This is a genomic window from Aeromonas sp. R6-2, from assembly GCF_040908155.1.
Taxonomy (GTDB): domain Bacteria; phylum Pseudomonadota; class Gammaproteobacteria; order Enterobacterales; family Aeromonadaceae; genus Aeromonas; species Aeromonas schubertii.
This window is the reverse complement of record NZ_JBFODE010000063.1, coordinates 1-111215: the sequence shown is the minus strand read 5'-3', so window position 1 is coordinate 111215 and position 111215 is coordinate 1. Positions and strand designations below refer to the sequence as shown.

At 62.8% G+C, this 111215-nt stretch carries 108 protein-coding genes (1 of these 108 running past the window's edge); 37 read left to right on the top strand and 71 right to left on the bottom strand.

Annotated features, from left to right (window positions below; genetic code table 11):
* The 5 genes from AB5Y48_RS17085 to AB5Y48_RS17065 all read right to left on the bottom strand — a co-directional run.
* Nucleotides 1–424, bottom strand: the 5' portion of a protein-coding gene (locus AB5Y48_RS17085) for a hypothetical protein (RefSeq protein ID WP_050667866.1). Its footprint begins 38 nt before the window's first position; only the first 424 of its 462 coding nucleotides appear in the window; its start codon is at nt 422–424; its stop codon lies beyond the left edge, outside the window.
* Nucleotides 425–496: 72 nt separating this feature from the next.
* Nucleotides 497–2605, bottom strand: coding sequence for a prepilin-type N-terminal cleavage/methylation domain-containing protein (locus tag AB5Y48_RS17080; protein ID WP_368165236.1), 2109 nt, complete (start codon nt 2603–2605; stop codon nt 497–499).
* 8 nt (nt 2606–2613) lie between these two features.
* Complete coding sequence (locus AB5Y48_RS17075; RefSeq protein WP_368165235.1) at nt 2614–3714, bottom strand: PilX N-terminal domain-containing pilus assembly protein; 1101 nt, start codon at nt 3712–3714, stop codon at nt 2614–2616.
* A 4-nt stretch (nt 3715–3718) separates the two neighbouring features.
* The gene (locus AB5Y48_RS17070; RefSeq protein WP_224161707.1) at nt 3719–4330 is read right to left on the bottom strand and encodes a PilW family protein; all 612 of its coding nucleotides are present in this window, start codon (nt 4328–4330) and stop codon (nt 3719–3721) included.
* Nucleotides 4324–4866, bottom strand: a complete 543-nt coding sequence (locus tag AB5Y48_RS17065) for a GspH/FimT family pseudopilin (protein ID WP_050667819.1) — start codon at nt 4864–4866, stop codon at nt 4324–4326. Before AB5Y48_RS17065 ends, AB5Y48_RS17070 begins: the two co-directional genes overlap by 7 nt.
* A gap of 84 nt (nt 4867–4950) precedes the next feature.
* Here AB5Y48_RS17065 and AB5Y48_RS17060 point away from each other — a divergent pair, with 84 nt between their 5' ends.
* The gene (locus tag AB5Y48_RS17060; RefSeq protein WP_050667818.1) at nt 4951–5331 is read left to right on the top strand and encodes a type IV pilin protein; all 381 of its coding nucleotides are present in this window, start codon (nt 4951–4953) and stop codon (nt 5329–5331) included.
* A 31-nt stretch (nt 5332–5362) separates the two neighbouring features.
* Here the strand turns inward: AB5Y48_RS17060 and ispH are convergent, their stop codons facing one another.
* The 6 genes from ispH to murJ form a co-directional block, all read right to left on the bottom strand.
* Nucleotides 5363–6298, bottom strand: a complete 936-nt coding sequence (ispH, locus tag AB5Y48_RS17055; RefSeq protein ID WP_050667817.1) for a 4-hydroxy-3-methylbut-2-enyl diphosphate reductase — start codon at nt 6296–6298, stop codon at nt 5363–5365.
* Entirely contained in the window at nt 6298–6750 is a 453-nt protein-coding gene (gene fkpB / locus AB5Y48_RS17050; protein WP_050667816.1) for an FKBP-type peptidyl-prolyl cis-trans isomerase, read from the bottom strand. Before fkpB ends, ispH begins: the two co-directional genes overlap by 1 nt.
* Nucleotides 6747–7253, bottom strand: a complete 507-nt coding sequence (gene lspA / locus AB5Y48_RS17045; protein WP_050667815.1) for a signal peptidase II — start codon at nt 7251–7253, stop codon at nt 6747–6749. The genes fkpB and lspA overlap by 4 nt, the downstream gene beginning before the upstream one ends.
* The gene (gene ileS, locus AB5Y48_RS17040; RefSeq protein ID WP_368165232.1) at nt 7253–10114 is read right to left on the bottom strand and encodes an isoleucine--tRNA ligase; all 2862 of its coding nucleotides are present in this window, start codon (nt 10112–10114) and stop codon (nt 7253–7255) included. Before ileS ends, lspA begins: the two co-directional genes overlap by 1 nt.
* Before the next feature lie 82 nt (nt 10115–10196).
* Entirely contained in the window at nt 10197–11129 is a 933-nt protein-coding gene (ribF, locus tag AB5Y48_RS17035) for a bifunctional riboflavin kinase/FAD synthetase (protein ID WP_050667813.1), read from the bottom strand.
* 61 nt (nt 11130–11190) lie between these two features.
* Nucleotides 11191–12756, bottom strand: coding sequence for a murein biosynthesis integral membrane protein MurJ (gene murJ / locus AB5Y48_RS17030; protein WP_050667812.1), 1566 nt, complete (start codon nt 12754–12756; stop codon nt 11191–11193).
* 189 nt (nt 12757–12945) lie between these two features.
* Between murJ and rpsT the strand changes: the two genes are divergently transcribed.
* A complete protein-coding gene (gene rpsT, locus AB5Y48_RS17025; protein ID WP_005345658.1) occupies nt 12946–13209 on the top strand; it encodes a 30S ribosomal protein S20 in 264 nt (87 codons plus the stop codon).
* A gap of 52 nt (nt 13210–13261) precedes the next feature.
* Here rpsT and AB5Y48_RS17020 read toward each other — a convergent pair whose 3' ends face one another.
* The 8 genes from AB5Y48_RS17020 to rppH all read right to left on the bottom strand — a co-directional run bounded on the left by AB5Y48_RS17020 (nt 13262) and on the right by rppH (nt 20818).
* Complete coding sequence (locus tag AB5Y48_RS17020) at nt 13262–13564, bottom strand: metalloregulator ArsR/SmtB family transcription factor (protein WP_050667811.1); 303 nt, start codon at nt 13562–13564, stop codon at nt 13262–13264.
* 51 nt (nt 13565–13615) lie between these two features.
* Nucleotides 13616–14548: a transcriptional activator NhaR gene (gene nhaR, locus AB5Y48_RS17015; protein ID WP_050667810.1), complete on the bottom strand. Its 933-nt coding sequence runs from the start codon at nt 14546–14548 to the stop codon at nt 13616–13618.
* Nucleotides 14535–14927 (bottom strand): hypothetical protein, encoded by a 393-nt coding sequence (locus AB5Y48_RS17010; protein WP_050667863.1) that lies wholly within the window; start codon nt 14925–14927, stop codon nt 14535–14537. Before AB5Y48_RS17010 ends, nhaR begins: the two co-directional genes overlap by 14 nt.
* Nucleotides 14928–14941: 14 nt before the next feature.
* Entirely contained in the window at nt 14942–16129 is a 1188-nt protein-coding gene (gene nhaA / locus AB5Y48_RS17005) for a Na+/H+ antiporter NhaA (protein WP_368165229.1), read from the bottom strand.
* Nucleotides 16130–16296: 167 nt separating this feature from the next.
* Nucleotides 16297–17091 (bottom strand): thymidylate synthase, encoded by a 795-nt coding sequence (gene thyA / locus AB5Y48_RS17000; RefSeq protein WP_136612732.1) that lies wholly within the window; start codon nt 17089–17091, stop codon nt 16297–16299.
* Complete coding sequence (gene lgt / locus AB5Y48_RS16995) at nt 17088–17915, bottom strand: prolipoprotein diacylglyceryl transferase (RefSeq protein WP_050667807.1); 828 nt, start codon at nt 17913–17915, stop codon at nt 17088–17090. The genes thyA and lgt overlap by 4 nt, the downstream gene beginning before the upstream one ends.
* Nucleotides 17916–18005: 90 nt before the next feature.
* Nucleotides 18006–20279 carry a phosphoenolpyruvate--protein phosphotransferase gene (ptsP, locus tag AB5Y48_RS16990; RefSeq protein WP_136612731.1) on the bottom strand — a complete coding sequence of 758 codons (2274 nt, stop codon included), beginning with the start codon at nt 20277–20279 and terminating at the stop codon, nt 18006–18008.
* 11 nt (nt 20280–20290) lie between these two features.
* Complete coding sequence (rppH, locus tag AB5Y48_RS16985; RefSeq protein ID WP_082178049.1) at nt 20291–20818, bottom strand: RNA pyrophosphohydrolase; 528 nt, start codon at nt 20816–20818, stop codon at nt 20291–20293.
* A gap of 718 nt (nt 20819–21536) precedes the next feature.
* Here rppH and mutH point away from each other — a divergent pair.
* Both mutH and AB5Y48_RS16975 read left to right on the top strand, forming a co-directional pair.
* Nucleotides 21537–22211, top strand: coding sequence for a DNA mismatch repair endonuclease MutH (gene mutH / locus AB5Y48_RS16980; RefSeq protein ID WP_050667805.1), 675 nt, complete (start codon nt 21537–21539; stop codon nt 22209–22211).
* An 89-nt stretch (nt 22212–22300) separates the two neighbouring features.
* The gene (locus AB5Y48_RS16975) at nt 22301–22621 is read left to right on the top strand and encodes an isoamylase early set domain-containing protein (RefSeq protein WP_050667804.1); all 321 of its coding nucleotides are present in this window, start codon (nt 22301–22303) and stop codon (nt 22619–22621) included.
* Nucleotides 22622–22677: 56 nt separating this feature from the next.
* On the opposite strand, the gene rplS is transcribed toward AB5Y48_RS16975, so the two are convergent.
* The 5 genes from rplS to ffh all read right to left on the bottom strand — a co-directional run bounded on the left by rplS (nt 22678) and on the right by ffh (nt 26174).
* Entirely contained in the window at nt 22678–23025 is a 348-nt protein-coding gene (rplS, locus tag AB5Y48_RS16970; protein ID WP_005345623.1) for a 50S ribosomal protein L19, read from the bottom strand.
* A 32-nt stretch (nt 23026–23057) separates the two neighbouring features.
* On the bottom strand, nt 23058–23807 hold the full coding sequence (gene trmD, locus AB5Y48_RS16965; RefSeq protein WP_050665763.1) for a tRNA (guanosine(37)-N1)-methyltransferase TrmD: 750 nt from the start codon (nt 23805–23807) through the stop codon (nt 23058–23060).
* A 30-nt stretch (nt 23808–23837) separates the two neighbouring features.
* Complete coding sequence (gene rimM, locus AB5Y48_RS16960; protein WP_082177934.1) at nt 23838–24359, bottom strand: ribosome maturation factor RimM; 522 nt, start codon at nt 24357–24359, stop codon at nt 23838–23840.
* Nucleotides 24360–24386: 27 nt separating this feature from the next.
* Complete coding sequence (gene rpsP, locus AB5Y48_RS16955) at nt 24387–24635, bottom strand: 30S ribosomal protein S16 (RefSeq protein WP_050665761.1); 249 nt, start codon at nt 24633–24635, stop codon at nt 24387–24389.
* A gap of 165 nt (nt 24636–24800) precedes the next feature.
* A complete protein-coding gene (gene ffh, locus AB5Y48_RS16950) occupies nt 24801–26174 on the bottom strand; it encodes a signal recognition particle protein (RefSeq protein ID WP_050665760.1) in 1374 nt (457 codons plus the stop codon).
* 195 nt (nt 26175–26369) lie between these two features.
* On the opposite strand from ffh, the gene ccsA reads away from it, so the two are divergent.
* Nucleotides 26370–27158 (top strand): inner membrane protein YpjD, encoded by a 789-nt coding sequence (ccsA, locus tag AB5Y48_RS16945; protein WP_050665759.1) that lies wholly within the window; start codon nt 26370–26372, stop codon nt 27156–27158.
* Nucleotides 27159–27197: 39 nt separating this feature from the next.
* Complete coding sequence (locus tag AB5Y48_RS16940; RefSeq protein WP_050665758.1) at nt 27198–28478, top strand: HlyC/CorC family transporter; 1281 nt, start codon at nt 27198–27200, stop codon at nt 28476–28478.
* A 32-nt stretch (nt 28479–28510) separates the two neighbouring features.
* On the opposite strand, the gene AB5Y48_RS16935 is transcribed toward AB5Y48_RS16940, so the two are convergent.
* A complete protein-coding gene (locus tag AB5Y48_RS16935) occupies nt 28511–28975 on the bottom strand; it encodes an Rrf2 family transcriptional regulator (RefSeq protein ID WP_050665757.1) in 465 nt (154 codons plus the stop codon).
* A gap of 111 nt (nt 28976–29086) precedes the next feature.
* Here AB5Y48_RS16935 and hmpA point away from each other — a divergent pair, with 111 nt between their 5' ends.
* Complete coding sequence (gene hmpA, locus AB5Y48_RS16930; RefSeq protein ID WP_368165225.1) at nt 29087–30274, top strand: NO-inducible flavohemoprotein; 1188 nt, start codon at nt 29087–29089, stop codon at nt 30272–30274.
* A 33-nt stretch (nt 30275–30307) separates the two neighbouring features.
* Here hmpA and AB5Y48_RS16925 read toward each other — a convergent pair whose 3' ends face one another.
* From AB5Y48_RS16925 to AB5Y48_RS16900, 6 genes are all read right to left on the bottom strand, one after another.
* Nucleotides 30308–30856, bottom strand: coding sequence for a tetratricopeptide repeat protein (locus tag AB5Y48_RS16925; protein ID WP_060588199.1), 549 nt, complete (start codon nt 30854–30856; stop codon nt 30308–30310).
* 193 nt (nt 30857–31049) lie between these two features.
* Entirely contained in the window at nt 31050–31985 is a 936-nt protein-coding gene (gene mdh / locus AB5Y48_RS16920; protein ID WP_050665755.1) for a malate dehydrogenase, read from the bottom strand.
* A 207-nt stretch (nt 31986–32192) separates the two neighbouring features.
* On the bottom strand, nt 32193–32855 hold the full coding sequence (gene artM / locus AB5Y48_RS16915; protein ID WP_050665754.1) for an arginine ABC transporter permease ArtM: 663 nt from the start codon (nt 32853–32855) through the stop codon (nt 32193–32195).
* Nucleotides 32856–32857: 2 nt separating this feature from the next.
* Nucleotides 32858–33508 carry an arginine ABC transporter permease ArtQ gene (artQ, locus tag AB5Y48_RS16910; RefSeq protein WP_050665753.1) on the bottom strand — a complete coding sequence of 217 codons (651 nt, stop codon included), beginning with the start codon at nt 33506–33508 and terminating at the stop codon, nt 32858–32860.
* Nucleotides 33509–33511: 3 nt separating this feature from the next.
* Nucleotides 33512–34249 (bottom strand): lysine/arginine/ornithine ABC transporter substrate-binding protein, encoded by a 738-nt coding sequence (locus tag AB5Y48_RS16905; RefSeq protein WP_050665752.1) that lies wholly within the window; start codon nt 34247–34249, stop codon nt 33512–33514.
* Nucleotides 34250–34263: 14 nt separating this feature from the next.
* A complete protein-coding gene (locus tag AB5Y48_RS16900; RefSeq protein ID WP_368165223.1) occupies nt 34264–35004 on the bottom strand; it encodes an ATP-binding cassette domain-containing protein in 741 nt (246 codons plus the stop codon).
* Nucleotides 35005–35195: 191 nt separating this feature from the next.
* Here AB5Y48_RS16900 and argR point away from each other — a divergent pair, with 191 nt between their 5' ends.
* The gene (argR, locus tag AB5Y48_RS16895; protein ID WP_005345571.1) at nt 35196–35666 is read left to right on the top strand and encodes a transcriptional regulator ArgR; all 471 of its coding nucleotides are present in this window, start codon (nt 35196–35198) and stop codon (nt 35664–35666) included.
* Between the two features lie 57 nt (nt 35667–35723).
* On the opposite strand, the gene AB5Y48_RS16890 is transcribed toward argR, so the two are convergent.
* The 4 genes from AB5Y48_RS16890 to AB5Y48_RS16875 all read right to left on the bottom strand — a co-directional run bounded on the left by AB5Y48_RS16890 (nt 35724) and on the right by AB5Y48_RS16875 (nt 40402).
* Nucleotides 35724–36629 carry a Dyp-type peroxidase gene (locus AB5Y48_RS16890; protein ID WP_368165222.1) on the bottom strand — a complete coding sequence of 302 codons (906 nt, stop codon included), beginning with the start codon at nt 36627–36629 and terminating at the stop codon, nt 35724–35726.
* Nucleotides 36630–36702: 73 nt separating this feature from the next.
* On the bottom strand, nt 36703–37728 hold the full coding sequence (locus AB5Y48_RS16885) for an ABC transporter ATP-binding protein (RefSeq protein WP_050665749.1): 1026 nt from the start codon (nt 37726–37728) through the stop codon (nt 36703–36705).
* Between the two features lie 16 nt (nt 37729–37744).
* Nucleotides 37745–39358 (bottom strand): ABC transporter permease, encoded by a 1614-nt coding sequence (locus AB5Y48_RS16880; RefSeq protein ID WP_368165221.1) that lies wholly within the window; start codon nt 39356–39358, stop codon nt 37745–37747.
* 36 nt (nt 39359–39394) lie between these two features.
* On the bottom strand, nt 39395–40402 hold the full coding sequence (locus AB5Y48_RS16875; RefSeq protein WP_050665747.1) for a Fe(3+) ABC transporter substrate-binding protein: 1008 nt from the start codon (nt 40400–40402) through the stop codon (nt 39395–39397).
* A 206-nt stretch (nt 40403–40608) separates the two neighbouring features.
* On the opposite strand from AB5Y48_RS16875, the gene arfB reads away from it, so the two are divergent.
* The gene (gene arfB / locus AB5Y48_RS16870; RefSeq protein WP_050665746.1) at nt 40609–41025 is read left to right on the top strand and encodes an alternative ribosome rescue aminoacyl-tRNA hydrolase ArfB; all 417 of its coding nucleotides are present in this window, start codon (nt 40609–40611) and stop codon (nt 41023–41025) included.
* Nucleotides 41026–41373 carry a DUF1294 domain-containing protein gene (locus AB5Y48_RS16865; RefSeq protein ID WP_136612721.1) on the top strand — a complete coding sequence of 116 codons (348 nt, stop codon included), beginning with the start codon at nt 41026–41028 and terminating at the stop codon, nt 41371–41373.
* 37 nt (nt 41374–41410) lie between these two features.
* On the opposite strand, the gene AB5Y48_RS16860 is transcribed toward AB5Y48_RS16865, so the two are convergent.
* From AB5Y48_RS16860 to pulA, 3 genes are all read right to left on the bottom strand, one after another.
* Nucleotides 41411–42088 carry a hypothetical protein gene (locus AB5Y48_RS16860; protein WP_060583685.1) on the bottom strand — a complete coding sequence of 226 codons (678 nt, stop codon included), beginning with the start codon at nt 42086–42088 and terminating at the stop codon, nt 41411–41413.
* Nucleotides 42088–43128: a plasmid segregation protein ParM domain-containing protein gene (parM, locus tag AB5Y48_RS16855; protein WP_224160749.1), complete on the bottom strand. Its 1041-nt coding sequence runs from the start codon at nt 43126–43128 to the stop codon at nt 42088–42090. The genes AB5Y48_RS16860 and parM overlap by 1 nt, the downstream gene beginning before the upstream one ends.
* Before the next feature lie 188 nt (nt 43129–43316).
* Nucleotides 43317–46946, bottom strand: a complete 3630-nt coding sequence (gene pulA, locus AB5Y48_RS16850; protein ID WP_368165219.1) for a pullulanase-type alpha-1,6-glucosidase — start codon at nt 46944–46946, stop codon at nt 43317–43319.
* Between the two features lie 230 nt (nt 46947–47176).
* Between pulA and AB5Y48_RS16845 the strand changes: the two genes are divergently transcribed.
* Nucleotides 47177–47569 (top strand): hypothetical protein, encoded by a 393-nt coding sequence (locus AB5Y48_RS16845; protein WP_050665743.1) that lies wholly within the window; start codon nt 47177–47179, stop codon nt 47567–47569.
* Here the strand turns inward: AB5Y48_RS16845 and dmeF are convergent.
* The gene (gene dmeF, locus AB5Y48_RS16840) at nt 47523–48524 is read right to left on the bottom strand and encodes a CDF family Co(II)/Ni(II) efflux transporter DmeF (RefSeq protein ID WP_368165217.1); all 1002 of its coding nucleotides are present in this window, start codon (nt 48522–48524) and stop codon (nt 47523–47525) included. The genes AB5Y48_RS16845 and dmeF overlap by 47 nt on opposite strands.
* A 68-nt stretch (nt 48525–48592) precedes the next feature.
* Between dmeF and AB5Y48_RS16835 the strand changes: the two genes are divergently transcribed.
* Nucleotides 48593–48868, top strand: a complete 276-nt coding sequence (locus tag AB5Y48_RS16835; RefSeq protein ID WP_136612719.1) for a metal/formaldehyde-sensitive transcriptional repressor — start codon at nt 48593–48595, stop codon at nt 48866–48868.
* Between the two features lie 15 nt (nt 48869–48883).
* Here the strand turns inward: AB5Y48_RS16835 and bcsC are convergent, their stop codons facing one another.
* The 7 genes from bcsC to bcsG are packed head-to-tail and all read right to left on the bottom strand — an operon-like array spanning nt 48884 to nt 60653.
* Nucleotides 48884–52291: a cellulose synthase complex outer membrane protein BcsC gene (gene bcsC / locus AB5Y48_RS16830; RefSeq protein ID WP_368165216.1), complete on the bottom strand. Its 3408-nt coding sequence runs from the start codon at nt 52289–52291 to the stop codon at nt 48884–48886.
* Nucleotides 52279–53367: a cellulose synthase complex periplasmic endoglucanase BcsZ gene (gene bcsZ, locus AB5Y48_RS16825; RefSeq protein WP_368165214.1), complete on the bottom strand. Its 1089-nt coding sequence runs from the start codon at nt 53365–53367 to the stop codon at nt 52279–52281. The genes bcsC and bcsZ overlap by 13 nt, the downstream gene beginning before the upstream one ends.
* A gap of 12 nt (nt 53368–53379) precedes the next feature.
* A complete protein-coding gene (bcsB, locus tag AB5Y48_RS16820) occupies nt 53380–55602 on the bottom strand; it encodes a cellulose biosynthesis cyclic di-GMP-binding regulatory protein BcsB (protein WP_368165212.1) in 2223 nt (740 codons plus the stop codon).
* Nucleotides 55602–58169 (bottom strand): UDP-forming cellulose synthase catalytic subunit, encoded by a 2568-nt coding sequence (gene bcsA, locus AB5Y48_RS16815; protein ID WP_368165211.1) that lies wholly within the window; start codon nt 58167–58169, stop codon nt 55602–55604. Before bcsA ends, bcsB begins: the two co-directional genes overlap by 1 nt.
* Nucleotides 58163–58822: a cellulose synthase operon protein YhjQ/BcsQ gene (locus tag AB5Y48_RS16810; RefSeq protein ID WP_050665737.1), complete on the bottom strand. Its 660-nt coding sequence runs from the start codon at nt 58820–58822 to the stop codon at nt 58163–58165. The genes bcsA and AB5Y48_RS16810 overlap by 7 nt, the downstream gene beginning before the upstream one ends.
* Nucleotides 58819–59007: a cellulose biosynthesis protein BcsR gene (gene bcsR / locus AB5Y48_RS16805; protein WP_082177933.1), complete on the bottom strand. Its 189-nt coding sequence runs from the start codon at nt 59005–59007 to the stop codon at nt 58819–58821. Before bcsR ends, AB5Y48_RS16810 begins: the two co-directional genes overlap by 4 nt.
* 11 nt (nt 59008–59018) lie before the next feature.
* The gene (bcsG, locus tag AB5Y48_RS16800; RefSeq protein ID WP_368165210.1) at nt 59019–60653 is read right to left on the bottom strand and encodes a cellulose biosynthesis protein BcsG; all 1635 of its coding nucleotides are present in this window, start codon (nt 60651–60653) and stop codon (nt 59019–59021) included.
* Nucleotides 60654–60892: 239 nt separating this feature from the next.
* On the opposite strand from bcsG, the gene AB5Y48_RS16795 reads away from it, so the two are divergent.
* Complete coding sequence (locus tag AB5Y48_RS16795; protein ID WP_224161781.1) at nt 60893–62086, top strand: amino acid aminotransferase; 1194 nt, start codon at nt 60893–60895, stop codon at nt 62084–62086.
* Nucleotides 62087–62130: 44 nt separating this feature from the next.
* Complete coding sequence (locus AB5Y48_RS16790; protein WP_050665733.1) at nt 62131–63057, top strand: LysR family transcriptional regulator; 927 nt, start codon at nt 62131–62133, stop codon at nt 63055–63057.
* On the opposite strand, the gene AB5Y48_RS16785 is transcribed toward AB5Y48_RS16790, so the two are convergent.
* The 4 genes from AB5Y48_RS16785 to AB5Y48_RS16770 all read right to left on the bottom strand — a co-directional run bounded on the left by AB5Y48_RS16785 (nt 62954) and on the right by AB5Y48_RS16770 (nt 67604).
* Nucleotides 62954–64582, bottom strand: coding sequence for an EAL domain-containing protein (locus AB5Y48_RS16785; protein WP_368165209.1), 1629 nt, complete (start codon nt 64580–64582; stop codon nt 62954–62956). The two genes, AB5Y48_RS16790 and AB5Y48_RS16785, sit on opposite strands and share 104 nt — an antisense overlap.
* Before the next feature lie 69 nt (nt 64583–64651).
* Complete coding sequence (locus AB5Y48_RS16780) at nt 64652–65512, bottom strand: YjjW family glycine radical enzyme activase (protein ID WP_050665731.1); 861 nt, start codon at nt 65510–65512, stop codon at nt 64652–64654.
* The gene (locus tag AB5Y48_RS16775) at nt 65487–67013 is read right to left on the bottom strand and encodes a YjjI family glycine radical enzyme (protein WP_224160760.1); all 1527 of its coding nucleotides are present in this window, start codon (nt 67011–67013) and stop codon (nt 65487–65489) included. The genes AB5Y48_RS16780 and AB5Y48_RS16775 overlap by 26 nt, the downstream gene beginning before the upstream one ends.
* A 114-nt stretch (nt 67014–67127) precedes the next feature.
* The gene (locus tag AB5Y48_RS16770) at nt 67128–67604 is read right to left on the bottom strand and encodes a murein L,D-transpeptidase family protein (RefSeq protein WP_050665729.1); all 477 of its coding nucleotides are present in this window, start codon (nt 67602–67604) and stop codon (nt 67128–67130) included.
* Nucleotides 67605–67860: 256 nt separating this feature from the next.
* On the opposite strand from AB5Y48_RS16770, the gene AB5Y48_RS16765 reads away from it, so the two are divergent.
* Entirely contained in the window at nt 67861–71004 is a 3144-nt protein-coding gene (locus AB5Y48_RS16765; RefSeq protein WP_368165206.1) for a S41 family peptidase, read from the top strand.
* A gap of 47 nt (nt 71005–71051) precedes the next feature.
* On the opposite strand, the gene AB5Y48_RS16760 is transcribed toward AB5Y48_RS16765, so the two are convergent.
* The 4 genes from AB5Y48_RS16760 to AB5Y48_RS16745 form a co-directional block, all read right to left on the bottom strand.
* A complete protein-coding gene (locus AB5Y48_RS16760) occupies nt 71052–72392 on the bottom strand; it encodes a reprolysin-like metallopeptidase (RefSeq protein WP_368165204.1) in 1341 nt (446 codons plus the stop codon).
* Between the two features lie 23 nt (nt 72393–72415).
* Entirely contained in the window at nt 72416–73066 is a 651-nt protein-coding gene (locus AB5Y48_RS16755) for a hypothetical protein (protein WP_060583650.1), read from the bottom strand.
* Nucleotides 73067–73272: 206 nt separating this feature from the next.
* On the bottom strand, nt 73273–73620 hold the full coding sequence (locus AB5Y48_RS16750; RefSeq protein WP_060583649.1) for a hypothetical protein: 348 nt from the start codon (nt 73618–73620) through the stop codon (nt 73273–73275).
* A 172-nt stretch (nt 73621–73792) separates the two neighbouring features.
* Nucleotides 73793–74125, bottom strand: coding sequence for a hypothetical protein (locus AB5Y48_RS16745; RefSeq protein ID WP_368165202.1), 333 nt, complete (start codon nt 74123–74125; stop codon nt 73793–73795).
* Between the two features lie 165 nt (nt 74126–74290).
* Here AB5Y48_RS16745 and AB5Y48_RS16740 point away from each other — a divergent pair, with 165 nt between their 5' ends.
* Nucleotides 74291–75013 carry a response regulator gene (locus AB5Y48_RS16740; RefSeq protein ID WP_050665724.1) on the top strand — a complete coding sequence of 241 codons (723 nt, stop codon included), beginning with the start codon at nt 74291–74293 and terminating at the stop codon, nt 75011–75013.
* Nucleotides 75006–76373, top strand: coding sequence for an ATP-binding protein (locus tag AB5Y48_RS16735; RefSeq protein ID WP_060583644.1), 1368 nt, complete (start codon nt 75006–75008; stop codon nt 76371–76373). The genes AB5Y48_RS16740 and AB5Y48_RS16735 overlap by 8 nt, the downstream gene beginning before the upstream one ends.
* On the opposite strand, the gene AB5Y48_RS16730 is transcribed toward AB5Y48_RS16735, so the two are convergent.
* Nucleotides 76357–76761 (bottom strand): hypothetical protein, encoded by a 405-nt coding sequence (locus tag AB5Y48_RS16730; protein WP_050665722.1) that lies wholly within the window; start codon nt 76759–76761, stop codon nt 76357–76359. The genes AB5Y48_RS16735 and AB5Y48_RS16730 overlap by 17 nt on opposite strands.
* A gap of 147 nt (nt 76762–76908) precedes the next feature.
* Here AB5Y48_RS16730 and AB5Y48_RS16725 point away from each other — a divergent pair, with 147 nt between their 5' ends.
* Nucleotides 76909–78267, top strand: a complete 1359-nt coding sequence (locus AB5Y48_RS16725) for a PepSY-associated TM helix domain-containing protein (RefSeq protein ID WP_368165200.1) — start codon at nt 76909–76911, stop codon at nt 78265–78267.
* A 56-nt stretch (nt 78268–78323) separates the two neighbouring features.
* Here the strand turns inward: AB5Y48_RS16725 and AB5Y48_RS16720 are convergent, their stop codons facing one another.
* The 6 genes from AB5Y48_RS16720 to AB5Y48_RS16695 all read right to left on the bottom strand — a co-directional run bounded on the left by AB5Y48_RS16720 (nt 78324) and on the right by AB5Y48_RS16695 (nt 84533).
* Nucleotides 78324–79940, bottom strand: coding sequence for an alpha-amylase family glycosyl hydrolase (locus AB5Y48_RS16720; protein WP_368165198.1), 1617 nt, complete (start codon nt 79938–79940; stop codon nt 78324–78326).
* A gap of 95 nt (nt 79941–80035) precedes the next feature.
* Entirely contained in the window at nt 80036–82000 is a 1965-nt protein-coding gene (locus AB5Y48_RS16715; RefSeq protein WP_368165196.1) for a TonB-dependent copper receptor, read from the bottom strand.
* Between the two features lie 215 nt (nt 82001–82215).
* Complete coding sequence (locus AB5Y48_RS16710) at nt 82216–82476, bottom strand: DUF2442 domain-containing protein (RefSeq protein ID WP_050665718.1); 261 nt, start codon at nt 82474–82476, stop codon at nt 82216–82218.
* A gap of 126 nt (nt 82477–82602) precedes the next feature.
* Nucleotides 82603–83073, bottom strand: coding sequence for an Lrp/AsnC family transcriptional regulator (locus AB5Y48_RS16705; RefSeq protein ID WP_050665717.1), 471 nt, complete (start codon nt 83071–83073; stop codon nt 82603–82605).
* A 57-nt stretch (nt 83074–83130) separates the two neighbouring features.
* Complete coding sequence (locus AB5Y48_RS16700; protein WP_050665767.1) at nt 83131–83634, bottom strand: GNAT family N-acetyltransferase; 504 nt, start codon at nt 83632–83634, stop codon at nt 83131–83133.
* A 77-nt stretch (nt 83635–83711) separates the two neighbouring features.
* Complete coding sequence (locus AB5Y48_RS16695) at nt 83712–84533, bottom strand: HDOD domain-containing protein (RefSeq protein ID WP_050665716.1); 822 nt, start codon at nt 84531–84533, stop codon at nt 83712–83714.
* Nucleotides 84534–84669: 136 nt separating this feature from the next.
* Between AB5Y48_RS16695 and AB5Y48_RS16690 the strand changes: the two genes are divergently transcribed.
* The 12 genes from AB5Y48_RS16690 (at nt 84670) to AB5Y48_RS16635 (ending at nt 95023) form a co-directional block, all read left to right on the top strand.
* Entirely contained in the window at nt 84670–84936 is a 267-nt protein-coding gene (locus AB5Y48_RS16690; RefSeq protein WP_050665715.1) for a hypothetical protein, read from the top strand.
* Between the two features lie 375 nt (nt 84937–85311).
* Nucleotides 85312–85857, top strand: coding sequence for a cytochrome b (locus AB5Y48_RS16685; RefSeq protein WP_050665714.1), 546 nt, complete (start codon nt 85312–85314; stop codon nt 85855–85857).
* Between the two features lie 92 nt (nt 85858–85949).
* Nucleotides 85950–86609: a GntR family transcriptional regulator gene (locus AB5Y48_RS16680; protein ID WP_050665713.1), complete on the top strand. Its 660-nt coding sequence runs from the start codon at nt 85950–85952 to the stop codon at nt 86607–86609.
* 32 nt (nt 86610–86641) lie between these two features.
* Nucleotides 86642–88444, top strand: coding sequence for an aminopeptidase P family protein (locus tag AB5Y48_RS16675; protein WP_368165193.1), 1803 nt, complete (start codon nt 86642–86644; stop codon nt 88442–88444).
* A 139-nt stretch (nt 88445–88583) separates the two neighbouring features.
* A complete protein-coding gene (locus tag AB5Y48_RS16670; RefSeq protein ID WP_050665711.1) occupies nt 88584–88934 on the top strand; it encodes a nitrous oxide-stimulated promoter family protein in 351 nt (116 codons plus the stop codon).
* A 46-nt stretch (nt 88935–88980) separates the two neighbouring features.
* Nucleotides 88981–89340 carry a DUF6559 family protein gene (locus AB5Y48_RS16665; protein ID WP_050665710.1) on the top strand — a complete coding sequence of 120 codons (360 nt, stop codon included), beginning with the start codon at nt 88981–88983 and terminating at the stop codon, nt 89338–89340.
* Between the two features lie 15 nt (nt 89341–89355).
* A complete protein-coding gene (locus tag AB5Y48_RS16660; protein ID WP_050665709.1) occupies nt 89356–89844 on the top strand; it encodes an N-acetyltransferase in 489 nt (162 codons plus the stop codon).
* 96 nt (nt 89845–89940) lie between these two features.
* Nucleotides 89941–90414, top strand: coding sequence for a glycine zipper 2TM domain-containing protein (locus AB5Y48_RS16655; protein ID WP_050665708.1), 474 nt, complete (start codon nt 89941–89943; stop codon nt 90412–90414).
* A 142-nt stretch (nt 90415–90556) separates the two neighbouring features.
* On the top strand, nt 90557–92242 hold the full coding sequence (locus tag AB5Y48_RS16650) for a DUF342 domain-containing protein (RefSeq protein ID WP_368165190.1): 1686 nt from the start codon (nt 90557–90559) through the stop codon (nt 92240–92242).
* A 70-nt stretch (nt 92243–92312) separates the two neighbouring features.
* The gene (yidA, locus tag AB5Y48_RS16645) at nt 92313–93122 is read left to right on the top strand and encodes a sugar-phosphatase (RefSeq protein ID WP_368165188.1); all 810 of its coding nucleotides are present in this window, start codon (nt 92313–92315) and stop codon (nt 93120–93122) included.
* Between the two features lie 135 nt (nt 93123–93257).
* Complete coding sequence (add, locus tag AB5Y48_RS16640; protein WP_050665706.1) at nt 93258–94262, top strand: adenosine deaminase; 1005 nt, start codon at nt 93258–93260, stop codon at nt 94260–94262.
* Nucleotides 94263–94384: 122 nt separating this feature from the next.
* Nucleotides 94385–95023 carry an exopolysaccharide biosynthesis protein gene (locus AB5Y48_RS16635; protein ID WP_050665705.1) on the top strand — a complete coding sequence of 213 codons (639 nt, stop codon included), beginning with the start codon at nt 94385–94387 and terminating at the stop codon, nt 95021–95023.
* Nucleotides 95024–95029: 6 nt separating this feature from the next.
* Here AB5Y48_RS16635 and AB5Y48_RS16630 read toward each other — a convergent pair whose 3' ends face one another.
* From AB5Y48_RS16630 to AB5Y48_RS16620, 3 genes are all read right to left on the bottom strand, one after another.
* Nucleotides 95030–95632, bottom strand: a complete 603-nt coding sequence (locus tag AB5Y48_RS16630) for a pentapeptide repeat-containing protein (protein WP_368165185.1) — start codon at nt 95630–95632, stop codon at nt 95030–95032.
* A 292-nt stretch (nt 95633–95924) separates the two neighbouring features.
* Complete coding sequence (locus AB5Y48_RS16625) at nt 95925–96338, bottom strand: DUF4440 domain-containing protein (RefSeq protein WP_224160776.1); 414 nt, start codon at nt 96336–96338, stop codon at nt 95925–95927.
* Nucleotides 96339–96593: 255 nt separating this feature from the next.
* On the bottom strand, nt 96594–97703 hold the full coding sequence (locus AB5Y48_RS16620; RefSeq protein WP_368165183.1) for a YeeE/YedE family protein: 1110 nt from the start codon (nt 97701–97703) through the stop codon (nt 96594–96596).
* A gap of 191 nt (nt 97704–97894) precedes the next feature.
* Between AB5Y48_RS16620 and AB5Y48_RS16615 the strand changes: the two genes are divergently transcribed.
* Nucleotides 97895–99937 carry a TonB-dependent receptor gene (locus tag AB5Y48_RS16615; protein ID WP_368165181.1) on the top strand — a complete coding sequence of 681 codons (2043 nt, stop codon included), beginning with the start codon at nt 97895–97897 and terminating at the stop codon, nt 99935–99937.
* A 71-nt stretch (nt 99938–100008) separates the two neighbouring features.
* Here the strand turns inward: AB5Y48_RS16615 and AB5Y48_RS16610 are convergent, their stop codons facing one another.
* From AB5Y48_RS16610 to AB5Y48_RS16600, 3 genes are all read right to left on the bottom strand, one after another.
* Entirely contained in the window at nt 100009–100854 is an 846-nt protein-coding gene (locus tag AB5Y48_RS16610; RefSeq protein WP_368165179.1) for a class I SAM-dependent methyltransferase, read from the bottom strand.
* Nucleotides 100855–100917: 63 nt separating this feature from the next.
* On the bottom strand, nt 100918–101376 hold the full coding sequence (locus AB5Y48_RS16605) for a GNAT family N-acetyltransferase (protein WP_082177928.1): 459 nt from the start codon (nt 101374–101376) through the stop codon (nt 100918–100920).
* 116 nt (nt 101377–101492) lie between these two features.
* Nucleotides 101493–102527, bottom strand: coding sequence for a helix-turn-helix domain-containing protein (locus tag AB5Y48_RS16600; protein ID WP_368165177.1), 1035 nt, complete (start codon nt 102525–102527; stop codon nt 101493–101495).
* Between the two features lie 177 nt (nt 102528–102704).
* Here AB5Y48_RS16600 and AB5Y48_RS16595 point away from each other — a divergent pair, with 177 nt between their 5' ends.
* The 3 genes from AB5Y48_RS16595 to AB5Y48_RS16585 all read left to right on the top strand — a co-directional run bounded on the left by AB5Y48_RS16595 (nt 102705) and on the right by AB5Y48_RS16585 (nt 104887).
* Entirely contained in the window at nt 102705–103046 is a 342-nt protein-coding gene (locus AB5Y48_RS16595; protein WP_368165176.1) for a DUF805 domain-containing protein, read from the top strand.
* A complete protein-coding gene (locus AB5Y48_RS16590) occupies nt 103043–103519 on the top strand; it encodes a hypothetical protein (protein ID WP_368165174.1) in 477 nt (158 codons plus the stop codon). Before AB5Y48_RS16595 ends, AB5Y48_RS16590 begins: the two co-directional genes overlap by 4 nt.
* Nucleotides 103520–103666: 147 nt before the next feature.
* Nucleotides 103667–104887 (top strand): DEAD/DEAH box helicase, encoded by a 1221-nt coding sequence (locus tag AB5Y48_RS16585; protein WP_368165172.1) that lies wholly within the window; start codon nt 103667–103669, stop codon nt 104885–104887.
* Between the two features lie 101 nt (nt 104888–104988).
* On the opposite strand, the gene AB5Y48_RS16580 is transcribed toward AB5Y48_RS16585, so the two are convergent.
* From AB5Y48_RS16580 to AB5Y48_RS16565, 4 genes are all read right to left on the bottom strand, one after another.
* A complete protein-coding gene (locus AB5Y48_RS16580; protein ID WP_136614571.1) occupies nt 104989–105438 on the bottom strand; it encodes a glycine zipper 2TM domain-containing protein in 450 nt (149 codons plus the stop codon).
* Between the two features lie 241 nt (nt 105439–105679).
* Nucleotides 105680–106750, bottom strand: a complete 1071-nt coding sequence (locus AB5Y48_RS16575) for a hypothetical protein (protein ID WP_368165170.1) — start codon at nt 106748–106750, stop codon at nt 105680–105682.
* Nucleotides 106751–106753: 3 nt separating this feature from the next.
* Nucleotides 106754–107149 carry a hypothetical protein gene (locus AB5Y48_RS16570; protein WP_050665693.1) on the bottom strand — a complete coding sequence of 132 codons (396 nt, stop codon included), beginning with the start codon at nt 107147–107149 and terminating at the stop codon, nt 106754–106756.
* A 278-nt stretch (nt 107150–107427) separates the two neighbouring features.
* Nucleotides 107428–108186 (bottom strand): hypothetical protein, encoded by a 759-nt coding sequence (locus AB5Y48_RS16565; RefSeq protein ID WP_368165168.1) that lies wholly within the window; start codon nt 108184–108186, stop codon nt 107428–107430.
* Between the two features lie 887 nt (nt 108187–109073).
* On the opposite strand from AB5Y48_RS16565, the gene AB5Y48_RS16560 reads away from it, so the two are divergent.
* From AB5Y48_RS16560 to AB5Y48_RS16550, 3 genes are all read left to right on the top strand, one after another.
* Nucleotides 109074–109217, top strand: a complete 144-nt coding sequence (locus AB5Y48_RS16560; RefSeq protein WP_368165167.1) for a hypothetical protein — start codon at nt 109074–109076, stop codon at nt 109215–109217.
* Nucleotides 109218–109381: 164 nt separating this feature from the next.
* On the top strand, nt 109382–110311 hold the full coding sequence (locus tag AB5Y48_RS16555) for a hypothetical protein (RefSeq protein ID WP_368165165.1): 930 nt from the start codon (nt 109382–109384) through the stop codon (nt 110309–110311).
* A gap of 40 nt (nt 110312–110351) precedes the next feature.
* Nucleotides 110352–110756, top strand: a complete 405-nt coding sequence (locus AB5Y48_RS16550; protein ID WP_368165163.1) for a toll/interleukin-1 receptor domain-containing protein — start codon at nt 110352–110354, stop codon at nt 110754–110756.
* The last annotated feature ends 459 nt before the right edge of the window (nt 110757–111215 follow it).

Below are 111215 nucleotides of genomic sequence, written 5' to 3'. Positions count from 1 at the left end.
CGGCCAGCTGGGGCCACAGCTCTTCCGGCACCCAGCCTTCGGGATCGTCCTCGTCACCGTCATACTGGCTCCAGAAGTAGCGACGCAGACCGCTGGCAAACTCGTCCTGTACCTCGGCCAGCTCGGAGAGCGGACCCATCCAGACGATACGACGCAGGCCTGAGGCCAGATCGTTGACTGCGTCCATCAGGCCACGATCGTCAAAGCTTTGCTCGATAAGCAGAGCGAAGCGCTCACGGGCGGCCTCAACCTGATCCTCATCGAGCTCGCCTACATCTGCCAGCAGATCGATGAAATCCCCCTGCAGGTATTCAAGCAGCGCATCGCGCTCCTCGAACCAGAGCAATTGCGCCCCCTTGGTGCCGAGCACTGAGCCGTCAAAAGAGTCATCCAGGTGGCACAAGGCCCAGGGATCATCAATCATCATCGCCACTATCTCTATATGGTTGGGTGGTAGAAGCTCTATGTTAAAACCTGCCCGCCTCCACTGTCACTCTCACGGGGAGCAGGTCAGGCTCGAGGCATTGGTCACCCCGTTATCCACCAACAGTGAGCAGGGCCCTGTGATGACCTGCCCCGTGCCCGGAGAGGTCATGGGAATGCTCATGGTCGACGGCTTGAGCAGATAGGTGCCGTTACCCTGTGCGGTATAAGAGAGGGTCAGCACCAGACTGCTCCCCTCCGGCGCACTGCAGGAGTAAGTGGCCGGCTGGTTGTTGGCCTGGGGCTTGTCGATCCGGCAGCTGGCCCCCGTCGTCGTGGTCGAAATGGACAGGCCATTGAAGGTGTTTTTGTTACAAGCTACAGGGTCGGGGTTGTTATTGCTGCTCTTCTCCAGGCAGGAGATACGCCCTGTCACCGTCAGGGTCGGTGTCGGCAGAGAGGCCACATCGATCTTGATCGGCAACTGCGCCGTCTTGCTGCCTGTTTGATCGAGAGGTGAGATGAGGGTGGAGGTGATCCCCGAGTTTCCCTGATAGGTCGTGGCCTTGATCGCTACGGCTTGCAGCACATTGCCAGCGTCCTTGGTGCTCTTCTTGGCCGAGAGGTACCCCCGGCTGTAGCTGCCGAAGTAGTAGTTGTTGAGATCGACGATGGTCTTCACCGGTTCATTGGTCACCGCCACATAGTCGGAGACATTGCCGCTAAGCTGCCCACTCAGTGGAACCAGGCTCCACTCCGCCAGCATGGTGAGGTTGATATCCTGGAAGGGGATCTTGGCCAGCAGATCCACGTCACCAAGGTCCGTAATGGTCTGCTGCAGGTAGTCCGGTGACATCAGATCCACATAGATGCCACGGGCGATAAGCTGAGCCGTCCCGGTCCCGGTCGTCAGGGTTGTGGTGCTATCCCCCCCGGCGGCTGCATGCACAGGTAGCCAATCGGCAAACTCCTCGATCGTCGGGGAGGAGACACTTCCCCCATAACTCCAGTTGAGGGTGTTCTTCTGCCAGGTGACATAGGCTTTGACCACATACTTGATGTAGTTCTGATAGCTGGTCTGGTTGGCGGGCTTGGCCAGAAAGTCAGCCGTGGTCACTATCACCTTGACCAGGTTCCAATCGGGTAGAGGTCGGTAATACCCGTCGAGTCTCACGAAACGGCAGGCATCCACATAGTGACCGCTGCTGGCAACCGAGAGAGAACTGTTATAACGCTGTCGAGGGGTCCGCAGGGGCGCATAGAACTGATCGAAGCTGGTCCCACTGCCATCGAAGTGATTCTTGCAGCAGCTGTCACAGAGGGCAGGCTGATCCTTGACGCTACTGTCGACGATCCCGGTGACCTTGCTGGTCTGATTACCGACCGTCCAATAGAGCAGGTTTCCCGAGGTGAGGCTGACCTGCCCGGGCAGATAAGAGGTCAGGGTGGAGCCATAGGTGCAAGAGCAGGAGACGGAGGCGAGATCCTGCAGCACCTGACGGGTCGTGCCACTGGCATCGGGCTTGTAGGTCACCGTCTCGAACTGGACCAGCTTGCCGACGGTCCCATCTTTGGAGGTCACGGTCGGCAGCGGCTTGCTGGTCTCCTGCTTGCGTCCTTCCGAGTCGATCTCGATCGAGATGACGTCCGGCGCCACCCCTGGGGTATAGCTCACCTGGGGCTGAGGGCGCGCCGTATCCAGTCCCCCGTTAATCTGATCCCCGGTCAACGACTCGGTCGGAGAGACGGCTCCGGAGAGCAGCAGGGAGCGCGTCTCACTCTGACTATCGCTCCAGCTCACCGTCACATCGATCACCTTGCGACCCGGATAGGTGTAGCGATAACCGGCGGGGGCAGTCGACTGCCAGGCCGCACCGTTCCAATACTGGTTGGCCACGCTCCAGCTCAGGTTATAGCTGTCCCCTGAGAGGGAGACACTACTGGTACCGGCCGTGATCGCGGCATAGGCCGTCTCGGGCGAGGTGGCCGCGATGATGCCATTGAAGTTGCGAAAGGCATCCAGCCTCGATTCGGCCAGACGCATGGCGATCTCATAACGCCGCCCATCCTGGGAGGAGAAGAGGGCACCCCGTGACATGGCTACCAACCCGGCGACTCCGACACCCAGTAACACCAGGGTGATCAATATCTCCAGCAGTCCAAATCCCTTGTGCTGCTTCATCGTGCCTCCTACCAATCCCGCCAGCTGCCCGGGATCAGACTAATGACCTGATAGGCCGCGCCATTCTCTATGTTGCTGAGCACGGCCGCATCATACCTGGCGTCATAGGTACCGTTGGCGTGTCCCAGCTGGTAATTCGCCACCAGGGCTCCATTAACAATCGCGCCCCCGGTCAGCTTCACATCCGTGGTGGCACTGGCCGGCGCCGACGAATAGGCAAAAACCAGCCCGTAGAGTTTCTGGTTACCGTTGACCGTCAGGTCCCCGTTACGCACGATCAACACGACGGGAGCGGCCGTGCTGCCCACATCGCCGCTCGGCTTGCACTCACCGTCGACTATGATGAGCCCGGTCGATGCCGGTCCGAGTGAGGCACAACTGGTCAATTTCTGGGTCGCTCTCGCCTCGAGGTTGGCCCAGCCGGCCGCATCATCCTTCTCGTTAAAGAGATACCAGACCAGATCGGTGGGAAACGTGGGGTCGTTATCCTTGATATCGGACTGCTTGTCCCCCTTCTGGCTGATGTTGGCCGAACAACCACCGCTGTAATCCCCCTGATGGCAGGTCTGACCCGAGCCGGTGATAAGATCCACGTTGCCATTGGTCCAGACGGAGAGCGGCACCCCGGCCCCTCCGCCGTTGGGATTGGCGACGACGGTGAAGTTGCCCCCCACCGCCATGCCCCCTGCGACAGTGAGCGGCGCCGCCGGGCTCCCCGCCAGTACCCGAAAGCGAACTGCTTTCACCTGGGTGGAGGCGGTGGCCGTGCCATCGGCCAGGGTCGACACGGCCCACACCGTTACCGGGACCACCTGAGTCGACCCTATGGTAATGGTGCCATCGAGTTCGCTGGCCGAGAGTAGATAAGAGCCCATCGCCTGACTGACGGTGGTCCCGTTGCTGCGCCAACCGGAGTCAATACCAAGACGTCCCAGACCATCGGAGAGGCCCAACTCTGAGAGCGCCATCGCCTGGCGATACTGCACCTCGTTAAGGGTGATCCGACGATCGGCGACCAGCAGTTTGCCCACCAGCACAGAGATGCCGATCAATATGGTGATGATGAGCAGGGTGACGGTGAAGGTCGTAAAGCCGCGTTGCTCTCTCATGGTATCAATACCCGTCATTACGCAGCTTGATATCCCGCTGCAGGCTCAGGGTCAGGGAGGGGGATGACTTGTCCCTGCCATCGATGGCGATACGGATGGTGCGAGCCCCCGATGAGACACTTCCCGCCATCAGTGAAAAGGTGAGGTTGGTGATCTCTATGGTGTTATCGGTGCTGAGCAGACTCCCGGCGGTACAAGTCGTACCAAGGCGAACCCCCTTATCGCTCGAACTGTAGTTATAGACGTAGGTCTCACTGCTATCGAGAACGCCGTTGTCATTATCGTCGTAATGAAGGCGAATGCAGCGATAGAGGCCCGAGCCGGTGGCAGTTTCACTCATCAGGTCCACCGATGACTCGAACTTGAAGGGAGAGGTGGTCCCTGACAGAAAGGCGGTGCTGGCAGAGGCATTGTCATAACCGGCACGCTGAATATCTCGCGCCATCATATCGGTGATGGCCTGCACCTCCTGATTGAGGCGGCTCACCTGCAGCGCCGTCTTGTTGGCCCGCACCACAGAGGCAAACAGCGCCGACACCGCCGCCACCAGCAGCAGGCCGGCCACCATGGCTACCATCAACTCAACCAGACTGAATCCACGGCTGCGAGTCAGCATGAAGGAACACCCCCTACCTGACTACCCGAGGGGGCACAGGTTCGTACCCGCCCCACATTGCTCGATACCACCTGCATGCTGTAGGCATCGGCACTCAGGGTAATGTTACCGCTTGGCATGCTGCCACGGCGGGGAGAAAACGCGATGGGGCGAATGTTGGTCGCACTCTCGCTGTAGCTTGCCGTCAAGCTGATACCGGGAAACTCGCTGGCATCTCCCCCCTTGCGCCCCTCCACACTGGAGCAACTGTCGGCACAGCTGCTGCAACTGCCCGCATCGATGGCAATGCGGTAGCACCAGCTGCTCTGTCCGCTGTTGAAGACGATGAGGGAGAGGGGTTGGTTGCGTTTGATGGCCTCGGACTTGAGCAGCATCATGTCGGTGTAGAGGGCGCTGGTTGCGGCCCGCACCATCTGTTCCTGGCGCAGGGATTGGTAGCTGGGCAGACCGACGGCCAGCAGAATGGCGACCAGGCTGACGGCCACCAACAATTCGATTAAGGTAAAGCCCAGAGACGATGAGTAACGACGGTCCATGAATGCCAGCGACTCCTGTCTGAGACCCGATGGGGGTCGGCAAAGACTATCCTATAGTATCAACCTGATTGGGGAAGCCTGCGAATGAGAGCCCGCTCACAATGTGGATTCAGCCTGATAGAGCTGATGATTGCCGTGGCCGTGGTGGCCATCATTGCCGCCGTCGCCTATCCCGCCTTCACCTCTGGCTTGCAGAAATCCCGCCGCGCCGAGGCGATCAAGGGACTGCTCTCCATGCAACTGCGCCAGGAAGAGCACCGCATCACCAATGCCAGCTATAGCAGCACCACGGCCCAGCTCGGCGCCCCCACCAGCGACTACTACGACTTCGCCGTGTCCGGTGCCTCGGCCACCGGCTACACCCTCACCGCCACCGCCAAGGGGAGCCAGAGCGGCGATACCGCCTGTGCCACCATGAGCATCAACAAGGCCGACACCAAGACGCCGGCTGACTGCTGGAAATAAAAAATGCCGGCCCAGGGGCCGGCATGCTCTTTTAGAGGATCCGCAGCTCGGCGGGTACCTCGAACACCACATTTTCTTCGCGGCCCGGGTGCTCGGCCACCATCTCGCCACCCAACTCGCGCAGCCGGCCTATCACCTGCTGCACCAACACCTCGGGGGCAGAGGCACCGGCGGTCACGCCGATGCGCGCCACCCCTTCCAGCCAGTGGGGCTCGATCATGGCGGCATCATCGATGAGATAGGCACGCGCCCCCACCTTCTCCGCCAGCTCGCGCAGGCGGTTGGAGTTGGAGGAGTTGCGCGATCCCACCACCAGCATGGCCTGCACCAGACCAGCCATCTCGCGCACGGCGTCCTGGCGGTTCTGGGTGGCATAGCAGATGTCATCCTTGCGCGGCCCCTGGATCTTGGGGAAATGGCGGCGCAGGGCGTCGATGACATCGGAGGTCTCGTCCACGCTCAGGGTGGTCTGGGTGACGAAGCAGAGATCGTCCGGGTTCTTCACCCGGAGTGTGGCGACGTCATCCGGGGTCTCCACCAGGTACATGCCCCCATTCGGGTTCTCGTACTGGCCCATGGTGCCAATCACTTCGGGGTGGCCGGCGTGACCGATGAGCACAGCTTCGGAGCCCTTGCGGCTGGCGCGATGGACCTCCATGTGCACCTTGGTCACCAGCGGACAGGTGGCGTCGAACACCTTGAGGGCGCGGGCCTTGGCCTTCTCGCGCACCGCCTTGGAGACACCGTGGGCGGAGAAGATGACGATGTTGTCATCCGGCACCTCGTCGATCTCCTCGACGAAGATGGCCCCCGCCTCCTTGAGCTTGTTGACCACGTAGCGGTTGTGCACCACCTCATGTCGCACGTAGATGGGCGCCCCGAACTTCTCCAGGGCACTCTCGACGATACTGATGGCGCGGTCGACACCGGCGCAAAACCCGCGGGGGTTGGCAAGCAGGATCTCCATCAGGCCTCCTCCAGCTCCTCGTCCACGGCCAGGATCTCGACCTCGAAGGTCACCGTGTGCCCGGCCAGGGGGTGGTTGAAATCGACGGTCACCGACATCCCTTCCACCGCCCGGACTATCCCCGGGATCTCGCCGCCGTTCGGCAGGCTGAAGCCGATGATGGCGCCCACCTCGGGTTCGGCATCGGCGCCGAACTTGGCGCGATCCAGGTGATGGACGTTGTCAGGGTTGGGCAGGCCGAAGGCCTGCTCCGGTGCCAGCGTAAAGCTCTTGGCGTCACCGGCACACAGGCCCAGCAGGCAGGCCTCGAAGTGCGGGGTCAGACTGCCATCGCCCATCACCAGCCTGGCCGGCTGACCGCCGAGCCGGGTGCTATCCGCCACCGAGCCATCTTCCAGCTTGATGGTGAAATGGAAGATGACCTGACTGTCGGCCCCAATGATATTGCTCATGCGTGCTCCTTGGCCTGTTTGTCACCGCGCAGGCCGTCCAGCACTATCATGGCGGCACCGATGAAGATGAAGCTGTCGGCCAGGTTGAAGGCCGGCCAGTGGGCACGACCCCAGTAGAAGTCGAGGAAGTCGACCACATGGCCCAACACCAACCGGTCAAACACGTTACCAAGCGCCCCGCCGATGATGCAGGCATAGGCGATGCCGCTCCACTTCTGCTCGGCCGGCTGCTTGCGCAGCCAGTGGGTCAGCAGACCGCAGATGGCGAAGGCCAACGCCGCGAAGAACCAGCGCTGCCAGCCTCCCTGATCGGCCAGGAAGCTGAAAGCCGCCCCCTTGTTGTAGACGTGCACCAGGTTAAAGAAGGGGGTGATCTCCACCCCCGGGTAGCCATATGGCAGCAGCTTGACCACGGCGAGCTTGGTCGCCTGGTCAAGGATAAAGGCCAGGGCAGCCAGCCACAGCCAACGCAGGCCACTCTTTTGTTGCATCATGTCACCCATCAGGCAAAGGAACGGACTTCGCCGTCACCGTCGACGTTGGTCACGCAGCGACCACAGATCTGCTCATGGCCGGCAATGGTGCCCACGTCTTCCACATGGTGCCAGCAGCGCTCGCACTTGGCGGCGGACGATTGCACCACGCTGACCCAGAGGTCGTCACGCTCGGTTGCCACAGCCCCCTCGGCAGCCGCCTCGGCGGTGACGACGGTGGCCTTGGAGGTGAGCAGCACGAAACGCAGCTCGTCACCCAGGGCCTTGAGCTGCTCGGCCAGAGCCGGCTTGGCGTAGAGGGTCACCTCGGCCTGCAGGGAGCCACCGATGCGCTTCTCGCCACGGGCGGCTTCCAGCGCCTTGTTGACTTCACCACGCACCTCGAGGATCTCGGCCCAGAAGGTGTCGCCCAGTTGCTCGTCGGCCGCCAGACCAAACAGCCCCTGGTACCACTCCTCGGTGAAGACAAACTTGGCACGCTCACCCGGCAGCAGGGCCCAGATCTCGTCGGCGGTGAAGCTCATGATGGGCGCCATCCAGCGCACCATGGCCTCGACGATGTGATAGAGGGCGGTCTGGCAGGAGCGGCGGGCCAGGCTGTCTGCCTTGGCGGTGTACTGACGGTCCTTGATGATATCCAGATAGAAGGAGCCCATCTCGACCGAGCAGAACTGCATCAGCTTCTGGGTGACCCCATGGAAGTTGTAAGCGTCAAACGCCTCGACGATCTCCTCCTGTACCGCCTTGGCGCGACCCACGGCCCAGCGATCCGCGACCACCATGTCGGCGGGAGCGACCATGTCGGTGGCCGGATTAAAGCCGTTCAGGTTGGCCAGCAGGAAGCGGGCGGTATTGCGGATACGACGATAGGCGTCGGCGGAGCGCTTGAGGATCTCGTCGGAGACGGTCATCTCACCGGTGTAATCGGTACTGGCGACCCACAGGCGCAGGATGTCGGCACCCAGCTTGTTCATCACGTCCTGGGGACTCACCACGTTACCGATGGACTTGGACATCTTGCGACCCTGGCCGTCCACGGTGAAGCCGTGGGTCAGCACCTGGTTGTAGGGGGCCTTGTCCTTCATGGCGACACCGATCATCAGAGACGACATAAACCAGCCGCGGTGCTGATCAGAGCCCTCCAGGTACATGTCGGCCGGCTTGCCGTTGAACTCGGGGCGGGCGTCAACCACGGAGGCGTGGGTCGAGCCGGAGTCGAACCAGACGTCCAGGGTGTCGGGCACCTTGTCATATTGATCGGCATCGGCACCGAGCAGCTCGGCCTTGTCGAGATCCCACCAGGCCTGGATACCGGCCTGCTCGACCCGCTTGGCCACCTCTTCCATCAGGCGGACGGAGTCCGGATGGATGGCCTGGGTCTCTTTATGGACGAACAGAGCGATGGGCACACCCCAGGTACGCTGGCGGGAGATACACCAGTCCGGACGACCCTCCACCATGGCCTGAATGCGGTTCTTGCCCCAGGCCGGCACCCAACCACTCTGGCCATGCTCGGCGATACCCTGGGTCTCGATGCGCTCGATCTCTTCCAGGGCGCGCTTGCGCAGACCGTTCTGATCCATGCTGATGAACCACTGGGGGGTGGCACGGAAGATGATCGGGGTCTTGTGACGCCAGCAGTGCGGGTAGGAGTGGTTGAAGACTCTGTGGTGCAGCAGGGCACCGCGCTCGGTCAGCACATCGACCACGGCCGCATTGGCCTTGAACACGTGCTGGCCGGCAAACAGCTCGGTATCGGGCAGATAGACACCGTTGCTACCGACCGGGTTGGCCACTTCCAGACCGTACTTCTGGCCGACAACGAAGTCCTCCTGACCATGGCCGGGGGCGGTATGGACGGCGCCGGTACCGGCATCCAGGGTAACGTGATCGCCCAGCACCACAGGCACATCGAAGTGGTAGAAGGGGTGGTTGAAGCGCAGCAGCTCGAGCGCCGCACCCTTGGCAAAGCCCAGATTGTGGTAGTGCTCGATACCGGCACGGTCCATCACGTCCTTGACCAGCTCGGTGGCCAGGATCAGACGTTCGGGGTTATCCCCCTCGACCTGCACCAGGGCATAGTCGAGGTCGGCGTGCATGGCGATGGCACGGTTGGCCGGCAGGGTCCACGGGGTGGTGGTCCAGATCACGGCAGAGAGAGGACCGTGGCCGAAATGGCCTTCGGCGCAGTCAAACTTGGCGGCGACCGCCTCCTCGTCGACGGCCTTGAAGCGCACGTCGATGGCGGGGGAGTTCTTGTCGTAGTACTCCACCTCGGCTTCGGCCAGGGCAGAGCCACAGTCGGTACACCAGTGCACCGGCTTGGAGCCCTTGTGCAGGTGGCCATTGGCCACGATCCTGGCCATGGAACGGATGATGTTGGCCTCGGTGCCAAAGTCCATGGTCAGGTAGGGATGTTCCCAGTCACCCAGCACACCGAGACGGATGAAGTCGGCCTTCTGAGCCTCGATCTGGGTCTTGGCATACTTGCGGCACTCTTCGCGAAACTCGGCCGGGGTTACTTTCTCGCCCGGCTTGCCGACCATGCCTTCGACTTTGAGCTCGATGGGCAGGCCATGGCAGTCCCAACCCGGTACATAGGGAGAGTCGAAGCCGGAGAGGCCCTTGGACTTGATAATGATGTCTTTGAGGATCTTGTTGACGGAGTGACCGATGTGGATGTTGCCGTTGGCGTAGGGGGGGCCATCGTGCAGGATGAAGGATTTCTTGCCCTTCTTGACGCTACGGATGGTGCCGTAGAGGTCCTGATCGTTCCAGCGCTGCAGCATCTGGGGTTCACGCTTGGCCAGATCGCCGCGCATCGGAAACTCGGTTTCCGGAAGATTCAGGGTGTGTTTGTAGTCGCTCATCGATCCAGGGTTCCCTTCATAACTAAAGAGTCATAACTAAAGAGTCATCACTTGAGAGTGCATTAAATAGAGTGCGAAACGGTCATCCCGTCACCAGCCCGAACCAGGCCCGGGCGGTGCGGGCATCCTGTTCAATCTGTACCTTCAAGGCATCAAACGAGGCAAATTTTTGCTCTTCACGCAACTTGTGGCGAAGCAGCACCTTGACCTGCTGACCATAAAGATCGCCCGAGAAGTCAAACAGATGAACCTCCAAACGGGCCTGAGTGCCGTTCAGAGTGGGTCGCTGCCCCACATTGGCAACGCCGGGGAAAGTCTTGCCGGAACATAACACTTCCACCGCATAGACGCCACTGACCGGCGCCACGCGCCGCTTCAGGGCCAGATTGGCGGTGGGAAACCCTATGGTCCTGCCCAACTTGTCTCCGTGAGCTACCCGTCCGCTGATGCTGTAGGGGCGTCCCAGCATCAGCTCCACCTCGGCCATACGGCCGGCTCGCAGCGCTTCGCGTACCAGGGTACTGCTCACCCGCTGGCGGGAGAGGCTGAAACTCTGGGTGCTGATCACCTCGAAACCGAAGCGCTGCCCCGCCCCCTCCAACCGGTGGAAATCTCCCTCTCGACCCTTGCCGAAACGGAAGTCATCCCCCACCACCAGGTAGCGAACCCCCAACTTGCCTACCAGCAGATCCTCGATAAAGGTCTCGGCGGACTGCTCGGCAAAGGCGTGGTTGAAGCGAACGCAGAGCACCCGGTCGATGCCAATGCCTCCGAGGGCTTCGGCCTTCTCTCGCAGGCGAGTCAATCTGGGAGGCGCCTTGGCATCGGCGAAGAGCTCCAGAGGCTGGGGTTCGAACAGCATGACACAGGCGGGCAGGCCGAGGCTGGCCGCCTTCTCCTGCAGCCGCGCCAGCACGGCGCGGTGGCCGAGGTGCACCCCGTCGAAGTTGCCAATGGTCAACACGCACCCCCGATGACGGGGGCGCAGATTGTGGATGCCGCGGATAAGCTCCATCAGTGCCTTGTGTCTTGCTGCTGTCGAAATCGCCGGATTATATCTCAGCCGGGCCCTGCGATCAGCCCTCGCGTCCCGCTTTCAGATGACGAGGGCGGATCCCGCTGGCCAGCAGCACGGCACCATAGACCGCGCCACCAAGCAGCAGCAGCTTGGTCAGCTCCAACGTCGCCTTAAGCATGGACCAGGCTCCCCACTGGGTCAGGTCGGGTGAGAGCCAGGCCAGCAGCGCCGCCATGAGGCCACCGGCCACCACCAGCCGCAGCAAAAAGAACCAGGTCTCGCGGGAGATGGAATAGATGCCCCCCTTGCGCAGCCCCAGATAGAGCAGGATGGCGTTGAGGGTTCCCGAACAGGCGGTGGAGAGGGCCAGCCCCACATAGTCGAGGGGATAGATAAAGGCCAGATTGAAGCCCATATTGGCCACCATGGCGATGATGCCGATACGCACCGGGGTCCTGGTGTCCTGACGGGCATAGTAGCCGGGGGCCAATACCTTGATCAGCATTAGCGAGAGCAATCCCGAGACGGAGGCGAGCAGGCTGGCGCTGGACATGGTCACTTCGTGCATGCCGAACTCACCACGCATGAAGAGTACCCGCAGGATGGGTTCACGCAGCACGGCGATGCCCAGCATGGCGGGCAGCCCCAACAGCAACACCATGCGTACCCCCCAATCCATGGTGCGGGCAAAGTCCGCCGCATCCGCATCCACATGCTTGCGCGACAGGGCAGGCAGGATCACCGTACTAATGGCGACACCAAAGAGACCGAGCGGGAATTCCAGCAGACGATCGGAATAGTAGAGGTGGCTGATGGCTCCGGTAGCCAGGAAAGAGGCCAGCATGGTGTTGAGCAGCAGGTTGATCTGGCTCACCGAGACCCCGAACAGGGCCGGGATCATCAGGGTACGGATCTTCACGACCCCGGGGTGATGCCATCCCCATTTTGGCCACACCAACATATTGAGCCGGCGCAGGAAGGGAAACTGGAACAGAAACTGTACCAGGCCGCCGAGAAAGACCCCGATCGCCAACGCCAGCTCGGGATCATCGAGCAGGGGCGAGATCCACCAGGCGGCGGCAATCATGGTGATATTGAGGAAGATAGGGGTAAAAGAGGAGACCCCGAAGCGACCGAAGGTATTGAGCACGGCCCCCGCCATGGCGGTAAAGGTGATAAACCAGAGGTAGGGGAAGGTGATCTTGAGCATCAGGCTCGCCATCTCGAACTTCTCGGCCGCCGGCCCCCCGTGCAGCCAGTCCCAGAACCAGCCCCAGCCAAACAGGGCGGTCAGGACACCCGAAAAGAGCACCCCGAGCAGGGTGACCAGGGTGACGATACCACCCAAGGTTCCCGACACCACGGCCAGCAACTCGCGCACCTTCTCCTCATTCCCCTCCTTCTTGTACTCGGTCATGACCGGCACGAAGGCCTGGTTGAATGCCCCCTCCGCAAACAGCCGGCGCAGAAAGTTGGGTATGCGGTTGGCGAAGAAGAAGACGTCGGCCGCCGCCCCCGCCCCCAGCAGATTGGCGATGACCACATCGCGCACCAGCCCCATGATGCGGGACAGCAGGGTCATGAACGAGACGATCATGCCCGATTTAATCAATTTCTTGCTCAAGGAAGGCCTCGGGAACTGTCAGAAAGAAATGAATGCTGCTAGAATCGGCCGACAGTTTACCCGCACGCCCGCTGACACACCATCGGGGGTCGGTGCTTATTTGCACAAATCGTTTGACAAAATGTGGTTGCAAGGGCATATTCCTCGGCCTTTGCAATACACTCGCTAAGACAGTTTTAGGAGTTTAACTTGGCTAACATCAAATCTGCTAAGAAGCGCGCGATTCAGGCAGAGAAACGTCGTCAGCACAATGCCAGCCGTCGTTCCATGACCCGCACCTACGTCAAGAAAGTGATCGCTGCTATCGCTTCCGGTGACAAGGCTGCCGCCGTTGCCGCTTTCGAGAAGGCTCAGCCGATCCTGGACCGCATGGCCACCAAGGGTCTGATCCACAAGAACAAGGCTGCTCGTCACAAGAGCCGTCTGGCTGCTCAGATCAAGGCTCTGGCCTAATCTACGCCTCGCAGTTCGATCGAACGAAAAAACCGGCAGAAATGCCGGTTTTTTATTGCACCTCGCTGCAGTAGAGGCGATGGAGCAAAGCGATCACCTCCCGCACCTCGCAACTGTTGAGCGAATAGTAGACGGTCTGCGCCTGTTTTCTCGTCGCCACCAGCCCATCACGCCGCAACACAGCAAGATGTTGTGACAAGGCTGACTGACTCAGACCCAGTATGGTGTTGAGCTCACCGACCGACAGCTCCCGATCCAGCAGATGACACAGGATAAAAAGCCGACGCTCGTTCGCCAACGCCTTGAGCAGGGCTACGGCACGGGCCGCATTGGCTTCCATCTGCTCGAGTTCCATGACCCTCTCCGATTGGTGAAAGGGTTGTATCATACTGGGAGTGAGCGACTTTTAAAATCCGACCGTGGGGGGATGCAGGTTGTCGAGGTTTTCGACGCCGCTAAACAGTGAGGAGAAGTCGCTCTCGCAGATACGCTTCACCGCTGGGTGCTGGATCATCCGCTCGGCGAAGATGACATGGTACTCCTCCTTCAGATCCTGAGTCTCCCCCAGCAGAACCACCCCCTCGCTCTCCAGGATCTCCTCCCGATAGATAGAGGGCGCCATGAAGATCCCCTGGTTGAAGAAGCCAAAGGCCTTCATCAGGGCCGCATCGTCAAACTCCCCCAATATCTGGGGCGTCACCCCCTGCTCTTCAAACCACTGGGTCAGCTGACGCCCCATGGCGGTACGACGCCCCGGGATAAGCAGTTTGCGCTCCTCAAGACAGGCAGGAAACGGCAGCTCGGGCAGGGGGGCCTTGCAGAAGAAGCTGACCCCGCAGCCACCGAGCCGCTTGGAGAGCAGTCCCGCGTGCTGGGAAGAGTCCACCGGACAGTCAGAGAGGATCATGTCGAGCTTGTGCTCGCTCAACTGCTCCAGCAGCAGCTCGTGGGTCGACTCAAAGCAACGCAGGTGAATCGACCCATCGTTGGGGATGACAGAGAGCAGGACCCGACTGGCCAGGCGTTTGGAGAGGGCATCGGCGATCCCGACATCGAAGAGGATCTGGTTCTCTTTGCGATAGTTGACGATGTCGAGCATCTCATAGGAGAGGCTGAACATGCGGTCGGCATAGCGGTAGACCAGCTGGCCCAGCTCGGTGGCTTCGAGAGAGCGTCCCTTGCGCTTGAACAGCTTTCCCCCGAGACGCTGCTCGAGCAGCTTGATCTGACCGGTAACGGTCTGGGGAGTCAGAAAAAGGGCTTCTGCCGCCTGGGTGACAGAGCCCTTCTTCTGGGTCATCCAAAAATAGTATAGGTGGTTGTAGTTAAGGTGTGACATCCCGTTTCGATTCCGCTGCACGCTGCCGGCTGGGGCAGCTCATCTCTGCGGCCAGAATGTCGTACATGTCGCTGGTCGAGTCAACCTTGCCGGCCGCGAACTCCTCCCGCAGAACCCCCTTGAGATAGAGGGGGTCCGGTCTGCCATGGCGACAATCGCTGCGGCCGGTCTGCTTGATTCGCTCGCCAACCCGGCTGCTGAGCGCCCGCTCGCCGAAAGTCTCACCGAAGGTGGCACGAGCCTGCCGATCCCCCATCATGAGGGCACTGTCGACCACACCGTTGAGGTAGGTCGCGCAGGCCTGGGAGGCTGCATCGCTCTTGCAAGCATCGATCCCCTCCCCTTGAGCCAATACCGAACCCGAAAACAACACGGCCATCATCCACACGGATCTCATTTATCCCCTCCTTCCATTGGCTTGTTTTGTGGCAAGGCCCAACGCAGGGCGAGATAGCCCACTATGGCCGCCAGGGTAGAGCCGCTCAGGATGCCGAGGCGAGAGTAGCTGCCATAGTCCAGACCACCGTGCTCAAAGGCCAGCGAAGCGATAAACATGGACATGGTGAAGCCGATCCCGCACAGGATACTGACGGCGAAAATGTGTCGGAAGTTAATCCCGTCGGGCATCTTGGCAATACCGGCTTTGACCGCCAGCCAGCTGATGGTGAAGACCCCGATCGGCTTGCCGACGAAGAGCCCCAGCATGATGCCAAGCGGCACCGGCTTGAGCATATCGGCCAGCCCGATCCCGGCCAGCGAGACCCCCGCATTGGCAAAGGCAAACAGCGGCAGGATCAGATAGGCAGACCAGGGATGCAGGGCATGCTCCAGATGCTTGAGAGGTGACTCATTGCGTTGACCCTTGAGGGGGATCATAAAGCCCACCACGACACCGGCCAGGGTGGCATGCACGCCGGACTTCAAGACCGCAACCCAAAGCACGATCCCCACCAGCATATAGGCCGAGATGCGGTCGACACCGCGACGATTCATCCACCAGAGCGCACCAATGGCCACCAGTGCCACACCGAGGGCAGTGGTAGAGAGCTGACTGGTATAGAAGAGGGCGATGATGACGATGACCCCCAGGTCATCCATGATGGCCAACGCCAGCAGGAACACCTTGAGGCTCAGGGGCACCCGTTTGCCGAGCAGGGCCATGACACCGAGGGCAAAGGCGATATCGGTCGCCGCCGGAATGGCCCAGCCGGCCCGTGCCACCTCGTCGGAGTAGTTGAACAGGGTATAGACCAGCGCCGGAGCCAGCATCCCCCCCAGGGCCGCAATGGCCGGGAAGGTGGCCTGCTCGCGGGTCGAGAGAGCCCCTTCGAGCATCTCGCGCTTTACCTCGAGACCGACCAGCAGGAAGAAGACAGCCATGAAGCCATCGTTAATCCAGAGCAGCAGCGGCTTGTTGATATCCAGGGCGGCGATACGCACCTGCACCGGCGTATCCAGAAACGCCTGATAGGCGCCAGACCATGAAGTGTTGGCCAGCAGCATCGCCAAGGCCGCAGAGAGGATCAGAATGATCCCCGATGCAGACTCCAGCCGCAGAAATCTTTTGACCATTTCACTCATTTCGTTGAAACCTCGTTGTGCTTGATTTCTCCAGTCTAGTTAAGGCGTTCCCCCTTTAAAAATCGATTCTAACTACCTTTAAACTCGAAAAAACCGAAGGGTTGTCGATTGAACGCGGAAATTATGAGGAGATCCGAAATGAATAAGGCGCCTTTCGGCGCCTCTTGTCAAACGGCTACGGGAGCCTTGATACCGGGATGGGGGTCATACCCCACTATCTCGAAATCGTCGAAACGGTAGTCAAAGATGGAGTCGGGCTTGCGCTTGATGATCAGGGTGGGCAGGGCGCGCGGCTCACGGCTGAGTTGCAGGGCCGTCTGCTCCATATGGTTGGAGTAGAGGTGTACATCACCGCCGGTCCAGACGAAGTCACCGACCTCCAGGTCGCACTGCTGGGCCATCATATGGGTCAGCAGGGCATAACTGGCGATATTGAACGGCAGGCCGAGGAAGACGTCGCAGCTACGCTGGTAGAGCTGGCAGGAGAGCTTGCCATCTGCCACATAGAATTGGAAGAAGGCGTGGCAAGGGGCCAGCGCCATCTTGTCGAGCTCACCCACGTTCCAGGCCGAGACGATGATGCGACGCGAGTCAGGATTGTGCTTGATGTCGTCCACCGCTTTCTGGATCTGATCGACCACGCCACCGTCCCGGGTCGGCCAGGAGCGCCACTGAGCGCCGTAGACCGGCCCCAGATCCCCGTTCTCGTCGGCCCACTCGTCCCAGATACTGACGCCGTTCTCCTTGAGATAGGCGATATTGGTATCCCCCTGCAGGAACCAGAGCAGCTCGTGGATGATGGAGCGCAGATGGCACTTCTTGGTGGTCACCAGGGGAAACCCCTCGGCCAGATTGAAGCGCATCTGGTGACCGAAGAGAGAGCGAGTCCCGGTGCCGGTACGATCCGACTTGTCGGTCCCTTCGGCCAGGATCTTGCGCATCAGCGCCTGATAGACCTTCATTTTGCACCCTCCGCCTTCACGCCGAACAGGGCCGGCTTGCGATAGGCCGCCCAGATCATCAGCAGCCCGGCCAGAATCATGGGGGTGGAGAGGATCTGCCCCATGCTGATCTCGTTAAAGTAGAGACCGAGTTGGCTGTCGGGTTGACGCACAAACTCCACGATAAAGCGGAACAGGCCATAGCAGAGCAGGAACATGCCGGAGATGGCCCCGCGCGGCGGATGCTTGCGCCAGAAGAGGTTCAGGATGACAAACAGCACCACCCCTTCCAGGGCAAACTGATAGAGCTGGGAGGGATGGCGTGGCTCCGGGCCGGCCTCGGGGAAGATCATGGCCCAGGGCACATCGGTTACCCGTCCCCACAGCTCGCCATTGAGGAAGTTGCCAAGACGGCCGACCCCCAGACCAAACGGCACCAGCGGCGCCACAAAATCCGCCACCGTAAAGAAGTGACGCTTGGTCTTGTGGGCAAACCAGATCATGGCGGTAATGACACCGATGAGGCCGCCGTGGAAGGACATGCCACCGGTCCACACCTTGAACAGGTAGAGGGGGTCGGCCAGGAAGAGATCGAAGTTGTAGAAGAGGACGTAGCCAACGCGCCCACCCAGGATCACGCCGAGAAAGCCATAAAACAGCAGGTCGGAGACCTCGTCACGGGTCCAGCCGCTACCCGGCTCATCGGCACGGCGCCCCGCCAGCCACATGGCGAAGGCGAAACCGAACAGGTACATCAGACCGTACCAGCGAACCTGAAGCGGCCCGAGGGCGAAGGCCACAGGGTCAAACTGTGGGAATACCCAATATCCGTCTTGCACTTGCATAGGAGACTCTGTCACGTGAAATTGAAGAGCCGCATTGTCCTATCATTCCCCACCTTGGGCAACCTTGCAGGCCAATCCAGAGGTGATTGATTAGGCTGTCACCTTGTGGCCGGCCCGCAGAAAGCCGCCCATGCCGCGCTCCTCCAGATAACGGGAGAAGAGCCCGCGCAAGGCGTGGGGTGAATCGCTCCTGAGCCCCTCGGCCAGCAGGGGGACCAGCTCATCGAGGGAGGCGTTGCGCAGCACATACTTGATGCGCGGAATATTACGGGTATTCATACTGAAGCGGCGGTATCCCATGGCCAGCAGCACCAGCACGCCGATAGGGTCACCGGCCAGCTCGCCACACACCGACACCGGCTTGCCATAGCGGCGTGCCGAGTCGACCAGCAGCTGCAGGGCCCGGATCACGGCAGGATGGAAGGAGTCATAGATACTGGCCACCCGGGCGTTGTTGCGATCCACTGCCAGCAGGTATTGGGTCAGGTCGTTGGAGCCTACCGACCAGAAGTCGATGAGCGGCGCCATCTCGGGCAGGATATAGAGGGCCGATGGCACCTCTATCATCACCCCCAGCGGGGGGTAGTGCAGCGTCCCGCCCCGGGTGGCCACCTCCTGCGAGACTTCGCTCCACGCCTGATCGAGCAAACGTCGGGCAGCCCGGATCTCGCCCACGCTGCTGATCATGGGCAACATCACCGCCAGGTTATCGAGCCCCTCGCTGGCGCGCAGCATCGCCTTGAGCTGCACCAGGAAGAGCTCGGGATGATCCAGGGTGAGGCGGATGCCACGCCAGCCGAGAAAGGGGTTCTCTTCGACGATGGGGAAATAGGGCAGTTGCTTGTCTCCCCCCACATCCAGAGTACGCATGCAGACAGGGCGATTGCGATACGTCTCCAGTATTCCCCGATAACGGGCGGTCTGCTCCCACTCGGAGGGAAAGCTGTCGTGCAGCATGAAGGGGATTTCGGTACGGTAGAGCCCCACCCCGTCTGCCAGTTCATTGATGGCGATCTCGGTATCTGCGCTGAGACCGGCGTTGAGCAGCAGGGAGACCTTGACCCCGTCCAGGGTCTCGGAGGGCTGGCCATCGGTACTGTGGACCAGTTGGTCCAGCGCCTGCTCTTCATGGAGCAGTTGGCGATACTCGGCCAGGATGGGCTCTTTCGGCTCGACGAAGAGATCGCCGCTGTAGCCATCCACCACCAGCATGAGCCGGTGGATCTCGGCCAGAGGAAATTCGACCCCCATGATGGCCGGTACTCCCATGGCCCGTGCCAGGATGGCGGTATGTGAGTTGCTCGATCCCTTGATGGAGACCACCCCGGCCAGGCAGTCTCGCGGCACCTCGGCCAGTATGGTGGCCGTCACCTCCTCCGCCACCAACACCACCCGCTCGCTGATGGCCAGATGCTCAGGCTCATCCTGCACCAGGCGGCTGATGAGGCGCAGGGCAATATCCTTGATGTCGGTGGCCCGCTCCCTCAGGTAGGGGTCCTGCATGGACCCGAAACGCCCGATCAGAGTCTCGCTCACCAGCTTGACGGCGCTGATGGCCGTCCACTCCTCCTGCTCGATACGCAGACGAATGGGCTTGATGTAGCTGGGGTCGGCCAACAGATGGAGGTAAATATCGAAGATCGCCACCGAGTCCTGACTCGAGGACTCGCGAAAGCGCAGTGCCAAGGCTTCCAGCTCATGGCGCACCGCCTCGACAGCCTGATCGAAGCGACCCAGTTGAGCGTCAGGATCATCCGCCTTGCGGGGCACTATGGCGGCCAGCTCCTTGCGTGGCCGCCATACCCAGGCCCGAGCGATGGCCACCCCCGGGGAGCCGGCCACACCGCGCAGGGGCTTGCCCCAATCGGTTCGGGTAAGCTGGCTACGCGCCTGGGCATGGGCGATACGGGCCGCCAACTGTGCCGCCAGGGTCACCAGGAAGGACTCCTCCCCCTCATCGAAGAGACGGCTCTCCTTCTGCTGCACCACCAGGATGCCGACCACCTGGCGCTGATGCATGATGGGCGTCCCCAGAAAGGAGCGAAATGCCTCCTCTGCCACATCAGGCAAGAGCTTGAATGCGGGATGGGCAGAGGCATCGGCCAGGTTGATCAGCTCCTCACGCTGCCCCACCAGGCCGACGATCCCCTCTTCAAAGGGAAGGAAAGCCTTGCCGACTGCAGACTCCGCCAACCCATCGGTGGCCGCCAACCTGTAGCAACGTCGCTCCGGCTCCGCCACATAGACAGAGCAGCAGTCGACCTGCATCACGTTGCGGGTCAGATGCACCAGCGCCTGCAGTGCCTGCTCGAGGGAGGCAGCCGCCGTCATGCTCTCGACAATATGGCGCAACTGGGTCAGCAATCGGGTTCTCCTTAACGTGGGCGGTGACGCCTGTGTTCCTTCTTGGGTTGCGCCGGCTGCGAGACCGGCATGGCGATGGGGGCAAATTCCTTCATCACCCGGCGGTAAACTTCGCGTTTGAACGAAACAACCTGCCGGACCGGATACCAAAAACTCACCCAGCGCCAGTCATCAAACTCGGGATGGCCGTGGCAGCCAAATTCGATACGCGACTCCTTGCTCTTGTCGAGCTGGAGCAAAAACCATTTCTGTTTCTGGCCTATGCAGACCGGTGAACTGTCCCAGCGAACCAGGCGTTTGGGCAGACGATATTTGAGCCAGTTCCGGCTGGTAGCCAGCACGGTGACATCTTCCGGCTTGAGACCGATCTCTTCATAGAGCTCTCGGTACATGGCCTGCTCTGGGGTCTCGCCATCATCCACGCCCCCCTGGGGAAATTGCCAGGAGTGCTGACCATAGCGTTTAGCCCACAACACCTGCCCATCACGGTTACAGATCACGATGCCGACATTGGGACGAAACCCGTCACCATCTATCACGTGATCACCTTAACAAGGCTAAATCTGATTTAGGGATGATTGTTCCACATTCGTCCTATGGCAGCAAACCGCCGACGGCGAGGAAGAATCATGGATAACTTCAGTTTTCAAGCAAAGTTATAAACATTTTTCTGCGACAGGCATCGCAAGTTTCCCACCTGTTCTGTGGAAAAAGCTTGGGATATCTTGGTATAGCTCCCGATCCTGTCACCACGCAGCCGTGGAACTGAGAAGCATAAAAATGAAGTTATAAGATAATAAATCATTTAAAAACATAATCATATATCAAACAGAAGGATCCTTTTTGCGGATCGGGATCCTGGTTGGATCGCCTCCTGCTACTGTGAACAAGTTTGCCTGATTAAAGATCGAGCTAACTCAATTTATCCACAAAAGACGCCCAGATTATCGACCGGTTCGGCAGCAAAAATGCGCGTATAGCAGAGAATTTTCTCTTGCCACGACTATTGAGAGAGAAAAACGGGAGTTATCCCATTTTTTTGTGGATAAGTGTGTGCAACAGATCTGCCCAACCCTTGGACAAGCGGTTGGTGATTGAAGGCGGTCAAGATACGCCGGGAAAACCAAAACTAAACCTATTAAAAACAGATAGTTATATAAGTATCATCGGAGCAGTCCAAGCATGATGCGCCCCGCCAAGTCATGCTCAAAAAACAGACAGCACCATGACGAAGTGGATCGGGTAGAATGGCCCACCATGAAAGCGCCTCTTCCCCCCGACTCGCTCGACCGGCTACTGAGTCGAGCCCATGACATCGCCGGCCTCTCTCTGGCCGAATTGGCCCATCGGGCTGATCTGCGTGTGCCCAAGGATCTGAGACGTCACAAGGGTTGGGTCGGCCAGCTTATCGAGTGGCACCTGGGCGCCACCGCAGGCAGCAAACCCGAGCAGGACTTTCCCGAGCTCGGCGTCGAGCTCAAGACGATCCCTATCGATCCGCTCGGCAAGCCGCTCGAGACCACCTTCGTCTGCGTCGCCCCGTTGGTCGGCCTGACGGGCCTGTCATGGGAACACTCCAACATTCGCAACAAGCTCTCCAGGGTGCTCTGGATCCCGGTCGAGGGCTCCCGTGATATTCCGGTGGCCGAGCGCCGTGTGGGTATGCCCCTGCTGTGGTCTCCCTCGCCGGAGGAGGAGGCGCTGCTACGCCAGGATTGGGAAGAGCTGATGGACATGATAGTTCTGGGGCAGGTCGAACAGATCACCGCCCGCCACGGTCAGGTACTGCAATTGCGTCCCAAAGCGGCCAATGGACGGGCTCTCACCCGGGCCATCGGTCAGGACGGCGACCCTGTGCTGACTCGCCCCCGCGGCTTCTACCTCAAGATCCCCTTCACCCACGCCTTGCTACGACACTATTACGCCTGCTGATGGCAATGACAGGTAACACCAATATCAACAATTGGTGTAAAACTAGCCTTATGGAATGGAATTCTATTCATCACTCAGAGGAGCCAGTCATGCCGTTGTCGAAGCAATATCTCAAGTCCAAGCCGGAGGTGAAGGTGACCTTCGCGGTCGATAAAGAGGCAGCAAACGATGCCGATCACGTGTTCTTGCTCGGCGAGTTCAATCAGTGGGAACCACTGGAGCTGAAGAGGATGAAGAGCGGGGAGTTCAAGACCACCCTGAACCTGCCCACCGATCGGCAGGCACAGTTTCAATACTGCTACCGACTGGTCAATCCGGAGGGGGAAGAGCGCTATGACAATGACTGGGCAGCCGACGACTATGTGCCTGGCCCTTTCGGTCGTGACAACTCGGTAATCCGGGTACAGTAGTCACCAACCCAACGAAAAAGGCTCGCCATTGGCGAGCCTTTTCATTCCTGTCGGAATTAGTTGAGCTTCTCTTTGATACGAGCAGCTTTACCGGACAGGTTGCGCAGGTAGTACAGCTTGGCGCGGCGAACGTCACCACGACGCTTCAGCTCTACGCTGTGGATCAGCGGAGAGTGAGTCTGGAATACACGCTCAACACCTTCGCCGTTGGAGATCTTGCGAACGGTGAAAGCAGAGTGCAGACCGCGGTTACGCTTGGCAATAACAACGCCTTCGAAAGCCTGCAGACGCTCTTTACCACCTTCTTTAACGCGAACTTGAACACGCACGGTATCGCCCTGGGCGAAAGCCGGGATATCGGTACGCATTTGCTCTTGTTCAAGCTGTTGAATAATCTTGCTCATTGTCTTTTCCTACCTAGGGTTAACTGATAACTCTACTTAACGATGTCCTGCTGTTCGCGAACATACTCGGCAAGAAGTGATTCTTGCTCGTCAGTCAGAGCTAGGTTGTTAATAAGTTCCGGCCTTCTCAGCCAGGTCCGTCCGAGAGACTGCTTCAGTCGCCAGCGCCGAATCAGCGCATGATTACCACTCAGCAGCGCCTCTGGCACCGTCAGCCCATCCAACACCTCGGGCCGGGTGTAGTGGGGATGATCCAACAGGCCATCCGTGAAGGAGTCCTGCTCGGCGCTGGCCTGATCACCCAAGACCCCGGGGACCAGACGCGATACCGCGTCGATCAGGGTCATGGCAGGCAGCTCGCCGCCACTTAGCACGTAATCACCGATGGACCACTCTTCGTCGACCTCGGTCTGGATTACCCGCTCGTCGATACCCTCGTATCGACCGGCCACCAGAATCAGCTTCCGGTTGACCGCCAGCTCGGTGACGCCAGCCTGTGTCAGCTTGCGCCCCTGCGGTGAGAGATAGATGACTTTCGCCCCGTCACCTGCCGCCTTCTTGGCCGCGTGAATCGCATCACGCAGCGGCTGAACCATCATCAACATGCCGGGCCCACCACCATAGGGTCGATCATCGACCGTGCGGTGTTTGTCGTGGGTAAAGTCCCGGGGGTTCCAGCACTCAATCTGCAGCAGGCCATTCTTGACGGCCCGACCCGTTACCCCGTGTTCGGTAATGGCTCGGAACATTTCCGGGAAGAGGCTGATTACCCCAATCCACATATGAAACCTCCGACACCGAATGTCAGGGAACTAGAAACCAGGATCCCAATCAACTTCGATTGTTTTGGCAGCGAGATCGACATTGAGGATCACCTGCCCTTCCAGAAACGGCAACAGCCGCTCCTGTTTGCCAAAGGCATCTTTTACATTCGCCTTGACGACCAGCACATCGTTGGAGCCGGTCTCCATCAACTCAGTCACCTTGCCGAGATCATACCCCTTGGTGGTGACTACGGAGCAACCGATAAGGTCGCGCCAGTAGAACTCCCCTTCGGGCAGTTCCGGCAGCAGTTCCGGATTGACGCCAATCTCGAGATTGGTCAGGGCGAGGGCTTCTTCGCGCAGGTCGATACCGTCCAGCTTGCAAATCAGACCCTTGTTGTGACGTTTCCAGCCGGAAACCCGGATTTCGCGCCACTCCCCGTTTTGCTGAATCAGCCAGGGGTTGTAATCGAAAATCGCTTCGGCAACGTCGGTGAAGGAGTTCACTTTGAGCCAACCCTTGATACCGTAAACGGTACCGAGTGTGCCCATGACTACAGGTTTTTCCACCTCGGGACTCCTTACCTTACAGACTGATTAAGCAGCCTTGCGGGCGTCTTTGATCAGCTTGGCAACGCGATCGGACACGTTGGCGCCAGTGGCAACCCAGTGGTCGATGCGAGCCAGATCCAGGTTCAGCTTTTCAGCCTGACCGGCGGCGATCGGGTTGAAGAAGCCTACGCGCTCGATGAAGCGGCCGTCACGGGCGTTACGGCTGTCGGCAACTACTACCTGATAGAACGGACGCTTTTTCGCGCCACCACGCTGTAAACGAATGGTTACCATATCGTCCTCATAAACATCAAATGAACAAGGCCCGCAAACACGCGGACCCTAGCTTAAAATAAGCCGCATAATTCTACTTGGATTCGGAACAAATGCAACCGAACCTGCCATTTTTTGCCCAATAGAAACGCAGAGGGCTCGCCGTAGCGAGCCCTCCCGGTCGGGTCAGAATCCACGACCACCGCCGAAGCCCGGCGGCATCATACCGCGCATCTGACTCATCATCTTGCGCATACCGCCCTTGCCGGACATCTTCTTCATCATCCGCTGCATCTCGGTGAACTGCTTGAGCAGGCGGTTCACATCCTGCACCTCAACCCCGGCACCGGCCGCGATACGGCGCTTGCGTGAGCCCTTGATAATGTCGGGATGGGCGCGCTCCTTGCGCGTCATGGAGCCAATGATGGCCTCCATACGCACGGTCAGCTTGTCATCCATCTGATCCTTGACGTTATCGGGCAGGCCGGACATACCGGGCAGCTTGTCGAGCAGCCCCATCATGCCGCCCATGTTACGCATCTGGGCCAGTTGCTCGCGGAAGTCCTCGAGATCGAACCCCTGTCCCTTCTTGACCTTCTCGGCCAGCTTGGCGGCCTTCTCCTTGTCGACGCTACGCTCCACCTCCTCGATCAGGGAGAGTACGTCACCCATGCCGAGGATACGGGAGGCGAGTCGGTCCGGGTGGAACGGCTCGAGGGCGTCGGTCTTCTCACCGACACCGATAAACTTGACCGGCTTGCCGGTGATGTGGCGCACCGACAGGGCGGCACCACCGCGGGCGTCACCGTCCGCCTTGGTGAGGATGACACCGGTCAGGGGCAGCGCCTCGTTAAATGCCTTGGCGGTGTTGGCGGCGTCCTGACCGGTCATGGCGTCAACCACGAACAGGGTCTCGATGGGCTTGATGGCAGCGTGGAGATCCTTGATCTCCTCCATCATCTCGCCATCCACATGAAGACGACCCGCGGTATCGACGATCACCACGTCATAGAACTTCTTGCGGGCGTGGTCGATGGCGCCGTTGGCGATATCGATGGGTTTCTGGGTCGCCTCGCTCGGGAAGAAGTCGACACCGATGTCGCTCGCCAGGGTCTCGAGCTGCTTGATCGCCGCCGGACGGTAGACATCGGCACTGACCACCAGCACCTTCTTCTTGTTACGCTCTTTGAGGAATTTGGCCAGCTTGCCCACCGACGTGGTCTTACCGGCACCCTGCAGACCGGCCATCAGTATGATGGCGGGGGGCTGGGCCGCCAGGTTGAGCTGCTCGTTGGCCTCCCCCATGACGCCGACCAGTTCGGCGTGGACGATCTTGATGAAGGCCTGACCCGGGCTCAGGGACTTGGCGACCTCCTGGCCGACGGCCCGCTCCTTGACGCGCGCCACGAAGTCACGCACCACGGGCAGCGCCACGTCGGCTTCCAGCAGGGCCATGCGCACTTCACGCAGGGTCTCCTTGATGTTCTCCTCGGTGAGGCGGCCACGGCCACTGATATTGCGCAGGGTGCGCGAGAGTCGATCTGTCAAATTCTCAAACATGACGCGTTCCGAATGTCTTGGCGTTGCAAATTGGCGGCATTATAACCCAGCATCGGCTGCGGCACGATGGCAGGCTGGGTCCGATGAGCCGGATATGGGGGCAGGATCGGAATTGCACAACTGGCGAGCAGGGCGCCGCAGAGGGTATACTGCCTATCTTGACCACAGAAGAGCTTGCTCGGCAACGACTTACCTATGATCGTCCTCTCCGTTCTGGCGCTGGCCTTTTATCTGCTGGCCATCATCGCCTCCCTGCATCTGCTGCTCTCTCCGGGAGCGCAGGGACACAGGCAACTGTTTGCCTGTGCCGGACTGGCCCTGCTCTGCCATCTTTTCTCGCTGACACAGGAGGTGCTCACCCAGTCGGGGCAGAACCTGAGCCTGCTCAATGTCGCCTCTCTGGTCAGCTTCATCATCAGTGCCTTCATGACCGGTGTGACCAAGCGCTTCAATGGCTGGCTGCTGCTTCCTGTGGTCTACGGCTTTTCGGCCCTGCTTATCGTGGCAGACACCCTGATCCCGAACCACTTCATCACCCACCTGGAGTCACACCCCCAGCTGCTGCTTCATATCGGGCTGGCCCTCATCGCCTACTCCGTGCTCTCCATCGCCAGCCTGTTTGCCCTGCAGCTGGCCTATCTCGACTATCGCCTCAAGGCGCGCAAGCTGACTCACCTGCCAGCCATGCCCCCTCTGATGACGGTCGAGAAGCGACTGTTTCGCCTCATGACGGTGGGCCTGTTCCTGCTCACCCTCTCCATCGCCTCCGGCTTCTTCTTCCTCAGCGACATGTTTGCTCAGGGCAAGGCCCATAAGGCGATCCTCTCCATCATCGCCTGGTGCGTCTATGTGTTCCTGCTATGGGGGCATCACGTCCATGGCTGGCGGGGTCGCAAGGTCGTCTGGCTGAGCCTGTTGGGCAGCCTGATCCTTACTCTCGCCTATTTTGGCAGCCGCTTCGTCAAGGAGATCCTCCTGAGCTGACGATGGCCGCACTCTATCAACCAACCAAGGGAGTCCTTTTTGGATAGCATATCGACGGGCACACTACTCATCGTTCTGGTGCTGCTCATCCTCTGTTCCGCCTTCTTCTCCAGCTCCGAGACCGGCATGATGTCACTCAACCGCTACCGGTTGCGTCATCTGGCCCAGACCAAGCATCGTGCGGCCCGTCGGGTCGAGAAACTGCTCGAACGCCCCGATCGTCTGCTCGGCCTCATCCTCATCGGTAATAACCTGGTCAACATCCTCGCCTCGGCCATCGCCACCGTGGTCTGCATTCGTTTGTTCGGAGATCTCGGGGTCGCCGTGGCCACCTTCGGCCTGACCATAGTCGTGCTCATCTTTGGCGAGGTAACACCGAAGACCCTGGCGGCCATGTTCCCCGAGCGGATCGCCTATCCGGCCTCCATCGTACTCAATGCCCTGATGGTCCCTCTCTCCCCCTTCGTCTGGATGATCAACGGGGTGACCAACCTGCTGCTGCGGATGCTGCGCCTGCAACCGGGTTCGGATCACTCCCTCAGCCCCGAAGAGCTGCGCACCATAGTCAACGAAGCGGGTAGCCTGATCCCCCAGCGCCACCAGGACATGCTGCTCAGCATCCTGGATCTCGACAAGGTGCTGGTCGAAGACATCATGGTGCCGCGCAACGATATCTATGCCATCGACATCAACGACGACTGGAAGAGCATAGTGCGCCAACTGGTGCACAGTCCCCACACCAAGGCACTGCTCTATCGGGATAACATCGACGATGTGGTGGGCTTTCTGCATGCCCGCGATGCCCTGCGACTACTGGCCAAGGAGCAGTTCAACAAGTCGAGCCTGCTGCGGGCGGTCAAGGAGATCTACTTCATCCCCGAGGGCACGCCCCTCAATGTGCAGATGGCCAAGTTCCAGCGCAACAAGGAGCGCATCGGTCTCATCGTCGACGAGTACGGGGATATCCAGGGGCTCATCACCCTGGACGATATCCTCGAGGAGATCGTCGGTGACTTCACCACCTCCATGGCGCCGACACCGAGCGACGAAATTCACCCCCAGCCCGATGGCACCTATCTGGTGGAGGGGTCGGCCAACATTCGCGAACTCAACAAGGAGATGGGCTGGCATCTGCCCACCGACGGACCGCGAACCCTCAATGGTCTGATCCTCGAATACCTGGAAGATCTGCCCCAGCCCAATATCAGCCTGCGCCTGGCCGGCTATCCCATCGAGATCGTCGAGGTGGAACAGAACATGGTGAAGCTGGTGCGTCTGATGCCCGCCCTCTATCGCCGCGAGCGAGAGAACGAACACTGATGAAAAGCAGGGGCGGCCAACTGGCCGCCCCCTTACTCTTCGGGCTCCTCTTCCACCGTCAGGGTGGGAATGAGCTGACCGAATACCTGTTGCAGTTCACTGCGATTGGCGAGGAGATCCTCCAGGGTATAGTTGTCCATCACCCCCAGGAAGGCGTTCATCGCCTCCTTGAGCGCCCCCTTGAGCAGACAGACAGAGACGATGTGGCAAACCGGAGAGCCACAATCGATCCCGTCGAGATTCCCTTCCAGCTCACGAATTACCGCCCCCACGTTCACCTCGGCAGGCTTCACCGCCAACCAGATCCCCCCGTTCTTGCCTCGCTGGGAGCCCAGATAACCCAGCTTCACCAGCTGGTTGATCACCTTGACCATGTGGTTGCGTGAGACGTCATAGAGGGCCGAGACCTTGCCCACACTCGACAGCTCCCCCTCCGGCAGGGTGGCCAGATAGAGCAGGGCTCTCAGTCCAAAATCGGTATAGCTGGTCAGTCTCATAATGGGTGCTTGCTCTCAATGGCGATGAAAGATTGATCTGAATCAAATAAACATTTAGGATGCCACTTATGTAAGTGACATTTTATATGTTTAATTAAAGCGGAGATCACCATGCTGGATCAACAGACGATTGCCACTATCAAGAGCACCATCCCCCTTCTGGAGTCAGCCGGCCCCGCTCTGACCCGCCACTTCTACCAGCGCATGTTCACCCACAATCCCGAACTCAAGGATGTCTTCAACCTGGCCCACCAGCACTCGGGGGGTCAGCCGGTGGCACTGTTCAACGCCGTCGCGGCCTATGCACGCCATATCGACAACCTGTCGGCCCTGACCGGCGCCGTCGAGCGCATCGCCCACAAACACACCGGCTTCCTGATCAAGCCGGAACAATACCACATAGTAGGTAGCCATCTCTTGGCCACGCTCAAAGAATTGGGGGGCGAAGCGGTCACCGATGAGATTCTGGCCGCCTGGGAGAAGGCCTATGGTCTGCTCGCCTCCATCTTCATCGGCCGCGAGGAGCAGATCTATGCCGAGCGGGAAGAGGCCACAGGTGGCTGGCGCGGCACCCGCCCCTTCGTCATTCGTCAGAAGCGCATCGAGTCCGATCTCATCACCAGCTTCGTGCTCGAGCCCAAAGACGGGGAAAGCGTGGTGGACTTTATTCCTGGCCAGTACCTGAGCCTGCAGCTGAGCCACCCCGACCTTGCCCATACCGAGATCCGGCAGTACTCCCTCTCCGATGCCCCCAATGGCCGCAGCTATCGTATCTGCGTCAAACGGGAAGCCGGTGGTCAGGTCTCCAACCTGCTGCACGATCGCCTCGAGGAAGGAGACGAGCTGGCCGTGATCCCGCCGGCGGGGGATTTCTTCCTCAATGCGACCACCAATACGCCGATCGTCCTGCTCTCCGGTGGCGTGGGGCTCACCCCCATGCTGGCCATGCTCAACCAGCTGATCGTCACCGGTCATCAAGGGGAAGTTCGCTGGCTGCACGCCTGTGAATACGGTGGCCTGCACGCCTTTGCAGATGACATTGCCGGCAAGGCTGCCCGTCTCCCCAACCTGGAGGCGAGAACCTGGTATCGTCAGCCACGCGCCGGGGATGAGGGGAAGTTCGACTTTGCCGGCCAGCTGGATCTCGAGCAGGTTAACGAGCTGCTGCCGGCGGGAGCCCACTACTACTTCTGCGGTCCGGAAGGGTTCATGAGAGAGGTGAAACGCCAGTTGAGTGAACGCGGAGTCGAAGAGGGGCGCCTGCACTACGAGTTTTTTGGCCCCCATCAGAGCCTGTAACCAGCAAGGGGCGTGCCTGGCACGCCCCTCGTTTTAGTGCATCGCCTTGGCGCGTGTCACCACATTGTCGGGCATCTTGCTGGCAAGACGCGAGAGCAGTGAGGCCGCCTTCTGGTGCAACTGCTTGTCACCAATCACGGCATTATGGAGCCAGCGATAGGCGCTCTCGTAGTCGAGCGGACTACCGTGACCCGCTACCAGAAATTCCACCCATTCGATCTGGGCCTTGGTAAACCCGGCCCCGGCCGCCTCACGCAGCATCACCTCGGCACGTTGCAGATCCTTTTGTACCAGGATCCCCTTCCAGTAGTAGCGCCCCAGCTGTTCCAGCGCCGGAGCCAGCCCTTGATCGGCGGCCTCTCGCAGGTAGGAGATACCCAGTTCGGCATTGCTCCCGGTGCAGACGCCCCAGGCCAGCATGTCTCCCCACAGGAATTGATAGGCGGGGATCTTCATCACACTGGCACGGGCCTCGATATCCTGGGTCAACTGGCACTTGTCATCTTTCACCCGCTTGAGATGGGTTCCCTGCTCGATCCAGGTGAGCAACTCATCCTGGCTATAGAGCTGTACCGCCTCCATCGGCGCCTCACTCCCCGCCGGGGCACGCACTACGGGGATCGCCTCGGCCCCCCAGGCGAAGGCCGCCATACCCCACAGGGACAAACAGAGCATCTTCTTCATACCACCTCCTGCTGTTCCTGTTTATCGGCCGCCGGGCGGCACACTGAAATGCAAAAGGGGAGCCTGGGCTCCCCTTCTTCTCGCGGTCGACTTACTTGACGAAGTCGATACCGAGCTGGATGTCACCCTTGAGGGTATCCAGCATGCTGTCCATGGCCTGCTGTTCGAAGGCACTCAGGGCACCGTACTCCAGCACGGCTTCGACACCGTTCTTGCCGAGCAGCACCGGCTGGGCGAAGAAGGTGGCGTGCTCGCCGTTACCTTCCACATAGGCACACTCGATGACGTTGGCGTCGCCCTGCAGGCCCTTGATAAGGGAGAGGCCGAAGCGGCAGGCTGCCTGACCCATGGAGAGGGTGGCAGAGCCGCCACCGGCCTTGGCTTCCACCACTTCGGTACCGGCGTTCTGGATTCGCTTGGTCATGGCAGCAACCTCTTCCTCGGTGAAGGTAGCCCCTTCAACCTGGGAGAGCAGCGGCAGGATAGTGGTGCCACTGTGACCGCCGATCACCTTGACGCGTACATTGTCCACGTTCAGCCCCTTGGCCTCGGCGACGAAGGTCTCGGCACGGATCACGTCCAGGGTGGTGACACCGAACAGACGGCGCTTGTCATAGACACCGGCCTTCTTCAGTACCTCGGCAGCGATGGCGACCGTGGTGTTGACCGGATTGGTGATGATACCGATCAGCGCCTTCGGGCAGGTGGCCGCGCACTTCTCGATGAGGTTGCGAACGATTCCGGCGTTGATGTTGAACAGATCGGAGCGATCCATGCCCGGCTTGCGAGCCACACCGGCTGAGATCAGCACCACATCGGCACCGACCAGAGCCGGCGTCGGATCCTCACCACTGAAGCCCTTGATCTTTACATCGGTCGGGATATGGCTGAGATCCACGGCGACACCCGGGGTCACCGGGGCGATGTCATAGAGGCTCAGCTCGGAGCCGGCCGGCAGACGGTTTTTCAGCAGCAGAGCGAGGGCTTGGCCGATGCCACCTGCGGCACCCAGTACGGCAACTTTCATGATCAACTCCCTGTTTAAGCGTAGGTTTAAGGCACTATGTTCTTGTGCGCCTCACCTTACTGGATCACCCCCGAAAAAACAATCTGATAACAGGCTCAGCGTCGGGTTCTGTGAGGCACCGGGCAAGGGGAGAAGATTGTCACGGGAAAATACCTATAAGTAGATACAAGACACGGTTTTTTCCCATTTTTATGCTCATTCGACCCCTCACAGCTGAAAGCGCAAGGCCCGCCGCTCCAGGATTCTGAACATGACCGTTAACAATCCATTCATACCCAGGTAGAGGCAACCGGCCACCCCGAACACCGCCAGGGTGTCATAGGTCTGGGCGTTGAGGCGCTGGGCCAGCCCCATGATATCCATGATGGTGATGGTGCTGGCCAGTGAGCTCCCCTTGAGCACCAGGATCACCTCGTTGGAGTAGGCCGGCACCAGACGCCGCGCCGCATGGCGTACCTTCATCCAGAGGGTCTGCCCCGGGCCCATGCCCAACGCCCGACACGCCTCCACCTCCCCGGCCGGGATGGCATCGAGGGCCCCCTTGAACAGTCGGGTCGAATAGGCGGCGGTGTTGAAGCCGAGCGCCAGCATGGCACAGAACCAGGGCTGTTTGAGCCAGATCCAGAGCCAGCTCTCCTTGAGCCAGGAGAACTGCCCCGGCCCGTAATAGATGAGGAAGATCTGCACCAAGAGTGGCGTGCCGGTGAAAAGCAGGAGCCAGACCTGCACCAGCTGGCGCACCAGAGGCACCCTGCGCTCCAGCACCCAGGTCATCAGCAGGGCCAGGGTGACCCCCAGCAGCAGGCTGGCCGCCGTCAGGCCGAGGGTGGTGCCGAGCCCCTCGAGCAAGGTGGTGAGATAGGCGAGCATGACTAGCCTCCGTAGCGGCGGGTATAGCGGGCGGCCCGTCCCAGCAGCCCCTCGCTGCACAGGGAGATGACCAGGTAGATGGCGGCCGCGCTGGCGTACCAGGTGAAGGGCTCATAGGTGCTGGCCGAGGCGAGCTGGGCCTGACGCATCAGGTCATTGACCCCGATGAGTGACACCAGGGCCGTGTCCTTGAGCAGCACCAACCACTGGTTGCCAAGCCCGGGCAGGGCGTGACGCCAGGCCTGGGGCAACACGATGTGCACGAAGGTGTGCACACGCCCGAGGCCGAGAGCCCAGGCCGCCTGCCGCTGTCCCATGGGCACCGCATTGAGGGCGCCACGCAGGGTCTGGCTGGCGTAGCTGGCAAACAGCAGAGAGAGGGCCAGTACGCCACAGGCAAAGGGGCTGAACTCCACATACTCCCCGCTGATGAGAAACAGCACCTGGGTCGAACCGAAATAGATGAAGAGCACGACCAGAATTTCGGGCAGGCCACGAATGAGCGAGGTGACCAGGGCCACCGGCCAGGCCAGGAGGCGTCGGCCCGAGAGCTCGGCGGCACTGAACAGGATAGCCAGCAGCAGGCCGCCGAGCAGGGAGGCCAGCCCCAGACCGAGGGTCATGAGGGTGGCCTGTAACAGCAGATTCAACATGGATCAGTGAGCGAAGTACTTGTCATAGATCTTCTGGTAGGTACCGTTGGCCTTGATGGCCTTCAGACCCGCGTTCAGCTGGGCGAGCAGCTCGCCATTGCCCTTGGCGACGGCCATCCCGAAGCCGGTACCGAAGTACTTGGCGTCGGTCACCTTGTCACCCAGCATGGCGTATTCCGGGTGCTGCTTGAGCCACTCGGCCGCCACGGCGGTGTCGGCAAACACGGCATCGATACGGCCGTTGAGCATATCGAGGAAGGCGTTCTGATAGCTGGCGTAAGGCACGCTCAGCACCCCCTTGCTGTTCCAGTTATCCAGCACATAGCTCTGATGGGAGGTACCGTTTTGCACGCCCACCGTCTTCTGGGCCAGCTCTTCGGGGCTCTTGAGGCCACCCTTCCTGGTCACGAACACGGCGGTGTTCTCGTAATAAATGTCGGAGAAGTCGACCTGGGCGGCACGCTCCGGAGTCACGTCCATGGCAGCGATGGCCACGTCGTAGCGACGGAACTTGAGACTCGGGATCAGGCTGTCAAACGCCTGGTTGTGGAAGCTGCACTCCAGCTTGGCCTCGCTGCAGATGGCACGGGCCAGATCGATGTCGAAACCCTGGAACTCGTTCTTGTCGTCGATAAACTCGAACGGCGCATAGGTCGCCTCGGTGGCAAACTTGATCTCCTTGGCGACCACGGCACCGCTCATCAGACCCAGGGCAGCAAACAGCATGACTGCTTTTTTCATGACATCTTTCCTTATCAATGCATCAGAAATTGAGCGAAACGCTCGGTACGGGGGGCAGTGAAACACTCGGGCCCTCCCATCTCAATAATTTGGCCACGCTCCAGGTAGATCACCTGGCTGGCGATGCGGCGGGCAAACTCCACCTCGTGGGTCACCACCACCTGGGTGATGCCGGTACCGGCCAGGGTACGGATGATCTCGGCCACCTCCTTGGTGATCTCGGGATCCAGGGCTGCGGTCGGCTCGTCAAAGAGCAGGATCTCGGGATCCATCATCAGGGCGCGGGCGATGGCCACCCGCTGCTGCTGGCCACCGGAGAGGCGGGCCGGCCAGGCATCCTGCTTGTCCCCCAGCCGCAGCTGGACGAGCAGATAGCGACCCTTGTCGATGGCCTCGGCCCGGCCCATTCCCAGCACCTTGACGGGCGCCTCGATGAGGTTCTCCATCACGGTGAGGTGGGGCCACAGATGATACTGCTGAAACACCATGCCGACCTTGCGACGCAGGGCCTGGCTCTGACGGGCAAACTCGGCAGCCCCGAGGGCATACGGGAAAGAAAATTCAGCGCCCCCTATCTGCAGGGTGCCGCTGTCCGGGGTATCGAGCAGGTTCATCAGGCGCAGCAGAGAACTCTTGCCGGCACCGCTTGGGCCCAGCAATACCAGGGTCTCACCCGGTTCGGTACGAAACGAGACATGCTGCAGAATGGGGTGTTCCTGCCAGCTCTTGACCACATGGGACAACTCAATAGCCATACAGAGATAATGAATAAGTTTGCAGAAGGAAGCTCCAATTCTAGCCTTAGCGTTGGCCAAAGCAAGCCAAAATTGAATCAATATGCACTACAAATCGCTCTTTCTTGCAAAAAGCGGGGGCCGAATGCAGAATAAGCGGGCTAACACCCCTGCCGCCTGGGCACCACAGGCATCCTTACGCTGAGACCAAGATGAAACATAACGACAAGCAAGAGAAGCTGGCGAAGGCTTTCAAGGCCTTGCTCAAGGAGGAACGGTTTGGCTCCCAGGCGGAAATCGTCGCCGCCCTGCAGGAAATGGGTTTCGAGAATATCAACCAGTCCAAGGTATCCCGGATGCTGAGCCGCTTCGGCGCGGTGCGCACCCGCAACGCCAAGATGGAGATGGTCTACTGCCTGCCGGTCGAACTGGGCGTGCCCACCACCTCCAGCCCCCTCAAGAACCTGGTGCTGGATATCGACCACAACGGCGCCCTGGTGGTGATCCACACCAGCCCGGGTGCGGCCCAGCTGATTGCCCGCCTGCTCGACTCTCTCGGCAAGGCGGAAGGGATCCTCGGCACCATCGCCGGTGATGACACCATCTTCATCACCCCGACCAGCGATACCGAGATCGAGGAGCTCTACATGTCGGCCCTCGAGTTGTTCGAGCAGACCCCCTGAGTCTGACCGCCCAGAGACAACAAACCCGGCCTCGGCCGGGTTTGTGCATTGTGGGGCTCACGCTCCCTGACGCGCCAGGAAGTCGCTGCTCGGGGCGAAGAAGGCGGCGCCGGTCACGGCCCGGGTGAAGCGCAGCAGGTGGTCGAAGTGGCCACCCTCTCCCTTGTACATGCTGGCCAGCATGGCATTGAAGTGGAGCGGAGTGCGGCAGCAGGAGATGAAGTAGAGCCCCTGCTCGCTCATGGAGCCCCAGGGCATGCTCTGGCGCAGTATCTCCATCGACTCCCCCTTGGGGGTCTTCAGGTTGACCCGCTTGATGTGGGCGGTGAGCGGCTTGTCCACCGACTCGTACTCGATGTTGTCGACCTTGGTGCGGCCTATGATGTCTTCCTGACTCTTCAGGGCCAGCTTCTCCCAATCGCTCATGGCGTGAACGAAACGCTGCACATGCAGGTAGGAGCCACCGGCGAACTCGCCGCCCTCGACCAGCGCCACCTCGGGCCTGTGATCCCCCTGCGGGTTCTCGGTACCATCCACGAAGCCGGTCAGATCCCGGCAGTCGAGGTTGCGAAAACCGCGCTGCTCCTCGGCGATCGTCACCAGACCGGCGAGCAGGGCCAGCAGTCGATGACCGGCGTGGTGCAGCACATCGACCCGGTCGGCACGCAGTTGGACGAAGAGATCGAACGGGGTGTGGGGCGCCTCGTGACCGTTGGCAGACTGGGCCATGAAACCACGCAACTGCTCGGGACGGGCGACAGGGTAGAGGGAGTCCCACGCCTCGGAGCCGATGGCCACCAGGCCGCTGAAGCCGGCATCGGGAAAGTCGGCCTGCACCGACTGCCACAGGGCCGGGGTCCTGGCCAGGCGGGCCGCCAGCTCGCCGGCGTCACCGCAACGGTTGAGCATCAGGTAGAGTGCGTGCAGGTTCGGTTCGGCACAGACGCCTTGTTGGGCTTGCATATCCTATCTCCCTCATCGAGTTGAGCGGACCATTATAGGCTCGTCGGGAGCCCGATCCTTGCTCGGGAACAAATCAGGGTTCAAACAATACCAGTGGATGGGGGGCCACCTCCACCCTCACCGCCCCCATCGGCAGCGGCTCGGCGCAACTCGCCTCCAGCGTCAGATCGCCGCAGGCGATGCTCACCTTGCAGTGGTGGCCGAGAAACTGCTGCCCCACCAGGGGCCAGCCTGCCACATCCGGCTGCAGATGCAGCTGGCGCGGGCGCAGCATCAGGGAGAGGCGGCGGCCGGTGGCGTGACCATGGGGCTCGCTGCCGGTCACCTCACCGAGCGGCGTCATCACCCGACGCTCGTCCAGCACCTCGGCCGGCAGGTAGTTGACCGCCCCGAGGAACTCGGCCACGAAGCGGTTCTCGGGTCTGCGATAGAGCCGCTCCGGCTCCCCCACCTGCTCGATGTGACCACTGCGAAACAGGGCCAGCCGATCGGCGAAGGCGAATGCCTCTTCCTTGCTGTGGCTGACAAACACGGCTCCGATGCCGCGACTCTTGAGCAGGGCACGGATCTCGGCGATGAGCTTCATCCGTACCTGGGTATCGATATTGGAGAAGGGCTCGTCGAGCAGCATCAGGCGCGGCTGGCAGACCAGGGCCCGAGCGATGGCGACCCGTTGCTGCTGCCCCCCGGAGAGCTGGTGTGGATAGCGGTCGGCCAGCCCCTGCAGGTTGACCAGCTCGAGCACCCTGGCCACCTCGGCAGCCTGCTCTCCCTTGGGGCGTTGGCTGATGCCAAAGGCGATGTTGCCCGCCACCGTCAGGTGGGGGAAGAGGGCATAGTCCTGAAAGATCATGCCGATCTGGCGCGCCTCAGGCGCCACCATGACCCCCTGTCCCTCCAGGGTCTCCCCCCCCAGGCGGATGGTGCCCGCCGCGAGGGGCAGCAGGCCGGCGATGGCCTTGAGCAAGGTGGTCTTGCCACAGCCGCTCGCCCCGAGCAGACAGACGATCTCGTTCTCTCCCACGGTCAGGGAGAGATCTTCCAGCACGTTGTGGCCATTGTAGCGGCAGCTCACCCGCTCGACCGAAAGCACCGACATGGGCGACTCCTTGGATTCAGTGGCCCTGGCCGTCGAGAGAGCGGTTGACCCAGATGAGGGGCAACAGACCGACCAGGACGATGACGATGGCCCCGAGCGCGCCGCGCTCGAGCATTTCGTCGGAAACGAATTGATAGACATGGGTGGCCAGGGTCTCGAAGTTGAAGGGGCGCAGCAGCAGGGCCGCCGGCAACTCCTTCATCGACTCGATAAACACCAGCATGGCACCGGCCAGCAGACCGCGCCGCACCAGAGGCAGGTGCACCCGACGCAACATGCCGACACTGCGCTCACCCAGGGTGCGCGCCGCCATGTCGAGGCTGGGGGCTATCTTGCCCATGCTGCTCTCTACCGAGCCGATAGCGATGGCGCAAAAACGCACCAGATAGCCGAAGACGATGGCGGTGAGGGTGCCGGTGAAGAGCAGGCCGGGGCCGCTCATACCGAGCCACTCGGCCAGATCGTTGATGGCAAAGTCGAGGGAGGTCAGGGGCACCAGCACACCGATGGCGAGTACGGTCCCCGGCAGGGCGTAGCCGAGGGCCGCCAGTCGCAGGGGGACCAGGCTCTTCACCCCGCCGTCGAGGCGGCGGGTGAAGAGCAGCAGCAGGGAGAGCGCCACCGCCAGCAGGGCCACCAGCCCCGAGATCATCAGGCTGTTGCCGGAGAAGCGCACGAACTCCGGCGTCCAGGAGGGGCCGGCGTAGTCGATGGCATAGTCGAGCAGGATGGCAAACGGCAGGGCGAAACCCGCCAGCACCAACCCCCAGCACCAGATAGCCGCCAGGGCGCGCCACAGCGGTGAGAGGGGATAGCAGAGGGGGGGCTCGTGACCCATTCCCTTCTGGAACACCTGACGCCGACGGCGACTGAGCCGCTCCAGGGCGATGAGTGCCGCCACCCCCACCAGCATCAGGCAGGAGAGGGCCGAGGCCGCCGATAGGCTGCCGTAGCCGAGCCAGGTGTCATAGACCGCCGTGGTGAGAGTGTTGACCGCGAAGAAGTGCACGGTGGCGAAGTCGGCCAGGGTCTCCATCGCCACCAGGGAGGCAGCCACCATGATGGCGGGCCGGGCCAGCGGCAGGCTGAGGCGACGGAAACTCTGCCAGGGGCTGCAGCCGAGCAGCCGACTCGACTGGATCAGGCTCACCGACTGCTCGAGGAAGGAGGCCCGGGTCAGCAGATAGACATAGGGAAAGAGCACCAGCGCCAGCATCCAGGCCGCTCCGCCGAGGGAGCGGATCTCGGGCAGCCGCAGCTCGGGCCCGAACCAGGTGCGCAGGGTCGCCTGCAGGGGGCCGGAAAAGTCGAGCAGATCCGTATAGACGTAGGCGACGATGTAGGAGGGCATCGCCATGGGCAGCATCAGCGCCCACTCCAGGGCACGCCGTCCCGGCACCTGGCACATGGCCACCAGCCAGGCGGTCGGCACCCCGAACAGCAGCGAGAGTGCCACCACCAGCACCATCAGCAGCAGGGTATTGGCCACGTAGGTGCCGAGCACCGTATCGACCAGATGCGAGATCACCGCCCCGTCGGCAGACGGGGCGGAAACGAAGAGGGCCACAATGGGCAAGGCCAGCAGCAAGCCCGTGAGCCAGCTGCCGGCCATCCAACCGGAATACTTCATCGGTTTCCTGACACGGGTGGGGAAAACCCCCACACCTTACAGATCGAACTTCACTTCATCCAGCAGCGTCAGGGCATCCTTGCGCAGTTTTGCGTAGTCGCTCACCGCCAGGCTGTCTGCCTTGAAGTCACCCCAGGACTTGACCAGTGCCGAGCGCTCCACCCCGACCTTGACCGGATACTCGGTGTTGAGCTCCGCATAGAGGTGCTGGGCCTCGTCACCGGAGAGGAACTCCATCAGCTTGACGGCGGCCTCCTTGTTCTTGGCGTACTTGGTCATGGCCATGCCGCTCACGTTGACATGGGCGCCGCGGTTCTGCTGGTTCGGGAAGTTGATGTAGACGGCGTCGGCCCAGGCCTTCTGGGCCGGGTCGGCCAGCATCTTGCCGAGGTAGTAGCTGTTGCCGAGCGACAGGTCGCACACCCCGTCCTTGATCGCCTTCACCTGATCCCGGTCGTTGCCCTGGGGCTTGCGGGCCAGGTTGGCCTTGACCCCTTCCAGCCACTGCTTGGCCTCGGCCTTGCCGTGGTGGGCAATCATGGAGGCGATCAGAGCCACGTTGTAGTCGTTCTTGCCGCTGCGCACGCAGATCTTGCCCTTGTATTCGGGCTTGGCCAGATCCTCATAGCTGATGGCGTCCAGCTTGCCGAGACGCTCCTTGCTGGAGTAGATGGCCCGCACCCGGGTGGTCAGGGCGAACCAGCGATCGTCAGGATCGCGCAGGGAGGCGGGGATGTTCTCCTCCAGGGTCTTGCTCTGCACCGGTTGCACCAGGTCTTTGTCCACCAGCTCGGTCAGGCGGCTGATGTCGGTGGTCAGCATCAGATCGGCCGGGGTCAGCTTGCCTTCGCGCTGCAGGCGCTCGGTCAGCCCGTCCTTGGCGAACACCAGGTTCACCTTGATGCCGCTCTCCTTCTCGAACTGCTCGATGATGGGCTTGATCAGCTCATCCTGGCGGTTGGAGTAGACGTTCACCTCTTGGGCGGCGAAGGCCGCGGGGGTCGCCACGGCAGCAAAAAACAGTGCCAGAAGAGTCTTTTTCATGATTTTGTTCCTGGATCGTTGGCGCAAGTAGCAATTATTCTCGTTTGTATTTTGCATACTCCTCTTCCCGATACAAGCCCATCCCCTTGCTGGAACCCTCTTTTTCAATCGACGACTCAATAAAACGATGACGGAGATCAAGAAGTTCGACCCGCCTCCTCCCAGGCATTACAATCCCTTCCATTCGAACAGAGCCGCAAGAACCCATGCTGATCCTCTCCAGCCGTTGCCACATCCCCGATCAAGAGCTGCAATTCCAGACCATGCGTGCCCAGGGGGCCGGCGGCCAACACGTCAACAAGACCGACTCCGCCGTCTGGCTGCGCTTTGACTACCGCGCCTCCCCCACCCTGCCAGACCACTACAAGGAGGGGCTGGATCGCCTGCGCGACAGCCGGGTACACGACGGCTTCATCCTGATCCGAAGCGAATGCCACCGCAGCCAGGAGATGAATCGCCAGGAGGCCAGAGAACGGCTGCTGCTGCTCCTGAAGAAGGCGGCCGAGCGCCCCAAGGCACGCCATGCCACCCGCCCGACCCGCGCCTCTCAGGTGCGCCGGGTCGACGCCAAGAAGCGCAAGGGGGCCATCAAGGCAGGCCGCCGCGCCCCCATGGGTGATTAAATGACCAGCTTTCAGACCCTGCTCGCCCTCGCCCAGCTGCTGGCCCTCCCCCTGCTGGTGTTGAGCCGTCACCTCCCCCTGCCGGTCGCCCTCTTCTACGTCGCCATGAGCCTGCTCACCTTTCTGGTCTATGGCTGGGACAAACGGGCCGCCCGCCTCAAGCGTCAGCGCATCCCCGAGCAGACCCTGCACACCTGGAGCTGGCTGGGCGGTTGGCCCGGCGCCCTGCTGGCACGCCAGTTCTTGCGCCACAAGTCGAGCAAGAAGGAGTACAGGCTGCCCCTGTGGCTGAGCGTGGCCGGCAACCTGCTCTTCTTCGCCGCCCTGCTGTGGTGGTGCAACCCCTGAAAACAGAAGAGCGTGGCCGGTGCCACGCTCTCTCGTCTCAGAAGATCCCCTTCTGCCTCACCTTCTGCATCTTCTCGGTCGGCGGGGCCATCTCGGCCAGGCTCAGCTCCTCGGTGGTGCTGCCCCGACTGCTCTCGACCGGGGTCGCGACGGCGCGCCCGCTCAGCCTCAGTTGTTGCAGTTGCAGCGCCTGCTGCTCGGCCAGGGCGCGCAGCCGCTCCAGCTCGCCATGCAGCCGGGCAAATTCTGCCTGTTGCGCCTCCAGCAGACTCTCAAGCCGCGCCTCCTGCGCCTCGCCGGCCACCTCCCGCTCCGTCTCCCCGCTGGCGCGGGTATGGCTCAGCAGCAGCTGGATCTGCTCTAACTGGCGGGGGGAGAAGCTCGCCTCCGGCTGTTCGGCCTCCATCCCGGGGACCCGCGGCAGCAGCTCGCAACGGAGCAACTCGGCGGTGAGCTCGGCCAGGGTCAGGGGCTCACGTCCGATAGACTCGGCCACGTGCTGACAGAGGCGCGGGCTCAACAGGTGGAGCTGCAAGCCGGCCAGGTAGACGCTGCGATGGAAGGTCCGCATGGTCATGCTGACGTCGTCCCGCTCGCTGCCACTCTGGCGCAGGCCCAGATACCACTGCTGCAGCGCGCCGGCAGCCCGCTGATCCGCCGCACTGTGCGCCGGATTGAGGTAGAGGGAGAGGTTGAGCTTCTTGCCCGGGTTCATCACTCGACCTCGAGCAGCATGGGCTCGGCCAGATCGATGGTCACCTCCTCCGCGTGGTAGAGGCAGATCTCCCGGGAGAGGGCGCTCTGGGGATTCTCTATCATCATCACCCGCTCACCCAGGGTCGGGTACGCCTCGCGGATTGCCGCCTCGATAAGGGGGGCGCCACCGCCGACCAGATAGACCCGGTTCGGATTCTTGGCGAACTTCTTCGCCTCGAAGGCGACCTGATCCCCCAACTCCTGGATCTTGGTCTCGATGCGGCGCAGGATCTCCGGGATCCGCGACTCGTCGTTGACCACGCTCTGGACGAAGGCGCTGTCGTGGCGGCGCTTGATCAGCTCGTTGGCCACCAGGTAGCTGGAGTCGCTGTCGGCCGCGGCGAGGGACTTGCGAGCGGCATCGGTCACCATGGAGACGCCGATCTCGTTGTTGCCGTAGATGGCCGAAACGTCGTCAAACTCCCCCACGATGATCCCCATGTCGAGGGTGGTGCCGCCACAGTCGATCACCAGAGACTTGGTGAACTCGTTGCAGTTGGAGTCGAGCAGATGGGAGAGCACGGCCGGCAGGCTCTCTGGCATCACCTCCACATCCACTATGCTGAACAACTCGCCCTTGTTGAGGCTGATCTCGCGCATCAGGTTGTGGCGCTTGGCCTCGATCTTCGCCTCGTTACGCTGGCAGTCATCCGGGTTGTAATACTCGGTGATGGGCAGGGTCACCACCACGCTCACCGGCCCCGGAACCAGCCCGGTCTGCAACAGGGCGTGGTGTACCGCCAGCAGGTTGAGATCGTCGTACTGATACTCGATATGGGTGGTGGAGAGGGCCTTGTCGGAGGTGGCGTCATAGGTGTACTTGGTGGTGCCTATGGTGTAGTTGAACACCTTCTGGCCCCGCAGCAGCGCCGCACTCTTCCAGTCCTTGCGAAAGGAGTTGGGAGAGACCACCGTCTTGAGCACGCCCCCTTCGATCCAGCTGACTTTGACATTGGTAGAGCCATCGTCGATGGCGAACTTGATACGGGCTTGGTTCATCGGAAGAATCTCGGCAGGTGAAATGGCGCCAGGGCGGCTTTATCGGCTACAGCGACCAGAGCGTCACTTTTCTTGAATAAAAACAGGGGGCGCAGTCTCCCGCGCCCCCTCTCGTACTCTCTCGGTGTTATTCCGCCCGAAGACGGAAGCGGACCCGCCGGCGCCGAGCCGCTGGCGGGCCGGGATCCTTACTGCAGACTCAGGGCCAGGGTCGGGTGTTCCTTGTCCTGGGCCTTGAGGGTGAAGGTGAAGCGACCGGCCTGACCCAGCTCGACGGCCAGATTACCGCCGTTCTTGCACAGGGTGACCTGCTCACCGGCCTTCAGGGTCGGGGTGTCATCGCACTTGCCGTAGTTGAGGCTGCCCCAATTGGCATCAGCGACCTTGGCCTCGGTCGTGCCCACCTTGTCGGCCGCCACCTCGGTGGCAAACTGATAGGCGTAGTTGCCGCCGAAGGCGAACTCGTTGACCGCATCCCACTGGCCCAACAGACCACGCAGATAGACCTTGGTGTTGCCAAAGGGCGGCACGGTGGCGAGATCCACCTTCTTGCCCACCGGCAGACCGCTGCGCTCGGCGCTCTGGGGCTTGACGAAGAGGGCAGCCGACCAGGGAGAGACCTTGACCACGCTCCCTTCAACCCGGGAGTCACCGGCGATGCCGGCCACGTTGTGCCTGTCGCTGAGCACCAGGGTCGAGAGGTCGATGGGCTGACCTTCGCTATCCACGAAGTTACCAACGCTCTGCTCGCTGTTGGTGGCGTTGATCACCACCAGCACCCCGTCGGCGGAGGCATCCAGATCTGCGCCGGCCTTGCTGCCGTCGTCGATGGTCATGGCGATCAGCCCAGGCACCTGACCCGGCCCCGTGTTACGGAAGTCGACCCGCTTGATCACCTCGTCACCACTGCCCAGACGCAGCAGGGGAGTGGAGTAGCGCAGACGCACCAGCTCCTGATAGAAGCCGTTGACCCGCACCATGTCGGCACCGCTCGGCTTGGCGTGCTTGGCCAGCACCTGTTCGATCAGGTCGTAGTTCCCCTCGTCCTTGTCCTTGCGCGGCAACCCCTTGTCGAAGTTGTTGTCGGTCAGGGTGTAGTCCACCTTGTTGTACCAGTCACCCGAGTCGTAGCTGTCTCGCTCCATGGACTTGGAACGCAGCAGCTCGCTGCCGGCGTGGGTGAAGGGAATGCCCTGTCCCAGCAGCACAGTGGCCAGCGAGACCCCCTGCATGCGCACCAGATCCGCCCCCTCTGGCGCCTTGTAGGCGAGGATGTCGAACAGAGTCTGGTTGTCGTGCTTGGAGACATAGTTCTGGATCTCGACAGGATCCTGGGCATAACCGGCCGCCTGACCGTTGTAGTCGATCTCGTCACCGCGCTTGGGCAGGCCATCCTTGTCGGTCAACACGAAGGCCTTGAGGTTACCGGCCATGCCGAGACGGGTCAGATCCGCCAGGTGCAGGGCCTGCTCCTTGCTCACCTTGCTCATCTCGTTGGGGTAGACGAAGGCGCCGTTGCCGAAGCCCTGGCTCTCGCGCAGGCCGTTGCCACCGTCGAAGGGGCTGCCGCCACGCACCGAGTCGCGCAGGCGATCGGAGAAGGAGCCGATGCCGGTGCCGGCCAGGTGTTTCTGGGTCGCCTGCTCAAAGCGCTTGTCGTCCCCCACCTCACCGAAGTTCCACCCCTCGCCGTAGAAGTACATCTCGGGGTTGACCTTCTTCACCGCCGCCAGGGCCTCCACCATCTGTGACTTGGGATGGTGGCCCATGAGGTCGAAGCGGAAGGCATCGACCTTGTACTCCTTGGCCCAGGTGACCAGAGAGTCTTCGATCAGCTTGGCAAACATGGCGTGTTCCGGCGCCGTGTTGGAGCAGCAGGTGGAGTTCTCGACCGCACCGGTTTCCGGATTGAGGCGTTGGTAATACCAGGGGACTATCTTGTCGAGCACCGACTTGGAGCCGAGCCCGGCCTCATTGGTGTGGTTATAGACCACGTCCATCACCACGTTCATGCCGATGTTCTGCTTGATGGACTGCACCATCTCGCGGAACTCCTTGATGCGGGTCGTCCCCTCGGCATTGGTGGCATAAGAGCCTTCCGGCACCGTGTAGTGGTAAGGGTCATAACCCCAGTTGAAGGAGTCCACCCCGCGCACGTAGCCGTAGAGGGCCTGCACCTTGGGCGAGGCCTTGCTGTCGCTCCCCTTGAGGCTCTCCAGCACCTGGCCGACGGTCTGGCCGCCCGCACAGTAGCCGGCAAACTCCGAGCTCGTCACGTCCGGATTGACCTGGCACAGCTTGCTGAAGGGATCGTCCAGATTGGCCACCTTGGCCGGATCCTCGTTGACGGTGGCGATGTCGAACACAGGCAGCAGATGAAGGTGGCTGACCCCGGCCTCGGCCAGGGACTTGAGGTGCTGCACCGGCACCGAGTTGGCCTGGGTCAGGCCGACAAACTTGCCGCGTTTGGCGGCATCGGTAGAGGCATCGTTACCGGTCAGATCCCGTACGTGGGCCTCATAGATGGTGATATCGGCCGGCTTGCTCTGGCTGTGGGGAGCCTTGAGGTCGTCCCAACCGGCAGGCTTGAGGGCCGGATCCTCGAGATCCACCACCTGGCTGAACTCGGAGTTCATGGAGAGGCTCAGGGAGTAGGGGTCCGTCACCTCATAACGTTCCAGCTTGCGGCTGATCGGGTGGTAGACCTCCATGGCGAAGCGGTAGAACTTGCCCACCAGCTCGCTGCCCCCCTGATAGCTCCAGCTGCCGCTGGCCGCGTCATAGTTCATGACCTGCTCGCCCAACGCCTGATGATTGGCGTCGTAGAGTGCCAGCTTGACCGACTTGGCCGTCGGCGCCCAGAGGCGGAAAGCCACCTTGCCATCCTTGACCTGGGCACCGTACTCCAGCCCCTTGGCGTTGCCCGCATAGAGGGCATCGAGGGCACCGGCGCTCTGCACCAGGGTCGCCCCCTGCAGTATGCCCTCGCCATCGGTCGCCAGGGCCACCAGTTCCCCCTTGAGCAGCGGCTTGAGATCCTTGCCGGCCGGCAGGCGGAAGGCCGCCTTCTCCTTGAGGTGGGGATACTTGGCCTTCTGGGCCTCGGTCAACTCGACCGGCGTCAGGCTGATATAGGGGAAGACGAACTCGCCCTTTTCGTTGGCCTGGATCGGGCCGCTATCGGAGTAGTAGAGGCGCACCAGCCCCTTATCCTTACCCCCTTCCCAGATCAGGGTCTCACCGTCGATGAGGTGGGCACTGGCCCCCGCCACCCCGAAGGCGGCGGTGAAGGCCTCGGCACGGGTGCCGTAGATCTGATCCTTGCCGGCCACGATAGCGACGGTGCGATCCGGATGCTCCGCAAACTGTACCTTGAGGTCGTTGCTCAGCTTGCCAAGGTTGCCGTCACGGGCGATGAAGTTGATGCACCCCTCGACCTTGGCCAGGGGGATCACCCAGGCCGGACCGAAGTTGTCAGACTGGATCGGGGTCTTGGACTTGTCGTTCCAGTCGCTGTTGAGGCCGGCTGGATCGGTGGCACTGCAGGCATCGTTGTTCCACAGGTGCATGCTCCAGTCGGTGTAAGGAGCATCGGCACTGCGGGCGGCGGCACGCTGGGTATCGACCAGGGCGATCACCGCCTCGTTCTTGCCGGCGGTCACCAACTCACCGGGAGGGGTCACATTGGGCAGACGGGCCACGGGACCATCTGAGGGGGGCACCACGGGAGCCGTGGTGGAGTCATTGCCGTTACATCCGGACAATAGGGCAAGCAGTGACACTGTCGCCAGTGCCACTTTGGTCTTCTTCATATCCATATTTTTATTATTCCCGCTGTAGTTTGTCTCTGGACCTGTGTGTCCATGGCCCGATGGCTCGGGCGACGACATAGTAATCAGGTGATGCGGGGGATGACCGTGATCTCTTTGGCAGAAAATCCTTTTCTATCAGCTGGATGGTGGCTTTTATCCGAAATTTGGAGATGGCTCACAGACGCGCATGAAGCGGGAGAGTTGAACTGAAAGGGTCCCTCATCCAAGGAGTGAATATGAACAGGAGCAAGGAGCAGGCGCTGCGACTGGATGAAGAGTACAGGAGTCTGTTGCGCCTCTTTACCGACTTCTGCCAGCAGGCTGGTGCCCTGGCAGAGCAGTTCGGCTTCTTCGGCTGGCCCGACTACGAGGATGCCCCGCCCCACACCCGGGACTTCACCCTGCTGGGTGAGGAGCGCACCCTGGAACTGCACTGCCATCCGGGCCCCAACGGTGAGCTGATCGGCCACATCAAGGTGCGCGATCCCAGGGGCCAGGTGCACGCCGCCCTCAGCTACCGCCCCCAGGGGGCTCTGCTGCTGGAGACGGGCCATCTGCTGGACGACCCGTCGGATCTGCTGCTCAGGCTACTGCTGGGCGCTGTCTATCACGAAGGACAGAAGGGGTGATCTCCACCGTCACATGGACCAGCTCCTCGTGGATGGCGAGCCGCTCGCGCATCTGATCGGCACTCAGGGCCTCCTCGGTCCAGAGGGAGAGCATGCAGGCATAGCTCCCCTGCCCCACCCGCCAGACGTGGAGATCCCGAATGGTGGCCCCCTCCGGGGCCTCGGCCACCAGCTCGCGGATCTCCTCCACCACGGGAGCGTCCATCTCCGCATCCAGCAGCACCCGCCCGGTCTGACGCAGTAGTCCGATCGCCCAGACCCCCACCAGGCCGGCACCGACGATCCCCATGACGGGATCGAGCCAGCTGGCCCCCCACCAGAGGCCGCCACACAGGGCCAGGATCGCCAGCACAGAGGTGGCGGCGTCGGCCAGCACGTGCAGATAGGCCGCCCTCAGGTTGAGATCCTGGTGATGATGGTGACCCTGGTCGTGATGATGCCCATGGTGGTGATCGTGGCCATGATGATGGCCATGGTGGTGATCGTGGCCATGATGATGGCCGTGGTGGTCATCCTTGAGCAACCAGGCGCAGGCCAGGTTGACCATGAGCCCCAGCACGGCGATGGCGATCGCCTGCTGGTAGTGGATCTCGCTCGGGTTAAGCAGCCGCTCGGTGGACTCCACCAGCATCAGCAGGGCGACCCCGATCAGCATCAGGGCACTGGTGAAGCCCCCCAGCACCTCTATCTTCCAGGTGCCGAAACAGAAGCGGCGATCCCGCGCGAAGTGACGGGCCGCCCGATAGGCCAGCACCGCCAGCCCGAGCGCCAGCGCGTGGGAGCTCATGTGCCAACCGTCGGCCAGCAGGGCCATGGAGTTGAACCACCAGCCGCCACCGATTTCGGCCACCATCATCACCAGGGTAAGCAGCACGGCCCAGCGGGTCTTGCGTTCGGCGAGCGGATTCCCCTCGTTGACCAGAGGGGCGTGACAGGGGAAGGGGTGGGACGACATGGTGGCTGCTCCTGCAAAGATGAAATATACTCCCCCCCAGTATATAGAGCATTGTTCGGAGCGCCTAGATGTCCCACACGATCCACGACAAGAAGAAGCTGCTGGCACGAGTACGCCGCATCAAGGGACAGGCCGGTGCACTGGAGAGCGCGCTGGAGCAAGAAACCGACTGCGGCGCCGTACTGCAGCAGATTGCCGCCATCCGCGGGGCGGTCAACGGCCTGATGCTGGAGGTGCTGGAGGGGCATCTGCGGGAACACCTGGGTGCCGAAGAGAGCACGCCGCAGCAGCGCCTGCAGGATCTGGAGAGCGTGAGCCGGGTGCTGCGCTCCTACCTGAAGTAGGGGCGCAGCACCCGCTTAGTCAAACTCCCCGTAGGGGGTGAGAGGACGGGGAGGCATGTCGAGATCCCCCTGCCAGGGCTTGAAGCTGTAGCGCAGGAAGAGGGTCCCGTGACTCGGGGCATAGTCGTCGGCCTGCTGAATATCGATACGTGCACCGATGCGCCAGTGATCGGTCAGGCGGTACTCCACCAGCCCCCCCAGGGTGTAGCCAAATCCGCTGCTGCCACCGCCGCGCTCGATGGCGTCCCGATCCGGCAGGGCTGGTGGCACCAGGCCGGAGATCGGGTAGCGTTGCGTGTCGTCACTGCGGGAGCGGGACCAGGAGAGGGAGCCGTTGACCTCCCACGACCAGTCGCTGCTGCGCTGGCGATAGCTCACCGGCAGGGAGAGGGAGAAATAACGCTGGGGGCTGTAGTAACCCCCCTGCCCCAGGGTATAGCCCCCCAGATCCCGCTGATAGTGCCACAACATGGTATTGAGACCCACGCTGGCACGCCTGTGCTCCTGATGGATGAACTTGTAGTAGCCGCCCCCCATCAGGCGGGTCCGCCAGTTGTCGGGCACATTCTCCCCGGTCAGCAGGTGCTGCTGCAGGCTGCCCCAGTAACCCACGGCCCCCCCCAGATCGTGGCTCAGATCGAGGCGAGCCCCGTTGGCCCGCACACCCCCCCACACAGTACCGGTGCCGGGATCCATGGTGCCGGCATAGGAGAGCAGGGAGCTGGTCACGGGGCGCCGGGACAGGGTGAAGGTCCACCCCAGATCCCCGAGATCGCCCTGCACCGAGGCCCCGCCGCTCCAGTCCACCACCTCGAAGCCAAGGGGGGTCGTCCCCAGATCGAAGGCCCAGCGCCCCTTGTGCCATCCGGCGGCGACCAGGGTCCCCTGAGCCTGCTGATCCCCGGGCGTGCAGAGACGCTCGACGCAGGTACCGAACTTCTCCTGCCCCGAGAAGTGACCCGCATCCATGTCAACCCGCTCTATCCGGCCAAACAGGGTGCCTCCCGCCCATGGGGTATCGAGCTGCAGCATCTGGGTGAGGGCCCGCAGATCGGACGTTCCCCCCGTGCCACTGGAGCCCCAGTAGTCGCTGTCAAACGAGACGGTGGTTTGGCTCTGGCGATAGTGGCGATCCAGATCGGCACGCAGGCTGGCGGCAAGCCACTCCTCCCCCTCACGGGCACGGGTCGCTCGCGTCAGATCCCCCTCATTCACCCCGGCATCCGGGATAAGGCCGGCGGCGGCCATGGCCTTGCGATCCAGCTCGATGGCCTGCCCGGTCTGCCCGGTGGCAAAACGCTGGCGAGCCCCGTCGCGCCAAAACAGCGCACTGTCGCGGGAAGAGGCCTGCGCCATCGACGGGGCATAGGCGGTGAAGATGGCCTCGGCCCGGGCGCTCTCTCCCAGGGCCTGATAGAGGTTGGCAACCTCGCGCCACCCCCCCGCCTCCCCAATCGGCGGCAGGGTGTCAGGCCAGGGGGGCAACCACTCTCTCGCCGCTGCCCTGTCACCACGGTCCAGCGCCAGCTCGGCGAGGCCGATACGCGCCTCAAGACTGCCGGGCTCGACCTCGAGCAGACGCCGGTAGAAGGCATCGGCCTCGGCCCCTTCCCCTCGCTGTGCGGCCCAACCGGCCAACAGCAGGAGCGCCTCGGGGTCGGGCAAGAGGGGGCGCAGATGCGCCTCGGCAGCGGCCAGCTGCCCCTCCTGATGCAAGCGTCTGGCCTCGGTCAGGGTCTGCTCTCGCTGCAACCGCCGATCCAGGGCCCCCATCTCCTCGCTCCACTGGGCTTTGGGCAGGCGCGCCAGCACCCGCCGCCCCTCCTCTGGCCTCTCCTGGCCCGAGAGATAGAGAGCCAGGGCCCGATACCAGGCCGCATCCCGGGGGTAGAGAGCAAGACCACCGCGCAACATCAGCTCGCCGCGACCGGCCTCCCCCTGCTCGGCCAGCGTGCTGGCCACCCGGTAGGTGAGCCAGGGGTCCTCCGGCGTCAGGGTCAGGGCCTGCTGGCGCAGGGCCTGTGCCCCGCTCTGCTCTCCCTGTTCTGCCAGGCTATCGGCCTGCTGCTGAAGGAGTTCGCTGCGCAGCCGCTTCCCTTGGGCGGCCAACGCCGGCGACCCCTCGATAAGGTCCAGGGCTCGCTCGGGATCCCGGGCACGATAGAGTGCAAACAACTTGAGCAGGGGACGGCTATCCCCCGGGACCAGACGGCGGGCCTGACCATAGGCCTGCTCGGCTGCCGCTTCGTCCCCCAGAGCCAGGTTGGCATCCCCGAGCCCGAGCCATCCCTCCGCCTCTTTGGCGTCGAGCCGCACCGCCTGTCGATAACGCTTGGCGGCGAGCGAGGCCTCTCCCCGTTCGAGGGCCCCGTCGGCCTGCTCCAGCAGCAACCAGTAGCGGTTGGTATCGAGCAGCCCCTGCCACTTGGCCCGGTCATCGAGACCCGGCTCGCGCAGCACCCTCTCGAACTGGGCGATGGCCAGGGCCCGCTGGTTGGCGCGGGAGTACGCCTGCCCAAGGGCACCGATCAATGCCACATCGTCGGGATTGGCGGCCAGCGCCCGCTTCAGTTCGGCCAGGCTCGCCTCCCCGGCCAGGGCTCGTTGCCGGGCCCGGAAGGCGGGTGAGGCCCACCGGCTCTGTTGCTCCTCCAGCATGGCCAGGGCCGAGGTGACCTCGTCGCCGCTGCCGAAGACGGTGATGAAGCGCTCCAGGGCGGCGATACTCGACTCCCCGACCGGCATATCCCGGATCGCCCCGAGCCAGAGGCTGGCCGCACTGCCACGGGAGAAGGGGCTCTGAGCCATCTTCTCGAGCAGGGTGAAGGCCTCCCGCTGCCGACCGTCGGCCAGCAGATGGTCGGCCAGCCCGGCCTGCAAGGCCGGCTGCCCCGGATAATCCCGGTTGAGCCGCACCAGCTCGGCCATCCCCTGGCGATGGAGCGAGGGGATGCTTGCCTGCAACAGGGCATATTCCACCGCCAGCTCCAGATTGGGGGCCTGCCCCTCTACCAGCAGGGAGCGATAGAGAGAGAGTGCCTCATCGAGACGCCCGGCCCGGCTCAGCAGGCGAGCCTGCTGCAGCTGCTGCCGTTTGGCCGGCTCGTTCAGGGCCAGGTTGGCCATCCCCTGGCGATAGAGGGGGGAATCCGGTGCCAGCTTGCCCAGCTCGCCGAGCAGGCGGCGCGCCTCATCGACCTTGCCCAATCGCAGGGCCTGGCGGGCCTGGGCCGCCAGCAATTCGCCTCTCGCCCCCTCGATCAGCGAGAGGGAGTAGAGGGAGTTGCTCACCAGATCTTCCCGTCCGGTCGCCTCCCCCAGCCGGATCTGTCCAAGCAGCCAGCTGACCGGCTCTACCTCGGCCCGCACAGACGTGCTGCCGAGCAGTGCCCCCAGCAGGCAGAGGGCACTCAGGGCTGACATGTGCCGCTCCACGCCGGTTGCAGGGTGCCGTCCGCCGCGAAGCGATAACGCCCCTGATCCCAACCCAGCCCAAACAGGGTGAGCACGCTGCCGTAGTAGGCATCGCTCCGGCTCGACTCACGGCTCGCCCGGGCACGCAGAGCCTCGGCACCCGGGGTGCCCCGGGCCAGGGGCAGCAGGGCAGCGGCGAATCCGCTCCCGCCCCGGCTCACGACCTTGCCGCTTTGCACCTCGACCCGCTCCGGCGTGCCGGTCGAATCAATGGCCTGCAGCATGGGGGAAAAATGCGCCACCAGGGCGGCGCGGGCGGGGTCGTCTGCGGCCAGCATGCCAAGCCATAGATAGACGCGGATGGCGTCATAGCTGCCCATGCCACCCTTGCCCTCGCTGGCCTGCCAGTGACCCGCAACCCAATCGACCCAGTCAGGGGCGAAGCCCTGCGGGGCGCTGCCGGTGAGGAGGGCGGGCAGGGTCTCGTGCAGCCCCTGCCAGGGCCCCCGGAAGGAGGCGAAGCGAGCCAGCAACTGGGGGGGCAGATAGCTGGGGTTGAGGGTCCAGCGCTCTCCCTGGTTAAAGCCGGTGGGGCCGGGCAACAGCACGGGACCCAGACCCGGCAGGGTAGCCACCTCCTCCCGGGCGATGCGCCTGAGTAGCATGGTACCGATGGAGGAGTAGCTGTGGTTATTCCAGAGGCGCCCTGCCTCGATCAGGCTGTAGGCGATCCAGAGATCCGAGTCGGAGGCGCTGTTGGCGTCGAGCACCCCCAGGCTGCCATCCTCCCGCTTGCCCCAGAGCCAGGCGGGCAGGAAACCGGTCAAATCCCCCCTGGCCAATTGCAGCTCTGTCCACTCCAGCAAGCGGGCGAAGGTCTCCCTGTCGTCGTTGACCAGGGCGAAGAAGAGGGCGTAACTCTGCCCCTCCGAGGTGGTGATGCGGCGCGGGTCGGAGGGATCGATCACCCGCCCCTCCTCCAGATAGCTGGCCTTGAAGTGCTCCCACTCGGGCCAGTCGCAGGCGCCCCAGGCGGGCATCATGGCAAGGCCCCACAGCAGCAGGGCACTACAGATTCGTCTCATCGCACTCATCCCTTACTCTTCCTTCAGGCGGCGGCGGCTGACACCGGCCAGCAGCAGTCTCAGGCCCCAACCCAGCAGCAGCATGCTGACCAGGCTCAGACCGGCCAGGCGCAGGGGGTGATTGGCAAAGAAGTGCCACAGGCGCTCCCACCAGGGGATATAACCCACCTCGTAGCGCTCGCCCACGGTCAGGCTGCTGACGCCCGACTCCCGGATGATGGCCACAGAGCCCCCTATCTTGTTGCGCTGGGTGGGATCCTGCAGGGCCTTGTTGAGCAGCTCGACCCCGGCCTCTCCTCCCGCCAGCAGGGCCACCAGACTGCGCTGCTCGTGGCGCGGCGACTGCAGCCCCAATATGGCGGCGATGGCGCCGTTACCGCTCATGGCGATCCTGGCCTCCGGTTGACGATCCTCGAGAGAGGCCAGCAGATCCCCCTGTGAGGGGCGACGCGGCTGGTTGACCCAGCTCTTGCCCGCCGCCAGCAGGGCATTGGGCTCGGCATCGTCACCCAGCTCCCCGGGCAAGGCACCGATGAGCAGGGTATCGAGATCTGCCTCCCTGGCCTGCTCCCAGTCATCCACCAGGCGCACCGAGAGCGCCGGATACCCGGTCTCGGCGCCGATGGCCCCCAGGATATCGAGCAGAGTAGTGATCTGCCCCGGCAGGGGTCTGGCCGGCATCAGGATCTGGCTCTCGGAGAGATCGGCCAGACGGCTGAAGGGGAAGCCGGCCCCGGCAAACACCTTGAGGTTGGGCATCTCGATGAAGTGGCGATAGCCGGTGAGATCCAGGGTCGAGCCCTCGTCGATCCGCACCCGCTGGGGGGGCGGCACTATGGTGTCGCAGCGGCCGTCCGAGTTCCCCCCGATGACACGATCGGCGTATTGAAACACGAAGTTGAGCCGGTTGGGCTGGGCCACCTTGAGACCCGGCATGCGCAGGGCTCGGGCATCATCGTCTCCGGCCAGCCAGAGGGGCAGGGTCAGCATCTGCTCCCCCTTGAGCGCCTCGGGCTCGAGGGCATAGGAGCGGATGAACTGATCGTTGACCGCCAGATCCAGCCGCGAGCCATCCCGACTGAGGGGGGCCGTGTTGTGGTAGCGCAGATCCATCTTGATGCCGCGGCTCGCGAGCAGATAGAGGTCCGGCGGCAGGCGCAGGGTCAACGCGAGAGGCCAGGGCTGTGCCCCGCTCGCCTGCAACTGCCCCTCATATTCGACCAGCTCGCCGAAACGGACCGGACGATCCAGCCTGAGCCAGTTGGGCGCATCGTAGGGCTGACGCGGCGCCAGGGGAGTCAGGTAGTCGACCCGCACGCTCTGGCCGCGCAGCAGCACATTGCCCTGAGCGATGGCCCGACTGGCGGTGAGCAGATCCTCTCCGTGGCGCCCGAGCACCAGCAACAGCTTCACATAGGGGTTATCCGGCGAGCTGATCATGTCGATGGTGGGCCCATCCACCTTGGGGTAGTCGGCCAGGAAGGGGGGGCGCTGCTCGTTGGTGGCGAAGATGACCCCGTTTCGCTCGGGCAATTGGTCGATCAGCACCGGAAAGTGCTGGCCACGCCAGTCGGCCCGGGTACCAAACCAGGAGGCCAGCACCCCGGCCGCCTGCTGCTCGATGAGGGGCACGGCACCGCTGAAGACCATGGGGAGCACCAACTTGCCCTGATCCCGGGTATCGAGGAAGGGCATGGGAAAGAAGGAGAGCTCGTTGCGCACCGGCAGGGTCTGCAGGGTGAGGCTCAACTTGCTGTCCCGGTTGACGTTGAGCCAGAGGGCGCTGCTCGCCGGGTTCTCGCACACCTTCTGGTAGTGACCGATAAAGTCAAAACGGAGACGGTTGAAATCCTTGGCATAACGGGGATCGAGCGGGATCCGCGCATGACTGCGCTGCCCCAGCTGCTCCTTCATCAGGGGGGTGACCCCCATCAGTTCGTCATTCAGGTAGACCTTGACCTGGGAGAGCAGGGGGAGCAGCGAGGGAGAGGGGGTGTAATCGAGATCCAGCGTGGCACCGGTCACCACCTGATCCCGGCGTACGGTGAAATCGGCCAGCCCGTCGGGCCGCGTACCCAACAGGGAGAGGGTTCCCGGGGTCGCGGCGATCTGCTTCAGGGTCAGCTCCCGTTGCTCTACCGGTGGCGGCACCTGGGCCTGTGGACCGATGGCGTCGGCCCGGGCCGGCCCGTGCATAAGCAGCAGTAGCGGGAGGAGATAGGCTTGTCGGTTCATCATCCTTTCACTGTTTCAAGGGTCGGAGCCTGAGACCGGAAATCCGGCGAGACGCGACGGGGCAAGAAGGAAAATAGCCAGCGAACCAGTTTTTCGCTGGCGATGCAGAAGGGGGCCAGGAAGCTGCTGCGCAGCAGGCGCCAGTAGGCACTCCACCCGAGCCGGGTAATGTCGATCAGGCTGTGCAGGGGGCGATCCCGGCCGAGTCGCTCCTGCCAGAGTGACCAGGTATCGGCACGGGCAAAGGTGCACTGGATAAAGGCGATATGCTGCTCCCGGGTCATGGGGGCCAGCTCCAGCCCCAACTTTTTCCCCATCACCCGGCGCACCCGGGCGGCAAAGAGCGACTCGCGCAGGCCGTTTCGCAGCAGCAGCCACACCGCTTCACGACCGTCCAGAACAAGCTCGTGCTCCAGCTCCAGACCGACCCCACCGTTGGAATAATCCTTCAGGACGCAGGGATAGAGGTGTCCGCTCGCCAGCCGGATCGCCGCCGGCATCGCCATCTCGACCCTGGGATTGGCCCGCACCTGACGCGACTCGAAGGCCACCGCCAACGCGCCGCCCAGTATGGTCATGTTGTAGAGCACCCAGAGCATGCCAAGGAGCAGGGTCGGTATCTCGCCGGGCAGACCGGTGGCGATACGCCAGACCCCAAAGCCGAGGCCGCAGAGGTTAAGCAGCACCAGCAGCAGGTAGGGACGAGAGACCTCCAGGTCCAGGTAGACCTCGTCGGTCATCCCCCCCTTGGCGGTCACGTTGAACTTCCCCTTGTGGGGGGCGAACAGGGCGACCGTGGTGGGACGGGCGATATACCAGGCCAGAACCGTCTCGTACACCTCTCCCCAGAAGGAGTGGCGTACCTTGCCCTGCAACCGGGAGTTGGTGAGGGCACTGTGGAAGATGTGCGGCAGCATGTAGAGGGCGATGGCCCCGGCCGGTGCATAGATGATGTAGGCGTGCAGGATGAGGAACGCCAGCGGTGCCGTCAGGAAGATGAGGCGCGGGATCCCCGACATGAAGTGGAGCATGGCGTTGAAATAACAGAGCCGTTGCCCCAGGTTAAGCCCCTTGCCAAACAAGGGGTTATCCAGACGCAGTATCTGTACCATGCCGCGCGCCCAGCGGATGCGCTGGCCGATGTGGGCCGACAGACTCTCGGTGGCGAGCCCCGCCGCCTGGGGGATGCGGATATAGGCCGAGGTATAGCCGAGACGGTGCAGCCGCAGGGAGGTGTGGGCATCCTCGGTCACCGTCTCCACCGCGATGCCGCCGATCTCGTCCAGCGCCGAGCGTTTGATAACGGCACAGGATCCGCAGAAGAAGCTGGCATCCCAAGTGTCGTTGCCATCCTGAATGAGGCCGTAGAAGAGCGCCCCCTCGTTGGGCATCTTGCGAAAACGGCTCAGATTGCGCTCGAACGGGTCGGCCGAGAAGAAGTGGTGGGGCGTCTGCACCAGGGCCAGGGAGGGGTCCTTGAAGAACCACCCCACCGTCATCTGCAGGAAGGAGCGGGTCGGCAGGTGGTCGCAGTCGAAGATGGCCACCAGATCCCCGCTCGCCTGCTTGAGGGCGTGGTTGATGTTGCCCGCCTTGGCGTGCTCATGGGTGGTGCGCGCCACATAACGGATCCCCGCCTCCTCGGCGAAGTCGCGAAACGCCGGGCGATCCCCGTCGTCGAGCAGCCAGATGGTGAGCTTATCCCTGGGCCAGTCCAGCGCCAACGCCCCGTAGACGGTCCCCTTCACGATGGCGAGGTCCTCGTTATAGGTGGGGATCATCAGATCCACCGAGGGCCACAGGCTCTGATCGAGCGGCAAGGGCGCGGGCGGCCGATGCAGGGGCCAGGCGGTCTGCCAGTAGCCAAGCAGCAGCACCACCCAGGCGTAGGTCTCGGCGAAGAGCAGCAGCAGGCCGCAGCCCAGGCTGACCGGGTCGAGCCAGTCCAGGGTCGAGGTATAGCGCCACCAGATGTAGCGGCAGGAGATGATGATAGAGAGGATCATCAGCATCAGCATGGGGTAGCGACCGGGGATGGCCCGCAACACCAGGGCCATGGTCGCCAGCGACAGCACGAACACCAGCTGGGCCAGGGCATCGAAGGGTTGGGTGATGCAGAGCAGGCTGAGCAGCCCGGCCAAGGTGCAGAAGAGGCCGGCCTTCCAGCGGGCGACCCTGGGCCCCTCCACGGCGGCCGAGACCCCCTTGCGCTCGAAGCGGGCCAGATAGCGACCCAATGCGCCGGTGAATGCCTGCCAGGCCCGCTGCCACGATGACGGCCAACGCAGTGGACGGGAGATGGGGCGGCGCACCAGCAGCCAGCAGAGCTGGATCAGGGCGCGCAGGGGATCCCCCGAGCGGGGGCGACCGAGTTGGGGAAAGAGAGCCGTTCTGTGCCGGCGCAGCCACTGCCAACCGGGGCGCTCAAGGGGAAACAGGCTCCAGGCGAGCAGCCCGAGCAGGGTGAGCAGCAGGCTCCAGCTGCGCGAGGCCCCCTGCTCCCGCCCATGCCGGTAACGCTGCCGGCACCAGAGCAGGGCATGGGGCCGAAACAGCAGCCTCAGCACTGTGCCCCCTCGGGGCTCAGGCACCACTGTGCCAGCGCCGTCAGCTCCCGGTTCACCAGGCTATCCGGGGCATGCTCCCCCACCGGCAGCTTGAGCGCCATCGCCTCGGCCATCGCCTCATCCCGGTGTAGCCGCATGTTGAGCAGGGGCAGCTTCGCCTGTTGCCACAGCTCCATCAGCTCCTGCTGCAGGGCCCGGCTACTGTCGAACTGGGTGACCAGCAGGCGTTCCGTCGCCTCAAACTGATGCTGAAACAGGCGCACATGGCAGTTGGCATCCCCGTGGACCAGGGTCAGTCGGCGATCCGCCGCCGCCACGCCCCCCACCGGCAAGTCGAGCAGCAACAGGTCATAGCCCGAGATGGCCGAGAGCCAGGCCGGTGAGCCCTGCTCGCCCCCCTGACCGCGGGGCAGCAGGTCCAGTCCGGGTTGCCAGGTGTGCAACGCCTGTTGCCACTGGCTGGCCGGGTCGGCGAGCGAGCACCACCCGGCAGTGTCGATGGAGAGACCAAAATGCAGCGCCAGCTGATTATTCGGGCACAGGCCCAGGGCCAGCACACGGCGCCCGGCCTGCCAGGCCGCATGGGCGATCCCGGCCACGGTCGCGCTGGTTCCCACTCCGCCACGCAGGCCATTGAGGGCAATGGTGATCACCGTCTATTCCTCATATCCAGCTCTCCCAGCAGGGGGTAGCGACGCCGCAGGGCCTCGAGCCGCTCCTCCTGCGCCACGTCGTGATAATCCAGAGAGACGCCAAAGGCCTCCTGCACGATGGCGATGTCTGTGATGTGATCCCCCTCGACCGTGACGCCGAAGGGGGAGAGGGGTCGCCCCTGCATAGAGACCTCCGTCAACGGGGATAGGGGACCCACTCCCCCTTCCCGAGCTTGATGTAGTTCTTATCCTGATACTCGATCACGGTAGCCCCCTGGTTCTCTGCAACCCAGGGAGTCTCTGGCAGCCCCTTCAGCAGGGTGCTCCAGTCGATCTTCTCCTTGTCGAACCAGTTGTCCCCCACCAGACGGGAGACCAGTTCCGAGACGGCCAGGTAGCTGCTCGGGGCGTCGACGTAATGGACCTCCTGGGGGCGTTCACGGGTCCCGATCAGGGCGACACCCACGGGCACCCGAGTGATGGCGGGGCTGGGGATGTCCCGCAGGCCCGACATCTGCATCCGATCGCCGGTCAGGGCGGCACCGTGCTCCGGCACCAGTAACACGACCACCTTGCGTCCCGACTGCTCCAGCGCCGTCAGGAAACGATCCAGTTGATCGAGCATATTTTTGAGCCTGGCCTTGTAAGGAGCCGGCTGACGGTTGGCTGCATAACGATTGCCGTCGTGCAATGCGATCAGATTGAAGAAGGTGACATTGCGCTTGGCCTGGCTCCCGGCCCGTTGATCCAGCCAGCGCTGGAACAGGGCATCGTCCCGATAGATGGGCTCACCGTCGAACGAGGTCAGGTCATGGGGCAAGCCATCCCGTTTCATGGGGGTCACCTGCAAGCCAGCATACTCACTCAGCTCCTTGAGGTAGTTGCCGAAGGCGCCCGAGTGATCCATGGCCACCTGCTGCTCGAATCCGAGAGCGGCCAGGTTCTCCATCAGCAGGCACTGGCGGGGAGCGGCGCCGTAGAGATCCGAGTGAGCAGGTTGGCCACAGCTGGCACGCAACAAACGGATCGAGGCAGGTCCGCTGTAGGAGGTGGCGGAGTTAAAGTGCTTGAAGAAGATGTCGAAGTGGCGCCCGACCGGATGTGTGGTCAGATCGCTCGCCTCCACATCGCTCCAGGCGAGGGAGCAGATGTTGATGATGAGCACGTCGAAGGGGGTGGCATCGCTCGGCAGGCTGGTCGGAAAGGTCACCCGCCGCCCCTGCTCCTCCGCATAAAAGCTGTTGAGATAGGCGCCGAGGTTCTCGCTGGTAGGGGGCGCACTCTCGTCGACCTGCAGTTTGATCCCCTGCTGCTCGGTAGATTCAACCTTGTCGGCTGACTGAGCCACCACCTTGCCGGTCGCGGGCCGGGTAGGAAGTTGAGGCGCCAGCCAGAGCCAGCCCAGAGCCAGCACAATCCAGGGGGTAAAGCGCAACCATTGGGCCAGGAAGAGGTAGGCCACTCCCATGACGAACCCAATGCCCACCATATCCCAGTTGATGAAGCGCCCCAGCAGCTCCATCAGGTAGGCAAACGAGAACGAAAAGAGCTGCCCCCCCTGACTCATGATGCTGTCGATGCCCGGCAACCAGGTGTCGTGGTAGAGCAGGACAACGCCAAGAGGCAGCGCCAGCCAGTGGCGAACCCTCCGCCAGGCCGGTCTCGACAGGGGCAGCAGCAGAAAGGCCAGAAAGACCAGGTTTGGCAGGGGGTGATAGTTGAGATAGCCGGCCCAGAGCAGCGCCAGCTTGCCCATGAAGTAGAGGTTCCATCCCCCCAGACCTTGCCACTCCTGCCAGGGAGACGGAGGGAAGTGCGTTTGTCGAGTCATAAGGGGAGGGTCACCTCTCGCTGGCCGGCCCGAAGTGGGCAGAGACAGGTTGTGTCGTGCCTATGGATACATGAGTCATCTCATTATGCCTGTTTTTATCAATATCATCAGATTGTTATGGAGTAAGAGTGTGAGCCGTGTCTGCGATATTGGCAGACTTGTGACCGGCCCGGGATTACGCCATGATGTCAGCCCCGGCCGGAGGCCGGCGAAGTGAACAGCCACAGCAAGGACCCCCCATGTTTGAACACGTCGATGCCTACCCGGGCGATCCCATCCTGACCCTGGTCGAAACCTTCCACAAAGACCCCCGTGAGCAGAAGGTCAACCTCGGTATTGGCCTCTACTATGACGAGCAGGGGCGTATTCCTCTGCTCCCCTCGGTGCAGCAGGCGGAGGCCCGGCGTGCCGCTGCTCCGGCCCCGCGCCCCTACCTGCCGATGGAGGGGGCCGCCAACTACCGGACCGCCGTCCAGCAGCTGCTGTTCGGTGCTGACCATGAGGCGGTCCAGGCCGGCCGTATCGCAACCATCCAGACCATAGGTGGCTCCGGTGCCCTGAAGATCGGTGCCGACTTCCTCAAGCGCTACTTCCCGGGCTCCGAGGTGTGGGTGAGCGATCCCACCTGGGACAACCACAAGGCCATGTTCGAGGGTGCCGGCATCAGGGTGCACGACTACCCCTACTATGATGCCGACACCGGTGGCGTGCGCTTCGATGCCATGCTGGCCTGCCTGGAGAGCCTGCCGGTGCGCAGCATAGTGTTGTTGCACCCCTGTTGCCACAACCCGACCGGGGTGGATCTCACTCGCGAGCAATGGGACAGCGTCATCGCCCTCATCGTTGAGAAGAACCTGATCCCCTTTATGGACATCGCCTATCAGGGCTTCGGTGATGGTCTGGAGGAGGACGCCTACGCCATCCGCGCCATGGCCGACGCCGGAGTCAGCTTCTTCGTCAGCAACTCGTTTTCCAAAAACCTCTCCTTCTACGGCGAGCGCTGTGGCGGCCTGTCTGTGGTCTGCCAGGATGGCGACGAGGCCGCCCGGGTGCTGGGCCAGATGAAGGCGACCGTGCGCCGCAACTACTCCAGCCCCCCCACCCACGGTGGCCAGATCACCGCGGCCGTGATGACCCAGCCCGACCTGCACGCCCTCTGGGTGGACGAGGTGACCGAGATGCGCACCCGCATCAAGGGGATGCGCGAGAAGCTCTACAGCGTGCTCAGCGCCAGGGTACCGGGACGCGATTTTGGCTACTTCATTCGCCAGCGCGGCATGTTCAGCTACACAGGGCTCACCCCCGAGCAGGTGGATCGCCTGCGCGAGGAGCACGCCGTCTATCTGGTGCGCTCCGGACGCATGTGTGTGGCGGGGCTCAACAGCGCTAATGTGGAGTACGTGGCCGACGCCATCGCCGCCGTACTGAGCTAAGCCCCCTGACCCCGCCCCGGCGGGGTCTTGCTTTCGGAGCACCCATGGATCTCATCGCCCTCTCGCGCCTCGGAGTGCGCCACCTGGTGGCCCTGCACATGCTGCTCGACACCCGCAGTGTCACCCGGGCCGCCGAGCGTCTGTGCACCAGCCCGTCGGCGGTGAGCAAGACCCTGGGGCAGTTGCGCGAGACCCTGGGAGATCAGCTGCTCTATCGCCAGGGCAACCAGCTGATCCCCACCGCCTTCGCCGAGCGCCTCGGCCCCAGCCTGCACCGGCTGCTGGTCGATCTCAACGCCCTGCTCGGGGAAGGTGAATTCAACCCCGCCAGCTGGCGGGGCCGTCTTCGTATCGCCCTGCGCGAGAGCTCCCTGGCCTGGTTGGGCAGCCCCCTGCTGGGGCGCCTGATGGAGGAGGTGCCCGGTCTCGAGCCCGAAGTCTGGAGCAAGGAGGCCCGCGGCCTCGATGCCCTGGCCCAGGGGCGACTCGATTTCGTCATCCTGCCCCACGATCAGAGCCAGCCCCGCCACCCGGGCCTCGAGTGGGAGACCCTGTGCGAGGACCGCCTCATCTGCCTGCTACGCCCCGGCCACCCGGCTCTGGCGCAGCCCTGGGGGCTGGACACCTACCTGAGCTGGCGCCATATCGCCATCCGTGACGAGGAGCTGGCCATCCCCTTCTTCGAGCAGCAACTGGCCCAGCTCCAGGTGCAGCGCCGCATCGGTGCTACCCTGCCCGACTTTGGCAGCGCCGCCGCCCTCTGCCGCCACAGCGACCTGGTGCTCACCTGCTCCCAGGGCTGGGCCGAGGCCTGCGCCGCTCACCTGGGGCTGGTCAGTCGCCCGGTCCCCTTCGAATACGGCGCCGTCACCCACTCTCTGGTATGGTTTGGCCCGGCCGGTCAGGATCCGGCCATGGGCTGGCTGCGCCGGCGTCTGCTGCAACTGGCGAGCGAGCTGACGACCCGATAAAACGCGAGAGGGGCTCGGGGTGACCATAGAGGTAACCCTGCAGCAGCCCCACTCCACGCTCTTGCAGGAAACGCGCCTGCTCCTCCCGCTCTACCCCCTCGGCCACCAGGGCCAGACCGAGCCGCCGGGCCAGATCGATCACGCTCTCCACTATGTGGCCAGAGAGGGATTCACTTCCCATGTGGCGCACGAAGGAGCGATCGATCTTGAGATAGTCCACCCTGAAGCGCTGCAGGTAGGCGAGGCTGGAGTAGCCGGTGCCGAAGTCATCGATGGCCAGCCTGACCCCCATGGCGCGCAACTGTGCAAGCACGCTCAGGGTGTGGGCGTCATCGATCAGCTCCTCCCCCTCGGTCAGCTCCAGGATCAGGCTGATGCGGTCCGGCTCGAAGCGGTCGAGAAGACGCCGGCAGAGCTCCGGCAAGGCACTCTCCTGGAAGTGGCGGGGAGTGATATTGACCCCGAGGTGAAAACCCCGGGGCAGCTGGTGCTGGCAGTGGGCGAGCGCCTCACCGACCCGCTCCATCAGCTGTGCCGTCATGGGGACGATGAGGCCACACGCCTCGGCCTGGGGAATGAATTGATCCGGTGGAATGATCCCCTCGGCCGGGTGACACCAGCGCATCAGCACCTCGGCGCCCACGACTTGCCCGGAATGGCTCTCCACCAGGGGCTGCAGATAGGGGACAAACTCCTGGGCCCGCATGGCCCGCGCCAGCTCCCCTTGGGGCGAGCGGGGGCGCCCCAGCAACCAGTAGGTCAGCCAGGCCATGGCGCACGAGAAGGCGAGTTGCAGGAGCAGATTGAATCGCCGCTGTTTCCAGAGCGCCGACCAGAGGGGCTGCGCCGGATAGCCGGCATACAGGGTGAAGGGATAGCGCCGTGACGGCGTCTGGCGCTTGCCCCATCCGGCGAAGGCGAGTGGCGGCACATGGAAGAGGTGCACCCCGTCAAACCAGAGATCGCCCACCCGCATCCACAGCTGCAGCTCATCCCGGGCGGCCTGCCCCAGCATCTGCCGCACATACTCCCCGTCGATGGTGCTGAAGACCGATCGCTCCCCTCGCCGCTCGCGCAGCACCAGCAGGGGTCTCGACTGAAAGACCCGCTCCGCCGGGAGCAGGGAGAGGCGCGCCCCCTCCCAGAGGGGGGGATGATCCCTCACCCCAACCATGGAGGTACACCCCAGCCCCCTCTGGTTGAACCCCAAGGTGCGCACAAAGGGTACGGCAGCCACCTGGGTATGTAGCCAGCCCTGCACCTTGCGGCTACAGGGAGTAGAGGGGGCGTCGAGGAGAGAACGGTTGGTGACGTTGGCGTAGGAGAGCATGCGATCCAGCAGCCCGATGGCCTGACGGGAGCGCGCCTCCAGGGTCTGCTCTGTCTCTGCCAGATAGAGACGCAGCTGCAAACCGCTGCCCGCCAGCAAGCACAGCAGCCACACCAGCAAGGTGATGCCACCCCTGGCCCGGGGCAGGGAGAGGTCTCTGGGCAACAGTGTCAGGGCGAGGCGGTGGCAACTCATGGGGCGGCACGGTAGCACAGCCCCGAACCGGCACAACCGGTAATGACAAACTAATCACTGAACGGTGGGTTAGAGGGCAGGCAAGGCGATGGGGGAGCGACAACCCCTGTCTCGCAACCCCTGCGCCAACTGCTCCAGTTGCTCCTGCCCGGCACGGGGCCACTGCCTCGCCTCCCCACGCACTCCGTGGTGGCGAAAGCCGTTGATGCGCACCGGCACAGGCCCCAGCTCGGCCAGCAGGGCGGCCAGCTCGGCGCAGTGCTCATGGAGATCGCTCCGCCCCGGAATATGCAGCAGCCGCACCTCGGCCAGCTTGCCGGCCCGGGCCAGCAGGCGCAGGGAGTCATGTACCCGTTCACGGGAGCGGCCGGTCAGGGAGAGGTGAACCGACTCCTTCCATCCCTTGAGATCGACCATGACACCATCGCAGACGGGCAACAGTCGCCGCCAGCCCGCCTCGGCCAGGAAGCCGTTGCTGTCGACCAGGCAGGTGAGGTGAGCCAGATCCGCCGCCCCCTTGATGGCGCCAAAGAGCGCCACCAGGAAGGGGAGCCTCAGGGTCGCCTCCCCACCCGAGACGGTGATCCCGGTGAGCAGGGGCGCATAGCGGCGCACCACAGCCACCACCTGCTCGACCGACATCTCGCTGACCTTGGGGCTGGCACTGCGTGGGCAGATATCGAGGCAGGCGTCACACCGGGTGCAGAGCGCCTCATCCCAGACCACCCTCTCCCCTTGCCGACTCAGGGCTCCGCCCGGACAGACCGCCAGGCAGTCACCGCAGTGATCGCACTCCCCTATGGTGTGGGGATTGTGACAGGCGGGGCAACGAAAGTTGCACCCTTGCAGGAAGAGGACCAGGCGATTGCCCGGCCCATCCACACAGGAGAAGGTGAGCAGGCGACTAACGCTGACCCGCAAGCTGCTCATGACTCACCACCCTGGGTTGGCGCCCCAGTATGCCGGTGTTCTCGGCCGCCTCGGCCCCCAGGGCCGTGGTGTTAGTGCGCGATCCCGACTCTGCATGGCTGCCGATGTCGGAGAGCTTCACCATATAGCCGGTGACCCGCATCAGATCGTTGCCCTGTACGTTGGCGGTGAACTCCCGTAGCCCCAGGGCAAAGCCCCCCTTGCAGAGCTGCACCAGGGCCCGGGGATTGCTGCGTATGGTGGGATCCAGGGTCAGGATCTCGCTGATCCCAGAGGGGTAGTAGCCGTGGTGCGGGGCCAGGGCCAGCAGGTGGCTGGCGGGATCCGGCTCCTCCCCGTAGGGGATCCGCACTCCGGGCGTGGTACCCGTGTCAACGCTGAGCCCCCCCTGTGCGTGGAGCAGAGCCCGCCCCTGCCAGGCATGGGTAAATTCGCGCCCCTGCACGAAGCTGGCCAGGGTGGCCGAGATGCGGTGCCCCAGCCGGTTGGCCCCCTCGTCCTGACCGTAACGGCCGGGCAAGCCGCACTGCTCGAGCAGCAGGTTGACCGCCTCGGCCATGGCGTAGATGCCGAACATGGGCACGAAGCGATCCTCGCGGATCAGCCCCTCGCTCACCAGGAAGCTTTCGAAGAAGCCCGATTCTTGATGCAGGAAGTGACTGCGAGCCTCGATGAGCCGGGACATCAACTCGCAGTAGCGGGGCAGCTGCTCACCGATGAAGTGCTCCAGATCCCGGCTGCGCTCGGCCACCGCCTTGAGATTGAGGCGCACCAGGGTGTTGGCACCACCGGCGATGGGCAGGGCGTTGTAGCAGCTGACGATACCCACGCCGAGCCGATCGAAGGCCCCCCGATGGAGGGGATAGTTGGCGATATGGGGCTTGCCGGTGGTGGTGATGTTACCGGCGGCCTGCAGCAACAGGGAGTCCGGCGTCAGTTCAGGATCCCAGAAGAGGGTGAGGTTGGGGGCCACCTGGGCCAGCTCGCCATCGATGCGCAGCAGCAAGCGGCAGACGGGGTTGTCGTCGGGGCCGATATTGACGTGCATGAAGGCGTCGGGGAGAACCCGATCCAGATAGATCCAGAAGGCCTTCAGCTTGCGATAGAGGGTCTCCTCATCGATCCCGCCGATGAAGGGGAGCAGCAGCCGATCGAGTCTCCCCAGCCAGACCGGCATGGCGGTGACCGAGGGGACGTGATGATAGAGGATCCGCAGGGCCTCGAGTGCCTCGTCAAAGTCCTTCGGGGGGGAGAGCTCCAGCCAGCGGGAGCCCTGGGCCAGGAAGCGCTCGTAATCGGGCAGCACATAACGGGGCTTGTAGGGGGCGTGCCCCTCAAACATGTCGCAGATGACCCCCTCATCCCGGGCGATCCTGACCTGCTCGGGCAGATCCGGATAAGGGAGGGCATTCTCCGCCTCCAGCGAGAGCAGACGGGCCTTCTGGGCCGCAGAGAGATGAGGATCGCGCACGATGCGCCGGCACTGCTCGATAAAGGACATGATACGACTCCCGCAGTTGGAACCGAGGTATCCTCTCTCTTTGTATGCCTACTATGAAGGGAAAAGGTGTCAATGGCGGATTTCACAGAAGGAAATCCGCCATCCTGGATCACATCAGGGGTAGATGACGATGGGAGTACCGGGCTGCACCGCGTTCCACACCTCATCCATGTCGTGGTTGAGCAGGGCGATACAGCCATTGGTCCAGTTGGAGCGCTGCACCGCCGGGCTACCCCAGCTGTTGCGCTGGCCGTGGATCATGATCATGCCACCCGGGCTGATCCCTTTCTCCTTGGCATTGGCCAGGTCGTCCAGGTTTGGATAACTGACGTGAATCGCCTTGTAGAAACCGGAGTTGGTCTTCTTGTAGTCGAGCAGATAGCGCCCCTCGGGAGTACGCTGATCCCCCTCGCGCTGCTTGTGCCCCACCGGCGCCGGGCCGAGGGCGATCCAGTAGCGTTTGACCTCCTTGCCATCCTTCATCAGGGTCAGGCTATAGCGGGACTTGTGGACCACCACCATGTCCGCCGACAGGGAAGCCATACTCAGGGCCGGCCACAGGGCCAGCAGACACATCAATACTGCTCTCATTCCATCCCTCGGGCAGCCTCTTCACGGCTGCTCTCTCAATGATCATCCAAATCGCGACGCCAGTCAGGGCGCGGCGTGCGACATCATATTTGATCGCCGCCAATACTCAATACGGGCGCGTGAACAATTCCTCAGGCGGGGGGAGCCATGCTCACAATAGAGTTATAAAACAATAAGATAACTTCAACAAGTCGGGGTGGAAGCCGGCCTTGTGAGTGGGCCATAATGACCGGTGAATGTCCCTCAAGGAGCCAGCATGTTTTCGTTGCGAACCCTGCCACTCACCCTGCTGCTGTGCGCCGCTGCCGCGCAGGGTGCCGATCCGCTCTGGCTGCGCCAGCCGGCCCTCTCCCCGGATGGCAGCCACATCCTGTTTACCTGGCAGGGGCGCCTCTTCATCGCCCCCGGCAGCGGAGGGGCGGCCACCCCCCTGACCGGCAGCGACTACCTGAGCCACTCCCCGGTCTGGTCACCGGATGGAAAGCAGATCGCCTTCGCCGCCGATCTCTACGGCAATGACGATGTCTATGTGATGGCGGCCGCCGGCGGCCCCATGACCCGCCTCACCGTCGACTCCCGTGCGGACCGCCCCCTCACCTTCAGCGCCGACGGGCGCGAGGTGGTGCTCACCTCCCAACGCCCCGGCCTGCCGGAGCAGGATTTCTATGCCCTGGATGGCGGCTTCGGCGCCCTCTATCGGGCCCCCGTCGGCGGTGGCGCCCTCACGGCGGATCTTCCCCTTCCCGCCCTGCAGGCCCGCTATCGCGGCCAGGATCTGGTCTACCAGATGCCCGGCGCCGACCAGCCATGGCGCAAGCACCAGCACTCCTTCGCCGTCTCCCGCATCTGGCTGCAGCAAGGCGGTGAGCAACGCCAGCTGAGCGAGGATCGCATCGCCGCCAGCGACCCCTGGTGGAGCCCGGACGGCAAGGGGATCGTCTATCTGAGCGAGCGCAGCGGCGACTTCAACGTCTGGCGCCACGATCTCGCCAGCGGCAAGGAGCAGCAGCTCACCCACTATCGCGGCCATCCGGTGCGCCAACTGACCCAGGCCGACAACGGGGATCTCGCCTGGTCCTGGCAGGGGGAACTCTATCGCCTGCCCGCCGGTGCCACCGAGCCACAACGCCTCGCCTTTACCATGCAGGCAGGACTCCCCCCCCTGCGTCGCACCCACCTCCTCACCCAGGCGGATGAGGCCGTGGTGAGCCCACAGGGAGAAGAGGCGGTACTGGTCGCCGGGGGGGATCTCTTCGCCGTCGATCTCGGCAAGGGGAGCAGCCGCCCCCTCACCCGCACCCCCAGCGAGGAGAGCGCCCCCCTCTATCTGCCGGATCGTTCCGCCATCCTCTTTCTGAGCGAACGAAACGGAGCCGCCGCCCTCTATCGCCTCGAGAGCGCCGAGCCCGAGCGCCCCCTGAGCGCCCCCGGCGCCCTCCACGAAGAGGAGCTGCTGAGCCTGCCGGGACAGGCCATCAGCCGGCCCACCCTGAGCCGCGATGGCAAGCGGGTGGCCTTCGTGGTCGACGGTCAGGCAATCTGGCTGCTCGAGCTCGAGAGCGGGAAAAAGAGGGAGCTGCTCGGTCCCGAGGCCAACCCGTTCAGACACAGCATCAGCCTCGCCTTCTCCCCCTCGGGCCAGCAGTTGGCCGTGACCCTGCAGCCGGACTCGGCCCAGCAGGAGGTGGCGGTGCTGGACCTCGCCAAGCCCGGAACCAAACCGGTCAACGTCAGCCAGAACGGCTATCTGGACGAGGAGCCGGCCTGGAGCGAGGAGGGAGGCATCCTCTATTGGCAGTCGGCCCGCTACGGCCTGCTCGACGCCGACGGTGAACCGGTCGGCCGCACCCTGCTCGGTCTCTACAGCAGCCGCGAGGCCCGTGCCGATGCCCTGGCCGAACGAGAGCCGCCCAAGCAGGGTTACCCCTTCGACAGCCAGCGCCTCGACCATAGAGAGGCCTTGCTGCACCCCCTCTCCGGCACCCTGCTGGCCAGCCAGCTCAGGGGGGGAGAGCTGCGTTACATCACCGAAGAGTATCTGGATGGTCCGGATCCGGTGATCCGTGGCTACGCCCTGGATATCGCCTCCGGGGAGCGCCACCCTCTGTTCGAGGATCAGCCGGGCCCCGCCCTGGCCAGCCTGGACCGGGAAGGAACCCACGCCATCCTGATTGGAGATGGCACCCTCACCCGCATCCCCCTCGACTCCGGGCAAGCGGAACAGATCGGCTTCACACTGCAGCAGGAGCAGGAGTGGCAAAGCCTGATGAGCGCCAGCTTCGATCAGATTGCCCGCCTCACCCGCAGCGAGTTTTACGACCCCGCCATGAACGGGGTGAAGTGGGACGACTATGTGCGCGACTATCGCCGCTTCCTTCCCTCCATCGGTAACCCGACCGACTTCGCCACCCTGCTCGGAGAGCTGGCGGGTGAGCTCAACGTCTCCCACACCTGGGGCATTCCCCCGGCCCCGGCCGGCGGCGACGAGAGCGCCAGCCTGGGGGCCGTGTGGCGTGAACAGAAGCAGGGGTTGGAGCTCGCCGCCCTGTTGCCGGGCGGCCCTCTCGACATGGAGAGCGAGGTCGCCGTCGGCGATCGTCTGGTGGCCATCGACGGTGTCGCCATCGAGAACCTGCCGGCCCTGGATCAGGCCCTCAACCACAGGGCCGGACAGCGGCTGCAACTGACCCTGCAGCGTGGCGAGGAGCCGCTGCAGGCCGAGGTGACGGCCATGGGTCTGGAGCAGGAGATGTCGCTTATCCTGGCCCAGTGGGGCGAGCGACGCCGGGCCTATGTGGAACGTCAGAGCCAGGGCCGCATCGGCTACGTCTATGTCCCCGAGATGAATGCCGCCGTCTATGCGGATGTGGTCGCCCAGGTGTTGGGACGCGAGCGCAGCCGCCAGGCCCTGATCGTCGACGTGCGCTTCAACAAGGGAGGCTATCTGGCCAATACCCTGGTGGAGTTCCTCTCCGGCAACGGGGAGCAGCAGGGGATGGCGAGCAGCTGGCCGCGTGCCGGCAAGGGAGCCCCGGACTCGGCCACCCGTCAGTGGACCAAGCCGAGCCTGGTGCTGGCCAACGCCGCCAGTTACTCGGAGGGCTCCGCCTTCCCCCGCTACTACCAGGCCCTCAAGCTGGGTCCCGTGGTGGGTGAACCGATACCCGGCACCGGCACCATGGTCTACAACCACAGCTCGCGCCTCATTCCCGGGCTCGAATACGGCATTCCCAGCCTGGCCCTGCGCGCACCCGACGGCACCCTCTACGAGAATCGGGAGCAGGAGCCGGACCGGCTGGTGCGCTATACCCCGGCGGATCTGCTGGCCGGGCGCGATCCCCAGCTCGACGCCGCCATCGAGGAGGCTCTGGCCCTGCTCAGGGGAGAGCCCACCCCCTAAAACGAGAAAGGGGAGCCCAGGCTCCCCTTCTACTATCCGGCGTCCGATCAGGCGGTCGCCTTCTCCCCGGCCTTGGCCTGTGCCAGCTGGAAGCGGGTCTCGGCCAGATTCAGCGCGTTGCGTGCCTGCTCCAGTCGGGTTTCCAGCGCATCCATCTTCTGGCGCTCCTGGTTCCGGTTACGCGCCAGCTGGTTAAACTCCTCCACCTCCCCATTGAACTGGGCGACCAGGACATTAAAGCCGGTGCTCCGCTCCTGAGTCAGCCGCTGTGCCTCGTTCAGACGAGGCTGCAATGCCTCGTATTGCTTGATCAGCGCGGCGCGGGTGGCACGATCCCGGGCCCGGTTGATGCGATCGACCAGGGCGTTGGACTCGTTGACCAGGGCATTGGAGGCACGAATGGCGTCGTTCAGCTGCTGGCGCGCCTGCTGCAGGCCTGCCTGCTTGCCATGGTAGCCATCCTTGAGCTGCTGATAGCGCTGCTCCTTGGCATCGAAGGCCTCACGGGCGGATTGATAAACCTTCTGCTCGTCGGCCAACGCCTGGCGCAGGCGGGTCACCTCCGCCTCCAGGGCAACCAGATCCGGCGCACTCTCGGCGATCATGGTGGGATAGAAGGCGGCCACCTGGGGTATGGTCACCCTCAGGGCGGCGACCGCATCGGCCTCGTTGGGCTGACCGATGGGCACACCACAGGGACGCCCCTTGCAGGTGAGCGCCGGGGAGGAGAAGGTGTATTCGCTGTTGCGAACCCCAAACTTGTGGGGATAGGCCATCACGGTGGAGAAGATCCCCTGCTCACCGTGCCCCAGTGCGTGGCTGAAGGTGCCGCCCCCCTCGCCATCCTGCAGCCAGGAGTGGTTGAGGCCCATGTTGTGGCCCAGCTCGTGCACCAGCGTGATGTCGGGACAACCTTGTACGACCACATGGCTATACATGCTCTCCTTGAAGCTGGCCATCTTCCCTTCGGTACGACCGCTGGTATAAGAGCCACCGACCCATCCCAGACCACAACTCCCCTTGTAGGCAGGATCCTCCGGCCTCAGCAGGGTGACCACATCGGCCCCGTAGCGGGTTCGCAGGGCCGAGACTTCCTTGAACCCTTTGTGAGTGCGGTCGGTGAGGGCATCCAGCGCCACCTCATCGCTCCCCAGATCCGGATAGGTCACCTGCTGGTTGTGAACCAGGCGCAGGGTCACATCCAGGCCGCTGTTGGCATAGACCTGATTGGCCACGTTAACCAGATGCTGGGCCCGGGTACCGGCATCTCCGTTGTAGAGCTTGGCGACCCCCGGGGTGTGCAGCACCATCAGGTCGACGGTCACCGCCGCCGCACTGCCACTGCCGAGCAGGGCCCCCACCAGGAGGGCCGTCATTGTTTTCTGCATGTGATGTTTCCTTCTTGTTGTCGTCATGAACGGGGCGGCAGCGCATCCGTGTGGCTGTCGTCCAGAGGCGGGGTCATATATATCCATCCCTGGCCGCGCAGGGTCTCCAGGGTGAAGCTGCCCTGCGGCGTACCTATGAACCCGAATGCGGTCTCTTTGCCAAAGGTGAAGTTGACGGGATAGGGCTCGCCTTCCACCTCCACCTCGCCCTGCCAGTTGCGGCGCCCACCGGCCTGCAGCGCCGTGCCGGTCACCCTGGCCTGCAGGGTGCGCCCGTCCGGCAGGCTCAGGCTGACCACGTCTCCCGGCTGAGCCTGTCCCAGGGCGTCGTCGGTCAGGGCAATGGCACGAATGAACTCGATGTCGCTACGGGCAGGGCGAGTGAGAGGGAGATCGCTGCCCGGCTCGGCCTCTTCCCAGGGGGTGTCGATATAGTGGCCACCTCCCGGGGTCAGCGTGGTCGCAACCGGGGAAGGGGCCAGGGAAGACGCGGGGATAGCCTTGGGCTCGGGGAGGGAGAGGCTCTCCTCCGAGACAAGGGGAGCCGGCAGCACTATGGGGAGTTCATCCTCCTCCTGGGGAGGCGTCACCGGGGCGGGACGGGTGTGCCACCACCAGAGGGTAACCAGGGCAAGGGTGGTGCATGAGAAAACGGCTATCTTATTGATATTCATCGTACTATCCCAAGAGAGAGCTCAAGCGAGACTCGTATTTAGAGAGCGACCGACTCTCGAGGGAAGCACAGCCCCTACCCCCATCTGGGGGTAAGAGGTCCAATCTCTTTCAGATCAATATCTTGATGAATTTATAGAGTAAGCGAGGGGCGACAGGGGATGTCTTGAATGGAGAAAAGGGAGGCAGCGCCTCCCTTTATCGACAGTTATTGATTGGCCTCGGCGAATGCCTTCATCACCTCGGCATGCTTCACCATGCCGTCGGCACGGGTGGCCAGATTCTTGACAAACTCGGCCTTCTTGGCGGGATCCTCGATGCGATCGTAACGCTGTTGCAGATGGGCCTGGATCTGCTCGGGGGTCATGTTCTGCATCCGCATCATCTTGTCGTGGCGCTTGCCGTGGTGCTGGCCACCCATCATGCCGTCCATGGGGCAGGGGGCGGTGGCCGCAGAGGTTGGCTGGGTTGCTACCGCCTCACTGGCGGCCCAGGCGCCGAGGGGCAGGCCGAGGATCAGGGTGGTGGCGAGCAGGGTCTTGGTCAGGCTTTTCATAAGGCTTCTCCTTCTTGGGTCAATGAGTGCAAGGTGCGTCCTTGCCTGACTCCATTACAGCCCCGCCACTTGTCTCAAGTGTGCCAGCCCACCCCCTTTTTTGTAGCAGAGTGTGGCACCCCCCATCACTTCAACGAGAAGAGGGCCCGCAGGCCCTCTCTCCCTATCAAGGTTATTGATGCTGTGATACGAACTGCTGGATCAGCCGGGCATGCCGCGTCATCAACTCGGCCCGGTCGGCAAGGTCCTGCAAGAAGCGCTGCTGCGCCGCGGGATCCTCCAGGCTCTGATAGCGCTGCTGCAGTGCCGTCTCCATCTGCTCCGGGCTCATCTGTTGCATCCGCATCATCCGCTTCCCTCCCTGCATCCCCATGCCGCCCTGCATGCCCTGGCCTTGCATGCCAAGCGGACAGTCAGGATAGAGCAGAGGCTGGGGATCGGCCGCCCAGAGGGCGCTGGAAACAGAGAGAGCCGAGAGGAGCAAGATCCGTTGCAGATTCTTCATGGTGCATCTCCTTTGGGCGCCACGACGGGGCTTCCCCCGCAGGACTCTCCCGCCCGGGCCACTTTTTTGTAGCAGAGTGTGCGCCGGCGCCCCTTTGCCACACTTTGACACAAACCGGGCCCCCCTTTTCCGTATACTCGCCCCAGAACCGCAAGAGAGGCAGTCATGAAACAGGATACCCCCCATATTCTGGTGGTCGATGACCACGGCGAGATCCGCGACCTGCTCAAACGCTTCCTGGAGCAGCACGGCTTTCGTGTCACCTGCGCCCGGGATGGACGCGAGATGAAACGACAGCTGGAGGAGCGGGAGATAGACCTCATCGTACTCGATCTGATGATGCCGGGGGAGGATGGATTGACCCTCTGCCGTGAATTGCGGGTCAGATCGAGCGTCCCCGTCATCATGCTCACCGCCATGGGGGAAGAGACAGACCGCATCATCGGCCTCGAGATGGGGGCCGACGACTACCTAGCCAAACCGTTCAACCCGCGCGAGCTGCTGGCCCGCATCAAGGCGGTGATGCGCCGTACCCATGCCGAACCGGCCAGGGGGGGCAGTGAACTGCCCGATGAGATCAGCTTCGACCGCTGGCGCCTCGATCTCAACCGGCGCGAGCTGGTCGACGAGGAGGGGGTCGCCCACAGCCTCTCCACCGCCGAGTTCGACCTGCTCAAGGTCTTTATCGAGCGCCCGCAGCGAGTGCTGAGCCGGGATCAGCTGCTCGATCTGGCCCGCGGTCGCGAGGCCCAGGCCTTCGATCGGGCCATCGATACCCTTGTCAGCCGCCTGCGTCGCAAGCTCGAGCGCGACCCCAAGAACCCCGAACTGATCAAGACCATCTGGGGCGGTGGCTACCTCTTCTCCGCCGAGGTGAGGGATGCGTAAGCTGTGGCCGGGCAGCCTGGCGGGCCAGATCATCCTGGTCGCCCTGTGTGGCCTGCTGCTGATCCAACTGCTCTCGGTACAGATCTACCGCTCGGATCGGGAGGAGGCGCTCGGCTTCGTCAACAGCCGCAACGCCATGCAGCGTCTCTCCTCCGTGGTGCGCCTGCTCACCCTCTCTCCCCCCGAGCTCTCCGGTGAGATCCTCAAGGCCAGCCGCAGCGAGACCCTGTTGCTACGGATCTCTCCCGACCCCCTGTTACCCGATACCCGCAGCCCCGCCTTCGAGCAGTTGCTGCGCAGCCGTCTCGACTACCCCTCCCAGCTGCGCATCGAGATCAGCGCCGAGCTCAAGGAGGAGTCCCAGCGCAGCCGGGCCTGGCGTCACCATGCCCGCATGATGGGAGAACGTCCCGGCCGCTTGCCGATGGACATGCGCCTCTACGGCTCCATCGAACTCGGTAACGGTCGCTGGCTCCATTTCAGCTCCCTTATCGACAGCGAAGGCACCGGCTGGTCCCTGCGCACCACCCTCAACCTGCTGCTGGTCGCCACCCTGGTGATCGGCCTCATGGTCTGGCTGCTGCGCCGCGCTACCCGCCCCCTCAAGCAGCTGGCGGCCAGTGCCGAGCGGCTCGGGCGCGGTGAGGACATAGACCCCCTGCCCGAAACGGGCCCGATCGAGGTACGTGGCAGCATAGTGGCGTTTAACCGGATGCAGACCCGGCTCAACCGCTTCGTGCAGGACAGAACCCGCATGCTGGCGGCCATCTCCCACGATCTGCGCACCCCCATCACCAGTCTGCGGCTGCGCAGCGAGTTTCTGCCCGAGGGGGAGGACAAGGAGCGCATTCAGCAGACCCTGCAGCAGATGGAACAGATGCTGGCCGCCACCTTGAGCTTCGCCCGCGAGGAGGGGCTGCAGGAGCCGACCCGGGAGCTGGATCTGGTGAGCCTGATCGAGAGCGTGTGTGACGACTATGGGGACATGGGCGAACAGGTCTTGTGCCAGGCAGGGGGCAAGCTGGTCTATCCCTGCCGCCCCGGCTCCCTGCGTCGGGTGCTGCAAAACCTCATCGGTAACGCCATCAAGTATGCGGGCAGCGCCGAGGTGACCCTGGAGCGGGAGAAGGGGCAGATCCTCATCTGCGTCAGTGACGAGGGGCCGGGCATTGACGAGCAGCAGATCGAGGAGGTGTTCAAGCCATTTGTCCGCCTCGACGAGGCGCGCAACACCGAGAGTGGCAGCGTGGGTCTGGGGCTGGCCATCGCCCGCACCCTGATCCACCAGCACGGGGGGGAGTTGACCCTGCACAACCGCCCCCAGGGGGGGTTGGAGGCCCGCATCACCCTGCCGCTGTGACGTCTCCGATTTGCTCCCTTGCCCAGGCGATCGCCGCCGCTTCATCCTCGAAGTAGCAGAGCGCCTCGAAGGGGAGCTGGCTGAAAATCTGCTCGGCCATGTAACGCTTGAAGCCCCCTTCCAGCACCACCGCCATATAGCGACACCCTTGCTCGGCACACCAGGCAAACTGGCGCCGGAAGCGGGCGATCACCTCGGGGCCGGCGGCTTCGAACTCGGTGGCGACCTCGACGATGGCCCACCGGGTGCCGACCAGGGGCGCGACCTGTTCGAAGAAAAGGGGCTCATAGGCCCTGGCCCCCTTGAGATTGAAAGGACCGCTGGGCCGACAGATGACCAGTGCTCCCTGCCGGAGCAGGGTGAAGTGACCGTGTGGCTGCATAGACATTCGAAGATTTGATTTATTTCGCCAAGATAATGAATGCCTTAGCCAGTGTCGAGCCCTTGTTGCCAAGATGCGGCCTTGGCGTTAACCACCCGTTGTCAGTATGATGCTGCCCCAACCTTACCCTTACTGACACCTTTGGAGCCTATCGTGCGCAATAGGGACATTGCCTTCTACCAGCGCGCCTGGCGCTGGCACTTCTTCGCCGGCCTGTTCGTCGCCCCCCTGCTGATCCTGCTCTCGGTGACCGGCATCATCTATCTGTTCAAGCCCCAGCTCGACGATCTCATGTATCCGGATCTGCTCATGGTGGCCCCGGTCGAACACCCCATGGCCGCCGACCCCATGGCCATCATGGCCCAGGCCGAGATGCCCCACGCCGCCCTCACCAAGTACCTGCCGCCAGCGGCACCGGATCGCAGCGCCCAGTTTGTGCTGCGCGACGGGGAGCAGGAGTGGACCCTCTTCGTCAACCCGGCCAACGGCGCCGTGCTGGGGGCCCTCGACAACCACAACAACCTGCAGGGGATCGTCCGTGCCCTGCACGCCGAGCTGATGCTGGGCCAGGCCGGTGACGCGGTGATCGAGCTGGCTGCCGGCTGGACCCTGGTGCTGCTCTGCTCCGGCCTCTATCTGTGGTGGCCAAGGGAGAAGGTGGGCATGCAGGGGATCCTGGTGCCGCGTCGGGAACGCCGCGGCCGCCTCTGGTGGCGCGACCTGCACGCCGTACTCGGCTTCTGGGGCGCTGCCGGCCTGCTCTTCTTCGCCTTGAGCGGCATGACCTGGACCGGCATCTGGGGTGAACGCTTCGCCGATTTGTGGAACCGCTTCCCGGCCGCCATGTGGAACGAGGTGCCGAGCTCCAACCCCCTCACTCGCAGTCTCAACCAGGCACACGCCCAGAGCGTCGCCTGGGGTGCCGAAACGCTGCCGATGCCGAGCTCTCACCACGGCGGTGCCGACCACGACATGACCCCGTCAGCCGGGCGCCTCCCGCTGCAGCGGGTGGTCGAGATCGCCCGCGAGCGCGCCGTGGCGCCGGGCTATAGCATCAACCTGCCCAAGGGGGAGCGCGGCGTCTTCACCATAGGCCTGTTTGCCGACGACCCGCGTAGCGACGCCACCCTGCACATCGATCAATACAGCGGCCGGGTGCTGGCCGACGTGCGCTGGCAGGACTATGGCCCGGTCGCCAAGGCGGTGGAGGCTTCGGTCATGCTGCACATGGGCAAGATGTATGGCTGGCCTCATCAGCTGCTGATGCTGCTGCTCTGCCTCATGGTGCTCGGCTCCTGCCTCTCGGGTCTGTGGATCTGGTGGCGCCGTCGCCCGAGCGGAGCCCTCGGCATCCCGCCCCTGCCCGCACAGCTGCCCGGCTGGCGCGGGGCCGCCCTGCTGTTGCTGGCGCTGGGACTGGCCTTCCCCCTGCTGGGGGCGTCACTGCTCGCCATCTGGCTACTCGACACCCTCTGGCTTTGGCTAGGCCGCCGGGCACAGGCGCACGCCTGACACCCGCAACGAGTGAGGCCCCGGAAGGGGCCTCACTGTTTCACGGCAGGGAAGGGCTATCGCGCCAGCAGGAAGCGACCGGTGAGGGGCGCCACCTCGATGGCCTGGCTGCCACCGCCGAGCAGGATCTTCTCGCCGCTCAGCAGATCTTCCAGGCTGCCGGCGCTGCCCAGCTTGCCGGCCGGCAGGGTATAGCTCAGGGGGGCTGTGGAGAGGTTGAGCAGGTAGAGGATCTGCTCCCCGTCCGCCGACTTGATGTCACCGTAGAGACTCCCCTCGGCCACCAGCTTGGTCCGCTCACCCCGATAGAGGGCCGGATGGGCGGCCCGCAGGGCCATCAGCTTACCGAGATAGGCCTTGAGATCGCGCTGGTCGGCATCCGGGCTGAAGGTGGCCGGTACCTTGCCGTCGCTGCGCGCGACATGATCGTCGCACAACCCCTGATCGGCGCACGCACCCGACACCTTGGCGGCGAAGCCAGGCACCTCATCCCCCCACTCCTCACCGTAGTAGAGGGTGATGGGGCCGGAGCGGGCGGCGAGGAAGCTGAACGCCGCCTTGTGACGCTGCCAGTAACTCTCGGGGGAGAAGCCGCCGCGCTGCAGCAGATCCCCGAAGCGCACCAGATCGTGATTGCCCAGCATCAGGTTGGGCATGGCGTGAGGCGGGTAGTTCTCCACCCGGTTCCAGCTGGCATCGAGCACGGCGGCCCCCTGCCCCCCCTTGCCCGACTCCTCCACCGCCAGGGCCTGCATCAGGCCGTAGCGCAGGGGGAAGTCGAAGGCCGACGGCAGGGCCGGCGCATCGGCCGGGCCATAGGCGGTGCGGCTGATGGCATCGGCCCCGTCCCACACCTCGCCCACCAGATAACCCAGGGTGCCCCAACTCTCCCCTCTGGCCTTGCGGGCGGCGCTGGCAGCCTCGACCGTCTTGCGGATGGCGCGCCAGCTCTCGAGATCGAGTTGATAGGCTTGATCGAGGCGCCAGCCATCGATGCCATACTGCTCGACCCAGTGGCGAGCCACCTCCTGGAAATAGGCGAGGCTCTGGGGCTGGCTGAAGTCCACCAACTGCCCCGGATAGTCGGCACCACCGCTCTTGAGAGCCGGCAGGCGGCCCTCGGGGGAGGGCTGACTCACCCCGACCCGATTCACATGGCCGAACACCCCGTCGAGGATGACGTAGAGCCCCTTGGCGTGAGCCGCGTCGATGAGCGCCTTGAGCTCGGCGTTGCTGCCGAAGTTGGGGTCGACCCTGAAGTAGTCGCAGGCGAAATAGCCGGTGGCATTGAGCCGTTCGTCCCCCCCCTGGCCGGCGCAGGGGTCAAACACCGGGGTGAGCCAGAGGGCGTTGACCCCGAGGGAGGCGATATGATCAAGATTCTGGCGGATGCCGGCCAGATCCCCCATATGACCCGAGGGACCGTAGCCCACCCCGTAACCCCGGCGGGTGTCCCCGTCGACGAAGGCCTCGACCATCACCTGATACATGCGCAGGTTGCAGGCCGCCTGACTCTGGCCATAGCAGGCCCGGGTGGCCGTCTCGGGTTTGATCTCGGGATTGGTGGGGGGCGTGGGGGAAGCGGTTCCGCTGCTGCTGCCACCGCCGCCGCAGGCGGCGAGCCAGAGCGCAGCCGCGACCAGGGTCGCGGCGCGAGTCCATCCGTGTTTCATTGTTATATTCCCGCTGTGGAGTAAAAAAGCATCGAATCGGGCCCCATCATAGCGGGGATGAGGGGGCCCTTGCCGTGACTGAAACCGTTACCGCACTACAGTGCCCCGGCACTGCGGAAGCGGTAGTTGACCCCGAGCCAGAAGGTGCGACCCGGCTCTGGGATACGCCCGCTCTGCTCATAGCCGATGTCGGCCTGGCTGGCGTGTACCGACTTGGAGAGGTGCTCGTAGTAGAAGGTGTCGAACAGGTTGTCGATCCCGCCGGAGAGCTGCCACTCGGGGGTCAACTGCCAGGCGGCGCTCCAGCCCAGAGTGGCAAACCCCGGGGTTTCACCCTGATCCTGGCCGGCCACATTACCGGCCCCCACGTCGACCCTCTCCTGACTCGCCACGGCGCGGCCCACCAGGGTCGTGCTCCAGCGCTCCTGAGGTTGCCAGGTCAGGGCCAGCTTGCCATCCAGGGGCGGCATCTGGGCCAGGGCCCGCTGTTCGCTCCGGTTGATGCCGAAGGTGTAGGCCACCCCGCCGTCGAGACGCCACTGCTCGGCCAACTGCCAGCGCAACTCCAGCTCACCGCCCCGGGTCTGGGCATCCACGTTGCGCATGGCCGGCTTGCTGCCAGGACGGGCGGTGTAGAGCAGGTAGTCATCGATGTCGGCGGCGAACAGGGAGAGGGTCACGTCCAGATCCCGGGTACGCCAGGCGAGGCCGGCATCCCACTGGCGGCTCTGCTCGGGTTTGAGGCGAAAGGGAGTGGTGTCGCGGCTACGCTCCCAGAAGTCGGGGGCCCGCTCGGCCTGCCCCCAGGCCAGGTAGCCGGTGAGCGGCACGCCGAAGCGGTACTCGTAGCGGGCGAAGGCGCTGTCGAGGCGATCGACCACCGCCTCACTCACCCGCTCCTGCTCATAGGCCTCTGTCTTCACCCGATCCCGGCGATACCCCGTCTTGGCACTGTGGGCTCCCCACTCCCCCCCCAGCTCAACGAAACGCCCATCCTGCTCGAAGGAGAGGGTCTGCATACGCGGCTTGGTGGCGTAATCGACCCCGCCGCGCCCCCTGTGGTGATCCCGGTTGGTGTCGAGACCCGCCGTCAGGGTCAGGGAGCCTGGCAGGGCGACGTCGTTGGCCCAGCGTCCTCCCCGGTTCTCCCGATCCGGGTTGGAGAGGCGCTTCATCCCGTCGTTGGGGCGCAGGGAGAAGTTATCCATGATGTGATCGATGTCGTTGTCCCACAGGGTCAACTCGCTGCGCTGCCACCAGCCATTGATCTCGAGCTGGCGCGCCTTGAGACCGAACGACTCCCGGTCAAACATGGGGCCGTCCATCATGCGATCCGCATAGGCAGCCCGGGCGTTGCTGCGCTCGGCGGTCAGCTCGACGAGGCTCTGCGCTGTGGGCGCCCAGCCAAGCTGGGCCGTGGCATTTTCACGGCGGTAGAAGGAGCGCACTCGCTCGCCGTGGCCATCCTGGTAGTCGCCCGCGTCGGAGTGGGTGAACTGGGTTCGCAGGTAACCCGTTTCGGAACCCAGGGTGCCATCAAGCATCTGGTCGTCCCGTCCGGCGCTGCCCACCAGGGCAGCGGCATCGAACATCAGACCGGGTTCAGTGAAGAGGGGCTGATCCCGCTCGAACAGGACGGTGCCGGCCAGGGCGGCGCCGTGCTCCAGAGACTGGGGCCCCTTGAGCACCCGGATACGATCGAACGACTGGGGGAAGAGGTAGGCGGTCGGCGGATCCATGCGCCCACCGCAGCCGCCCGCCAGCATGCCACCATCCACCTGCACATTGAGGCGGGACATGCCCATGCCGCGCAACACGGGATCGCCACCCAGCCCCCCCTTGCGCACCATGCTCATCCCCGTGATGTTTTTCAGATAGCCGGCGCCATCGGCCGCCGGCATGGGAGAGCCGGGCTTTTTCGGATCCAGGGTCACCATCAGGGTATCGGCGGGACGAGAGGCGACCACCACCATGGGCTCGAGTACCTGGACCTCGGCCGCGTGAAGAGGGAGGGCCATGGTGACGGCCAGGGCCAGGAGGCTGCGCGAATAACAAGCCATACACTTTCCTTATGCTTCTGTTTTTATGATGTCGTGCCATCTGCCACCAAGATTACCCCTGGGGAAAGGTTTGCGTTCGGAGCGCAAAAAAGGGCCTCATGAGAAGACGAGAGACCCTTTGGAAACTGGTTGGCAAAATGTTGCGCAGGTTTTACGCCCTGGCAGGGAAAAATGCAATCACCCTAACCTTTCCGTAACGGTAATCTTGTTCAGGATCACAAAACCGGATCGCCAAAACGAAGTCCGGTGGCGATGAGGTGATAGACATCGTGAGCCGAGATGACGCAGCCGCATGGCCAGCTCAGACGATGGTGATCATCCAGGCTGACCCGGGCAAAACTCCGTTCGTCATCGATCCCGGCCAGCAGCGGCTGAGTACGCCAGGGGGCCAGATCCAGCTCTCCCGTGGTGCCGTCGGAGAGCACCACAAACAGGCGCCAGGGGGCGAGATACTCCACATCGATAAAAACCGGCATCCTTGACAGCTCCCATGATGGATTTGCGCCCATTATAGGGAGTCGCAGCGGGAGCGACATCACCGGGGATTTCCCCTCTCATACCCAAAGGAGCCACCCGGCTGTAAAGGAGAAGAGACAGCCGACCTAGGAGCGGGGGAAACAGGGGAGAGAGCGGCTGAATCTGTGCTCAAACACCAGGGAGGTCTCGAGGTGCACCACCTCTTCCCGAGAGGTGAAGTGATCGAAGACGAAGTTGCGCAGGTGGTCGGTGTCGGGTACGCACAGGTGCACCAGAAAATCATCCTTGCCCCCCATGTGGAACAGGCTGATCACCTCGGGCAGGCCGATGATGGCATCGCGCAGTTCGTCGATGATCTGGCGGCTGTGACGGGCCAGACGCAGGGAGACCATGGCCTGGATATGACCACCCAGAGCCTGGTGATCCACCTCGCAGTGGGCCCCCTTTAGCACCCCCTCACCCTGCAACTTGCGCACCCGCTCCAGGCAGGTCGAGGGGGCAACGCCGACCAGGGCGGCCAGATCCTTGTTGGTCATCCCGGCGTCGCGAAACAGATGAGAGAGGATATCGAGGTCGAGTTGATCCAGGTTCTTCATTCCTTGGCTTCCTGCTGCTTGGCTACGACCCCAGAGTGCCCGTTTGCGCCGCCAAACTCAATCGCCGGGCGAGAGGGCCAGCAACAGGCACTCATCCTGCCCCATCATGACGCGTCCCTGCAGGCGCAGGCCGAGCCGCTCCAGCAGGCGGATGGAGGCGTGATTCTCCGGGGTAACCACGCCCAGCACCTGCTCGATGCCGAGACGGCGACGGCCATCTTCCAGCACGGCCCGGGCCGCTTCGAGGGCGTAGCCACGGCCGCGAAAGGCCGGCAGGAAGGCGTAACCTATGTCCACATGCTCCAGATGATCCCGTTTGACGAAGCCACAGATCCCCATGGGCACACCATCGCTGCGCCCCTCCACCATGCCGAGCCCGAAGCCGTGGCGACCATAGCTGACCCTGGGCCCCTGCTCGATATAGTGGCGCGCCTGCTCCAGGGTACGCACGCCCCGATCGCCGATGTAACGGTGAAAATCCCCGTCGTTGAGCAGCTCGAGAATAAAGGGGGCATCGCCGGCGACCAGCTCGCGCAGGCGCAGGTGTTCGGTTTCGATCAGCATGGGGGACTCCTTGGCAAAGGAACAGGGTGCCGGAGAGGAGGGGGAAAAGGCAAGGGCGGTCTCCCGCCCCTGACTCAGGCCGCCAACAGGGAGGCGAAGGCGTTATCCTGCTCCCGCGACTCCAGCAACACCCGGGCGCAGCGCTCCCAGACCAGGCCGACGCGGGCCGAGATCTCCCCCGGCCACTCGGGGGGAGGTGCCTCACTCACCTCACTCTGGGCTGACAGCACCAGGGCCAGGTGGATGAGGGCAGCCTCCTGGGAGAACTCGGGCGCCTTGATGGGGTTGTAGTGGTACTCCACCGCCCGGCAGATGAAGTCAGGGAAGTGCCACTGGCGAGCCAGTTCGGCCCCCACCTGGGCGTAGTTGAACCCCACCACCAGCGCCTCGGCCTTGGCACGCCCCTTGGTCGGCTCCAGATCCACGATGTGATGGATGGTGTGCTCCGGCAGCCCTGCGTGCATGACCAGGCGGCCCAGATCATGGATCAGCGCACAGGTGAAGACCTCTTCCCCGTTGCGCCCCGCGGCAGCCGCCAGGCGGCGAGCCAGCTCGGCCACCTCGAACACATGGCGCCAGTAGTGGCGCAGCTCGATACCGGGTATCTCTCTCATGGCACCGGTCAGGCCACTGGCCAGCACCATGTTGCGCACCACCGCCAGCCCCAGCCGCACCACGGCCTCGTTGACGGTGGCTATCTGACGATTGCCACCAAAACGGGCCGAGTTGGCCACCCGCAGCAACTTGGCAGAGATCACCGGATCCTTGGCGATATGCTTGGCAATGGTCAGCAGGTCAGGCTCACGCTCATTGAGGGACTGGATCAGGTCTCTCACCACCTCGGGAATATTGGGCAGGTTCTGCGTCTCGTTGAGCAGAGAAGCAATGCTAGGCATCTTGAATGTCCTCACAGGAAAAAGGGGGTGCCCCTCGCCAGCAAGTATGAATTCAAATCCTCCCGCACAGCTCCGACACAAAATAAATGCACTTTTCCGCCGTGATATACTACCGCTCCATCCATGAGGAGTTCCCATGAGCGATACCCTGTTCGACGAAGCCATGTTGCGCGAGATCGTGGCCAACCAGCTCTCCGAGCGCAACCCGCCCCACACCACCGCCACCCTGCTGCGCCTGACCATGAAAGGGATGAGCCGGGATGAGGCGACCGACTACATCGTCTGTGCCCTGGCCGCCGAACTGATGGCCATGGAGGCCGACGGCGCCCCCTTTAATCTGGAGCGTTATCAGGGCTTTCTCGACACTCTGCCCGAGATGCCCTGGGCAGACGACGAGGAGTAACAAAAAGCCAGCGCATGCTGGCTTTTTGTTCCGGTTATTTCATCGCCCCTCCGGCCCCCTTCAACTCATCCTTGTTACGCTTGGCCTCCCGTTTCTCTTTCAGGGTCATCTGCGGTTTCTTCTTGGCATCTTTGCCATGGGATTTACTCATGCTGTGAGCTCCATATCAGACCGAGACAGTGTGGGAGGTGGAGTGGCCCAGCTCCCTCATCCATTGCAAGCAGCGGTGAAAATATGTTCAACACCGGTTCCAGCCTACACCCGTTTTCCGTCGGCCGCCAAGGTGAAGAGAGAGGGCTTTCACCCTGCTCTCGTTATGGATTAAGGTAATCCCATGCCCCCTCCTCCCGGGGTCTCTCAACCAAGGAGCAGAACGTGATCCGAAATAGTGAACAAGGGTATGGCCTGGCCTCTGCCACCCTGCACTGGCTGACGCTGATACTGATCATCGCCGTCTACAGCACCATGGAGTTTCGCGGTGTCTTTCCCAAAGGTTCGGTCGAGCGAGACCTGATGAAGCAGTGGCACTTCATGCTGGGTCTTGGCATCTTCTTCATCGCTCTGGGTCGTGTCCTGCTGCGGCTGCTCTGGCCTACGCCACGCATCGTCCCCACCCCGCCCGCCTGGATGGAGAAGCTGGCCCATCTCGCCCACCTGGCCCTCTATGCCCTGATCATCCTGCTCCCCCTGCTGGGGTGGCTGACCCTGAGCGCCGCCGGCAAGCCCATTCCCTTCTTCGGGGGCGAGCTCCCCCCCCTCATCGCCCCCAACCCGGGACTGCGTGGCCCGATTAAGGAGACCCATGAGCTTATTGCCAATCTGGGCTATGCCCTGATTGCCCTTCATGGGGCGGCGGCCCTCTATCACCACCACATTCTCAAGGACACGACCCTGACCAACATGCTCCCCCACAAGCGCTGAACCGTCTCGGCAGCAGGCCTTGCATGAAGGCCACATCTGTGGTCTGCTGCCTGACCGGCCCGCCGGAGCGCGGGTAAACCAACAGGGATGACATGACCGCGACCTACCAGACCCGAACCCGGATGGTGATGGAAAACCTGCGTGCCCGCATTCTCAGCGGCGAGCTCCCCGCCGGCGCCCCCCTGCGTCAGGATGCCCTGGCCCGGGAGCTCAGGGTGAGCCGCATTCCGGTGCGCGAGGCCCTGATGCAGCTCGAGGCCCAGGGGCTGGTCAAGTTCACCGCCCATCGTGGCGCTGTTGTTACCGAACTCGAGAGCAGCACAATCGATGAGCTGTTTTATTTGCGAGCCCTGCTGGAAGCCGATACCCTGTTCCACGCCGTCGACCTGATGACCGAGGCCACCTTTGCCGAGGCAGAGGCGATTTTGGCCGAGTTTGACCAGGCACTGGAGAGCGGAACCCGGGTAGAACGCTGGGCAGAGCTGAATCATCGCTTTCACGCCACCCTCTATCGCGCCGCCGGGCGACCCCAGGCTCTGGAGCTTATCGCCCAGATCAACCTCAGCTGTGACCGCTATGTCCGTTTCGAGCTGCTCTTCGCCCACGACGGGGTCGAGAAGGCCGAACGGGAACACGCCCACCTGCTGGCCCTGTGCCGACAGCGGCGCAAACATGAGGCCGTGGTGCTGCTGCAGCGCCACATCGCCGATGCGGCCAATTCGGTCAAACAGATACTGCAGTCCGGAAAATAACCACTCGCTCGTAACTCATAATGGCAACTGACATGCAAACCCCTGAGATCATCGCCAACCGGGTCGCCCAGGTCCGGGATACCCTGAGATCCCTTGAGCTGGATGCCTTCATCGTCCCCCATGACGATGAGCATCTGGGAGAGTACATCCCCGCCGACGCCGAGCGCCTCGCCTGGCTCACCGGCTTCAACGGCTCCGCCGGTGTCGCCGTGGTGCTGACCAACCGGGCGGCCCTGTTTGTCGACGGTCGCTACACGGTTCAGGCCCGCCTGCAGGCTCCGGGCGAGATCTTCGAATATCACCATCTGGTCGAGACCCCTCACGTTGCCTGGCTGGCTGACCAGCTCGAACGCGGCGCCCGGGTTGGCTTCGACCCGCGACTGCACAGCCTGAACAGCTATCGCGAGGCGAAGGTCCTGCTCGCGGATCGCGGCATCGAGCTGGTACCCGTGGCGCAGAACCCCATCGATCAGCACTGGGACGATCGCCCCGCCCCGAGCAAGACCCCGGCCATCCTCTACGGGGAGGAGCTGGCAGGGGAGTCGAGCACCGCCAAGCGTGAGCGCATCGCCGCAGACCTGCGCAAGCGCGGCCTCGATGCCGCCCTGCTGACCCAGGTCGAGTCCATCAACTGGCTGCTCAACCTGCGTGGTCGCGACGTGGAGCGCCTTCCCGTGGTGCTCGGTTTCGCCATCCTCTATGCCAACGGTACCCTGGACTTCTTCGTCGACACCGACAAGCTCGAGTGCTTCGCCTTCACCCAGCACGTGGGCAATGACGTCTCCCTCCACCCCATCGACAAGTTGGGAGAGGTGCTGAGCCGCCTTGGGGAGGATCGCCTGCGGGTGCTGGCCGATCCGGCCACCAGCAATGCCTGGAGCCAGCTCACCCTGGAGGAGGCCGGCGCGACCCTGGTAGCCGGCCAGGATCCGACCCTGCGCCTCAAGGCCTGCAAGAACGAGGTGGAGCTGGCCGGCATGCACAACGCCCACCAGCGCGACGCCGTAGCCGTGGTGCGCTTCCTGGCCTGGCTGGATCGCCTGGTGCAGAGCGGTGACCTTGATGGGGTGGACGAGGGGACCCTGGCCGACCGCCTCGAGGCGTTCCGCAAGGAGAGCGATCTTTACGTGGAGCCGAGCTTCGACACCATCTCGGCCCTGGGCCCCAATGCTGCCATGTGTCACTACCGCCATACCAATGGCGTGCCGCGCCCCTTCGGCCTGGATGGCATCTATCTGGTGGACTCGGGCGGCCAATACCTCGACGGTACCACCGACATCACCCGCACCCTCTGCGTCGGTGAGGTGACCGAGGAGCAGAAGGCCCTCTTCACCCGCGTCATGCAGGGCCATATCGCCCTCGACCAGGCTCGCTTCCCGCGCGGCACCGCCGGTATCCAGCTCGACGTGCTGGCCCGCCTTCCCCTGTGGCAGGCCGGCTTCAACTACGACCACGGTACCGGCCACGGCGTCGGCCACTTCCTGAGTGTTCACGAAGGGCCCCAGCGCATCGGCCCCAAGGGCAACCTGGAGCCCCTGCAGCCGGGCATGGTGCTCTCCAACGAGCCGGGTTACTACCGGGAGGATGGTTTCGGCATTCGCTGCGAGAACCTGGTGGTGGTCACCGAGTGTGAGGAGCCGAGCGAAGTACCCATGCTGCGCTTCGAGCGCCTCACTCATGTTCCGTTTGATACTCGCCTTATCGACCGCTCCCTGCTGAGCCCGGACGAGTTCCGCTGGATCAACGAGTACCACGCCGAGGTGCGCCGCCGTCTCAGCCCCCTGCTGGAAGGGGACGATCTCGCCTGGCTGGAGCAGGCGACCGAGCTGCTGTAACAGGGTCAAACGACTCATCCCTCTCAATCCGGGCCCCAGTGGCCCGGATTTGTTGACTGGCTCGCCAAGGGCAGTGGTGCCCTCTTTCTTGATCCGCATCATGGAGCCAGAAGCCGGGATGACGACAATAGGCCCCCCTATGAACAAGCTGACTCACCCCCGACTGCGCCGTGAACGGCGCGCCATGCACACCAAGATTCGCCTCTTCTGCCGCCACCACCATCGCGGTGAGCAAGAGTGTGACTGCAAGCGACTGGTGAGCGTGGCGGATAACCGGCTGCGCCTGTGCCGCTTCGGTGTCGACAAGCCCACCTGCGTGCGCTGTGATCACCCCTGCTTCCCGGCGGCCGGCCACCTGAGACTGCAGCAGATGAGCCTGTGGGCCAGGCTCCCCATGCTCTGGCGCCACCCCTGGCTGGCCCTGCGCCACTGGCTGGATGGCCAGCGCCGACGCCCCGCCCTGCCAGGCAGTCGCCCCTTGCCGCGCTAGGGCAGTGACGGCATACTCCCCGCACCTGATCGGATGGAGAGCTGCCATGTCCCTGATTGCCCGCCTGCGACTGCGTCGTGCCCTCAAGCGTGTACTCCCCCTGGCCCTGCGCCTGCAACGGGACTACGGCCCGGCCGACGCCTATACCCGGGCCCAGCTGGAGAATCTGGCCAACCGGGAGAAACTGGGTACCCTGGCACGCCAGGCACTGCACGCCCTCTTTCGCCAACCGGGCAGCGAGGAGCAAGAGTTGCTTGCCCTGCGCACCAAGCTGGCCAGTCGCCTGTTCGACCCGGGCCACATCTTCACCGCCCACGACCTGCTCACCCTCTGCAAGAGCGGCGGCTGGCGTGGCGGCACCGACCGAACCGTCCAGACCCAGGGCGCCCGTTTCCACCAGTATTGAGTTTGAGGAACCGTCATGACCCCGTCACCTGTCATCCGCCTGGCCCATCACGCGGACCTGCACGCCATCTGGCAGATCGAATCCCGGGTGTTTGGGGATCCTGTCTACCCCGCCTTCTTCTTTCGCCAGGCGCTGGATCTCTGGCCGGATCTGCTGATCGTGGCCGAACGGGAGGGGGAGCTGCTGGGCTATGTGCTGGGAGGACTCGGTGAAGACGCCGAGCTGGGCTGGGTCCTCTCTCTGGCCGTCTTGCCCGAGGCCCGCAGCCAGGGTCTGGCCCAGCGTCTGCTGGAGGAGCTGGAGTGGCAGCTGCGCAAGCAGGGGATGCACAGGACCCGCCTCACCGTGGATCCGGCCAATCTGGCCAATCGCCTCTACGAACGCCTGGGCTATCAGCTGGTCGCCGTCGAGGCCGAATATTTCGGTCCCGGTGAGCCGCGCAACGTGCTGGAGAAGGCGCTCCACTTTGCCGTCAACGCCGAGGGCCAGGAGGCCCGCGCCTAACACACTTGGTTACAGATTTCCGATTTGCCTCTGTCGGTGACCGGGGTAGAGTAGAAACGTCCAAATGGTGAACAATTTTAACGAGGGTGACTCCCCATGCTGAACACGAGCAAGAAACTGGCCCTGCTGGCCATGATCACCGCCTCCCTGGCAGGCTGTGCCAATAGCGACATCTACTCCGGCGACGTCTACACCGCCGACCGCGCCAAGCAGGTGCAAACCGTCACCTATGGCACCATCCAGGCGGTACGTCCGGTCAAGATCCAGGCCGATGACAGCAGCCTGCTCGGCACCATAGGCGGCGCCGTGGTCGGCGGCCTGCTGGGCAGTACCGTCGGGGGTGGCACAGGTCGCGATATCGCCGCCGCCGGGGGTGCCATCGCCGGCGCCGCAGCCGGCAAGGCCATCAACGACAAGGTGAACCAGGTCGACGGGGTCGAGCTGGAGATCCGCAAGGACAACGGCGAAGTGATCGCCGTGGTACAGAAGGCCGATGCCAAGTTCCAGCCGGGCGCCAAGGTGCGCATGAGCCAGGGGAATGGACGGGTCAACGTCGCCGTCATCAACTGAGCACAGCGCCGGTAAAAAAGGTCCCTTTCGGGGCCTTTTTTGTTTTTTCCTGTCAGATCCTGCAAGAGATCACCGATTTGGCATCCCCCCATTGACCGGTTTGACAAATACTCAGGATACTGCCGGTGACTAAGGAGGCACTATGCTGGATCAGAGCTGGCTGGAAGCAGGATCCGACGGCGAGGATCAGGATAAGCTTTTCCTGCGCCTCAAGAGTGCCACCAGTTGCAGCGAAAACCAGCTTCAGGCCCTGCTCAAGTCCTCCCCCTGGCACCGCTGGCAACCCCAGCTGGAGGGGATAAAACAGGCGGTTGCTCGCCTCAATGCCCTGCAGGCCGCCCATGAACTCCCCGCCCCCATCGATCGCTTCTGCATCGCGGTGCGACGCGATGCCCAACTCAAGATCCAGATCGACAAAGACAAGATGACGGCCCACGTCGCCGTTGTGGCCGACTGGGGAGGGGAGCCTCTCACCCTGGATCGGTTGCAAGAGGCGATGGCCGCAGCCGGTGTCACGGTCGGCCAGAATCCCGATCTGGAGCGTCAGGCGGTGGCCATGATGCATCACGCCCAGGCAGGCAGTGAGCAAGTGCTCCCCATCGCCCGCGGGATCCCGGCCAAAAATGGCCTCGACTGCCGCTTCGAATCCCTGGTCGAGACCATGGCCGACAGGGTCCTCAAACCCCGCGAGCTCGATAATGGACGGGTCGATCTGCGCGATCTCGGCACCCTCACCACGGTCCAGGCCGGCACCCCTCTGCTGCGGCGTCATCCGGCCACCCAGGGGGAACCCGGCGTCAACGTCCAGGGACAACCCCTGCCCCCCAAGCCGGGCAAGGAGCTGCCCCTCAGCGCCGGAGAAGGGAGCGAGATCAGCGCCAGCAACCCCAATCTGCTGGTCGCCCTGCGGGCCGGCATGCCGAGGCACGACAAGAACACCATGGTGGTGGACAACCTGCTCACCATCAAATCGGTGGATGCCAAACACGGCCATGTGGAGTTCAATGGCAGCCTCATCATCACCGGGGACGTGGAGCCGGGCATGAAGGTCAAGGCGAGTGGCGACATCGCCATCGGCGGCTTCGTCGAATCGGCCCAGGTCCAGGCTGGCGGCCATCTGGCCATCAAGCACGGGGCCATCGGTCACCGCACCACCGACCACAAGGCCTTCACCTGCCGCCTCAGCGCCCAGGGCAACCTGACGGTCGCCTTCGCCCAGTACGCCAGTCTGGAGTCCGATCAGGATCTGCTGATCCAGAACCAGGCCTCCCACTGCTACTGCCGTGCCGGCAAGAACCTGATCGTCGGCGATGCCAGCGGCCGCAAGGGCACCCTGCTCGGTGGCCTCGCCATCGCCAATGACAGCATTCAGGCCCCGGTGATCGGGGCGCTGGCCGCCAACCACACCCGCTTGCAGGTGCTCGGGGGCTACTTCGCCCTCCACTCACGGGAGCAGGAACTGACCCAGGAGAAGGGGGAGATCCAGGCCATGCTCGGCAAGATGCAGACACTGCTGATCAAGCTGGTCAAGCTCCCTCAGGAGAAACGGGATCGCGCCCTGCTGCTGCGCCTGAAGGAGCAGAGGGAACACCACATGACTCACCTGAAGGAGATCAGCGGCGCCCTCGAAGAGCTACAGGACGAGTTGACGGCCGTGCTTGGCACCATCCACGTGGCTGCCACCGTACGCCTCTACCCGGGGGTGGAGGTGGAGCTGGCCGATCGCCTCTACAAGCCCCAGATCGAACACGGCCCCTGCCGCATCCAGATCCAGGAGGGGAAAGCGGTGCTGCAACCCTGGACCCCGCCAGCCAAGGCGGGCCACTGAGTCATCGCATCGTCGGCGGCTTTTGAGTAGACTCTGCCCTCTCCCGCCCTCTTCATCAGGTAGTTGACGTATGTACAAACTGATCGCCCTCGACATGGATGGAACCCTGCTCAACCATCAGAAGCTGATCTCGGCGCGCAACAAGGCCGCCATCGCCGCCGCACGCCAGCAGGGGGTGACGGTCGTACTCGCCTCCGGCCGTCCTCTGGAGGGGATGAGCGCCTATCTGGAGGAGCTGGGCATGACCGGCGAGCAGGACTATGTCATCTGCTACAACGGCACCCTGGTACAGCGCGCCGCCGATCGCGGTGTGATCCGCAGCCAGTCACTGCGCGGGAGCGATGCCAGCCGCATCGCCAGCCTGGCCGCCGAGCTCGGGGTCAACGTGCACGCCTTCTCCCCGGAGCGCGGCCTCATCACCCCCGCCATGAACCACTACACCGAGCACGAATCGCGCCTGAACGATCTCCCCGTCACCCTGCTCGACTTCGCCGGCCTCTCCCCCGAGGAGGAGATCCTCAAGGTGATGCTGATCGATCCCCCCGAGCTGCTCGGTCCCGCCATCGCCCGCCTGCCGGCTGAGCTCTACCAGGCATACACAGTGGTGCAAAGCGCCCCCTTCTTCCTCGAGATCATGAACCGCGAGAGCCACAAGGGGGCCGGGGTCGCCGCCCTGGCGGAACATCTGGGGATCGCGCGACATCAGGTGATCTGCATGGGAGATGCGGGCAACGACAGCCATATGATCGACTACGCGGGCCTTGGCATCGCCATGGGCAACGCCACCGACGAGCTCAAGGCCATGGCCGATCACATCACGGCCAGCAATGACGAAGACGGTGTCGCCCTCGCCATCGAGCGTTTCGTGCTCGGCCACTGAGCCTTTCGGTAAAAACGATTCCCGTCACGGCCCGGACAATTGCCTGCCAGAACACCCCCTGGCAGGCTATCTTTTCCCCCATCCCCCCCTAGAATGTCAGCCACTACAGGCAGATTGATTAGAAGAAGGCCCACCATGATTGACCGCTCGCTTCCCCTTACCGATCTTCACCGCCATCTGGATGGCAATATCCGTGCCCAGACCATACTGGAGCTCGGCCGCCGCCATAATATCGCCCTGCCGGCCGATGAACTGGAGGCACTGCGTCCCCACGTACAGATCGTCGAAAACGAGCCGAGCCTGGTGGCCTTCCTGAAGAAGCTGGACTGGGGCGTCGCCGTGCTGGCCGACTACGATGCCTGCCGCCGGGTCGCCTACGAGAATGCCGAGGATCTGCTGCGGGCCGGTATCGACTACGCCGAGCTGCGCTTCAGCCCCGCCTACATGGCCATGGCCCACAAGCTCGATCCGCAAGGAGTGGTGGAGGCCGTGGTGGACGGGGTTCGCGCCGGCTGCCGTGACTTCGGGGTGCAGGCCAACCTCATCGGCATCATGAGCCGTACCTTCGGCACCGAGCAGTGCCGTCGCGAGCTGGAGGCCTGCCTCGCCCACGCCAATGCTCTGGTCGCCATCGATCTGGCCGGCGACGAGCTGGGCTTCCCGGGTGAGCTCTTCACCGACCACTTCCGCCGGGTGCGCGACGCCGGCCTGCGGGTCACCGTCCACGCCGGTGAGGCCGCAGGCCCCGAGAGCATGTGGCAGGCCATCCGCGATCTCGGCGCCGAGCGTATCGGTCACGGGGTCAAGGCCATCGAGGATCCGCGCCTGATGGAGTTCCTCGCCGAGCGCCGCATCGGCATCGAGTCCTGCCTCACCTCCAACGTGCAGACCAGCACGGTCGAGAGCTTCGAGCGCCACCCGATCCGCCAGTTCCTGGCTCACGGCATCCTCGCCTGTCTCAACACCGACGATCCGGCGGTCGAGGGGATCGAGCTGCCCCACGAATATGAGGTGGCCGCACCGGCCGTCGGCCTGAGTGCCGCCGAGATCCGTCAGGTTCAGCAAAATGGTCTGACCCTGGCCTTCCTCGGCGAGGCCGAGAAACAGGCCCTGGCCGCGCGCTGCGCCGCCCGCTCCTGACCCGCACTGCCACTGATGACGGGCCCGCACTGCGGGCCCGTTTCGTTCATGGGCCATTCACCGGCACCCGCTAAGCTGCGCGCGATCGGCGGGCATGGTGTCCGCCACCCCGAGGATGCCCCATGACATCGGCCCCCCTGAACGACCCCAAGACCACCCTGGCCACCACCCTCAGCAACACGGCCCACGCCCTGCAGGGAGAGAGGGTCAGCCTGCGCCAGATGCTGGAGCTGATCGGCGAGCAGGGGATGCTGCTCTTCTGCCTGCTGCTCACCGTGCCCTTCCTGCTGCCGGTCTCCATCCCCGGGGTCAGCACCCCCTTCGGCCTGTTGATCCTGCTTATCGGCATCGGCATCGCCCTCAATCGGGTGCCCTGGCTGCCCCGTATGCTGATGGACCGCCACTTCGCCACCGACCAACTCAAGGCGACCCTGCACAAGGGCTCCGCCCTGCTGGCCAGGCTCGATCGCGTTATCCGGCCCCGCCTGCTGATGCTCAGCGAGAGCCACACCATCAACCGGGTCAACGGCCTGCTTATCGTCGCCGCCGCCCTGCTGCTGATGCTGCCCCTCGGCGCCATTCCCTTCACCAACACCCTGCCCGCCTGGTGCATCCTGCTACTGGCCGCCGGCATGCTGCAGCGCGATGGCCTGCTGATCGCCGGGGGCTACACCCTGCTGACCGCCACCCTGGGCTGGTTCACCGCCCTCGGTATCGCCGCCCTCAAGGCGGGCCAGGGAGCGGTCAACCTGCTGGGGTGAGGCTCCTCACTCCACCAACTCCAGCCCCAGGCTCTCGAGCAGGGCCAGGGCCTCGAAGCGGGAGAAGCGGGCCCCCTTGACCTCGTTCTCCCGCACATCGATGTCATAGCCGGTGGCATCGCCAAAATCGGCGCCTCCGAGCCTGGTCCGGCGAAACAGGGCCCGGGAGAAGTCGCTCCCCCTCATGCAGGCCCGGGTCAGATCCGCATCGCGCAGATCCGCATCGTGGAGGCCGCACTCCTCCAGCACCAGGCGCTGCAGGGTGAGTCCGAAGAAGGAGGCGTGATGCAGGAGGCAGTGGTGAAAACGAAGACCAAACTCCTTGTGATAGGGGGCCCAGGTCAACCGGGTCCAGTCTATGCCCACCAGCTTGCACTCGCTGAAGGTAACCTCCGCCAGGGTGGACCAGGGGAACGCCGCCATGCTCAGGTTGCAGCGAACAAACTCGCAGTTGACGAAGGCACAGTTCCTGAACTGTGCACCGGAGAGATCGCACCCGATGAAACGGCACTCCTCGAATTCGACCTGCTCATGTTGGCTCTCGGGCAACTCTAGCCCCTCAAAATGGAGCCCAAGACAGAAAGCCCCCTGCTCCCAGGGTGTATACATGGCGTGATACTCCTCGATGGCGCGCCCTCTGGACGGGCGAAAGGGGAAGCGTAACACCCCGGGCAGAGCCCATGGAACAGGGGATGAGTCACTCACAGCGGGCTCCGCCGCCCCTGGTGGGCCATGGCGCAGCGTGTCGGACAGGGCACTCGTCTTGGTGTGTGTGATGTGCCACCCGCCAAATACCGACAGTCACGTCATGAAAAAGTAAATAAGGCCAGTCAGAGCTGGCCTTATTATATTAGTTGCACCATATTTTCTGCGTGTAATATTTATATCTTGATGCGTGTATTCAAAACCCGTTTGGGTTATCGATAATATAGCGCCAGCCACCATCCTGATAGGTCATCACCTCGAGGGCCATCCCCTTCTTGCCCCCCTTAATCTCCCAGTTTGAGCGGACGAGCGCCGTGTCACCGTTAATATGAATCGAGGCACCGTGGTTGATCATCTCAACCTCGCCACTCATATAACCGGCGAGAGCCTGTGTGATCGCCGCCCTCCCCTTCGCCTGCTCACCCCTCTCGTTGAGGACCAGCACGGCATCCGGATGAAACAGGGTGGCCAATCCGTTCAGATCCTTGGCGGCGAAATAGATGGCAAATAGCGAATGCAGTTCAGCGGGTGTTTGCGGCTTTTTATATTCTGCCATGGCAGGCGACGCCATTAATATGGCCAGCACCCATAACAGGGACCATGCTTTCATTCTTCTCTTCCTCTGAAATAAATATGAGAGAAAGAGTAATGACATCTGGCCAGGTTGTAAATTAGCTACCAGAAGGTAACTAATTACCATCGGGTAACCATCGCGGTGGTTTTTATATTAATGGGCCAGCGGCCCCTTCATCCACATTCGCATATGCAGGGACTCATAAGAGGGGCCTGGATCGTCCCTGCATGCCCTCCATCGCGGACCAAAAACAGTAACGGGAGGCATCGCCTCCCGTTGTCATCGGTTCGCTCAGAGCCCGAAGCGGGGACGCAAGCGAATGCCGATCAGGCTGCCCGCCAGGGCCATCAGCATCCAGACCCAGCCGTGCAGGCTGCCCGACGCCGTGCCATCGAAGAAGCCCCCCAGGTTGCAAGCGCTGTACATGGCCCCCATCCCCATCAGCAGGCCGCCGAGAATGGCCGCCAGGCTGTTGCCGAGCCTGATCGGGGCGAAGTGACCGCCACCGCTGATGCAGCGTGCCAACATGGCCCCCAGGATCCCCAGCCAGAACATGCCGACCATGGGGTTGAGAAAGAGCGGCTGGGCCAGCTTGGGGCTGCCTTCGAACAGACCAAACAGGGAGGCACCGCGCAGGGCCATGTCATAGACGGCCCCGGTGATGGTCCAGGCCGAGCCGTGCAGGGCTACCACGGCCGAGTTAAGCAGGGCGATAAGCACGCCACCGGTCAGCACGGTGAAGCGGCCATCGCGCCAGAAGAGATTGCCCGTCCCAAACAGGGGGGTGACCTCTCCCCTGTGTCGCCGTTCACTGCGACGGAACAGTACGAAGAGCAGGGCCACCAGCGCCAGGTTGAGCAGCATGCCACCCCAGAGGTTGCCGGTCAGATCCCTGGCCAACACCACCTGGCTGGAGAAGGTGGACTCCAGCTCGGGGCGGAACTGGTTGCTGATGAGGGTGCCGATGCCATAGCAGAGCAGCACCAGCCAGAAGCGGGGCTGTCCCTCACCACAGCAGTAGAGGGTGCCGGTGGCACAGACCCCCGCCAGCTGCATGCCGATACCGAACAGGAAGGCGCCGGCGATAAAGGGAATGCCGATGGCCATCACGTTACCCACCATGGGGTTGCCAAACAGGGCGTGGCCGAAGGAGAGGAAGGCGGTGAACAGCAGGATCTCGATGGCGATGGTGAGCAGATGCACCCGCACGTAGTAGCTGTTGCGTTTGGTCAGCATCTCGCGCCAACCGAAGACGATGCCGAAGCGGCTAAAGGAGAGGGTGAAGCCGAAGCCGAATCCGATCAGAGCCATCAGGGCCCATTTCATGCCGAAGGTATTGCCAAGCCAGAGTAACGCTCCCCCCGCGATTGCCACGATGGGGAGCGACCATTTTCGATTCATACCTGTAGTTCCTTATGAGGAAAAGAGACGGGAGCGGGGATCCTATTACCTCATTGAGTCCGACACCATCGCTTTTGACCCTGTGATCACAGGGTTGATCTTCAAATGAAAATAAATATCATTTGCAACCCTCAGTGGGATGACCCACGAGTTCAGGCCCCAGGTCGACAACAACAAGAGACGAACATCACATGCATCAGATCACTTCGCGGCGCACTCTGCTGTGCCTGGCGTTGCTGGCGGCGCTCGCGCCGGCCCGGGCCGCCGACGAGACACTCGTCATCAGGGGTCAGCGCACCCAACACCCCGAGGTGGCCACCGCCACCCGCACCACCACCCCGGCCAAGCTGGTTCCCCAAACCATCGACAGCGTGGCAACCGCCGAGCTGACCGCCTTCGGCCAGGCGACCCTGAGCGAGGCGCTGGTCGGCATCCCGGGGGTCGATGCCAGCGGTGACACCCGCTTCGACGGCGTCACCATCCGCGGCTTTAGCGCCGGCAACGATCTCTTCCTCGACGGCTTTCGGGACGACATGCAGTACACCCGGGATCTTGGCAACATAGAGCGGGTCGAGGTACTCAAGGGGCCGGCGGCCGTGCTCTACGGCCGAGGCAGCACGGGGGGGATCGTCAACCGCATCAGCAAGAAGCCCGAGAAGGGGCAGCCGTCGAGCGTCACTGTGCGCGCCGGCAGCCACGACTACCGGCGCCTGGCGGCCGACCTTAACGCCGAGGCGAGCGAGCGGGTGCAACTGCGCCTGAACCTGGCCCAGGAAGACACAGACAGCTTCCGCGACGGGGTACACGGCAAACGCACCCTGCTGGCGCCGGCCCTGAACTGGGATCTGACCGAACGGGTGAGCTGGCTGCTGCAGTATGAGCGAAACGAGCACGATCGCATGCCGGATCGGGGCATCCCCGGGGTCGCAGGTCGTCCGGCCGAGGTGTCTCACGGCGCCGTCTACAGCGACACCCGCCGCGACTATATCGACGATCTCGCCCAGGCTGCCCGCTCCCGCCTCACCTGGGATCTCGGCGATGCGTGGCAGTTGCGCCACCAGCTGAGCCTCATCAGCCTCGACAGTCAGTTCGACAACACCTATGTCACGGGCGTGAAGGGCGACCAGGTGACCCGCGCCCGTTGGCAGCAGGATCTGCAGGCCCGCAACCTCAGCTCCAACCTGGAGGCCGAAGGGCAACTGCACAGCGGTCCCCTCGCCCACCGTCTGCTGATCGGGGTTGAGCAAGGGTGGCAGCATCGCACGCCCAGGCTGTGGCAGAATGCCGCCCCCATCGCCCGCGGCAATCTCTACGACCCGGCCAATCTGCCGGTCTATGACGGTCCCATGAAGCTCTCGAGTGACGCCAGACACAGGGTGAAGAGCCAGGCCGCGTATCTGCAGGATCAGATGAGCCTTGGCGACTGGCACCTGCTGGTGGGGCTGCGCCATGACCACTTCGATATCACCACAGAGCGCTTCGACAAGGGCACCCAACAGACGCTGAGGAGCGACACCCTGAGCCCGCGCCTCGGCCTGGTGTGGAACCCGGTCGAGGAGCACGCCCTCTACACCTCTTTCAGCAAGACTTTCTCCCCGGTCGGAGGCGGCCTCATCGGCATCACCCCGGGAGACAAGAACAACGATCTCAAGCCCGAGCACACCCGCCAGTATGAAACCGGGGTGAAGAGCGACTGGCTGGAGGGGCGTCTGGCCACCACCCTCTCCCTCTACCGCCTCGAGATGTACGACAAGCGCACCCGGGATCCACTGGATCCGACCAGGATTGAGCTGACCGGCTTGCAACGTACCGACGGCATCGAGCTGAGCGCCCGCGCCCGACTCACCGACCAGATCTACCTGCGCGGAGGGGTCGCCTTCCAGGATGCCGAGCTGGTCGAGGCCGAGGCCCGCTATCGGGGCAAACGCCCGAGCAACGTCTCGCGCCAAAACGGGGAGCTGTTTGTGGGTTATCAGCAGGGCAGTCTGGGCTGGTTTGGGGAGAGTGGCTTCACCGCGGTGGGAGATCGCTTCGCCGACAGCGACAACACCACTGTGCTGCCGGGCTATGCCCGGGTCGACGCCCGCGCCGGCTACCGCTGGCCCGAGTGGGAGACCCAGCTCGCCGTGGAAAACCTGCTCGACAAGGCCTACTACGTGAGCGCCACCAGCGCCGCCCAGATCATGCCGGGCGCCCCGCTTCAGGTGAACCTGACGGCCACCTATCGCTTCTGATCCAACAAGGGGGAGCGTCGGCTCCCCCTCGCTTCATCCCTTCGGCCGATGCGGCCATTCGGGTTATCCCCTCACCCCCATGCCTTGCGAGCCACCACCTGGGCGAGGGCGATGCGCCCCTCCTGCAGGTTGCGCCCCTGGTTGTGGGTCATCTCCCTGAAGTCGGGACCGAGCAACAGGTGAAACCCCAGGGCGGGCAGCCCCTCGCGGGCGATCTTCCCGGCCAGGGCCACAAACCAGTGGCGCGCCGCCTCGGTACTGTCGACCCAATCGCTTATCACGAACCCCGTCCCCTCGAGCAAGGCTCTGAGCTCATCGGGAGAGACCAGAAAGCTGGTCTGTGGCGTACGGGCCCAGGGCACCGGGAAGTGTACCGGGCCACAGGGGCCGGCCAGCACATCGTAGATGGCCAGGGTCCCTCCGGGTTTGAGAACCCGGTGCATCTCCCGATAGAGTCGTCCCTTATCCGGGATGTTCATGGCCACATGTTCGCTCCAGACCACGTCGAAGCTCTGGTCCTCGAAGGGCAGGCGGGTGGCATCCCCTCGCAGATAGTCGACGAGGTGGGTCAGCCCGGTTCTGGCCGTAAGCAGGGTCGCCGCCCGGCAATACTCGTCGGTAAGATCGATGCCGGTCACCCGACAACCGAACTCGGCCGCCAGAGCGCGCGAGGTGCCGCCGACCCCGCTGCCCACATCGAGCACCCGTTTCGTGTCGTCGAGGCCAACCGCCTGGGCCAGCTCCAGGGTCGCCGCCCGGCCACGAATATGAAACTGATCGACCGGGGCGAGCTCGGCAGGGGTAAGCCGGTTCACATCCTTGCCCGCGTTTGCCAGGGCCGCCAGAATGACGTCGCCGAGATCCGCCCGGGTGTAGTGGGTCTCGATGGCTTGATTGACTCCCTTTTGTCCCGACATGATCCTCTCCTCCCGGCCTCTATGGGTTATAGCGCCTGAACCCTGTCGGCGACAGGGTGCCGCTCAGAGCGCCTTGGCCATAAACAGGTTGAACTCGCTGGCCTGGTAGTCGCCGAAGGGGTCACTCCACTCGAAGCCGTTGCGAAGATAGAGCCGATGAGCCGCCTCGAAGGTCGGGCCCGTTCCCGTCTCGAGCAGCAGTCGGGCATAACCGCGTCGCCGCGCCTCGTGGACTATCTCGTCGAGGATCGCCTGCCCCACGCCGCGGCGCAGACAGGCGGCGCGAGTGCGCATCGACTTCACCTCTGCGGCCCATGGGTCTAGCTCTTTCAAGGCACCGCAGCCACACAGGGCACCATCGAGCCACGCCGCCCAGAAGGTGACGCCGGGCGCACGCAGGCGTTCGATCCCGAGCGCATTCACGCACTCGGGCGGCGAGTTGCTCTGCATGCCGGCCAGATGCTCGCTAACCAGCGACTGCACCTCGGCCGACGCCAGATCATCGATACGAACCTCTATCATCACGACCTCCTTTCAATCCTTTCCCTGGCCGCACCTCAACCGTGCCAGCCCTGTTAACCATCCATGGCGCGAGCCCCGTCGGGACTCGCCATCATCTGGCGACAACCGGTTTTATCTCATGACGGGGCAGACCTATCCCCCTGTTTTCTGAACAGGCTGGGGGTCATGCCGGTGATACGCTGAAACTCCCGGTTAAAATTGGATTTGGTCTGAAAACCGGCCTGCATAAAGATCCGGGTGATGCTCTCGTCCGTGGTCAGCAGTGCCTGCTTGGCATGTGCGATGCGATAGTCGTTGATGACCCTGGGGATGCTCTGGCGGTGGACCTGATTGACCGCCATCGAGATCTGTTTGGCGGGGATGCCCAGTTTTCGCGACAGTCTGGAGAGGGTCAGCTCGGGATCCAGGTAACAGGCCTGCTCTTTCATCAAGGCATCCAGCTTCATGACAATCTCACCGGCTCTCTTTGGGGTCAGCGCCGATTCCCTGTCGACCCCCTCGTTGGTCGGCAAGGGAGGCTCCTCCACCTCGGGCAGGCTGACCCCCACCATGACGACGGCCACCGCCAGCACGGGCAAGAGGATCAGGTGGCCCAGGGTGACGATATAGAGCGACAACCGCCCCTGGTTCAGGGCGAAGTCGAGGGAGATGGCGCCATCGATGGCCGCCGAGAACAGAAGCATCCAGCCCGCCACATGTTCTGCCCGCCTGACCCCCTCCCACTGATGAAAAGCGATGTGTAGCAGCAGTGGCCCCCGGGCCGAGCAGCGCATCAGGGCAATGCCGTAGCAGAGATAGATCCCCGTCAATATGCCATCGAGGGGAAGCCCCCAGCGGGGAGCCGTCAGCAGGCTGACCAGCACCAGTGCGGGCCCGCAGGCATGGCGCCAGGGGAACCGGGTCGGCTCCCCGTCGGCACGGGTGAAGAGATACCAGGCGGCGACGGGGATGAGTGAGGCAAAGAGCGGCTGAAGCTGGCCAAGCAGCGCCAGATGAAATGTCCAGCGCAGTCCCACCAGGCCCATGGTGGCGACGCATAACAACAGGAAGAGGGCGGTCATCTTCGCCTTCTCTCCCAGTCGCACCAGCAAGAGAGCGGCCAGCAGTCCCAACAGGGAAGAGACGATAAAGGGTATTGGAATGGCCAGCATGGTTGACCCCGATTGAGCCCGTTATCAGGCGGTGCCAGCATAACGACTTTTGCAGATTCACAGAAGCGAACCGGGGAGCAGGAGCGGTTTGAGGTCGTCCTCGAACCCGTTTCAGGACGCCGGGAGCCGGCACTCGGGCCAGGATGGGGCACCTAATCACGTTGGAGGTGTTCATCCATGTTCTCTTTCTATCTGCTCGCGTGGCAACGGGCCCTGGACTTTTCCGGTCGCTCTTCAAGACCGGAGTGCTGGTGGTTTATGTTGTTTCACCTGCTGGTTACCCTAACTTGCATCCTGTTGGATGTGCGTCTGGCCGCGCTTGGCTGGCTGGATCTGGGCTATGGCGTGGCCAGCACCCTTCCCCTCATCTCCCTGATCATTCGCCGGCTGCATGACACCGGGCGCTCCGGCTGGTGGGGCTGGGTCTTCTTTGCTCCTCTGGTGGGCCCTTTGGTGCTGGTCTACCTGCTGGCGATGCAGGGAACCGGCACCATCTCCGCTGAGGAGGTGGCACCATGAGACGGCTCCTCTTGCTGCTCGTGCTCTGCGCCCCGATGGCCTCTGCACAGGACCCCCATCCGCTTCCCCAGGGCGCTCTCGGGCTGTTACAGGTGGCGAGCCTGACCCGGGGCGAGCTGCTCTGGATGCAGGGGCGGGTGGGTGAAGGCATCTACACCACGGTCGACAAGGAGGGGCGCCACTGCTCTATCCGGATGCCGGTCGCCGTCGGCAAGGTGGCGCGCAGCGGTGTGGGTGTCGAGGCCAGCGACGGGCTCACCATCATCGTCATGAGTCAGGCACTCAACGATGCCTTGCTCAAGGGCGAACGCGTCGCCCACGATGCCTTTCGCTTCGCCTTCGGCACGGGGGAGAGCGCCGCCGATGGCGTTATCGTCAACGGGATCGCGGCGGATGAGGGATTTGTCCTGAACACCAGGCGCCGCTGGATCTCCTGGCTGCTGGACGATGACCCCGGGCCGGGCTGCCAATGATCGAGATTGGGGCTCCCGCTTCATGGCGGTCGGCGCTCTGGGCGCCCCAATGTCCGCCGCCCGTGGTCTCACTCATGGGCATGGGGTTTTACTTCTGGCCCCTCGCTCACTAGACTTCGCCTCCCACTTGCCGATCCATATAGCCCCATGACCTTTGACCAACTCGACCTCTCCCCTGCCCTGCTGGCGGCCCTGCCCACCGATCTGCAACGCCCGACCCGGGTGCAACGGCTGGCCATTCCGGCCGTGCTGGCGGGGCGAGACCTGCTGGCGCTGGCCCGCACCGGCAGCGGCAAGACCCTGGCCTTTGGCCTGCCCTTGCTGGCCCGCCTCGACCCCGCCAACGACCGGGTGCAAGGGCTGGTGCTGGTGCCAACCCGCGAGCTGGCCGCCCAGGTGAGCGACGCGCTGCAACCATTCGCAACCGCCATGGGTCTGCGACGGGTCACCCTGTGTGGCGGGGTGGCGCAGGAGCAGCAAGAGGCCGGGCTGGCACAGGGGCCCCAACTGCTGGTGGCGACCCCGGGGCGGCTGCGGGATCTGCTGAGCCAGCAGAAACTGACTCTGGAGGCGCTGCGCCTGCTGGTGCTGGACGAGGCGGATCGCCTGCTGGAGATGGGCTTCTGGCCCGATATCCAGACCCTGCTTGGATTGCTGCCCAAAGAGCGGCAGACCCTGCTCTTCTCGGCCACCCTGCCGGGCGAGCTGGAGGCGCTGGCCACCGGTCTGCTCAAGAATCCCGAGCGGGTCGAGGCGGATCCGCGCAACAGCGTGGCCGACGACATCGAAGAGCGGCTCTATCTGGTCAACAAGAGCAGCAAGGTGCCGGCGCTCATCAGCCTGCTCAACACCCACGATTGGCCGCAGGTACTGGTCTTTATCAGCGCCCGGGACGACGCCGACGGCGTGGCCCGTAAGCTCGCCAAGGCCGGCATCCCGGTGGCGGCCCTGCACGGGGAAAAGGATCAGGCGGTGCGCGAGCAGGCGCTCGGGGAGTTCAAGGAGGGCAAGGTGCGGGTGCTGGTGGCCACCGATCTGATGGCGCGCGGCATCCACGTCGAGGCGCTGCCGGTGGTGATCAATCTGGATTTGCCGGCCAACGCCCCTGTCTACGTGCACCGCATCGGCCGCACCGCCCGCGCCGGGCGCAGCGGACTCGCCATCTCCCTCACCTGCCACGGGGAGGCCGAGACGCTTGCCGCCATCCGCACCCTCACCGGGCGAGCACTGCCGCTGGAGACCCTGGCCGCCTTCCCGGTCACCGACCAACCCACCAGCGGCGCCGGCAAACGCCCGCCCCGTGACAAACAGGCCAATCGCCGCACCCAGGCAAAGCGCAGCATCAAGCAGTTCAAAGGCAGGGGGTAAGCCTCTGCTGCCAACCGGAGCATAGGTCACCAGGCAGGGACCCCCATCACCCTACGCGGCTATCAGAGCGGTGGGTGTCCCAATTTAGAGCGGGCAGAAACTCAATTGGTCACAACAGACTTGTCGACACTGGTATCCGAACCCGAGGTCAGGATACGCACCCTGTCCCCCTTGTTGAAGCTCAGCTGGGGATCCTGATCCTGCACGACGTTGATCAACTTGCCGCCGTCGGTTTTGATTTGCAGCTCCACTGACTGCTGTGTCGTGGGCTCGGTCTGCGTTCCCTGTCGACGGCGGGAGAGTTCGGCACCGGCGATCGCTCCCGTCGCGGTGGCGATAGTCTTGCCCGAACCCCCACCAAACTGGTTGCCAACGACCGCCCCCAGGGCTGCTCCCCCTATGGTGCGCAGCGGCTTGGCCCCCTGCGATGCGGACTCACTGGTCTTGGTGACAAGCCGGCTCTGCTGCACGGTGCCATATTCCACCTGGGCACTGGTGCCCGCCATCACAGGCGATGCGGCCAAGATAAAAAGAGTGGTGATAAAGGACATTTTCTTCACGATATGGCTCCTGTGGCGATTTTTTGACCCATCGCGAGCCTACATCACAGAAGCTGACTGCAGGCTTGCCAAACATGGAGCCACCACCTCATGACAACCGAATCGGGCGCACCATCACGCAGACAAAGGAACGGGGATTTATCTTCCTGGAATTGGAAAAATCGGGCCCCCGTGACACAGTGCGCCCCATGTGGCCAACACGGAGCAGGAAGCCCGAAGTGAGCGAGCCGACTTAGCCGTAGATCCGCGGCTGGTTGATCAGCTGGTGATGTGACATCGAGCCTGCATGGCTCCAACTGGCAACGCGGCTAAAGAAATCCACATGCTCACTAAGATGTGCGACCGATTTATTATCGTTGGGCAATGTCAGGGTTCTTCCGATATGTGAGATGCTGCCAAAAAACTTGTGCATATTAGGAACGGGATCGCCCTTTATCTTGATATGCAATATCTCCTTGCCCAGCTCTTCAAACTTGCCGGCGATGGCGTCGGGTTGTATCCCGCCTTTTGCCAGTTCGCTGGCAATATTCTGCTTCAATTTGGCGCCGAGCTCAGCGGATGAGAAGTTGATCGACTTCACCGGCTCACCGGTTTTTGCTCCCAGCATCATGGCAGCGTAAGCGGATTCGCCACCCCCCTTGGAGTGACCAGACACGCTTAATGCATAACCGGCAGGCAATTGATCCTTCACATCACTGACAAGTTTCGCCGCCTCTTTATAACTATCCGGCGTGCGCGAGAAGACATTTTTTATATTTGCCAGCCACTGTTTGGCCGTCGTGGCAAGGTTACCCAGGGTTCGGGTATTCAGGTCCCCGGCTTTTTCCCCCGAGGTGGTGCCGCCGAAGACGATGCGTGCTTCTCTGGTGCTCTCATTGGTGAAGAGATAAGCCGTCAGGCCGCTCTTGGTAAGGATGCCATTGTCACCGATATTCTTCTGTCCCGGCCCGACACTCAGTGCCTGCAGCAAGTGCCCCGAGCCGGTTCCCCATCCCTTTGCGGTCGCCCCCCCAAGCTCTCCCATATCCTGGGTATAAGGGAAGTTTGCCAAGGCGGCATCGGCAATCAGAGTGGTCTTGATGGCGTCAATCGCAGGCTTGTCATCCAGTGAGACCTTGGTGGCCTTGATCTGTCTCAGATCGGGGGCGGACGCAGCCGCCGGCGTATCGAGGGAGGCTCTGGGGTTGGCAAGCGGGGCCGCGACGCTGGATGTCTGCCGCAAGCCACTGGCACTCGCTGGTGCTTCAGACGTCGCCGGTCGATTCTGAATCGCGACATGCCCGAGGGCGCTGTTAATCAACATGGTTCAACGCCCCTCCCTATCGATAATGGCCGCAAACAATCCATTGCGCGCATGATTGGAGCGTTGCCAAAAATCGGCGACCGAATGAGTGCTGATGGCCTCACACGGCAGTGCCGTCGACAGCACCACGGTGAGGTTATCTTCGGCCAATGAGAATGACGCAAAACCAATAATTTCGGGATGGTTGTTGAGCAGCAGCAGATTCTTGTGCAACTCCTCATCCTGCGGCAATGCGGCGGGATGAATGGGAAACATCATTAATAATCTGGATGAGGTCAACTGAATAGAGCAATAGTGCTCTCCGTCGCTATTACTAAGATGGCACTCGCCATCCTCAAGTTGCCATTGGTCGCCCGACATATCGGATAACCATTGATTGATCAACGCTTCCTTATTCATTAAACACCCCTGATACCTTGGCTCTTGTACGGGGGGAAAACTTATAATTGAAATGCATCAAGATATATAACTATTGAGCCAGAATTTTTAGCTTTTCACCATGTCGTGCTCATACCACGGGCCTGAAAGACCGCCCTCTAAAAGGGGATAATCCCGGACGACACCGACCGCAATGCGGCAATCACAACACTGGGTATATCGGCATCCTGGGGACGCATCCTCGCGGATAGTGCAGTGCCGTCACCCACCGCCATCAGGCAGCGAGACAAGGAGTGCCACTACCTGGTGGTGACAGTTGCTGTCTGTTCGAGCCTGACTTTTTCCAGCGCATTCCATAGGGCCTGGGCATTGTCGGGATGACCACTGACGAAAGACCTGGAGAGGGCCAGATACCACTTGCTGGACATCAGCGGTAGGGGAAGGGTCGTCAGGCTGTCATTGAGCCCATATTTGCGGATCAGATGCTCACCGATATGGCGGTCGATCACATACCCGTCCAACCTGTCCATCGCCACCAGCCACAATCCCTTTTCTACCTCAAGATGTTGCGGGCCTTGGACCCCAAGCCGGTTGAGCGTTTGCTGGGCAACATAGCCCGATGGGGCGGCAACGCCGTTTTTGATCTGGCTGAAACGCTCACCATCCCACTGCAGCGTGGTGCCATGACGAACAAAAATCGAGTAGACCCCTTCCCACAGATAACGCCGTGGATCCAGCTCGCCCGTTGCCAATCGGGGAAACGCGGCCCACTGCTCGCGCTCGGCAGTCCAGATCAAGGGGAAGACACCCTCCGCCCGCTCCTGCTCAAGATCGAGCAGGCAACGTTTCCAGGGGCGGCGGTAGAGAACGAGATCCAGGCGAGCGTCGGCACCGGCCTGCTTGAGCAGCGCAGGAATCACCCCAGGGTCGGCCGGCACCTCTGGCCCCTCACCCCGGGCATAAGGCAGCATTTCGCTCTGCTCGTAACAGATCCGAATCGGCGTTGCGTCGAGCGGAAGGGCAAAGGCCAGACACAGCAGGCAGAAGTAAAAGCGCATAGTGCAGTGCTATCCAGGGGCGATTTTCCCGAAGTATAGCCACTCCCCCCCCACCAAACGTCGCGGCCATGCCGGCTCGACAGAGAGGGGGAACGAGAAGTGGCGCAACCAAGATCGCCACAGCCAGCGCAGCGGGCCCAGCATCGTCGTAGCGCACCACCAGGCGGTTATCACAAGGGTGGATGTCCCAGATTTCCGGAGGAGCTCGGTCGAGCTCCTTGCCTACGACGAGCCTCTTGATGCGGCTGCGCCGCATAGGGGTTTCGCCCGCCCACCTGGAGGAGCTCGGTCGAGCTCCTTGCCTACGACAAGCCTCTTGATGCGGCTGCGCCGCATGGGACACGAGGGCTCCGCCCTCGATATTTTTTCGCCCGCCCTGCGGGCTGTGGCGAGTGACTTCTTGCTGGCCCAAGAAGTCACCAAGAAGGCCTTCCCCCGCCAATCCGACCGCTGCACGGTTTCCCTCGGCGCGGTCGCCAGGTCGGACGGAGCGCCGCAGATGGGGCATCCATGCCCCGCTGCGGCTGCGCCATCATCCCTGATGGCGCTCCTGACCTTGCTCCCTCACCTCGGCGGATTGAAGGGGGAGCCAATACCCTGCCCCTCTGATGATCTATCGATGTTGTGTTACCCCACACTACGCATTGGTGATTAATTTATTGATCTTGCTCAGGAAACCATCGTCTCCTGCTTCCCTCCCCCGCGCCACTCGCTAACATAGCCGTTTGGCAACCGCCTCATCGGAGTCACCCATGAGCCCAGCCTACGCAACATCGCAGGTTAACAGCAGCAGACTGGAGGCTGTCATTCAGGGGCGGTAGCCTTGCCGGCTGAAATGGATAGCCGAGAGTTGTCCACGACGACCCACTCAATATGGTGACGGCCTCATGTTCATTTCTGACCTGTTCACGCAGGCATGGTTTGGCGGCGCTTTCTATGAGCAACCCATGCACTGTTTTTATACAGTCGTAATGGTGGCGCAAAAAGAGGACATCAAGCGAATACGCTTGGCACCAGAAGCAAGCTGGTAACATTATGATTTAATGATGGTTTTCACTTGGTGGCGATAAAAACGTTACGGAGTTATATGGAATTCTCTGCTAACGGATTAGCACCGCCTTCCATCTAATCACTGTTATGTTTCCAAGTTACCCACCAAAAGTAGACAGTTTCTCACATCAGCACAGGAATAAATATGGAAGACAGATCATTGGTTGGTACTTTAACTAATGCAGTGAAGGAACACTCTAGAGCATTTGGTGTAGCAGGTGCGGTTATTGGCGCAATATTGGTAATCTATTATTGTGGCCGCATTAACTTTTATCCTTCGGGGTTAACTATAGCCGACACCTTGTTTTTCTTGTGGGTGGTTGTTGTTTTTGGCTTCTATTATTCTGTAGTTACACTCGCCTTTTTTATCGCTAGTACATTTTGGGTTGCGATTTTTGCAAAGCCGATAAACTTAATTCTTAAAACATTAAATACCAAGACTGACATTTTTGTTCCGTTACCCAAATCTGACTGGCTAATGGTTTTGGGCAGTGGCTTCATTACAAACATTGTGATTCTTGGGGTTGGCTACTCCAAAGGTCATTCTTTTATGGCAATATTTGGGGCGCTTTTCCTAATTGGCTTCATCTACACGCTGATTGAGAATGCCTCAAAACGTATTAGTGCAAGTGATAAGCTGTTCGATTCTAGCGGCAAGCCAATAAATACTAAACCCATCAATCCACAGATAGTTAATAATGTTTTTTATATCTTAATATATGCTGCCCCTCTATTGTTTGGTCAAGTAGGTGGCGGCGTAACCCGAACAACATTTGAAACCATGGGTGTTAGACAAGAATCTATTAATCTGCACATAGATGCCAAAGAGTATAAGTCAACGCTAGAAGCGTATTCTAATGATGGATTGATAGATGATTTGGTATGTAGTGACGTATGCACCATTAAAAACGCAAACATTCTATTTACCAACGTTGGAACAAATACCAAGATCGAGTTGTATGGCAAAAATGGTAGCATACAGCTTGTGCTTCCAACAAAAGCTATAAAGCTGACCGCGAATCCAAAACCTAACAAGTCAAGCAAGGCGGACGCTGAAAAGCGCGCCGCTTCTTGAGGCGTTATGCCTCACATGTAAATCGAGAATAAATCTACTTATGCCAATATTTATAAGTTACTCACATGAAAATAAAGACTTCGTAGACAAGCTCGCGATGCAGCTAGTTCATCGAAATGTAAATGTTTGGCTTGATCGATGGGAGTTAAGCATTGGTGACTCAATTATCGATAAAGTGCAGGAGGCGGTAGACGGTGCTAGTGCGCTTTTAGTTATTTTGTCAAAAGCATCGATTGCTTCCGAGTGGTGTAAAAGAGAGCTTTCCTCAGGTTTTTTACGTGAGCTCGAAGAAAAGCGAGTTGTTGTAATGCCTGTACTACTGGAAGACTGTGATATCCCCCTATTTGCCAGAGGTAAGCTTTACGCAGATTTTCGAGCCAGCTTTGACGATGGCCTAAGAACTGTTAGTGAAAATGGGACACCCACCATTCTGAGCGCCGCGTAGCGGCCAGTAGATCGACGCCATGCCCCTCATTCGCAGGCGGGCACGGTATTGGAGCCCCCTCCAACCCGCCGAGGGGAAGGAGCAGGGTCAGGAGCGCCATCAGGGATGATGGCGCAGCCGCAGGCGGCACAAGGATGTGCCGTGTGCTGCGGTCCGTCCGACCTGGCGACCGACCCGAGGGAAACCGCGCAGCGGTCGGGTTGGCGGGGGGTGGCCTTTCTTTTGGTGACTTTTCTTTGGCCACGCAAAGAAAAGTCACTCGCCCCGACCCGAAGGGCAGGCGAAACCCGTCGAGGCCAACGGCCTCGCATCCCATACGGCGCAGCCGCATCAAACGCCCCAGACCAAGAGCAAACGTCCGATGACACCTGACGGCTAATCGAACCCAGGGTCCTTTGGCCACGCAAAGAAAAGTCACTCGCCCCGGCCCGAAGGGCAGGCGAAACCCGTCGAGGCCAA

Excerpts from the sequence above, each read along its gene's own strand:
- AB5Y48_RS17080 (WP_368165236.1), bottom strand. The coding sequence starts at position 2,605 with ATGAAGCAGCACAAGGGATTTGGACTGCTGGAGATATTGATCACCCTG.
- AB5Y48_RS17075 (WP_368165235.1), bottom strand. The coding sequence starts at position 3,714 with ATGAGAGAGCAACGCGGCTTTACGACCTTCACCGTCACCCTGCTCATC.
- AB5Y48_RS17070 (WP_224161707.1), bottom strand. The coding sequence starts at position 4,330 with ATGCTGACTCGCAGCCGTGGATTCAGTCTGGTTGAGTTGATGGTAGCC.
- AB5Y48_RS17065 (WP_050667819.1), bottom strand. The coding sequence starts at position 4,866 with ATGGACCGTCGTTACTCATCGTCTCTGGGCTTTACCTTAATCGAATTG.
- AB5Y48_RS17060 (WP_050667818.1), top strand. The coding sequence starts at position 4,951 with ATGAGAGCCCGCTCACAATGTGGATTCAGCCTGATAGAGCTGATGATT.
- ispH (WP_050667817.1), bottom strand. The coding sequence starts at position 6,298 with ATGGAGATCCTGCTTGCCAACCCCCGCGGGTTTTGCGCCGGTGTCGAC.
- fkpB (WP_050667816.1), bottom strand. The coding sequence starts at position 6,750 with ATGAGCAATATCATTGGGGCCGACAGTCAGGTCATCTTCCATTTCACC.
- lspA (WP_050667815.1), bottom strand. The coding sequence starts at position 7,253 with ATGGGTGACATGATGCAACAAAAGAGTGGCCTGCGTTGGCTGTGGCTG.
- ileS (WP_368165232.1), bottom strand. The coding sequence starts at position 10,114 with ATGAGCGACTACAAACACACCCTGAATCTTCCGGAAACCGAGTTTCCG.
- ribF (WP_050667813.1), bottom strand. The coding sequence starts at position 11,129 with ATGGAGCTTATCCGCGGCATCCACAATCTGCGCCCCCGTCATCGGGGG.
- AB5Y48_RS17020 (WP_050667811.1), bottom strand. The coding sequence starts at position 13,564 with ATGGAACTCGAGCAGATGGAAGCCAATGCGGCCCGTGCCGTAGCCCTG.
- nhaR (WP_050667810.1), bottom strand. The coding sequence starts at position 14,548 with ATGTCACACCTTAACTACAACCACCTATACTATTTTTGGATGACCCAG.
- AB5Y48_RS17010 (WP_050667863.1), bottom strand. The coding sequence starts at position 14,927 with ATGGCCGTGTTGTTTTCGGGTTCGGTATTGGCTCAAGGGGAGGGGATC.
- nhaA (WP_368165229.1), bottom strand. The coding sequence starts at position 16,129 with ATGAGTGAAATGGTCAAAAGATTTCTGCGGCTGGAGTCTGCATCGGGG.
- thyA (WP_136612732.1), bottom strand. The coding sequence starts at position 17,091 with ATGAAGGTCTATCAGGCGCTGATGCGCAAGATCCTGGCCGAAGGGACC.
- lgt (WP_050667807.1), bottom strand. The coding sequence starts at position 17,915 with ATGCAAGTGCAAGACGGATATTGGGTATTCCCACAGTTTGACCCTGTG.
- mutH (WP_050667805.1), top strand. The coding sequence starts at position 21,537 with ATGAAAGCGCCTCTTCCCCCCGACTCGCTCGACCGGCTACTGAGTCGA.
- AB5Y48_RS16975 (WP_050667804.1), top strand. The coding sequence starts at position 22,301 with ATGCCGTTGTCGAAGCAATATCTCAAGTCCAAGCCGGAGGTGAAGGTG.
- rplS (WP_005345623.1), bottom strand. The coding sequence starts at position 23,025 with ATGAGCAAGATTATTCAACAGCTTGAACAAGAGCAAATGCGTACCGAT.
- trmD (WP_050665763.1), bottom strand. The coding sequence starts at position 23,807 with ATGTGGATTGGGGTAATCAGCCTCTTCCCGGAAATGTTCCGAGCCATT.
- rpsP (WP_050665761.1), bottom strand. The coding sequence starts at position 24,635 with ATGGTAACCATTCGTTTACAGCGTGGTGGCGCGAAAAAGCGTCCGTTC.
- ffh (WP_050665760.1), bottom strand. The coding sequence starts at position 26,174 with ATGTTTGAGAATTTGACAGATCGACTCTCGCGCACCCTGCGCAATATC.
- ccsA (WP_050665759.1), top strand. The coding sequence starts at position 26,370 with ATGATCGTCCTCTCCGTTCTGGCGCTGGCCTTTTATCTGCTGGCCATC.
- AB5Y48_RS16935 (WP_050665757.1), bottom strand. The coding sequence starts at position 28,975 with ATGAGACTGACCAGCTATACCGATTTTGGACTGAGAGCCCTGCTCTAT.
- hmpA (WP_368165225.1), top strand. The coding sequence starts at position 29,087 with ATGCTGGATCAACAGACGATTGCCACTATCAAGAGCACCATCCCCCTT.
- AB5Y48_RS16925 (WP_060588199.1), bottom strand. The coding sequence starts at position 30,856 with ATGGAGGCGGTACAGCTCTATAGCCAGGATGAGTTGCTCACCTGGATC.
- mdh (WP_050665755.1), bottom strand. The coding sequence starts at position 31,985 with ATGAAAGTTGCCGTACTGGGTGCCGCAGGTGGCATCGGCCAAGCCCTC.
- artM (WP_050665754.1), bottom strand. The coding sequence starts at position 32,855 with ATGCTCGCCTATCTCACCACCTTGCTCGAGGGGCTCGGCACCACCCTC.
- artQ (WP_050665753.1), bottom strand. The coding sequence starts at position 33,508 with ATGTTGAATCTGCTGTTACAGGCCACCCTCATGACCCTCGGTCTGGGG.
- AB5Y48_RS16905 (WP_050665752.1), bottom strand. The coding sequence starts at position 34,249 with ATGAAAAAAGCAGTCATGCTGTTTGCTGCCCTGGGTCTGATGAGCGGT.
- AB5Y48_RS16900 (WP_368165223.1), bottom strand. The coding sequence starts at position 35,004 with ATGGCTATTGAGTTGTCCCATGTGGTCAAGAGCTGGCAGGAACACCCC.
- argR (WP_005345571.1), top strand. The coding sequence starts at position 35,196 with ATGAAACATAACGACAAGCAAGAGAAGCTGGCGAAGGCTTTCAAGGCC.
- AB5Y48_RS16890 (WP_368165222.1), bottom strand. The coding sequence starts at position 36,629 with ATGCAAGCCCAACAAGGCGTCTGTGCCGAACCGAACCTGCACGCACTC.
- AB5Y48_RS16885 (WP_050665749.1), bottom strand. The coding sequence starts at position 37,728 with ATGTCGGTGCTTTCGGTCGAGCGGGTGAGCTGCCGCTACAATGGCCAC.
- AB5Y48_RS16880 (WP_368165221.1), bottom strand. The coding sequence starts at position 39,358 with ATGAAGTATTCCGGTTGGATGGCCGGCAGCTGGCTCACGGGCTTGCTG.
- AB5Y48_RS16875 (WP_050665747.1), bottom strand. The coding sequence starts at position 40,402 with ATGAAAAAGACTCTTCTGGCACTGTTTTTTGCTGCCGTGGCGACCCCC.
- arfB (WP_050665746.1), top strand. The coding sequence starts at position 40,609 with ATGCTGATCCTCTCCAGCCGTTGCCACATCCCCGATCAAGAGCTGCAA.
- AB5Y48_RS16865 (WP_136612721.1), top strand. The coding sequence starts at position 41,026 with ATGACCAGCTTTCAGACCCTGCTCGCCCTCGCCCAGCTGCTGGCCCTC.
- AB5Y48_RS16860 (WP_060583685.1), bottom strand. The coding sequence starts at position 42,088 with ATGAACCCGGGCAAGAAGCTCAACCTCTCCCTCTACCTCAATCCGGCG.
- parM (WP_224160749.1), bottom strand. The coding sequence starts at position 43,128 with ATGAACCAAGCCCGTATCAAGTTCGCCATCGACGATGGCTCTACCAAT.
- pulA (WP_368165219.1), bottom strand. The coding sequence starts at position 46,946 with ATGGATATGAAGAAGACCAAAGTGGCACTGGCGACAGTGTCACTGCTT.
- AB5Y48_RS16845 (WP_050665743.1), top strand. The coding sequence starts at position 47,177 with ATGAACAGGAGCAAGGAGCAGGCGCTGCGACTGGATGAAGAGTACAGG.
- dmeF (WP_368165217.1), bottom strand. The coding sequence starts at position 48,524 with ATGTCGTCCCACCCCTTCCCCTGTCACGCCCCTCTGGTCAACGAGGGG.
- AB5Y48_RS16835 (WP_136612719.1), top strand. The coding sequence starts at position 48,593 with ATGTCCCACACGATCCACGACAAGAAGAAGCTGCTGGCACGAGTACGC.
- bcsC (WP_368165216.1), bottom strand. The coding sequence starts at position 52,291 with ATGTCAGCCCTGAGTGCCCTCTGCCTGCTGGGGGCACTGCTCGGCAGC.
- bcsZ (WP_368165214.1), bottom strand. The coding sequence starts at position 53,367 with ATGAGACGAATCTGTAGTGCCCTGCTGCTGTGGGGCCTTGCCATGATG.
- bcsB (WP_368165212.1), bottom strand. The coding sequence starts at position 55,602 with ATGAACCGACAAGCCTATCTCCTCCCGCTACTGCTGCTTATGCACGGG.
- bcsR (WP_082177933.1), bottom strand. The coding sequence starts at position 59,007 with ATGCAGGGGCGACCCCTCTCCCCCTTCGGCGTCACGGTCGAGGGGGAT.
- bcsG (WP_368165210.1), bottom strand. The coding sequence starts at position 60,653 with ATGACTCGACAAACGCACTTCCCTCCGTCTCCCTGGCAGGAGTGGCAA.
- AB5Y48_RS16795 (WP_224161781.1), top strand. The coding sequence starts at position 60,893 with ATGTTTGAACACGTCGATGCCTACCCGGGCGATCCCATCCTGACCCTG.
- AB5Y48_RS16790 (WP_050665733.1), top strand. The coding sequence starts at position 62,131 with ATGGATCTCATCGCCCTCTCGCGCCTCGGAGTGCGCCACCTGGTGGCC.
- AB5Y48_RS16785 (WP_368165209.1), bottom strand. The coding sequence starts at position 64,582 with ATGAGTTGCCACCGCCTCGCCCTGACACTGTTGCCCAGAGACCTCTCC.
- AB5Y48_RS16780 (WP_050665731.1), bottom strand. The coding sequence starts at position 65,512 with ATGAGCAGCTTGCGGGTCAGCGTTAGTCGCCTGCTCACCTTCTCCTGT.
- AB5Y48_RS16775 (WP_224160760.1), bottom strand. The coding sequence starts at position 67,013 with ATGTCCTTTATCGAGCAGTGCCGGCGCATCGTGCGCGATCCTCATCTC.
- AB5Y48_RS16770 (WP_050665729.1), bottom strand. The coding sequence starts at position 67,604 with ATGAGAGCAGTATTGATGTGTCTGCTGGCCCTGTGGCCGGCCCTGAGT.
- AB5Y48_RS16765 (WP_368165206.1), top strand. The coding sequence starts at position 67,861 with ATGTTTTCGTTGCGAACCCTGCCACTCACCCTGCTGCTGTGCGCCGCT.
- AB5Y48_RS16760 (WP_368165204.1), bottom strand. The coding sequence starts at position 72,392 with ATGCAGAAAACAATGACGGCCCTCCTGGTGGGGGCCCTGCTCGGCAGT.
- AB5Y48_RS16755 (WP_060583650.1), bottom strand. The coding sequence starts at position 73,066 with ATGAATATCAATAAGATAGCCGTTTTCTCATGCACCACCCTTGCCCTG.
- AB5Y48_RS16750 (WP_060583649.1), bottom strand. The coding sequence starts at position 73,620 with ATGAAAAGCCTGACCAAGACCCTGCTCGCCACCACCCTGATCCTCGGC.
- AB5Y48_RS16745 (WP_368165202.1), bottom strand. The coding sequence starts at position 74,125 with ATGAAGAATCTGCAACGGATCTTGCTCCTCTCGGCTCTCTCTGTTTCC.
- AB5Y48_RS16740 (WP_050665724.1), top strand. The coding sequence starts at position 74,291 with ATGAAACAGGATACCCCCCATATTCTGGTGGTCGATGACCACGGCGAG.
- AB5Y48_RS16735 (WP_060583644.1), top strand. The coding sequence starts at position 75,006 with ATGCGTAAGCTGTGGCCGGGCAGCCTGGCGGGCCAGATCATCCTGGTC.
- AB5Y48_RS16730 (WP_050665722.1), bottom strand. The coding sequence starts at position 76,761 with ATGTCTATGCAGCCACACGGTCACTTCACCCTGCTCCGGCAGGGAGCA.
- AB5Y48_RS16720 (WP_368165198.1), bottom strand. The coding sequence starts at position 79,940 with ATGAAACACGGATGGACTCGCGCCGCGACCCTGGTCGCGGCTGCGCTC.
- AB5Y48_RS16715 (WP_368165196.1), bottom strand. The coding sequence starts at position 82,000 with ATGGCTTGTTATTCGCGCAGCCTCCTGGCCCTGGCCGTCACCATGGCC.
- AB5Y48_RS16710 (WP_050665718.1), bottom strand. The coding sequence starts at position 82,476 with ATGCCGGTTTTTATCGATGTGGAGTATCTCGCCCCCTGGCGCCTGTTT.
- AB5Y48_RS16705 (WP_050665717.1), bottom strand. The coding sequence starts at position 83,073 with ATGAAGAACCTGGATCAACTCGACCTCGATATCCTCTCTCATCTGTTT.
- AB5Y48_RS16695 (WP_050665716.1), bottom strand. The coding sequence starts at position 84,533 with ATGCCTAGCATTGCTTCTCTGCTCAACGAGACGCAGAACCTGCCCAAT.
- AB5Y48_RS16690 (WP_050665715.1), top strand. The coding sequence starts at position 84,670 with ATGAGCGATACCCTGTTCGACGAAGCCATGTTGCGCGAGATCGTGGCC.
- AB5Y48_RS16680 (WP_050665713.1), top strand. The coding sequence starts at position 85,950 with ATGACCGCGACCTACCAGACCCGAACCCGGATGGTGATGGAAAACCTG.
- AB5Y48_RS16675 (WP_368165193.1), top strand. The coding sequence starts at position 86,642 with ATGCAAACCCCTGAGATCATCGCCAACCGGGTCGCCCAGGTCCGGGAT.
- AB5Y48_RS16670 (WP_050665711.1), top strand. The coding sequence starts at position 88,584 with ATGAACAAGCTGACTCACCCCCGACTGCGCCGTGAACGGCGCGCCATG.
- AB5Y48_RS16665 (WP_050665710.1), top strand. The coding sequence starts at position 88,981 with ATGTCCCTGATTGCCCGCCTGCGACTGCGTCGTGCCCTCAAGCGTGTA.
- AB5Y48_RS16660 (WP_050665709.1), top strand. The coding sequence starts at position 89,356 with ATGACCCCGTCACCTGTCATCCGCCTGGCCCATCACGCGGACCTGCAC.
- AB5Y48_RS16655 (WP_050665708.1), top strand. The coding sequence starts at position 89,941 with ATGCTGAACACGAGCAAGAAACTGGCCCTGCTGGCCATGATCACCGCC.
- AB5Y48_RS16650 (WP_368165190.1), top strand. The coding sequence starts at position 90,557 with ATGCTGGATCAGAGCTGGCTGGAAGCAGGATCCGACGGCGAGGATCAG.
- yidA (WP_368165188.1), top strand. The coding sequence starts at position 92,313 with ATGTACAAACTGATCGCCCTCGACATGGATGGAACCCTGCTCAACCAT.
- add (WP_050665706.1), top strand. The coding sequence starts at position 93,258 with ATGATTGACCGCTCGCTTCCCCTTACCGATCTTCACCGCCATCTGGAT.
- AB5Y48_RS16635 (WP_050665705.1), top strand. The coding sequence starts at position 94,385 with ATGACATCGGCCCCCCTGAACGACCCCAAGACCACCCTGGCCACCACC.
- AB5Y48_RS16630 (WP_368165185.1), bottom strand. The coding sequence starts at position 95,632 with ATGTATACACCCTGGGAGCAGGGGGCTTTCTGTCTTGGGCTCCATTTT.
- AB5Y48_RS16625 (WP_224160776.1), bottom strand. The coding sequence starts at position 96,338 with ATGAAAGCATGGTCCCTGTTATGGGTGCTGGCCATATTAATGGCGTCG.
- AB5Y48_RS16620 (WP_368165183.1), bottom strand. The coding sequence starts at position 97,703 with ATGAATCGAAAATGGTCGCTCCCCATCGTGGCAATCGCGGGGGGAGCG.
- AB5Y48_RS16615 (WP_368165181.1), top strand. The coding sequence starts at position 97,895 with ATGCATCAGATCACTTCGCGGCGCACTCTGCTGTGCCTGGCGTTGCTG.
- AB5Y48_RS16610 (WP_368165179.1), bottom strand. The coding sequence starts at position 100,854 with ATGTCGGGACAAAAGGGAGTCAATCAAGCCATCGAGACCCACTACACC.
- AB5Y48_RS16605 (WP_082177928.1), bottom strand. The coding sequence starts at position 101,376 with ATGATAGAGGTTCGTATCGATGATCTGGCGTCGGCCGAGGTGCAGTCG.
- AB5Y48_RS16600 (WP_368165177.1), bottom strand. The coding sequence starts at position 102,527 with ATGCTGGCCATTCCAATACCCTTTATCGTCTCTTCCCTGTTGGGACTG.
- AB5Y48_RS16595 (WP_368165176.1), top strand. The coding sequence starts at position 102,705 with ATGTTCTCTTTCTATCTGCTCGCGTGGCAACGGGCCCTGGACTTTTCC.
- AB5Y48_RS16590 (WP_368165174.1), top strand. The coding sequence starts at position 103,043 with ATGAGACGGCTCCTCTTGCTGCTCGTGCTCTGCGCCCCGATGGCCTCT.
- AB5Y48_RS16585 (WP_368165172.1), top strand. The coding sequence starts at position 103,667 with ATGACCTTTGACCAACTCGACCTCTCCCCTGCCCTGCTGGCGGCCCTG.
- AB5Y48_RS16580 (WP_136614571.1), bottom strand. The coding sequence starts at position 105,438 with ATGTCCTTTATCACCACTCTTTTTATCTTGGCCGCATCGCCTGTGATG.
- AB5Y48_RS16575 (WP_368165170.1), bottom strand. The coding sequence starts at position 106,750 with ATGTTGATTAACAGCGCCCTCGGGCATGTCGCGATTCAGAATCGACCG.
- AB5Y48_RS16570 (WP_050665693.1), bottom strand. The coding sequence starts at position 107,149 with ATGAATAAGGAAGCGTTGATCAATCAATGGTTATCCGATATGTCGGGC.
- AB5Y48_RS16565 (WP_368165168.1), bottom strand. The coding sequence starts at position 108,186 with ATGCGCTTTTACTTCTGCCTGCTGTGTCTGGCCTTTGCCCTTCCGCTC.
- AB5Y48_RS16560 (WP_368165167.1), top strand. The coding sequence starts at position 109,074 with ATGTTCATTTCTGACCTGTTCACGCAGGCATGGTTTGGCGGCGCTTTC.
- AB5Y48_RS16555 (WP_368165165.1), top strand. The coding sequence starts at position 109,382 with ATGGAAGACAGATCATTGGTTGGTACTTTAACTAATGCAGTGAAGGAA.
- AB5Y48_RS16550 (WP_368165163.1), top strand. The coding sequence starts at position 110,352 with ATGCCAATATTTATAAGTTACTCACATGAAAATAAAGACTTCGTAGAC.